This window comes from Flammeovirgaceae bacterium (genome assembly GCA_015180985.1).
In the GTDB taxonomy this organism is placed as follows: domain Bacteria; phylum Bacteroidota; class Bacteroidia; order Cytophagales; family Cyclobacteriaceae; genus UBA2336.
On the sequence record CP054185.1, the window covers coordinates 2,447,352 to 2,562,694 of the forward strand.

91 protein-coding genes and 3 tRNA genes (2 of these 94 cut by a window edge) are annotated in these 115,343 nt (G+C 45.4%); 70 read left to right on the top strand and 24 right to left on the bottom strand.

The window, feature by feature from the left end:
- From HRU69_11395 to HRU69_11485, 19 genes are all read left to right on the top strand, one after another.
- A protein-coding gene (locus tag HRU69_11395; protein ID QOI98051.1) for an alpha-amylase crosses the window boundary here: on the top strand, window positions 1–101 show its 3' end. It extends 2,758 nt beyond the left edge of the window; the window shows 101 of its 2,859 coding nt (coding positions 2,759–2,859); its start codon lies off the left edge, out of view; its stop codon occupies window positions 99–101.
- Between the two features lie 7 nt (window positions 102–108).
- Window positions 109–762, top strand: a complete 654-nt coding sequence (pgmB, locus tag HRU69_11400) for a beta-phosphoglucomutase (GenBank protein ID QOI98052.1) — start codon at window positions 109–111, stop codon at window positions 760–762.
- Between the two features lie 7 nt (window positions 763–769).
- The gene (locus tag HRU69_11405) at window positions 770–3,061 is read left to right on the top strand and encodes a glycoside hydrolase family 65 protein (GenBank protein ID QOI98053.1); all 2,292 of its coding nucleotides are present in this window, start codon (window positions 770–772) and stop codon (window positions 3,059–3,061) included.
- Window positions 3,062–3,182: 121 nt separating this feature from the next.
- A complete protein-coding gene (locus tag HRU69_11410) occupies window positions 3,183–3,902 on the top strand; it encodes a hypothetical protein (GenBank protein QOI98054.1) in 720 nt (239 codons plus the stop codon).
- A gap of 22 nt (window positions 3,903–3,924) precedes the next feature.
- A complete protein-coding gene (locus HRU69_11415) occupies window positions 3,925–6,906 on the top strand; it encodes a SusC/RagA family TonB-linked outer membrane protein (protein QOI98055.1) in 2,982 nt (993 codons plus the stop codon).
- 7 nt (window positions 6,907–6,913) lie between these two features.
- Complete coding sequence (locus HRU69_11420; GenBank protein QOI98056.1) at window positions 6,914–8,407, top strand: RagB/SusD family nutrient uptake outer membrane protein; 1,494 nt, start codon at window positions 6,914–6,916, stop codon at window positions 8,405–8,407.
- Between the two features lie 170 nt (window positions 8,408–8,577).
- A complete protein-coding gene (locus HRU69_11425; GenBank protein ID QOI98057.1) occupies window positions 8,578–11,823 on the top strand; it encodes a VCBS repeat-containing protein in 3,246 nt (1,081 codons plus the stop codon).
- Window positions 11,820–12,383, top strand: coding sequence for a hypothetical protein (locus tag HRU69_11430; GenBank protein ID QOI98058.1), 564 nt, complete (start codon window positions 11,820–11,822; stop codon window positions 12,381–12,383). The genes HRU69_11425 and HRU69_11430 overlap by 4 nt, the downstream gene beginning before the upstream one ends.
- Window positions 12,380–15,700, top strand: coding sequence for a VCBS repeat-containing protein (locus tag HRU69_11435; GenBank protein ID QOI98059.1), 3,321 nt, complete (start codon window positions 12,380–12,382; stop codon window positions 15,698–15,700). Before HRU69_11430 ends, HRU69_11435 begins: the two co-directional genes overlap by 4 nt.
- On the top strand, window positions 15,697–19,020 hold the full coding sequence (locus HRU69_11440) for a VCBS repeat-containing protein (GenBank protein QOI98060.1): 3,324 nt from the start codon (window positions 15,697–15,699) through the stop codon (window positions 19,018–19,020). Before HRU69_11435 ends, HRU69_11440 begins: the two co-directional genes overlap by 4 nt.
- Window positions 19,020–21,038: a glycoside hydrolase family 65 protein gene (locus HRU69_11445; protein QOI98061.1), complete on the top strand. Its 2,019-nt coding sequence runs from the start codon at window positions 19,020–19,022 to the stop codon at window positions 21,036–21,038. The genes HRU69_11440 and HRU69_11445 overlap by 1 nt, the downstream gene beginning before the upstream one ends.
- A 12-nt stretch (window positions 21,039–21,050) precedes the next feature.
- Entirely contained in the window at window positions 21,051–22,397 is a 1,347-nt protein-coding gene (locus HRU69_11450) for a vanadium-dependent haloperoxidase (GenBank protein QOI98062.1), read from the top strand.
- A gap of 2 nt (window positions 22,398–22,399) precedes the next feature.
- Entirely contained in the window at window positions 22,400–23,578 is a 1,179-nt protein-coding gene (locus HRU69_11455) for a DUF3179 domain-containing protein (GenBank protein QOI98063.1), read from the top strand.
- Between the two features lie 9 nt (window positions 23,579–23,587).
- Window positions 23,588–24,919, top strand: coding sequence for an MFS transporter (locus tag HRU69_11460; GenBank protein QOI98064.1), 1,332 nt, complete (start codon window positions 23,588–23,590; stop codon window positions 24,917–24,919).
- Window positions 24,920–24,922: 3 nt separating this feature from the next.
- Entirely contained in the window at window positions 24,923–26,557 is a 1,635-nt protein-coding gene (locus HRU69_11465) for an alpha-glucosidase (GenBank protein QOI98065.1), read from the top strand.
- Between the two features lie 2 nt (window positions 26,558–26,559).
- Window positions 26,560–27,474 (top strand): ROK family protein, encoded by a 915-nt coding sequence (locus HRU69_11470; GenBank protein QOI98066.1) that lies wholly within the window; start codon window positions 26,560–26,562, stop codon window positions 27,472–27,474.
- A 37-nt stretch (window positions 27,475–27,511) separates the two neighbouring features.
- Entirely contained in the window at window positions 27,512–28,495 is a 984-nt protein-coding gene (locus HRU69_11475) for a carbohydrate kinase family protein (protein ID QOI98067.1), read from the top strand.
- 77 nt (window positions 28,496–28,572) lie between these two features.
- Window positions 28,573–30,273 carry a GMC family oxidoreductase gene (locus HRU69_11480; GenBank protein QOI98068.1) on the top strand — a complete coding sequence of 567 codons (1,701 nt, stop codon included), beginning with the start codon at window positions 28,573–28,575 and terminating at the stop codon, window positions 30,271–30,273.
- Between the two features lie 18 nt (window positions 30,274–30,291).
- A complete protein-coding gene (locus HRU69_11485) occupies window positions 30,292–30,930 on the top strand; it encodes a gluconate 2-dehydrogenase subunit 3 family protein (GenBank protein QOI98069.1) in 639 nt (212 codons plus the stop codon).
- A 25-nt stretch (window positions 30,931–30,955) separates the two neighbouring features.
- Here HRU69_11485 and HRU69_11490 read toward each other — a convergent pair whose 3' ends face one another.
- Window positions 30,956–32,194, bottom strand: coding sequence for a nucleoside permease (locus tag HRU69_11490; GenBank protein QOI98070.1), 1,239 nt, complete (start codon window positions 32,192–32,194; stop codon window positions 30,956–30,958).
- Between the two features lie 135 nt (window positions 32,195–32,329).
- Here HRU69_11490 and HRU69_11495 point away from each other — a divergent pair, with 135 nt between their 5' ends.
- From HRU69_11495 to HRU69_11550, 12 genes are all read left to right on the top strand, one after another.
- Window positions 32,330–33,487, top strand: coding sequence for a Gfo/Idh/MocA family oxidoreductase (locus tag HRU69_11495; GenBank protein ID QOI98071.1), 1,158 nt, complete (start codon window positions 32,330–32,332; stop codon window positions 33,485–33,487).
- Window positions 33,484–34,536: a sugar phosphate isomerase/epimerase gene (locus HRU69_11500; protein ID QOI98072.1), complete on the top strand. Its 1,053-nt coding sequence runs from the start codon at window positions 33,484–33,486 to the stop codon at window positions 34,534–34,536. The genes HRU69_11495 and HRU69_11500 overlap by 4 nt, the downstream gene beginning before the upstream one ends.
- Before the next feature lie 20 nt (window positions 34,537–34,556).
- A complete protein-coding gene (locus HRU69_11505) occupies window positions 34,557–34,919 on the top strand; it encodes a cytochrome C552 (GenBank protein QOI98073.1) in 363 nt (120 codons plus the stop codon).
- An 8-nt stretch (window positions 34,920–34,927) separates the two neighbouring features.
- Window positions 34,928–35,353 (top strand): hypothetical protein, encoded by a 426-nt coding sequence (locus tag HRU69_11510; GenBank protein ID QOI98074.1) that lies wholly within the window; start codon window positions 34,928–34,930, stop codon window positions 35,351–35,353.
- A gap of 11 nt (window positions 35,354–35,364) precedes the next feature.
- Window positions 35,365–36,246, top strand: coding sequence for a sugar phosphate isomerase/epimerase (locus HRU69_11515; GenBank protein ID QOI98075.1), 882 nt, complete (start codon window positions 35,365–35,367; stop codon window positions 36,244–36,246).
- Between the two features lie 9 nt (window positions 36,247–36,255).
- Entirely contained in the window at window positions 36,256–36,564 is a 309-nt protein-coding gene (locus HRU69_11520; GenBank protein ID QOI98076.1) for a hypothetical protein, read from the top strand.
- 93 nt (window positions 36,565–36,657) lie between these two features.
- Window positions 36,658–38,463: an alpha-amylase gene (locus HRU69_11525; protein ID QOI98077.1), complete on the top strand. Its 1,806-nt coding sequence runs from the start codon at window positions 36,658–36,660 to the stop codon at window positions 38,461–38,463.
- A 6-nt stretch (window positions 38,464–38,469) separates the two neighbouring features.
- Window positions 38,470–40,425 (top strand): alpha-1,4-glucan--maltose-1-phosphate maltosyltransferase, encoded by a 1,956-nt coding sequence (locus HRU69_11530; GenBank protein ID QOI98078.1) that lies wholly within the window; start codon window positions 38,470–38,472, stop codon window positions 40,423–40,425.
- Window positions 40,422–43,757 (top strand): maltose alpha-D-glucosyltransferase, encoded by a 3,336-nt coding sequence (treS, locus tag HRU69_11535; protein QOI98079.1) that lies wholly within the window; start codon window positions 40,422–40,424, stop codon window positions 43,755–43,757. The genes HRU69_11530 and treS overlap by 4 nt, the downstream gene beginning before the upstream one ends.
- 11 nt (window positions 43,758–43,768) lie before the next feature.
- Window positions 43,769–45,736, top strand: a complete 1,968-nt coding sequence (gene glgB / locus HRU69_11540) for a 1,4-alpha-glucan branching protein GlgB (protein ID QOI98080.1) — start codon at window positions 43,769–43,771, stop codon at window positions 45,734–45,736.
- A 35-nt stretch (window positions 45,737–45,771) separates the two neighbouring features.
- Entirely contained in the window at window positions 45,772–48,165 is a 2,394-nt protein-coding gene (locus HRU69_11545; GenBank protein ID QOI98081.1) for a DUF3536 domain-containing protein, read from the top strand.
- Between the two features lie 46 nt (window positions 48,166–48,211).
- The gene (locus tag HRU69_11550) at window positions 48,212–49,429 is read left to right on the top strand and encodes a hypothetical protein (protein QOI98082.1); all 1,218 of its coding nucleotides are present in this window, start codon (window positions 48,212–48,214) and stop codon (window positions 49,427–49,429) included.
- On the opposite strand, the gene HRU69_11555 is transcribed toward HRU69_11550, so the two are convergent.
- The 4 genes from HRU69_11555 to HRU69_11570 all read right to left on the bottom strand — a co-directional run bounded on the left by HRU69_11555 (window position 49,389) and on the right by HRU69_11570 (window position 53,178).
- Complete coding sequence (locus HRU69_11555) at window positions 49,389–50,378, bottom strand: ROK family protein (GenBank protein ID QOI98083.1); 990 nt, start codon at window positions 50,376–50,378, stop codon at window positions 49,389–49,391. The genes HRU69_11550 and HRU69_11555 overlap by 41 nt on opposite strands.
- Window positions 50,378–51,364 carry a 6-phosphofructokinase gene (gene pfkA / locus HRU69_11560; protein QOI98084.1) on the bottom strand — a complete coding sequence of 329 codons (987 nt, stop codon included), beginning with the start codon at window positions 51,362–51,364 and terminating at the stop codon, window positions 50,378–50,380. Before pfkA ends, HRU69_11555 begins: the two co-directional genes overlap by 1 nt.
- 53 nt (window positions 51,365–51,417) lie before the next feature.
- Window positions 51,418–53,064, bottom strand: a complete 1,647-nt coding sequence (gene pgi, locus HRU69_11565; GenBank protein ID QOI98085.1) for a glucose-6-phosphate isomerase — start codon at window positions 53,062–53,064, stop codon at window positions 51,418–51,420.
- 40 nt (window positions 53,065–53,104) lie between these two features.
- Window positions 53,105–53,178 (bottom strand) — tRNA-Met (locus HRU69_11570).
- A gap of 114 nt (window positions 53,179–53,292) precedes the next feature.
- Between HRU69_11570 and HRU69_11575 the strand changes: the two genes are divergently transcribed.
- From HRU69_11575 to bshB1, 7 genes are all read left to right on the top strand, one after another.
- Window positions 53,293–53,694, top strand: a complete 402-nt coding sequence (locus HRU69_11575) for an ATPase (protein ID QOI98086.1) — start codon at window positions 53,293–53,295, stop codon at window positions 53,692–53,694.
- A gap of 78 nt (window positions 53,695–53,772) precedes the next feature.
- Window positions 53,773–55,488, top strand: a complete 1,716-nt coding sequence (locus HRU69_11580; GenBank protein QOI98087.1) for a YjgP/YjgQ family permease — start codon at window positions 53,773–53,775, stop codon at window positions 55,486–55,488.
- An 89-nt stretch (window positions 55,489–55,577) separates the two neighbouring features.
- Window positions 55,578–55,853, top strand: coding sequence for a 30S ribosomal protein S15 (gene rpsO, locus HRU69_11585; protein ID QOI98088.1), 276 nt, complete (start codon window positions 55,578–55,580; stop codon window positions 55,851–55,853).
- 105 nt (window positions 55,854–55,958) lie between these two features.
- On the top strand, window positions 55,959–58,106 hold the full coding sequence (pnp, locus tag HRU69_11590; protein ID QOI98913.1) for a polyribonucleotide nucleotidyltransferase: 2,148 nt from the start codon (window positions 55,959–55,961) through the stop codon (window positions 58,104–58,106).
- Between the two features lie 70 nt (window positions 58,107–58,176).
- Window positions 58,177–59,040, top strand: a complete 864-nt coding sequence (locus tag HRU69_11595) for an RNA polymerase sigma factor RpoD/SigA (GenBank protein QOI98089.1) — start codon at window positions 58,177–58,179, stop codon at window positions 59,038–59,040.
- 72 nt (window positions 59,041–59,112) lie between these two features.
- The gene (gene trxB / locus HRU69_11600; protein ID QOI98090.1) at window positions 59,113–60,063 is read left to right on the top strand and encodes a thioredoxin-disulfide reductase; all 951 of its coding nucleotides are present in this window, start codon (window positions 59,113–59,115) and stop codon (window positions 60,061–60,063) included.
- The gene (bshB1, locus tag HRU69_11605) at window positions 60,060–60,776 is read left to right on the top strand and encodes a bacillithiol biosynthesis deacetylase BshB1 (GenBank protein ID QOI98091.1); all 717 of its coding nucleotides are present in this window, start codon (window positions 60,060–60,062) and stop codon (window positions 60,774–60,776) included. The genes trxB and bshB1 overlap by 4 nt, the downstream gene beginning before the upstream one ends.
- 1 nt (window position 60,777) lies before the next feature.
- On the opposite strand, the gene pdxH is transcribed toward bshB1, so the two are convergent.
- Window positions 60,778–61,419 carry a pyridoxamine 5'-phosphate oxidase gene (gene pdxH, locus HRU69_11610; GenBank protein QOI98092.1) on the bottom strand — a complete coding sequence of 214 codons (642 nt, stop codon included), beginning with the start codon at window positions 61,417–61,419 and terminating at the stop codon, window positions 60,778–60,780.
- Window positions 61,420–61,502: 83 nt separating this feature from the next.
- Between pdxH and HRU69_11615 the strand changes: the two genes are divergently transcribed.
- The 3 genes from HRU69_11615 to HRU69_11625 all read left to right on the top strand — a co-directional run bounded on the left by HRU69_11615 (window position 61,503) and on the right by HRU69_11625 (window position 64,179).
- Window positions 61,503–62,078 carry a YqgE/AlgH family protein gene (locus HRU69_11615; protein QOI98093.1) on the top strand — a complete coding sequence of 192 codons (576 nt, stop codon included), beginning with the start codon at window positions 61,503–61,505 and terminating at the stop codon, window positions 62,076–62,078.
- A 57-nt stretch (window positions 62,079–62,135) separates the two neighbouring features.
- Complete coding sequence (locus tag HRU69_11620; GenBank protein ID QOI98094.1) at window positions 62,136–63,986, top strand: DUF349 domain-containing protein; 1,851 nt, start codon at window positions 62,136–62,138, stop codon at window positions 63,984–63,986.
- A gap of 120 nt (window positions 63,987–64,106) precedes the next feature.
- A tRNA-Thr gene (locus HRU69_11625) sits at window positions 64,107–64,179 on the top strand.
- A gap of 142 nt (window positions 64,180–64,321) precedes the next feature.
- Here HRU69_11625 and HRU69_11630 read toward each other — a convergent pair.
- The 3 genes from HRU69_11630 to HRU69_11640 all read right to left on the bottom strand — a co-directional run bounded on the left by HRU69_11630 (window position 64,322) and on the right by HRU69_11640 (window position 67,170).
- Window positions 64,322–64,666, bottom strand: a complete 345-nt coding sequence (locus HRU69_11630) for a hypothetical protein (protein ID QOI98095.1) — start codon at window positions 64,664–64,666, stop codon at window positions 64,322–64,324.
- Between the two features lie 88 nt (window positions 64,667–64,754).
- Window positions 64,755–65,174, bottom strand: a complete 420-nt coding sequence (locus tag HRU69_11635; protein ID QOI98096.1) for a hypothetical protein — start codon at window positions 65,172–65,174, stop codon at window positions 64,755–64,757.
- Between the two features lie 82 nt (window positions 65,175–65,256).
- Window positions 65,257–67,170 carry a tetratricopeptide repeat protein gene (locus HRU69_11640; protein QOI98097.1) on the bottom strand — a complete coding sequence of 638 codons (1,914 nt, stop codon included), beginning with the start codon at window positions 67,168–67,170 and terminating at the stop codon, window positions 65,257–65,259.
- A gap of 94 nt (window positions 67,171–67,264) precedes the next feature.
- On the opposite strand from HRU69_11640, the gene HRU69_11645 reads away from it, so the two are divergent.
- A complete protein-coding gene (locus HRU69_11645; GenBank protein ID QOI98098.1) occupies window positions 67,265–67,621 on the top strand; it encodes a hypothetical protein in 357 nt (118 codons plus the stop codon).
- Between the two features lies 1 nt (window position 67,622).
- Here the strand turns inward: HRU69_11645 and HRU69_11650 are convergent, their stop codons facing one another.
- Complete coding sequence (locus tag HRU69_11650; GenBank protein QOI98914.1) at window positions 67,623–68,354, bottom strand: DNA/RNA non-specific endonuclease; 732 nt, start codon at window positions 68,352–68,354, stop codon at window positions 67,623–67,625.
- 81 nt (window positions 68,355–68,435) lie between these two features.
- Between HRU69_11650 and HRU69_11655 the strand changes: the two genes are divergently transcribed.
- The 3 genes from HRU69_11655 to HRU69_11665 all read left to right on the top strand — a co-directional run bounded on the left by HRU69_11655 (window position 68,436) and on the right by HRU69_11665 (window position 73,449).
- Window positions 68,436–68,918, top strand: coding sequence for a hypothetical protein (locus tag HRU69_11655; protein ID QOI98099.1), 483 nt, complete (start codon window positions 68,436–68,438; stop codon window positions 68,916–68,918).
- Between the two features lie 106 nt (window positions 68,919–69,024).
- Window positions 69,025–71,550, top strand: a complete 2,526-nt coding sequence (locus HRU69_11660) for a PIG-L family deacetylase (GenBank protein ID QOI98100.1) — start codon at window positions 69,025–69,027, stop codon at window positions 71,548–71,550.
- Window positions 71,551–71,679: 129 nt separating this feature from the next.
- Window positions 71,680–73,449 carry a sodium:solute symporter gene (locus HRU69_11665; GenBank protein QOI98101.1) on the top strand — a complete coding sequence of 590 codons (1,770 nt, stop codon included), beginning with the start codon at window positions 71,680–71,682 and terminating at the stop codon, window positions 73,447–73,449.
- A 134-nt stretch (window positions 73,450–73,583) separates the two neighbouring features.
- Here HRU69_11665 and HRU69_11670 read toward each other — a convergent pair whose 3' ends face one another.
- The 3 genes from HRU69_11670 to HRU69_11680 all read right to left on the bottom strand — a co-directional run bounded on the left by HRU69_11670 (window position 73,584) and on the right by HRU69_11680 (window position 76,795).
- On the bottom strand, window positions 73,584–74,048 hold the full coding sequence (locus HRU69_11670) for a hypothetical protein (GenBank protein ID QOI98102.1): 465 nt from the start codon (window positions 74,046–74,048) through the stop codon (window positions 73,584–73,586).
- 119 nt (window positions 74,049–74,167) lie between these two features.
- Window positions 74,168–75,814 (bottom strand): GMC family oxidoreductase, encoded by a 1,647-nt coding sequence (locus tag HRU69_11675; protein ID QOI98915.1) that lies wholly within the window; start codon window positions 75,812–75,814, stop codon window positions 74,168–74,170.
- Between the two features lie 93 nt (window positions 75,815–75,907).
- Window positions 75,908–76,795, bottom strand: a complete 888-nt coding sequence (locus tag HRU69_11680) for a DUF2911 domain-containing protein (protein QOI98103.1) — start codon at window positions 76,793–76,795, stop codon at window positions 75,908–75,910.
- 79 nt (window positions 76,796–76,874) lie between these two features.
- Between HRU69_11680 and HRU69_11685 the strand changes: the two genes are divergently transcribed.
- Window positions 76,875–77,462 (top strand): DNA-3-methyladenine glycosylase, encoded by a 588-nt coding sequence (locus HRU69_11685; GenBank protein ID QOI98104.1) that lies wholly within the window; start codon window positions 76,875–76,877, stop codon window positions 77,460–77,462.
- 8 nt (window positions 77,463–77,470) lie between these two features.
- Window positions 77,471–79,051 (top strand): OmpA family protein, encoded by a 1,581-nt coding sequence (locus tag HRU69_11690; GenBank protein ID QOI98105.1) that lies wholly within the window; start codon window positions 77,471–77,473, stop codon window positions 79,049–79,051.
- Window positions 79,052–79,062: 11 nt separating this feature from the next.
- Here HRU69_11690 and HRU69_11695 read toward each other — a convergent pair whose 3' ends face one another.
- A complete protein-coding gene (locus HRU69_11695) occupies window positions 79,063–79,818 on the bottom strand; it encodes a hypothetical protein (protein ID QOI98106.1) in 756 nt (251 codons plus the stop codon).
- A 230-nt stretch (window positions 79,819–80,048) separates the two neighbouring features.
- A complete protein-coding gene (gene ggt / locus HRU69_11700; GenBank protein ID QOI98107.1) occupies window positions 80,049–81,734 on the bottom strand; it encodes a gamma-glutamyltransferase in 1,686 nt (561 codons plus the stop codon).
- Window positions 81,735–81,796: 62 nt separating this feature from the next.
- On the opposite strand from ggt, the gene HRU69_11705 reads away from it, so the two are divergent.
- On the top strand, window positions 81,797–82,426 hold the full coding sequence (locus HRU69_11705) for a TetR/AcrR family transcriptional regulator (protein QOI98108.1): 630 nt from the start codon (window positions 81,797–81,799) through the stop codon (window positions 82,424–82,426).
- 1 nt (window position 82,427) lies between these two features.
- Here the strand turns inward: HRU69_11705 and HRU69_11710 are convergent, their stop codons facing one another.
- Window positions 82,428–82,685 (bottom strand): hypothetical protein, encoded by a 258-nt coding sequence (locus HRU69_11710; protein ID QOI98109.1) that lies wholly within the window; start codon window positions 82,683–82,685, stop codon window positions 82,428–82,430.
- Between the two features lie 237 nt (window positions 82,686–82,922).
- On the opposite strand from HRU69_11710, the gene HRU69_11715 reads away from it, so the two are divergent.
- The 14 genes from HRU69_11715 (at window position 82,923) to HRU69_11780 (ending at window position 94,443) form a co-directional block, all read left to right on the top strand.
- Complete coding sequence (locus HRU69_11715) at window positions 82,923–83,567, top strand: hypothetical protein (protein QOI98110.1); 645 nt, start codon at window positions 82,923–82,925, stop codon at window positions 83,565–83,567.
- A gap of 57 nt (window positions 83,568–83,624) precedes the next feature.
- Window positions 83,625–85,043, top strand: a complete 1,419-nt coding sequence (locus HRU69_11720) for a caspase family protein (protein QOI98111.1) — start codon at window positions 83,625–83,627, stop codon at window positions 85,041–85,043.
- A 221-nt stretch (window positions 85,044–85,264) separates the two neighbouring features.
- Window positions 85,265–85,338: transfer RNA gene (locus HRU69_11725), tRNA-Asp, on the top strand.
- A gap of 54 nt (window positions 85,339–85,392) precedes the next feature.
- Window positions 85,393–85,734, top strand: coding sequence for a hypothetical protein (locus tag HRU69_11730; protein ID QOI98112.1), 342 nt, complete (start codon window positions 85,393–85,395; stop codon window positions 85,732–85,734).
- Between the two features lie 315 nt (window positions 85,735–86,049).
- A complete protein-coding gene (locus HRU69_11735; protein QOI98113.1) occupies window positions 86,050–86,376 on the top strand; it encodes a hypothetical protein in 327 nt (108 codons plus the stop codon).
- A gap of 124 nt (window positions 86,377–86,500) precedes the next feature.
- Window positions 86,501–87,448, top strand: a complete 948-nt coding sequence (locus HRU69_11740) for an acetyl-CoA carboxylase carboxyltransferase subunit alpha (protein ID QOI98114.1) — start codon at window positions 86,501–86,503, stop codon at window positions 87,446–87,448.
- A gap of 78 nt (window positions 87,449–87,526) precedes the next feature.
- Entirely contained in the window at window positions 87,527–88,198 is a 672-nt protein-coding gene (locus HRU69_11745) for a hypothetical protein (GenBank protein ID QOI98115.1), read from the top strand.
- Window positions 88,195–89,031 carry an MBL fold metallo-hydrolase gene (locus HRU69_11750; GenBank protein QOI98116.1) on the top strand — a complete coding sequence of 279 codons (837 nt, stop codon included), beginning with the start codon at window positions 88,195–88,197 and terminating at the stop codon, window positions 89,029–89,031. Before HRU69_11745 ends, HRU69_11750 begins: the two co-directional genes overlap by 4 nt.
- Window positions 89,028–89,810, top strand: coding sequence for a patatin-like phospholipase family protein (locus HRU69_11755; protein QOI98117.1), 783 nt, complete (start codon window positions 89,028–89,030; stop codon window positions 89,808–89,810). Before HRU69_11750 ends, HRU69_11755 begins: the two co-directional genes overlap by 4 nt.
- Entirely contained in the window at window positions 89,788–91,794 is a 2,007-nt protein-coding gene (locus HRU69_11760; GenBank protein QOI98118.1) for a urocanate hydratase, read from the top strand. The genes HRU69_11755 and HRU69_11760 overlap by 23 nt, the downstream gene beginning before the upstream one ends.
- A gap of 55 nt (window positions 91,795–91,849) precedes the next feature.
- Window positions 91,850–92,425 (top strand): PorT family protein, encoded by a 576-nt coding sequence (locus HRU69_11765; protein ID QOI98119.1) that lies wholly within the window; start codon window positions 91,850–91,852, stop codon window positions 92,423–92,425.
- 67 nt (window positions 92,426–92,492) lie between these two features.
- Window positions 92,493–93,041 carry a PorT family protein gene (locus HRU69_11770; GenBank protein ID QOI98120.1) on the top strand — a complete coding sequence of 183 codons (549 nt, stop codon included), beginning with the start codon at window positions 92,493–92,495 and terminating at the stop codon, window positions 93,039–93,041.
- A 60-nt stretch (window positions 93,042–93,101) separates the two neighbouring features.
- Window positions 93,102–93,809: a PorT family protein gene (locus HRU69_11775; protein ID QOI98121.1), complete on the top strand. Its 708-nt coding sequence runs from the start codon at window positions 93,102–93,104 to the stop codon at window positions 93,807–93,809.
- A gap of 31 nt (window positions 93,810–93,840) precedes the next feature.
- A complete protein-coding gene (locus HRU69_11780) occupies window positions 93,841–94,443 on the top strand; it encodes a PorT family protein (GenBank protein QOI98122.1) in 603 nt (200 codons plus the stop codon).
- 51 nt (window positions 94,444–94,494) lie between these two features.
- Here HRU69_11780 and HRU69_11785 read toward each other — a convergent pair whose 3' ends face one another.
- Window positions 94,495–95,781: a tyrosine--tRNA ligase gene (locus HRU69_11785; GenBank protein ID QOI98123.1), complete on the bottom strand. Its 1,287-nt coding sequence runs from the start codon at window positions 95,779–95,781 to the stop codon at window positions 94,495–94,497.
- A 64-nt stretch (window positions 95,782–95,845) separates the two neighbouring features.
- A complete protein-coding gene (can, locus tag HRU69_11790) occupies window positions 95,846–96,490 on the bottom strand; it encodes a carbonate dehydratase (protein QOI98124.1) in 645 nt (214 codons plus the stop codon).
- 528 nt (window positions 96,491–97,018) lie between these two features.
- Here can and HRU69_11795 point away from each other — a divergent pair.
- Complete coding sequence (locus HRU69_11795) at window positions 97,019–97,486, top strand: nucleoside triphosphate pyrophosphohydrolase family protein (GenBank protein QOI98125.1); 468 nt, start codon at window positions 97,019–97,021, stop codon at window positions 97,484–97,486.
- On the opposite strand, the gene HRU69_11800 is transcribed toward HRU69_11795, so the two are convergent.
- Together HRU69_11800 and HRU69_11805 are read right to left on the bottom strand one after the other, a co-directional pair.
- Window positions 97,483–97,635 carry a hypothetical protein gene (locus HRU69_11800; GenBank protein QOI98126.1) on the bottom strand — a complete coding sequence of 51 codons (153 nt, stop codon included), beginning with the start codon at window positions 97,633–97,635 and terminating at the stop codon, window positions 97,483–97,485. The genes HRU69_11795 and HRU69_11800 overlap by 4 nt on opposite strands.
- Window positions 97,636–97,709: 74 nt before the next feature.
- On the bottom strand, window positions 97,710–97,958 hold the full coding sequence (locus HRU69_11805; GenBank protein ID QOI98127.1) for a hypothetical protein: 249 nt from the start codon (window positions 97,956–97,958) through the stop codon (window positions 97,710–97,712).
- Between the two features lie 421 nt (window positions 97,959–98,379).
- Here HRU69_11805 and HRU69_11810 point away from each other — a divergent pair, with 421 nt between their 5' ends.
- Both HRU69_11810 and HRU69_11815 read left to right on the top strand, forming a co-directional pair.
- Window positions 98,380–99,225 (top strand): hypothetical protein, encoded by an 846-nt coding sequence (locus HRU69_11810; GenBank protein ID QOI98916.1) that lies wholly within the window; start codon window positions 98,380–98,382, stop codon window positions 99,223–99,225.
- 38 nt (window positions 99,226–99,263) lie between these two features.
- Window positions 99,264–101,306, top strand: a complete 2,043-nt coding sequence (locus HRU69_11815) for a carboxy terminal-processing peptidase (protein QOI98128.1) — start codon at window positions 99,264–99,266, stop codon at window positions 101,304–101,306.
- 48 nt (window positions 101,307–101,354) lie between these two features.
- On the opposite strand, the gene HRU69_11820 is transcribed toward HRU69_11815, so the two are convergent.
- Entirely contained in the window at window positions 101,355–104,432 is a 3,078-nt protein-coding gene (locus tag HRU69_11820; protein QOI98129.1) for a hypothetical protein, read from the bottom strand.
- Window positions 104,433–104,537: 105 nt separating this feature from the next.
- Window positions 104,538–105,287, bottom strand: coding sequence for an outer membrane lipoprotein-sorting protein (locus HRU69_11825; GenBank protein ID QOI98130.1), 750 nt, complete (start codon window positions 105,285–105,287; stop codon window positions 104,538–104,540).
- 172 nt (window positions 105,288–105,459) lie between these two features.
- Between HRU69_11825 and HRU69_11830 the strand changes: the two genes are divergently transcribed.
- The 5 genes from HRU69_11830 to HRU69_11850 all read left to right on the top strand — a co-directional run bounded on the left by HRU69_11830 (window position 105,460) and on the right by HRU69_11850 (window position 113,917).
- Window positions 105,460–108,549 carry an ATP-binding cassette domain-containing protein gene (locus HRU69_11830; GenBank protein ID QOI98131.1) on the top strand — a complete coding sequence of 1,030 codons (3,090 nt, stop codon included), beginning with the start codon at window positions 105,460–105,462 and terminating at the stop codon, window positions 108,547–108,549.
- Between the two features lie 45 nt (window positions 108,550–108,594).
- Window positions 108,595–109,023 (top strand): hypothetical protein, encoded by a 429-nt coding sequence (locus tag HRU69_11835; protein QOI98132.1) that lies wholly within the window; start codon window positions 108,595–108,597, stop codon window positions 109,021–109,023.
- 62 nt (window positions 109,024–109,085) lie between these two features.
- Complete coding sequence (locus HRU69_11840; GenBank protein ID QOI98917.1) at window positions 109,086–109,988, top strand: histone deacetylase; 903 nt, start codon at window positions 109,086–109,088, stop codon at window positions 109,986–109,988.
- Window positions 109,989–110,116: 128 nt separating this feature from the next.
- Entirely contained in the window at window positions 110,117–111,592 is a 1,476-nt protein-coding gene (locus HRU69_11845; protein QOI98133.1) for an MHS family MFS transporter, read from the top strand.
- 3 nt (window positions 111,593–111,595) lie between these two features.
- Entirely contained in the window at window positions 111,596–113,917 is a 2,322-nt protein-coding gene (locus tag HRU69_11850; GenBank protein ID QOI98134.1) for a hypothetical protein, read from the top strand.
- A gap of 3 nt (window positions 113,918–113,920) precedes the next feature.
- On the opposite strand, the gene HRU69_11855 is transcribed toward HRU69_11850, so the two are convergent.
- Entirely contained in the window at window positions 113,921–115,138 is a 1,218-nt protein-coding gene (locus tag HRU69_11855) for a tetratricopeptide repeat protein (protein ID QOI98135.1), read from the bottom strand.
- Window positions 115,139–115,155: 17 nt separating this feature from the next.
- Window positions 115,156–115,343, bottom strand: partial view of a transporter gene (locus HRU69_11860; GenBank protein ID QOI98136.1) — the 3' end only. The gene runs 634 nt beyond the window's last position; 188 of the gene's 822 nt are visible here — the last part of the coding sequence; the start codon falls outside the window, past its right edge — the gene reads right to left on this strand; its stop codon occupies window positions 115,156–115,158.

Genomic DNA, 115,343 nt, shown 5'->3' on the forward strand with positions numbered 1-115,343 from the left:
CCGATACAGAGTGGCTTGTACCCGCCCTGGCTGGTGGTGTGTATATTCTGGAACTTGGCCTGCGCAACCGGATTGTTCATGTAAAAGTTGTTAAAGAGTAACACCTGCATGGAGGCTTGTATTTTTGATTTAGATGGGGTTATTGTTGATACCGCCCGTTTTCATTTTTTAGCATGGAAACGCCTCGCTTCAAAGTTGGGAATTGAGCTTACCGAGCAGTACAACGAAAAGTTAAAGGGGGTAAGCAGGCTTGATTCCTTGAATTTTATACTTGAGTTAAAAAAAATTAAACTGACCGAGGATGAGAAAATGCAACTGGCCGAAAAAAAGAATGCCAGGTTTGTTGAATATATTCATGCGATGAATCCCCGCGATATTTACCCCGGTGTTCCCGAGTTGCTTTCCGAATTAAAATCCGTAAAAATAAAAGTCGGGCTTGCCAGCAGTAGCAAAAATGCTCATTTGGTTTTGGCTCAACTCGGAATTTCCGATCAGTTTGAGGTAATCGTTGACGGAACAATGATTACCCACACAAAACCTCACCCCGAGATTTTTTTAAAGACAGCCGCCCTGCTTACTACGCCACCGGCAAAGTGCCTGGTTATTGAAGATGCTGCAGCCGGGGTTGCCGCTGCCAAAGCAGCCGGTATGAGCTGTATAGGAATTGGCGAGAAGTCGGTTTTAAATCAAGCCGATCTCGTGGTTAATAATATTGCTGAACTATCATTAACGGTGCTTAACCAACTTATGCAACATAGATAATGTAGCAATGAAACAGTATTTAAAGCATGATCCGTGGCAAATTATTGAAGAGGGGTTTAATCCGCATGTCAATAAGGTTTCTGAAAGTATCTTCAGCATTGGTAACGGGCACATGGGCCAGCGGGGTAATTTTGAAGAAGCCTATTCAGGCGAAAGCCTGCAAGGCACCTATGTGGCTGGTGTATATTATCCTGATAAAACACGGGTAGGCTGGTGGAAGAACGGGTATCCTGAGTACTTCGCCAAAGTGTTAAATGCACCGAGATGGATTGGCATTGGGGTAAACATCGAAAAACACGAGTTGGATTTGGCAACAGCCCGCGTTGAATCATTTTATCGCATACTTGATATGCGAACAGGCTTGTTAACCCGGCAGTTTGTTGTGATGCTGCCTGACGGTAAGAAGTTGGAAGTTGAAAGCAAGCGGTTTTGCAGCATGGCCCAGGGCGAAGTGGGCGCAATTTCGTACACACTCCGGGCAGTAAACTTTTCGGGCGTGGCCCAACTTACCCTGGATGTTGATGCCGATGTAATTAATCAGGATTCAAACTACCAGGAGAAATTCTGGGATGAAGTCTCTAAAGATTCATATCACCAACGCGTTATAGTAACCGCCCAAACAAAGAAAACACAATTTCAGGTTGCTACCGGAATGAGTTACCGGGTTCAGTCGGGCGGTAAACCTATTGAGCCACGGAACATGCAGGTTATCCAGCGCGAGAAATACGCAGCTCATGTTTTTGAGGTTGAGCTTCAGCAGGATAAGGCCGTTACTATTTACAAATATGCGGCAGTACTATCTTCCCTTAATCATCCGCAGGAAAAGTTAACGGAGCGGTGCCAGGCCATATTGGATGGTGCCTTGCAAGCCGGTTTTGATGACCTTTTTCAGGCCCATGCGCACACCTGGCAGCGTAAATGGGAGGAGTGTGATATTACCATTGAAGGAGACGTAGCTGCACAGCAGGGAATACGGTTTAACATTTTTCAACTAACCCAAACCTATACGGGCAACGATGAACGCCTGAATATTGGGCCTAAAGGATTTACGGGCGAGAAGTACGGAGGCAGCACATATTGGGATACCGAAGCGTATTGCATCCCCTTTTTTTTAGGAACTGCCCCGCCACGGGTTGCCCGGAATCTGTTGATATACCGGTACAAACACCTTGCCAGGGCTATTGAAAATGCGGGCAAACTGGGGTTCACAGGGGGTGCGGCACTTTATCCAATGGTAACCATGAATGGTGAGGAATGTCATAATGAATGGGAGATAACCTTTGAAGAGATTCATCGAAACGGAGCGATTGCCTATGCCATTTACGATTACGTTCGCTATACCGGTGATGAAGGCTACCTGGCCGACTATGGCCTCGAAGTTTTGATCGGGATTGCACGGTTCTGGTCGCAACGGATTAACTGGTCGGAGGATAAAAAGAAATACGTGATGTTGGGCGTTACCGGTCCTAACGAGTATGAAAACAATGTAAACAACAACTGGTATACGAATTATATTGCTGTTTGGACCTTGCGGTACACCATAGAGGTACTCAATCACGTTAAAGTCACGGCAGCCGACAAATGGAAGGCTCTGCAAAATAAAGTAGCATTTTCTGAAACCGCTGAACCGGCCCGATGGAATGACATTGTGGCCAATATGTATTTTCCTTACGACAAAACCAGAGAAATATTTCTTCAGCAGGATGGGTTTCTGGATAAAGAATTGATTCCGGTAAGTGCCCTTGCCGAGCAGGATCGGCCGCTTAATCAAAAATGGTCGTGGGATCGTATCCTTCGCTCGTGCTTTATTAAACAGGCCGATGTGTTGCAAGGACTGTATTTTTTTGAAGAGCAGTTTACTTTGGAAGAAATAAAACGCAATTTTGATTTCTATGAGCCGATGACTGTTCACGAGTCTTCGCTTTCGCCATGCGTACATTCAATATTGGCTTCCCGTTTAGGTTATTATGATAAAGCGTATGAAATGTACCTCCGCACCAGCCGGCTTGACCTTGACGATTACAACAACGACACCGAGGATGGCTGCCACATTACCAGCATGGCAGGTACATGGATGAGCATTGTAAAAGGTTTTGGCGGAATGCGGGTGCAGGATGGAAACCTTCACTTAAAACCGTTTCTCCCACAGCAGTGGAAGTCGTATTCCTTCCGGTTGGAGTTCCAAAACCGGATAATTAAAGTAACAATTACAAAGGCAGGAACAGATGTTAAACTTATTGCGGGTAACGATTTAAGCATAATTGTTAATGGCATTGAGCGAAAACTCATGCTAAACTGATTTGTGTTTAAGCCGGGCAATTTTGCAAACGTTTGCGGGTACGTTTCCGAAAAAAATCGGTGTGAAATCTGTATTAATAGCCGATTAACTTTTTTATTTTTATTCAATTAAACCTCAACCTATGATAAAGTTTCTACCAAAGATTACTGCATTCTTTGTTTCTGTTGGACTCATCGTCAGCGGGTGCGACAACGGTAATGCGGATGTCACAATTTTTGACTCACCACCGGAAGTAACCGTTAGTAAACCCAACTCGGTTACCTCTAACGTTAACTTTACAATGAAATTGCGGTTTCGTGACGGAGCCGATCCCAGCATTTCAAGTTCTCCGTTAAGTTCTGCAACGTGGGAAATTACCCTGGGTCCTACAGTTATTCAAAGCGGCTCACTTGATCTGTCAGGTGTTTTACAGGATGTGGATGTTCCGGTTACAGCCTTAGCTATTGGTACACCCTCTGATGATATCAACACCTACAACCTTTACAACTTGCGGGTAATTGCCGAGGACCAGAATGCCAACAAGGATACCGTAGATGTTCCATTCCGCGTGGTTGGAACCGTTGGTATTATTGGTGATGCTACCCCCGGTGGTTGGGGAGCAAGCACCGCAATGACGCGCGATGCATCAGACCCTGATTTGTACAAAATTACCAACGTTGTTCTCACCTCCGGTGAGGCAAAGTTTCGCGCAGATAACTTCTGGGGAATTAACTGGGGTGCGGCTGCCTTTCCAAGCGGCACCGGTACATTTAATGGTGCAAATATTTCGGGTATTACACCGGGCACCTACGATGTTACCCTTAATGTCTCTACAGGTGCTTACAATTTTGTGAAAAAGTAATTAGCCTAACCAAACCCTACTTATGATAAAGTTTTACCAGTCCATACGCTGTTGCCTGGTTGTTATGATGGCAGCGGCATCAGTCAGTGCATTTGCACAACGAATAAACGTAACGGGACGTGTCACCTCATCCGATGATGGCTCCGCGCTACCGGGAGTTAATATTTTAGAAAAAGGAACCAACAACGGAACAATAACCAATGCCAATGGTGACTTCTCCATATCAGTTGCCGAGAACGCCACCCTTGTTGTTTCTTTTGTTGGTTATGCCACTCAGGAAGTAGCAGTAGGTGCTCAAAGTGTAATTAATATCTCATTGAATGCTGATATTACAGCGCTGGAGGAGGTAGTAGTAATAGGTTATGGTTCGCAGGAACGCAAAGAGATTAATAGTGCAGTTGCCAGCGTTTCTGCCAAAGATTTTAACCGCGGTAACGTTACAAGCCCCACGCAATTGTTAACCGGAAAAGTGGCCGGCTTGTCCGTTTCGAGGGCCGGTGGCGATCCGAACCAGGCACAAACCCTTCGGTTACGGGGTATTACCACGTTTGGTGCGAACTCCGAACCACTTATTGTTATTGACGGTATAGTCGGTGCGAGCCTGGATAACGTTGATCCTAATGACATTGCTTCAATTGATGTTTTGAAGGATGGTTCAGCGGCCGCCATCTACGGTACACGAGGTTCCAGCGGTGTAATCATGATTACAACCAAATCGGGTAAAGCAGGCCGGGGTAACTATACCAATGTAGAATACAATGGATTTGTTTCCGTTGATAACGTAGCCAACAAAATAACGGTTTTAGGCCCATCCGAATTTGTTGCCCGGGGCGGCCAGGATTTCGGTTCACAAACCAATTGGTTTAATGAATTAACCCAAACCGGGTATTCCTATACCAACAACTTAACGGTTTCGGGTGGTACCAATGCCGGTACAACCTATTCGGCTTCCGTAAATTATCGGAATAACGATGGCATTGTAAAGGGGGTTAACTTTCAGCGGTGGAATACCCGATTGGCACTTGGGCAGGAAGCTATGAATGGCAAATTGCGATTTAATTTTGCAGTTGCCTATAACGACAGAAAGCAAGAAAGTATTAACATGGCCGCTTTCCGGTATGCCGTTATTTATAACCCGACAGCACCTATTTTTGATAATGATGAAACGGATGTTGATGGGGGCTATTTTCAGCGCGACCTGTTTGATTTCTTTAACCCAATTGCATTAAGCAGGCAGCAGCAGTTTGTTGGTGAGCGAAAAAATACGCTGCTAAATTATAGCGCAGAATATGACATAATTCAGGATCTTACCGCTAAAATCAATTTTGCCCAGACTCGCGAAACTGGTTTAGATGGTGCCTTCTGGAGTATCTATGACAAGGCCGAAGGTGCAGGAACCCATGGTTCGGCAAGGCGCAGTACCTACGATAATACGAATGACCTGTTGGAGTTTACCCTCAAGTACAACCGCAAATTCGGCACCGATTTGAATAGTGAATTCTTGTTGGGTACGGCCTCGCAGAAGAGAACCTTCGAAGGGTATGCTGTTCGCGTAAAACAGTTTTTGTATGACTACACCTCGTTCTACAACCTCTCATTCGCTTCCAATCGCGAAGGGGTTAACACAGAAGCTTCAGGCTACCGTTCGGAGGACGTACTTTTATCAACTTTCGGTAGAGCAAACTTTAATTATAAAAATACCTACTTCTTCTCAGCAACGGTTCGGGCCGAATCGTTTAGTGGATTTGGTGAGAATGAAAAGACCGGTATTTTTCCGGCAGCCAGTGCCGGTGTTCAACTCAGCGAGTTATTTGATTTAGGCCCTGTAAGTAACCTGAAGTTCCGGCTATCGTACGGTGTTACAGGTGCCTTGCCTCCCTTCTCCGATTTAGCGCTCCCTGTACTTGTTCCTGGAGGTACGGTTGATTTTGACGGAGACCCCTCTACTGATGATGACCAGTTTGTTATCGCCAACCAGGCCCGCGATCCCAACCCGACTTTAAAATGGGAGGAAAAGACAGAAATTAACGTGGGTGTTGATTTTGGTTTCTTCGGCAACCGCCTTACCGGTGCTATTGAGTACTACACCAGAAACATCGATGATCTGCTGTTTTCTGTTTCCATCCCAACCGGGGCGCCCAATCCGTTTGACCCAAGTCAACCGGCTAACGTAGCAGGTAATGCCTGGGCTAATATCGGGCAGATTAAATCAGCGGGTTTTGAGTTCACAGCATCGTATAACGACATACCCATTGGTCCGGTAAAATGGACGCCCAGCCTGAACTTTACTATTTATGACAAACCGGTTATCGAATCGTTTAGCGTAGGCGACTTGGGTTTTGGTGAGATTCGCCTTGCAACTCCAGGTTCGCCCGGACAGAACAACAACGAAATTATACGAAACATTGCCGGCCGGCCACTGGGCGATATGTACGGACCGGTATTCCGTGGGATTGATGAAAATGGCAACTATGTGTTAAGCACCACCGACCCTGATGAGTTTGTAGTGGTAGGTAATGGTTTGCCCGATGGTGAATTTGGGTTTACCAACACGTTTACGTATAAAAACTGGGATTTAAACTTCCTGCTGCGGGGTGTATTTGGTCACGATTTGTATAACTCGTACAGAGGATTCTATGAAAACCGCGATGCGGCCTCCAATACATGGAACAGCGTTGTAACCGATAAAACCCCGTTTGTTACCCAATCACCTACCTTCAGTTCGCTGTTTGTTGAGGATGCTACTTACCTGCGGCTGGATAACGCAACTATCGGGTACAACTTGTCAGCTAAAAACCCTGTCTTTTCAAGAGCCAGAATCTACCTGAGCGGGCAGAATTTGTTTACCATTACTGACTACACCGGAATTGACCCTGAGGTACGTTATTTTGACACAGAAAACGGTAACACGTTCACCACTAACCTTGCCCCAGGGTTAGAACGCAGGAATACCTACTTTACCACCCGAACCTTTACATTTGGAGTTACATTGACCTTAAAATAATACACCGATGAACAGCAGAATAATTAAAATACTGACAACGGCCATTGTGCTGGTAGCATTAGGTGCCTGCGAGGCCCCCGATCAGGAGTTGTTTAGTGTTATACCAAAGGAAATTCAGGATAATACTACTGATCCTACTGCTTTGAAGGCGATTGCTCAAAGCGCTTACGTTCCGCTGATCGGAACCTGGGGTGGTCACAATTCACTGTGGTCAATGCACGAGGTTTCTTCCGATGAGATGGTTATCGCCCAAAAGGGTGCTGACTGGGAAGATGGCGGGCAATGGATCCGTATGCACCGCCACCAGTTTAATCCAAGTGAACAATCCATTGGTAACGGCTGGAATTATTGTTATTCCGCAATTGGCCAACTCAATAACCTGTTGAAAACGTATGGAAGCAACCCGTTGTTGCGTTCTGAACTGGAGTGCGTTCGGGCCTTGGTTTATTTGTGGCTAATTGATGCTTATGGTAATGTGCCCATTGTTACTGAAACTTCAACCGATCCAACTCCGCCAACCAATACAAGGCAAGAAGTTTTTAATTTCATTGAAACGAGTATTCTTGATAATATCGATAACCTCCGTCAGGAGAAGACTTACGCATCAATGAACTACTATGTTGCCCAAACGATACTGGCCAAGTTATACCTGAATGCGCAGGTTTATACCGGCACCGCTAAGTTTACAGAAGCCGCAGCAGCCGCAAATGAAGTCATCACCAGCGGGTTGTACTCATTAGAAGCGAATTATCTCGATAATTTTAAAACGAATAACTCGGGTTCTAATGAGAACATATTTGTTATCAACTATGATGAAAATAACGGAGGTGGATTTAACCTTGGTCAAATGACAGGGCATTACCTTACCCAGCAGACATTTAACTTACAGCAGCAACCCTGGAATGGGTACGCCACCCTTGAAGATTTTTATAATTCTTATGCATCAAATGATACGCGCAGAGGCAGTTTTCTGGTAGGACCTCAGTTTTCGTCCACCGGTGTTCGTTTGAAGGATTTAAGCGCTGAACCAGGTGATCCGGATGGCCAGGATCTGACCTTTACTCCTGAAATCAATGAGTTGGCGCCCAACAGTTTTCGGCAGGCGGGTGCACGGGTTGGCAAGTGGGAGTTCCGCCTGGGTGCTGGCCCCAACTTAAGCAATGATTTTCCGATTTTCCGTTATTCTGATGTATTGCTGATGCGTGCAGAAGCCCTGTGGAGGTTGAATCCTGCCAGTACAGAAGCGCTTAATCTGGTAAACCAGGTACGGGCCCGTGCGCAAATTAACCCACTGGGTGCTTTAACGGCTGATGACCTGCTTGCTGAACGTGGCCGGGAAATGTTTGCTGAAGGCTACAGACGCTCCGACCTTATTCGCTTCGGGAAGTTTAATGATGCATGGTGGGAGAAACCCGCTTCAGCGGCATTCAGGAATTTATTCCCGATACCACAAGGACAACTCCTGGTTAACCCTGACCTTGTACAAAATCCCGGGTATTGATTTCATAGGTTATAACTATTTGTTTCGAAGAAAGCGTCAAATTCTGACGCTTTCTTGTTTTATTGTACATTAGTTAGCTAATTGGTGAAACTGTGTGGAGGTATTCTTTTGTTCTTCTTTCTCTTCTTTTAAGCTGCAATCGTGATAAGCACCAAGCAGGTTTTGTATTGATGCTGCCTGCTGATACCGGGGTAGATTTTGAAAACAGGCTTACATTCACCGAAGCGTTCAATTGTTATACCTATCGAAATTTTTACAACGGTGCAGGGGTTGCTATAGGTGATATTAATAATGACGGCCTGGCTGATATCTACTTTAGTGGTAACCAGGTTAACAACAAGTTGTATTTAAATAAAGGCAATTTTCAGTTTGAAGATATAACCGTAAAAGCAGGCGTGGCCTGTGAAAATGTCTGGTCAACCGGAGTAAGTATGGCTGACGTAAATGCAGATGGCTGGCTTGATATTTTTGTATGTAAGTCGGGCCCGCCATTGGGGGGTGTCCGCCATAATGAGTTGTTCATTAATAATGGCGATTTAACTTTTACAGAGCGTTCTGCCGAATGGGGTGTGGCCGATGAAGGCCTTTCAATTCACGCTGTTTTTTTTGATTATGATAAAGATGGTGATCTGGATTTTTATCTATTGAATAATTCCAATCGCGCTGTGGGTATTTTCGATCTGAACATCGGGCAACGCAGCATTCGCGATCCCTTCGGGGGAAATAAACTTTACCGAAATGAAGGCAGTAAATTTACCGATGTAAGCGAACAGGCGGGTATTTATGGCAGCGCCATCGGCTTTGGTTTAGGGGTTACCGTTGCAGATGTTAATCGGGATGATTGGCAGGACATATTCGTAAGCAATGATTTTTTTGAGCGCGACTATCTGTACATCAATAACCGCGATGGCACTTTTAGTGAAATGCTTGAGGAATGTATTAACGAAATAAGCCTGGGCTCAATGGGGGCTGATATTGCCGACCTGAATAATGACGGGTATCCTGAAATTTATGTTACCGAAATGCTGCCCGAAAAAATGGAGCGTAGAAAATCAACGGCTTTATTTGAAGATTGGAATAAATACGAAGCTAATCTTAACAATGGGTATTACAGGCAATTTAGCCGTAATGTGCTTCAGCTAAATAACGGACCCTTGCCCGAACAGCCCAATAGGGTGGTATTTAGTGAAATTGGCCGCTTTGCCGGTGTGGCTGCAACCGACTGGAGTTGGGGTGCGCTTATTTTTGATTACAACAATGATGGCCTTAAAGACATCTTTGTTGCTAATGGTATTCCTCGCGACTTGACCGACCAGGATTACATCGCTTTTGATGCCGCTGCTATGCTTCAACAGTTCCATCCTGACAAGGATAGCCTGTTGCTTACTAAACTAATCAACCTGATTCCCTCCACACCGGTATCAAACTATTTGTTTAAGAATAACGGAGAACTCCGGTTTGTTAATACTGCTCGTGCATCTGATGTCGGCAAGCCTGGATTTTCTAATGGCGCTGCATATGGCGACCTGGATAATGATGGCGACCTGGACTTGGTTGTAAACAACATTAATGAGGCAGCCGGTGTTTACAGGAATATGTCAAGAGAGTCGGACTTAAAAAGTTCAAACTTTATAATCCTGAACTTTTCAGGTTCGGCCGGCAACACAAAATCCTTTGGTGCCAGGGCCGCTGTTTATTGTGCTGATTTAACCTTGCATGCCGAACATTCTCCTGTTAAAGGTTACATGTCATCCGTAGACCAACGCCTTCACTTTGGTTTGGGTGAGCGTACCCGGGTGGATTCAATAGTTATTTCCTGGCCTAATGGTGGTAAATCAACTCTACGGAATGTGCCCGCTAACCAGTTTTTAAATTTAAACGAGCCGGGTCCATCACCAACTGAATTTCAAAGGATAAACGAAAATGTGAAACCAATTTTCAGGGAAGTAATTTTTTCTTCAATTAATTTTAAACATGTTGGCAATTCGTTTAATGATTTTAACAGGCATCCGATGCTGTTTGAAATGATGAGCAACGAAGGTCAACAGTTGGTTGTGTTCGATTTCAACGATGATGGACTGGATGATATTTTGATTGGCGGTTCGGCCGGCTTCGTTACTCACCTGTGGCTTCAGCAACCCAATGGTAATTTCAAAGAGTTGCGTCCTTTCGGAAAGGAATCACTTTTAGAATGCAAGGATATTGTTATTGACGATTTTAATTCCGATGGGTTACCCGATGTGTACCTTGCTGCAGGTGGTAGTCAGTTTTCAAATCAGGCGCCACAGTATCGTGATAAGCTCTATATTAATCAGGGTGATGTGAGGTTTGTGGAGGCACCACGAATACTGTCCAGCGGTGATAAACCTGAAAGCACTTCGTTTACTTTTGCCATTGATTATGATAGAGATGGGATTGCTGATCTGGTTACCGGTGAGCGCCTTAAGCCCTTTCAATACGGTTTGCCTGCAGACGCCAGGTTATTAAAAGGTAATGGCGATGGTACCTTTAATGATGTTACAGACCGGATTGCTCCGGATTTAAAAAGTTGCGGCTTGCTCCGAAGCGGTGCATCGTTCGATTTTGATAAGGATGGTGATGAGGACATAGCCATAACAGGGGAATGGATGGGATTAACTGTTTTACGAAATGACAAGGATGTATTTACTGATGTTTCTGTTCAACTTGGTCTGAAAGCCTCAACTGGTTTGTGGAATACCCTAACGGTTACGGATGTAAACAATGACGGATTTCCGGATCTCATTGCTGGTAATCAGGGTCTGAACTCAGCTTTTTCCGCTTCCCCTGAAAAGCCCCTTACCATGTATGTGCACGATTTTGATGGAAATGGCAGCCTTGAGCAGATTATTTGTGTGCACGTTAATGGTAAGGACTATCCGCTAGCCATGTGGTCAACTTTGGTCAAACAGATTCCATCAGTTAAAAAAATCATACAACGGCACCATGAGTATAAGGATAAATCGATTCAGGAAATTTTTGAACGCAATGTGTTGAATGCGGCTACAAAGCTGGAAGTCACCGAACTAAGCAGCATGGTTTACCTGAATGATAATGGCAAACGTTTTTTGCCAATACCTCTTCCGTGGCAGGCCCAGTTAACAAAAGTTTATGCCATCCATTGTATGGATGTTAATGCTGACGGATTTATTGATTTGCTGCTTGCCGGCAACCAGTATAAAGCCAAACCTGAAGTAGGTATTTCGGCTGCCGGTTATGGTACACTTTTGCTTGGCAGAGGAGACGGAAGTTTTATGTACGTTAACCCTGCCCGGTCGGGTATATATGTAAATGGTGAAGTGCGCGATATTGAACAAATTAAAGTTAACCAGGATATATTTGTTATTTTTTTAATCAACAATGAGCCGTTGAAGTTTTTCAAACTAAACATACCATGAAAAAGTACCCCGCTTTATATTTTACCGCATTTATCTTAGCAATAACCATTACTGCCTGCCGCCAATCGGAGTATGAGCGCCTGGTGAAAAACGAATTGGCGCGAAACGTTCGGTATGATTCGCTGTTTCTTGGGCTTCGTTTTAATATGAGCAGCAAAGAATTCTATACTGCTTGCTGGGAAATGAACAAGCAAGGCTTAATCATGCAAGGCCCCGGTAATCTGAGTGTCCAGTATCAACTGGACTCTTCTCAGATGCGGTCGCTAACCTACATGTGGTTTTATCCTGATTTTAAAAATGACTCTATTTATAAAATGCCGGTTGAGTTTCAATATGTCTATTGGTCGCCTGTATTTCAGCCTTTGTCAGCCGACTCACTGCTTGTGGATGTAAAGAATTTATTTGAAAAGTGGTATGGTGGTTCATTTCTATATCAGGAAAGTAAAGACGGTTTACAGAAAGTTTGGGTAAAAGTTGACGGGAACAGACGCATCCGGCTGTATAAAAAGAATATTTCAACTGTTAGCGCTGAATTTCTTGATCTGATTAATTCTAAATGAAAGTGAGTAAGCTTGGCTTTATACCTTTTATAGTAGCGTTGGCACTTACCGCATGCAACGTGCAGGACGACAATAATGCCCCACTCTTTAAATTAATGCCTGATTCCGATACCGGAATATCGTTTCGGAATGACCTTCCCTTCAACAGTGAGTTTAACATATTTACTTACCGGAATTTTTATAATGGCGGTGGCGTAGCTATTGGCGATGTTAACAATGACGGTTTAGCTGATATTTACTTAACAAGTAACCTCGGCTCGAACGCACTCTATTTGAATAAAGGAAATTTTAGATTTGAAGATATTACTGAAAAAGCCGGTGTAGCCGGTAAACAAGCGTGGAGTACCGGAGTGGCTATGGCTGATGTGAATGGCGATGGGTGGCTGGATATTTATGTGTGCAATTCTGGCGACATTAAAAACGATAACCGCGAAAACGAATTATTTATAAACAATGGCGATTTAACATTTACAGAAAGTGCAGCTTCATGGGGCTTGAACGACAGGGGCTTTTCAACTCATGCTGCTTTTTTTGATTATGATAACGATGGCGATCTGGATGTTTACCTGCTCAACAACTCGTTTAAAGCCATCGGCAGTTTTAACCTAATGCAGAATATACGCCATGAACGCGACTCAGTGGGAGGTGATAAATTATACCGGAATGACGGCAACCGGTTTACCGATGTGAGCATGGCAGCCGGCATTTATGGCAGTGTAATTGGTTTTGGTTTAGGTGTAACTGTAGGTGATGTGAACAATGATGGCTGGATGGATATTTTTATTTCCAATGATTTTTTTGAGCGCGATTACTTATACCTCAATAACCGCAACGGCACCTTTCATGAAATTTTAGAACAGGCTATGCCCGGCATAAGTGCTGCTTCAATGGGCGCTGATATTGCCGATATAAATAACGATGGATGGCTTGACATTTTTGTAACCGATATGCTTCCCGAGCAATATGAACGATTAAAGCAGGTAACCATCTTTGAAAACTGGGATAAACTAACTTATAATGTACGCAACGGATACTACTACCAGTTTACCCGCAACATGCTTCATCTGAACAACGGCAACAATACGTTTAGTGACATAAGTCGTTTGGGTGGAGTTGAAGCAACAGACTGGAGCTGGGGGGCATTGATTTTTGACATGGACAATGATGGCTTGAAGGACATTTTTGTTGCAAACGGAATTTATAAAGACATTACCGATTTGGATTATCTGAACTTTATCGATAAGCCTGAAACCAAACAGAAAATAATTAACCGGCAACGTGTTGATTACCAGGCGCTCATTGATCCGATACCGGTTAATCCGGTACCCAACTATGCCTTTAAAAATATGGGTGGGTACCGCTTCGCTAATCACGCCTTGCCGTGGGGTCTTGGCGCCCCATCACATTCCAATGGTGCTGCTTACGGAGATCTGGATAACGATGGCGACCTGGATCTGGTTGTAAACAACGTAAACAATCAGGCCTCGGTTTTCCGTAATACAGTCAATGATACTCCCGGTTCAGCAAACTCTATACGCATTATTCTAAAAGGTAAATCGCCCAATACTTGGGCAATTGGCAGTCGTATCCAAATTTATGCGGGTGGTAACCGGTATACGTTTGAGCAAATGCCAAACCGGGGCTTTGAGTCATCAGTCGATCCGGTAATCGTTGCCGGATTAGGGTCTGCTGAATTCATTGATACTCTTCGCGTAGAATGGCCAGGAGCAACTGAAACCGTTTTAACCAAAATTAGTACAAACCAAACCCTGACCCTTTTACAAGAAGAAGCCAAAGAAAAATCAGCGAAGAAGCCGATTCAGAATTTAACCTGGTTTACCGAAGCAACGAAAACCGGCATTATTACAGCTGTACATCAGGAAAATGAGTTTATCGACTTTAACCGGGACCGACTTCTCTATCAAATGTATTCAACACTTGGCCCACGCATAGCCGTGGGCGATGTTAATAATGACGGACTTGATGACTTTTATCTGGGTGGTGCCAAAGGGTATGCCGGTCAATTGCTGGTGCAGAAACCGGATGGAAGCTTTAAACGCCAGCCGGTGCCTGTTTTTGAAATGGATAAGGATTACGAAGACGTTGATGCGGTATTCTTTGACTTTGATAACGATGAGGCCCTCGATTTATTCGTTGTTAGCGGTGGTAATGAATTTTCTTTTGGCGCCCCTGAATTGGTAAGCCGCTTATATCTGAATAATGGTCAGGGCCAATTCAGCCGATCTTCTCAGCCCGCACTTAACAATACCACAGGGGTGTCATCCACCGCATGTGCCGGTGATTTTAACCGCGATGGCTTTACTGATTTATTTATTGGCACCCGCTTTAAGGCCTTTCAATATGGAATACCTGCGGGCGGTTTTATTTATCAAAACGATAAGACGGGCAGGCTGGTGGATGTTACCCGCCAGGTAGCACCCGAATTAGCCGATGTTGGCATGATAACCGATTCAAAGTGGGTAGACTATGATTCTGATGGCGACCTTGATCTGATACTGGTTGGTGAGTGGATGGCTGTTGAGGTTTTCGAGAATCAGCAGGGTATGCTTAAAAGAGAAACAACTGACCTTGATATAACTAACTTATCCGGCTGGTGGAACGTGGTAGAAGCGGCTGACCTTGATCAGGATGGTGATATTGACTTTGTGTTAGGCAATCATGGTTACAATTCACGGTTCAGGGCCGGTGCAAAAGAGCCCGTTTTATTGTATGTAAATGATTTTGATTTCAACGGAAGCCTTGAGCATATCTATGCAAAGAAAACAGCCGGCAGAATTCTGCCTTATGCTTTAAAGCACGACTTGGTGGCTCAATTACCCGGGTTAAAAAAGAATTACCTGGAATACAAAAAATTTAACAGTCAAACCGTTGACGAAATTTTTAATAAGGAGCAGCTTCAATCTGCTTTGGTACATCAGGCGGTTCAATTTGCTTCCGGTATTTTAGAAAACGTCAACGGCCGATTTGTATTCCATGAGTTGCCCATTGAAGCACAATTTTCACCGGTTTATGCCATTTTGATTACAGATGTTAATGAAGATGGCATAAGTGACCTCGTTTTGGGTGGCAATTTGTATGAGGTTAAGCCCGAAGCCGGGCAATACGATGCCAGTTATGGTTTGGTGCTGCTTGGAAAAGGTAATTTGGAGTTTACCTCAATTGTAACTACGGTCTCGGGCTTTCAGGTAAGGGGCGCTGTACGCGATATCAGTCTGGTAAAGACACCGGCTGCCGTGCTTACCGTGGTGGCCCTGAATAACGATAGCCTTAGGGTGTTTGTAAGAAATCGTAAATGAATAAGCGCACCCTGATACCAATAGCAGCATGCATATTCCTGTCAATGTGCCGTGAGCAGGAAAATAACTGGTCGTTTATACCCCCATCACAAAGCGGAGTATCGTTTGCCAATACCCTTGTTGAAGATGAGAGCAATAACATTATAGAGTACCTCTATTTTTATAACGGTGCAGGTGTAGCCGCAGGCGATATCAACAATGATGGCCTTACCGATCTCTTCTTTGTTTCTAACCAGGGTTCCAATGTACTGTATTTGAACAAAGGAAATCTTAAGTTCAAGGACATTACTCAATCATCCGGAATCAAATCCAAAAGAAAATGGGAAACGGGTGTAACCATGGCCGACATTAATGGGGACGGTTTTCTTGACATTTATGTATGTGGTGTTGGCGGATACCGGCATTTCAACGGCCGTAACCAATTGTACCTGAACAATGGCGATTTAACATTTACCGAACAGGCGGCCGAATTCGGTATTGATTTTACCGGTTTTTCAACACATGCCAGTTTTTTTGATTATGATAATGATGGTGATTTGGATATGTATCTGCTTAATCACAGCGTGCATACCCCGCGTTCCTATGCGCCCGGTGATGTGCGCTTGCTTAGCGATTCCCTTTCGGGAGACAAACTTTATAAGAATCAATTAGTGGAGTCGGGGAAGGTTCTTTTTGAAGATGTAACAAAACAGGCTGGCATTCTTAACAGCCATATCGGATATGGATTGGGTGTAGCTGTGGCTGATGTAAACTGGGATGGCTTTGCTGATCTGTACATCGGCAACGATTTCCATGAGAATGACTACCTGTACATCAATAACGGTGACGGCACCTTTAAGGAAATTATCCGCAACGCTACAACTCACACAAGCCGGTTTTCAATGGGAAATGATATTGCCGATTTTAATAATGACCTATGGCCTGATATTGTTGCGGTTGATATGCAGCCGAGAAATGAACAGGTTCGCAAGCGTTCGGCCGGTGAAGATGCTTATGATATTTTCAATTTTAAACTTAAATATGGGTATCATGCTCAGGTTGCACGGAATACCCTTCAGTTAAATGCCGGAATGCATCAGGGAACACCGTTGTTTAGCGAGATGGCCTACCTGGCCGGCATCGCCTCTACCGATTGGAGTTGGGCGCCCTTGTTTGCAGATTTTAATAATGATGGTTTTAAGGACTTGTACATTACCAACGGCATTGTACGAAGGCCAAATGATATGGACTATATCAGTTACATTGCTCATGACTCCGTTCAGCTTTCACTTCAGGTTTTTGATAAGAACGATTTGGAAATACTAAAAAAAATGCCCGAAGGAAAAGAATCTAATTTTCTGTTCCTTAATCGTTCAAACTATACATTTCAGGATATAACCCATACTGCCGGGCTCTTTCGCCCTTCCTTCTCCAATGGCGCCACGTATGCCGATCTGGACAATGATGGCGATTTGGATTTGGTTGTAAATAATATTAACGAGCCGGCACACATTATTCGGAACAATACAGGCAGGCAACAGGGAAACTACCTGGCTGTTTCGCTTCACGGCCCCGCAGGGAATACTTTTGGCGTGGGGGCCAAAGTAATACTGTTTACCGGTGGTGCCCGGCAACTGCAACACCTTATGCCTGCCCGGGGTTGGTGTTCATCAGTTGATGGCCGCCTTCATTTTGGCGTAGGCAGTCACGCTTTGATTGATTCGGTAATGGTTATTTGGCCGGGTAATCGTATGCAGATTCTTAAATCGGTAACTGCCAACCAACAGGTCACTATTGATTATAGTAATAATAATCGGGCTTTTACTAATAATGTTTTATTCGGTAACCAGCAATTTCTACTTACGGCTGTAACCCCGGTGCCTGATTACCGGCATGTTGAAAACGAATACAACGCCTTTGCTTCTGAAACACTTATTCCGCACATGTTGTCAGAACAGGGCCCACCCAGTGCAGTTGGTGACGTTAACGGTGATGGCCTGGATGACTTTTTTATTGGTGGCGGCAGGGGGCAAAGCGGTGCATTATATATTCAAAAAACTAACGCAAGTTTTACACATTCTGATCAACCCGCATTCCTTGCGGATGTTTCTGATGAAGATACAGCCGCTGCTTTTGCTGATGTTGATGGGGATGGCGATCCCGACCTGATAGTGGCAGCGGGCGGTCAGGAAACTAATCAGCAATTAATTCCACGGCTTTATATTAACGAAAAGGGCCGATTTGCTAGGCATACGTTTCCACCAGTATCAATTAACGCATCCTGCATTAAGCCGGCTGATTTTGACAACGATGGTGATGTGGATTTGTTTATTGGCTCTAATGTAATTCCGGGCTTGTACGGAATGAGCCCGCTGAGCTTTCTATTCAATAATGATGGCAGTGGAAATTTTTCTGTTAATCAAACTTGGTTAGCCCATGCTAATTTTGATAATGTTACCCGCGTGCGGCCGGGCATGGTAAAAGATGCTGACTGGACCGACATTAATGGCGATGGCTTGCCTGACCTGATGTTGCTGGGTGAATGGATGCCGGTAACTTTATTAATACAACAGCCCAATCACACATTTGTAAATAAAACCGAAGCCTACGGCCTGGCAGGAACTTCCGGGTTGTGGAATGCCATGCTAGCCACCGATTTGGATAATGATGGTGACGTAGACTTTGTATGTGGTAACCTGGGATTAAATTCACGGCTTACAGCTTCAACCAGCAAACCCCTGCAGATGCTACTGGGCGATTTTGATGCAAATCAAAGTTCCGATCACATTCTAATCTATTATAATGGCGATTCGGCCTATGTATTTCCTACCCGCGACCAACTGATAAAACAGTTGCCATTTTTAAAGAAACGACTGCTAAAGTATAAGGATTTTTCAACAATACAGGTGGAGAATCTATTGTCTGCTGAACAATTGGCAAATGGCAGCAAACTGCAGGTTACTGAATTATCTTCGGTAGTGCTTGAGAATACCGGAGGAAAATTTATTGTTAGACCCCTGCCGATTGAAGCCCAAATGTTTCCGGTGTGTGCAATTGAAGCGGATGACCTGGATGACGATGGCATTTTGGATATTCTGCTTGCCGGTAATCAATCTGCGGTGCAGCCTGAAATCGGGCCGCATGATGCGGGCTTGGGCTTAGTACTCAAAGGAATCGGTGGTTGCCAATTTCAATCGATTGCACCTCACACCTCTGGCTTTTTTGTTACAGGTGAAGTTCGTAGTTCAGGAATTTTACGATCAAATGAAAACCAGTACCTGTATCTTTTTGGCAGAAATGGCAACTCTTTAGTTATCTTTAAAAGAAAACCAGCAGATTGATGATTCGCCTTGTTGCAATACTCTGCATTTTTTATTCACACCTGTGTGCGCAGTCTGATTGGAACATTACGGCAACCACTATTAACCCAGCCAACTATTACGGAGTTACCGTAGCCAATGGCATGATTGGCCTGGTATCCTCGCCTGAACCAATGAAGGTAAAAGATGTAGTGCTCAATGGTGTTTATGATTATTACCAGCGCGGCCGCGTATCTAACATCCTCAAATCCTTCAATCATGTAAATATGAACCTCGATGTGGATGGGGTTCGCATTTCCCGTAAGGATGTTTCAGATTACCGCCAGGAACTGGATATGAAAAGGGCAGTGCTAACCACCCGATTTGAAGTGAGTGACAAAGTAAATGTAACCCACTCTCTGATGGCGCTTAGACACTTGCCATACACCGCTTTGAGCACAGTTACCATTTCGGCAAAGAAAAATGTGCGTATAAGCCCGATGAGTGTAATTGAGGCACCCGACCACCTTACCGATGTTAGAAACTATTACAGCGAAATTGACAGGCCGCATGTTAAAATACCGTTGCTCACTTCGGTAGCCAGAAGTCCTTCTGGTAAGCATGTTGTTGCGGCCAGTACTAGTTTTATATTTAATGAGCCCCACGGCAAGGAACCGGATGTTATTCACGAAGATTGGGACTACAACATGCATCTTGCTAAGTTTACGAAGGAACTTAATGCGGGTGAGTCATATAGTTTTAGTGTAGTTTCTTCGGTAACTTCTACTGCTCACTATGGCGATCCGCACAACGAAGCTGAACGCCTTACTATTTTTGCAGTGCTTGAACGCACCGAGCGACTGATGAACCTTCATAAAGAAGCCTGGAATAAACTCTGGCAAAGCGATATTGTAGTTGCCGGTGATCCGCAGGCTCAGAAAGACATCCGGTTTGCATTGTATCATTTGTTTTCCTTTGCCCGCGAGGGTACAGCGTACAGCCTTTCGCCTATGGGCCTCAGTGGTTTGGGGTATAACGGTCATGTTTTCTGGGATACTGAGTTGTGGATGTATCCGCCATTGCTCGTGCTTCAGCCTGAAATAGCGAAGTCCTTATTAGAATACAGGTACCAGCGGTTAAGTGCTGCAAAGCAAAATGCCTTTTCGCATGGCTATAACGGAGCCATGTTCCCGTGGGAGTCATCAGCAGAAGGATCGGAAGATACACCCGTGTGGGCCCTGACCGGGCCTTTTCAACACCATATTACGGGTTGCGTTGGCTGGGCTTTTTGGAAATACTATCAGGTGACCAAAGATAAGGCGTGGCTTCGCGAGCGGGGGTATCCAGTTTTAAAAGAGGTGGCTGATTTCTGGGCAAGCCGGGTTGAACGAAAAGGCCCCGGCCGCTTTGAAATCAACAATGTTATCGGTGCCAACGAATGGCAGGAGAATATTAACAATAACGCCTTTACTAATGGAATGGCCCGAACTGTTTTGCGTTATGCTACCCAGGCTGCAAAGGAGTTAGGCGTTGTTCCCGACCCGGATTGGGAGCATGTTGCCCAAAATATTCCTATTCTCAAGTTTCCGGATGGTACCACCCGCGAGAACGAGACTTACAACGGTGAAATGATAAAACAGGCTGATGTAAACCTGTTGGCATTTCCACTGGAAGTCATTTCCGATCGGACGCAAATTGAAAAGGACTTATCCTACTACGAGACAAGAATGTCGCCTGAAGGCCCCGCTATGGGATTTGCTGTTTTAGCAACGCTGTATGCCCGCCTTGGCAAGCCTGATAAAGCGTATAATATCTTCTTAAAAAGTTATAAACCCAACGAAGTACCGCCTTTTGGTGTGCTGGCCGAGACAGCCGGTGGATCCAATCCATACTTTGCTACGGGTGCCGGGGGTATGCTGCAAACGGTATTGTTCGGTTTTGCCGGACTTCAGATTTCGGACACCGGTATCAGCCAGCGGAAGATACCATTACCTTCTGGCTGGCGATCGGTAGAGGTAAGAGGAGTAGGTATTAATAAAATTGCAATTGTTCAAAAGTAGATTTAAGTAGGTATGAGGGTGTTTAGGTGTTTTTTTTTATGTGTTATTTTTTTAACAGGCTGTACAACAAGCAACAAAAATTATCAACCCGCAGCCAGCAATGCTGAATTTTTGCATCGATCGATAAAGGCAATTACTGATCGTATTGTTCATGATATTTTCTCGCCACCGGTAGCCAGCCGCATTTATGCCTATACATGTGTGGCAGCCTATGAGGCAGTAGTTCCGTTTCATGCTGATTTAATTTCACTGGCTGGCCAGGTAAACGGTCTGAACGAAGTTCCTCAGCCCGAGGCCGGGCTTGAATATGCCCCCACACTGGCAAGCGTTCAGGCGGCACTGCAGGTTGGTAGGGCGCTGATCTTTTCCGAATCGGATCTGGATGAATTTTATAATCAGGTAATGAGCGAGTTTAAACAAACAGGTATGCCTGATGCTGTTTTTGATCGTTCGGTTGCTTATGGTAAGGCGGTAGCCAAGCACATACTGGCATGGGCCGATAAGGACAATTACAAGCAGTCAAGGTCATTTCCTAAATTCACCATTACCCAGGATCCGGCCCGCTGGCGGCCAACGCCTCCGGCTTATATGGATGCCGTTGAACCCCATTGGATGACCATCCGGCCTTTTGTGTTAGACTCATCCACCCAGTTTATTCCAGCTCCGCCAATCCCGTTCTCCACAAAAAAAGATAGTCCGTTCTACAAAGCTGCCTATGCGGTTTATGAAACAGGTAAAAATTTAACGGAAGAACAACGCCAGATTGCCTCCTTCTGGGACTGCAACCCCTTTGTAATGAATGTTCATGGACATGTAATGTTTGCTTCTAAGAAAATTTCTCCCGGTGGTCATTGGATAAACATCGTACGGGTTGCCTGTACCAAAAAGCAGGCTGATGTGGCAACCACTGCCGAAGTCTATGCCCGTGTTGCCCTGGCTCTTGCCGATGGGTTTATCAGTTGTTGGGATGAAAAATACCGAAGCAATCTGGTTCGACCGGAAACCTATATCAACCAGTTTATCGACCAGAACTGGGTACCCTTGCTTCAAACCCCGCCATTTCCTGAGCACACCAGCGGGCATAGTGTTATTTCAACTGCTGCAGCCGTAACGTTAACTGATCTTTTTGGCGATAATTTTGAATTTACCGATGATACCGAGCTTGAATTTGGTTTAGGCCAACGAAGTTTCAAATCCTTTGTTGAGGCCAGCCAGGAAGCGGCCATAAGCCGGTTTTACGGAGGAATACATTATAGGGCAGCTATTGATGAAGGTGCTAAACAGGGCCGTAAAGTTGGCGAATGGGTAGTTGCCAATATCACCACAAGAAAGAAGGCAACAGCACCAGTAAACCCTTAAGAATGAAAAAACTTTTTTTCGCCATAACGCTTGCCATGTTAATGGCTGTGGAAATAGCCCGTGTTTATTATATCATGCCCTTTCCCGGAAGCCAGCAGCAAAACTCTATTAACCTGGCGTATTTTCTCCATAATTACATTAATCTGTTCCGGCTTATTGGCATTGCTGCAATAATTTATCCCGCATATTCGCTCATAAACACCGGCAACCGATTAGGAAGATGGTTGATAATGCTGGCCATTGGTTTATGGCTTGTAGTGGTTTATATGTTCAACTTCAGGATGCAGGCCGATAAGATGTTTTACGAACCCAGAACAAAAAAGCTTGCCCCGGTTTCCGAGAATAAGGTATTACCACAGCAATTGATAATTGGGGTTACCATCAACAACGAATCAAAAGCTTATCCGATTGAAATCATCGGGTATCACCACCAGGTGCGCGACTCTGTTGGTGGTGTTCCGGTAATGGTAACCTATTGCACCGTTTGCCGTACAGGCCGTGTATTTAGTCCGCTCGTTAACGGTGTACCGGAAATATTCAGGCTGGCAGGCATGGATCATTTCAATGCCCTGTTTGAAGACAGCCGCACCAGGTCCTGGTGGCGACAGGCAAATGGCGAGGCGATTGCGGGCCCGCTGAAGGGAAGCCAACTCAGTGAAATTCCCTCCGAGCAAATGACACTTGCTGCCTGGGTAGCGCGGCATCCCAATACAACCATCCTTCAGCCCGATAAGGAATTCACTGATTCGTATGAAAAGCTTGCCAATTACGATGAAGGAAAGTCAAAGAGCAAGCTTACCGGTACCGATTCCGTTTCGTGGCGGGAAAAATCGTGGGTAGTTGGTATAAAACTTAACAACTCCGCCAGAGCATACGATTGGATTGAATTGAGCAAGGCGCGGCTAATTAATGATGCATTCGATGGTGTATTTACTTTACTGGCGCTTGAACCCGACTCCGCTTCTTTTCATGTTTGGCTGCGGCCTGATTCACTCAACTTTATACTTAAGGATGGTGTGATGACAGATAAACAGACCTCATCCAGGTGGGACTGGGATGGATCATGTACAGAAGGAGCATTGAAAGGCAACAGGCTCACACCGGTGCAGTCGTACCAGGAGTTCTGGCATTCGTGGCGAACGTTTAACCCCTCTACAACCCGGTATATGGTTCCAAACTGATTGACTTATATGATTAAACCCCGCCTTTCCTTCTGGCAAATCATCAACATGAATGTTGGTTTCTTCGGTATCCAATACTCCTTTGGTTTGCAGCAAAGTGCGGTTAATCCCATTTACGATTTTCTGGGCGCTACCCCTGATCAGATTCCGATACTGAACCTGGCGGGTCCGGTAACCGGTTTGGTGGTGCAGCCGATTATCGGTGCCCTCAGCGATAAAACCTGGAGCCCACGGTGGGGCAGAAGACACCCGTATTTTCTGGTGGGTGCCATTATTTGCAGCATAGCACTGTTTATTTACCCGTTCAGCAGTTCACTTTGGATGGCGGCCGGGTTACTATGGATTTTGGATGTTGGAAACAATACGGCTATGGAACCGTACCGCGCTTTTATTGCCGATCGGCTGCCGGCTGATCAGCAGCGATTGGGGTTCCAGGCACAGAGTTTTTTTACCGGGTTTGGTCAGACCCTCGCCAATCTTTCACTGTTTGCGTTCCCTATTATTATTATTGGTAAAACCGGAGCCATTCCCAATTGGGTTTTCGCTTCTTTCTTTTTTGGCTCTTTTTGCTCGGTAGCTTCCGTTATATGGAGCATCCGAACCACCCCGGAACTGCCTCCCGATGAGACCGACCTTGCTCAAATACGTTCGCAGAAATTAAACCTGCTCAGCCCGTTCAAAGATATTTTTTCAGCCATCCGCCACATGCCCGCCATCATGTGGCAGCTTGCCTTAGTTTACTTGTTTCAATGGTATGCTTTGTTTTGTTACTGGCAAAATGCATCCAAGAGTGTGGCCCTTTCTGTTTTTGGAATAACGCCTTCATCCGACCCGGCTATGTACGAGCAGGCTGTCAGCCTTACGGGATTGGTAAACGGGTGGTATAATATTGTAACCTTTGCAACTGCGTTTGGTTTGGCCTGGCTGGCCAGGAAGTACAGCCCCAAATACATCCACCTGGGGTGCCTGGTACTTGCAGGCACAGGCTTTATCTTCTTTCCGTTTATAGAATCAAAAGAACTTTTGTTTGTGGCGATTACCGGTTTCGGAATCGGCTGGGCAAGCATGATGGGTATTCCGTACCTGTTGGTGGTGGGTTCTATTCCTAAAGAGCGTTACGGAGTTTATATGGGCATTATCAATACTATGATTGTTGTGCCCATGATTTTGCAAAATCTTACGTTTGGTTTTTTTCTTAAAAATTACCTTAATAACGATCCGCGAAACGCGGTACTGACGGCCGGCATCCTGCTGTTAATGGCAGCCGTTGCATTGCTTCGCATTAAGCCGGTTGCTTCTTCACGTCAGCAAACTCAGGTTATAGGCGCGGGAGGACATTAAGTTATGGCCACACCGTGGTGGACACAAGCTGTAATTTATCAGATCTATCCGCGAAGTTTCAAAGATGGAAATGGCGATGGAGTGGGCGACCTTCGGGGTATAATTGAGAAGCTGGATTATATAAAGAGCCTTGGTGTTGATGCGGTATGGCTTAATCCCATTTACCGCTCTCCAGGAGTTGATGGTGGCTACGATATCAGTGATTACCGCGCTATCGATCCGCAGTTCGGTACCATGGATGATTTTGATGAGCTGCTTCGAGGCATGCATAAGCGAGGGATTCGTTTGATTATGGATATTGTAGTTAATCACACATCCGATCAACATCCCTGGTTTAAAGAATCACGGAAATCGGTTGATAACCCGTACAGGAGCTACTACTTCTGGAGGAAAGGTAAAGACGATGGTCCACCCAACAACTGGCTTTCTTTTTTTGGAGGCAGCGCCTGGCAGTTTGATGAGCCTACCGGTGAGTACTACCTTCATTTGTTTTCGAAAGAACAACCCGATATAAACTGGGAAAACCCTGCGGTTCGAAATGAATTTAAAGAACTGATGATGTTCTGGCTCAACAAGGGTGTGGATGGCCTGCGGCTTGACGTGATCACCGCCATCAGTAAACGAACGGATTTTCCTGATTCCGATACCACCGATTTTAATAAGACCATCGAACGCTATTATGCCAATGGGCCCCGTTTGAAAGAATTTATCCTGGAGATGCGGGAGCAAGTTTGGAATAAATTCGGCTGTTTAACCATAGGCGAGGGACCTGGAATAACACCCGCTAATGCAATGGATTATATTAGGCCAGGCTACGGTTTGGATATGATCTTTCACTTTGGCCACATGTTTCTCGATCAAGGCCCCGGAGGACGATTTGACCCGGTTCCATGGACGTTGCCGGAGTTTAAGAAACTATTTGCCACCTGGGACGAGGCACTGGCTAATGGCTGGGGAAGTATTTTTCTGGGCAATCACGATTTTGCCCGGATGGTTTCCAGGTGGGGAAATGACGGTACTTACCATCGGCAATCAGCAAAGCTGTTATTAACCTTATTGCTTACCATGCGGGGTACACCGTTTATTTATCAAGGCGATGAAATCGGTATGACTAACCTGGTACTCAATTCAATAGAAGAAGCCGTTGATGTTGAATCGCGTAACAGTTATGAAGTAGCCAGACTGGCCGGAAAAAGCGAACCAGAGTTTTTGCAAAGCATAAACTATTCTGGTCGGGATAATGCGCGTACACCGGTGCAATGGGATGGTTCAACGTATGCAGGATTTTCTGAATATAAACCATGGATGAGGATAAATCCGAATAGCGTACACATTAACGTTGATACAGAAGAAGCTGATCCTGATTCAATCTTAAATTACTTCCGAGCGTTGTTGCACTTGCGTAAATCAACCCCTGCATTAATAGGGGGTAAGTTTGACCTGGTCTATCCGGATGATCCGTTATTGTTTGCGTACTACCGTACCCTTCAAAAACAGAAATTTTTTATAGCGCTTAATTTTTCAGATAATGAAATTGCTGTGCCTCCTTCAAAAGGGAATGTGTTGATTGGAAATTACCCTCCGAAACATGAACTTTCTACACTCAGGCCATGGGAGGCCCTTGTTATACAGTTATGAGCATGAACCGGCAGCTTTGGGGCATTGACCTTGGAGGAACAAAAATTGAAGGTGTAATTCTGGAATCGGCTGACAATCCGGTAGTCGTTTATCGAAATCGTTTACCTACCGAAGCGGAAAAAGGATATGATCATGTAATTAATCAAATCGATGCCCTTGTAAATGACATGAAACGCCATGCCGGATTTGCTCCCGCACGGATTGGCATCGGCACACCGGGCACCATCGACCCGGCCACACGGTTGCTTAAAAACAGTAACTCGGTGAAACTGAATGACAAACCGCTTAAAGATGATTTGGAAAACCGGTTGCAACTTTCGGTATTGATGGCCAACGATGCCAATTGTTTTGCCCTGGCTGAAACAAAAATGGGAGTAGTACACGAGGTTCTTCCACAGGCTGAGGTAGTATTTGGGGTAATAATCGGTACCGGAGTGGGGGGAGGCATTGTTGTGAATGGCAAAGTGCTAAACGGCCTCCACGGCATTGCAGGCGAATGGGGCCATAATTTTTTAGATGAATCAGGCGGGCCTTGTTATTGCGGTAAATCGGGTTGTGTTGAAAAGATTTTGGCCGGGCCTTCCTTGGAAAGTTTTTATCAAAACCTTACCGGCTTAAAAAAGACCTTAAAAGAGATTTACATTCTTTCGCAAACCGGCACAGACGAGGCTGCGGTTCAAACCATGCAGCGATTAACTCATTTTTTTGGCCTGGGCCTTAGTGTTGTATTGAATATCCTTGACCCCGATGTTGTGGTAATCGGAGGTGGTGTTGGTAATATCGATGCAATTTATACGGCAGGTGTTGACTCCTTGCGCAGGCACCTGTTTAATAACCGCCTGGAAACTCCCGTGTTGAAGCCGAAACTTGGCGACAGCGCTGGAGTTTTTGGGGCCGCATTTTTAGGTCAGTTTTAGATTAATGTATATTTAAAAGTCCATATGGATTGATGACATGAAACGCATAGCCGTAGTTGGACCCATCCCCCGTGACCATATTGTTACCCATACCGGTGACCTGATACAAAAGTGGGGGTGTGTCGCCCATCCGGTCATCGCCTTGTCGGTGCTGGCTGGTGGAAAAATTGAAATTATTCCGGTCAGTCATGTTCGCCAAGTTGATGTTGACAATGTAAAAGAAGTATTTAAGGGCTACCTCGGAATAAACCTTAATCACATTACCGCCAGAAACGATCAGGGCGACATTATAAGCCTGAAGTTTATAGACATAAATAACCGGCTTGAGCGCCAAACCGGGTTCATGGATCCGATCGTGCCGGCTGACATGAAAAAATTATTGAATTGTCAGGTTTTTGTTTTTGTGCCTATTAGCGATTACGAAGTATCCCTTGAAACACTCAGGTATCTTAAAGCGAAAAGCAAAGGCCTGATTATATTTGATGCTCACGGCCCAACCACCGCCTGTTTATTCAATGGCGAACGTCAGCGAAAATTCTGGATAGATCGGGACCAGTGGCTACCCTACATCGATGTACTGAAAATGAACCTTGAAGAAGCGCAGGCTTCCTGGTTTAAAAAGGAGTATGAATCGACTGATCTGGCTGGCCGGCAGCCTGACAGGGATGAACTTCGGGCGTTTGCTGTACATTGCCTGGACAAAGGAGTTAAGTGTGTTTACATCACCCTGGATTCCAGAGGATGCCTTGTCTATTTTATTGAGCGCAAACGTTTGCGCGAAGAATTGGTACCTGCCATAACGGTTAATCATGTTATTGATACAACGGGTTGTGGCGATTCCTTTGCCGGGGGCCTTGGCTTTGGCTTGCTGCAAAAGCGGAAGGATTACCTGGGTGCGGCCCGCTTTGCGAATGCTTTAGGCGCCTTGCGTACACAAGGAAAAACATTCGGAGTTTTTAAGCCGCTTGCCGAAACTATGCAAATCATCCGGCAAGGATATGTGCAGGTGCCGGTTAAATAAATTCAGCTATTCAATTACGCCACAATACCCTAAAAGCATTACTTTTATCAGAGCACACTACCGTCAATTTGCCACTTATGAATTTGAACATTAATGCCGAAAATCAAAATACCTACGATGCCATCGTAATTGGGTCGGGTATTAGCGGAGGTTGGGCCGCCAAAGAACTCACCGAAAAGGGACTTAAAACCATCATGCTTGAGCGCGGCAGAAACATTGAGCACATTAAAGATTATGTAAACGCCAATAAAGAACTCTGGGAGTTTCCTCACCGCGGCCGTAGGACCCAGCAAATGATAAAGGATTATCCCGTGCTTAAGCGCGATTACCCATTAAATGAAACCGTGCTCGATATGTGGGTAAAAGATAAGGAGTGCCCGTATACTGAGATTAAGCGATTTGACTGGTATCGCGGATATCATGTCGGAGGCCGTTCTCTAATGTGGGGTCGCCAGAGTTATCGGCTAAACAAGTGGGACTTCGAAGCCAATGCCAGGGAAGGTATTGCGGTTGATTGGCCTATCCGTTATGAAGATATTGCTCCATGGTACAGTTATGCCGAAAAGTTTGCAGGCATCCAGGGTAATAAAGATGGTTTAGACGTATTGCCCGATGGGGATTTTATGCCTCCGATGGAGCTTAACTGTGTGGAGAAGGAGGTAAAGAAGCGCCTGGCAGAATACTATAAAGGCAAACGCCACCTGATTATCGGACGCAGTGCAAACTTAACGCAACCACACTACGACAGGATAAATTGTCAGTACCGTAACCGCTGCTGGCGTGGTTGCCCGTTTGGTGGTTACTTTAGTACTCAATCGGCTACGTTACCTGCTGCGATGAAAACGGGGAACCTTACTCTCCGGCCATTTTCAATCGTAACAAAAATTCTTTACGATAAAGACAAGAAACGGGCCACCGGGGTTGAAGTGCTTGATGCTGAAACCAATCAAACCTATGAGTTCTATGCTAAAATCGTTTTTGTTTGCGCTTCCGCGTTAAACTCTACATGGGTGCTCATGAACTCAGCCACGGAGGTGTGGCCTGATGGTTTAGGCAGCAGCAGTGGTGAACTCGGTCATAACGTAATGGACCATCATTTCAGAGCCGGTGCCAAAGGCCGGGTTGAAGGGTTTAGCGATAAGTACGAGTACGGAAGAAGGCCTACAGGAATTTATATACCACGATTCAGGAATATTTTTGGCGATAAACGCGATTACCTGCGCGGATTTGGTTACCAGGGCGGAGCCGGAAGAGGCCGTGGTGTTGAGGTGGCTGAATTTACTATAGGTGCCGACTTAAAAGATGCGTTAAGTGTACCAACTGATGACTGGCAAATAGGCATTACCGCCTTTGGTGAAATGCTGCCGTACCACGAAAACAAAGTAACGCTTGATAAAAATACGAAAGACAAATGGGGATTACCGGTATTGGCCTTCGATGTGGAAATAAAGGAAAACGAAAAGAAGATGCGCATCGATATGATGAACGATGCCAAAGAGATGCTTGAAGTAAGCGGTGTAAAGGATGTGGAGACCTATGATCACGGCTATGCCGTGGGTATGGGCATCCACGAAATGGGAACTGCACGCATGGGTCGCGATCCGAAAACCTCGGTGCTTAACAAGTACAATCAGGTGTGGGATGCACCGAATGTGTTTGTTACAGACGGAGCCTGCATGACCAGTGCCTCGTGTGTTAACCCATCATTAACCTATATGGCGTTGACCGCCCGGGCAGCCGACTACGCGGTTGCTGAACTTAAAAAACGTAATCTTTAATTTTAACCTGCTTAGTGTATGGATAGAAGAGATCTTTTAAAGCGAATTGCACTGGTTACCGGTGCGGCTGTGGTAGGCGGAGACTTTTTCCTGATGGGTTGTAAACAATCCGGTAAGCCAGAGGCGGGATTCAGTCCGGACAATATTGCGTTGCTGAATGAAGTAGGCGAAACCATTATTCCGGCTACGCAAACACCGGGTGCCAAAGCCGCCCAGGTGGGCGAATTTATGCAGGTTTATGTAACCGACTGTTACACCGAGCGCCAACAGGCCGCTTTTATGGAAGGGCTGGTTTCCTTACAGGAAGCCTGCAATAAAATGCACGGCAAAAGCTTTATGGATTGCGATGAAGCCCAACGGAAGGAGTTTTTAATTACTCTGGAAAAAGAAGCAAAGGTATACAACCAGAAGCGTGACGAAGAAGATAAACCAAAACGCGAAGCTCATAATCAGCAAAACAGTACACTCGCCTGGAAAGATCAAACCGAATTTGAAGGATCCCCCAGTCATTACTATACCATGATTAAGCAACTTACCCTGCTTGGTTTCTTTACTTCCGAAACCGGCATGACAGAAACACTCCGGCATATACCTGTACCCGGCCGTTACGATGGCGAGTTTCCGTATGCCAAAGGCGATAAAGCCTGGGCTGAATAAGAGGTAGCGGTTTTTAAAAAAGCATTCAGTGCGCTTTTGCTTCTTTATCAACTTTATCCTGGAATAAAAGAGCAAAGATTACGATAACAAAGGCAGCAAATCCTGCCGGTATCCACCAGAATTGTTTCCACTGCTCAGGGCTTAGTGCGGTAGCGGTTCCCAGGAAACTGTTATACAGGGCACCGGCAATCTGCGCCCCAATCAGCATGCCCACTCCGTATGTTACAAGTACCAGGAAACCCTGTGCCTGCCCTCGAATTTTTTCAGTTGACTTTTTATCAACATAAATCTGGCCGGTTACAAAGAAAAAATCATAACAAATACCATGAAGCGCTATGCCCACTATAATCATCCAGTGGATACTTTCAGGTGCACCCAGTGCAAACAAACTGTAACGCAGCACCCAAGCGAACATACCCACCAGCAACATCCATTTTACTCCCAGCCTGGCGAAAAAAAGAGGCATTAGCAGCATGAATATAACTTCACTCATTTGCCCCAGCGTTTGCGTACCGGCAATGTTGGTGAATCCGCTCGCACCAAGATAAATCTGGGTATAATTATAGTATGCGGCCAGGGGGATGCATATCAGAAACGAGCAAAGCAGGAAAATATAAAATGGTTTACTGCCCAGGGCTTTAAATGCATCAATACCCGCGATGCTGCGAAGGGATACTTTTTCTCCGGCTCCTTTTGGAGGTGTATGTGGAAGCGAAAAACTATAGAAGCCAAGAAGTATGGAGGCAGCGGCCGTAGTATAAAGCGGAAGCGCTGTTTTTTCAGCAACGCCATTAATTAATTTACCCAGAACAAAACTGATGAATAACCCGGCTACAATCCACCCGATGGTTCCAAACACTCGGATTACCGGAAACTGGTTTTCCTGATCGGTAATGTTATGAAAGGCAAGCGAGTTGGCCAACCCCAGGGTGGGCATATAACATAAGTTGTAAGCGAGTAACAAAATGATAAACAAGGTGGGCGACTGACTGGCTTGCGGCACAATAAACATGATGATTCCGCCCAGGATGTGAAGTACACCTAAAACCTTTTCGGTTGCAAAGTAACGGTCGGCTATCAGGCCAAGGAAAAACGGTGCTACAATAGCGGCAATCGGGTTAACCGTGTAGGGCCAGTGGGTAAGGTTGGTCATGCCCAACTCAGTCATGTAAACAGCTACGGTAGTGTACCATGCGCCCCAGATGAAGAACTGAAAAAACATCATGGCGCTAAGGCGCGGAACAAGTAAGGATGGTGCAGACATACAGGTTTAAGTTTTCCTTAATATCTGCTGAATTTTATCGTATTGCAAGTGTCTTATTGCAATCGTTTGCACAAAAAATCCGATGTCATATTCTATTCTTTTAAATATATTGTCATCATTAAAATCTGATTGTGCATGAACCGAAAAATCCGCATGGGTATGATAGGAGGGGGTCATGGTGCATTTATTGGTGCCGTACACCGTAAGGCTGCCGCGTTGGATGGGACCCTTGAATTGGTTTGTGGATCTTTTAGCAGCAATCCCAAGACATCCCTGGAAACGGGTAAAGCACTTTTTCTTAGTGAGAACAGGGTTTATCCAACTTATGCTGAAATGATTCATGCTGAAAAGAAACTTCCGGCCGAAAAACGGATGGAGGCTGTTTCTATCGTAACACCTAACCACCTGCATTTCGATCCGGCCAGGATGGCGCTTGAAAATGGTTTCCATGTTATCGTAGATAAACCGTTGTGCCTTTCTACATCAGAAGCAAGGCAATTGGTAAAGGTGGTCAAGAAAACAGGGCTGATCCTGGCCCTTACCCATACCTACACGGGTTACCCGATGATAAAGGAAGCCAGGCGATTGGTAAATAGCGGTGTGTTCGGTAAAATCCGGAAAGTGTATGTAGAATATACACAGGGATGGCTTGCCCAACCTGTTGAAAAGACCGGTCAAAAACAGGCTTCGTGGCGGTCGGATCCAAAGTTTTCAGGATTGGGTGGTGCCATTGGCGATATCGGCACCCATGCGGCAAATCTGGCTGAGTATATTACCGGATCATTTATTACCGGGTTGTGTGCCGATCTACGGGCTATCGTAAAGGGCCGTGTACTTGATGATGATGCCTCCATGCTCATCAACTTCGATAATGGCGCTTCGGGTGTTTTAATTGCCACCCAGGTTGCTGCAGGTGAAGAGAATAATTTAGTTATCCGTGTTTACGGTGAGAAAGGTGGTTTGGAGTGGCGGCAGGAAGAGCCCAACACGCTTGTTTTAAAGTGGCCCGACAAACCACGGGAAATTTATCGTACCGGAATGGGATATGTTTCAGAGGCTGCAAAACTCAATACGCGCACTCCATCAGGTCATCCCGAAGGTTACCTCGAAGCATTTGCCAACCTGTACCAATCATTTGCCAGAGCCGTAAACGATTTTAAGCCGGGAAAGAAAATCGATCCTGCGAAATACGATTTTCCTGATGTGGAAGACGGCCTGCGCGGAATGGCCTTTATCGAAGCCTGTGTTAAGTCATCAAAGCAAAAGCAAAAATGGGTACCCATAAAACTATGACGACCATTAAAGGTCCTGCTTTGTTTCTTGCCCAATTTATGGGCGCTAAACCTCCCTTTAATAAAATGGAGAGCATTTGCCGGTGGGCCGCTTCGTTGGGATTTATCGGAGTACAGATTCCGACAGTTGATGCGCGTTGCATTAATCTGAAAAAGGTTGCCGAAAGTAAAGACTTTGCCGATGAGTATAAAGAAACCGTTCGAAGCTATGGTGTTGAAATTACAGAGCTTTCAACTCATCTGCAGGGGCAGTTGGTAGCGGTTCACCCTGCGTATGATCAATTATTTGATGGATTCGCGCCCACATCGGTGCGCAATAACCCCAAAGCCCGCCAGGCTTGGGCGGTGGATCAATTAAAACTTGCCGCTAAGGCCAGCCGCAATCTCGGCATTAATGTCTGCGTAACATTTTCCGGTTCATTGTTGTGGCATACGGTGTACCCCTGGCCGCAGCGTTCAATGGGGTTAGTTGAAGATGGCTTTAAGGAATTAGCAAAACGGTGGCTTCCGATTTTGAATCACTTCGATAAATACGGAGTTGATTTGTGCTTTGAAGTGCATGCGGGCGAAGATCTGCACGATGGCATTACCTTTGAGCGCTTTTGGGAAGCAACCGGAAAACACAACCGTGTTAATTTGCTTTACGATCCCAGCCACTTTATCCTGCAACAACTCGACTACATTCAGTACATTGATCATTACCACAGTTTTATTAAAATGTTTCACGTTAAAGATGCCGAGTATAATCCTACAGGCAAATGTGGAGTATATGGCGGCTACCTCGACTGGCGTGAGCGCCCGGGGCGATTCCGGTCGCTGGGCGATGGGCAAGTGAATTTTAAAAAAATCTTTTCAAAGCTGGCCCAGTATGGTTATCCCGGATGGGCCGTGCTTGAATGGGAATGTTGCATAAAACATCCGGAACAGGGAGCGACCGAAGGAGCCCGGTTTATTAAAGACCACATCATCCGCGTTACCGATAAAGCTTTTGATGATTTTGCCGCTACACAAAAAAACAGCAAATTGAACAAGAAAATACTAGGATTATGAATAAGCTTAAAATTCTTTTGATGTCCGTCCTTCTTTTATCCTGTGGCGGAGGCGGAAAAGAAACCGGAAATGCAACTGAAACTGAAACCATAACTTCATCAGCCGAGTTAATTAAAAAGGGCGAGCAATTGGTTAATGCAAGCGACTGTAAAACCTGCCACCACCAGGTAAATAAAATCATCGGGCCATCACATCTGGATGTGGCAAAAAAATATGAGTTTACACAGGAAAATGTAAAGCTGATGGCTGAGCGCATCATCAAAGGAGGTAGTGGGGTTTGGGGCGATGTGCCAATGACTCCTCATCCGGATCTTTCAGTTACCGATGCCGAGAATATGGCACGTTATGTATTATCACTTGATGGCGAAGCCGAAAAGAAATGAGTTGAAGGATGATCCTTCAGATTTTCGATAATGAGTATGTAGCCTGCGAACTCGATGACTCTCTGCCTGTACTGAAGCATCGTTGGAAAAAGCCATTGCCGGGCACTATCTTCCGTGAAACATTGGTGGCCATACAGCAACGGTATGTTGAACTGAGTAAGTCATACGCTAATTTGGCCTGGCTGGCCGATACCCAACTCCTTGGTGAGGTGGATGAAGAAACCGAAAAATGGTTTTCGGAGGTTTGGGAAGATTTACTCTTTAATAAAGCCGGTGTAAAAATTCATGCCGTTATTCTTGGCGAGGACATCTTTGCCGATTACCCCATGGAAAAATTTAAACTGCAGGCTGCCGAAAAGTATAAAACGCACCAGGTGCAACTTGAAGTTTTTTCTGACGAACAGGAAGCATACGACTGGATACGAACACGATAATTACTTACCTTATGAAACGCAGGAAATTTATCCAACACTCGGCAGTTGCAGCCACCGGAAGTTTACTGATGCCCTCTTTACTGGGTTGCAAACCGGCAAAGCAAGAAAACAAAAAAACTTTAGGGTTACAGTTGTACACCTTGCGCGATGTTATTTTGAAAGACCTCCAGGGAACGCTTAAAGCGGTGGCTGATATTGGTTATACCGAAATGGAGACCTTTTCGTATGGTGACGGTAAAATATTTGGCCAGCCTTTTAACGAGTATGTTAAAATAACGAATGACCTCGGCTTGAAAACGGTAAGCGGCCATTACATGTCTGGCTTTAATTTGCAGTCATCCGGTAACTTGCGCTCAGGCTGGGAACAGGCCGTGGCCGATGCCAAATCGGCCGGGCAGGAGTACATGATTATTGCCTACCTCTTTAAAGAGGAGCGTGAGACCATCGACCAATACAAGGAACTTTGTGAATTGATAAATAAGGGAGCCGAAGTTTGTAAAAGCTATGGTATTAAGATGGGGTATCATAATCATGATTTTGAGTTTGTGGCTATCAACAACGAAGTACCGTATGATGTAATGCTTGCCGAACTTGATCCGACATTGGTGAGCATGGAACTTGATCTTTACTGGATTGTGCGTGCAGGTTTTTCACCGGCCGATTATTTTGCCAGGCACCCGGGCCGCTTTGAACTTTGGCATGTTAAGGATATGCACAAGGATGATCCAACCAAAAATGCCGACTTGGGCACCGGCTCCATAAATTTTGCTGAAATTTTTAAACTAAGGCAGCAATCAGGTCTAAAACATTTTTTTGTAGAACAGGAAACTTACGATGTCTCTTCGCTGGAAAGTGTTAAAAATAACTACAACTATCTGAAAGAAATCGTGTAATATGTGCACATGCGCCTTCTCAATTTTCTGCTGGCTGTAGCTTTTTTGGTTATTGCCTCGCTGCAGGTAAATGCCCCGGAACCCGTTGCGTGGATACTCATTTTCGGAAGCATGGCAGTTGTTTGCATTTTAGCCCTTTTCAATTATTTCCCACGTGTTATACTCTTTACGTTACTGGGTGTTTTTGGTAGTTATAGTTTATACCTGGGGTGGCGATACGGAGTCAGCACTGGTTTGCGCATAAATGGTTTTGCGGGTATTGTGGTATGTGTTATCATACTGGTGTTTTATCTTGTCCGATCTTATCGGATACGATAATTTTCAATCGTTTGCGCAACCTGTTTCTTTTTCCGCTGTGACTCCTGCTAAAATACGTTTTTGCGATGGGCACGGATTCTCATATCTTTAACCATGTTCCGCAATTACCTGTTGATACTGATAATTTTAACTTTTGCGTGTTCCCGTACAACCGAAAAGATTCCTGACGTGCTACCTGTTGCCGAATCCAAAAAAAAAATAGTCATCTACCAGATGATGACCCGGCTTTTTGGTAACAAAGTAACTGCCAACAAAAAATACGGAACGATTGAAGAGAATGGTGTGGGTAGGTTTAACGATATTAATGCTAACGCACTGAAGGGATTGAAAGAATTAGGTGTTACCCACATCTGGTACACCGGTATTATCGAGCATGCGTTGCTTACTGATTACACTGCTTACGGCATTACGCTTGACGATGCCGATGTGGTAAAGGGCCGGGCCGGTTCACCTTATTCCATTAAAGATTACTACGATGTAAATCCCGATCTGGCGGTTCAGGTGCCAAACCGAATGAAGGAATTTGAAGCGCTTGTTGAGCGCACCCATGCACATGGCTTAAAAGTGCTTATTGATTTTGTACCCAACCACGTGGCTCGCGGGTATAAATCCGATGCAAAACCACGGGGTGTTCGCGATTTTGGCGAGGATGACGATAAAACCGTTGCTTTTAAGCCTTCTAATAACTTTTACTACTTACCTGGCCAAACCTTTAAAGTACCTCAAGGATATGATCCGCTGGGCCCGGAAAATGAATTTCCAACCAAAGACGGAATGTTTGAAGAAAATCCGGCAAAAGCCACCGGCAATGATAAGTTTGTGGCCCAGCCTTCAATAACCGACTGGTTTGAAGCAGCCAAGTTGAATTATGGTGTGGATATTCAGGGAGGTGGTCAAAACTATTTTGACCCCTTACCCGACACCTGGCTTAAAATGCGCGACATCTTGCTTTTTTGGGCAAATAAAAAGGTTGACGGCTTCCGTTGCGACATTGCCGAAATGGTACCCGTTGAGTTTTGGAGTTGGGTAATCCCGCAGGTAAAAGCTGTTAATAACAATTTGATTTTTATTGCGGAAATCTATAACCCATCGTTGTACCGAAGTTTCATCCATACGGGCCGGTTTGATTTTCTTTATGATAAGGTGCAGTTGTATGATACACTCCGAAGGCTTATCCGTGGCGATGGTTCTACTTCCGAAATTCACCCGATTCAGGAATCTCTTTCTGGTATCAATAAGCACATGCTTCACTTCCTGGAAAATCATGATGAGCAACGGATAGCGTCAAAATATTTTGCCGGTGATCCGTGGAAAGCCGTGCCGGCCATGGTTATCAGTGCCCTTATCGACAGCGGCCCGGTAATGATCTACTTTGGCCAGGAAGTAGGCGAACCTGCCGATGGCGACCCGGGGCACCAAACCCTGGAGCAGCCCGGTACAACATCTAAAATGGACTATTGGGGTGTGCCGGAGCATCAAAAGTGGATGAACAACGGCCTGTTCGATGGTGGGTTGCTTTCCGAAGAGCAAAAACAGTTGCGTCAGTTTTATATGAATTTGCTCAATCTCGCAGGGCAATCGGAGGCTATTGCTATGGGCAACTATGCCGATTTAACCCGCCATAATCTTGAACGAAAACAAATTAGCGATGACATCCATGCGTTTGTTCGTTGGCATGGTGATGAGCGATTGCTCATACTGTCCAGCTTCCGGTCAAAACCGGCCGATGTAACTATTACTATTCCTGAAACGGTGGCTGAGCAAATGGGATTGCAAAAAGGAAATACCTATGTGGCCCGCGATATACTTTGGCGCGAAGTTGAAACAGGCATTGATGAAAATCTGTCTGTACGTGTTCGTTTAAATCCTTACGGAGCTTTAATTCTCAAAATAAAATAGTTATTAATGATTGCCTCACTACCGGGCCAATCCCGTGTTATTATTGAAAATGTACAACCGCAGGTTGATAGGGGCCTTTATCCCGTTAAGCGTACTGTGGGCGAAGCTGTACAGGTAACAGCCGATATATTTTCTGATGGCCATGACCATGTGCGTGCCGAAGTATTATTCAGAAAGAAAACTGAAAAAAACTGGAACCTGGCCGAAATGCATCACCAGGGAAATGATTCATGGTCGGGTACCTTTACGGTTACGGATAAAGTTCCATACGTGTTTACCGTTCGGGCCTGGGTTGACCATTTTGAAACCTGGTATGATGGCATCTTAAAAAAGATTGCGGCCCAGCTTCAGGTTCAGGTAGAACTTGCCGAAGGAAGCGTGTTGCTCCTTCAGTTACCTGAAGGCAAAAAGAAGGATGTTCTTAAACTAGCCGCTCAACTGAAGGATGAGACGCGTTATGCCGAAAACATTGAACTGGTTTCGGACAACATGTTTGCCGAACTGGTAAAACGTAATCCGCTTCGAAAGCATGAAACGGTTTATCCGGCTGAATTGCTGGTGGTAGTTGAGCATGCTAAAGCCCGTTTCAGTACCTGGTATGAACTGTTTCCGCGGTCGGCCTCGCTGGCCGGCAAGCACGGCACCTTTGCCGATGTTGTCAAACTGTTGCCACGCATTGAGGCCATGGGTTTTGATGTGCTGTATCTTCCGCCCATTCACCCCATTGGAAAAGTAAACCGGAAAGGCAAGAACAACAACGTGCGTGCTGTAGCCGGTGAGCCCGGCTCTCCGTGGGCTATCGGCAGCGATGAAGGGGGGCACAAAGCTATTCATCCTCAGTTGGGCACCCTCGAACAGTACAAAGAATTAATTGTGAAAGCCCGCAAGCGGGGTATTGATGTGGCCATGGATTTGGCTTTTCAGTGCGCTCCGGATCATCCCTATGTAAAGGAACACCCGCATTGGTTTAAAGTCCGGCCGGATGGCTCCATTCAGTATGCCGAGAACCCACCGAAAAAATACCAGGATATTTACCCGTTTAATTTTGAGTGCGATGACTGGCAGAATTTGTGGAATGAATTACTTAGTGTTGTACTGTATTGGATTGATCAGGGAGTTAAAATCTTTCGGGTTGATAACCCGCATACCAAACCCTTTAGGTTTTGGCAATGGCTGATTGCCGAAGTGAATAAACAGCACGAAGATGTTATTTTCTTATCGGAGGCCTTCACCCGCCCGAAGGTTATGGCTACACTGGCCAAGCTGGGGTTTACCCAATCGTACACGTATTTTACCTGGCGCGTTACCCGAAACGAGATCGTTGAGTACATGAACGAGTTGGTTCACGGCCCCTCGCGCAATTATTTCAGGCCGAACTTCTGGCCGAATACGCCTGATATCCTTCCGTACCACCTGCAACATCAGGGCGATACAATTTTTATTATCCGGTTTGTGCTGGCTGCCACGCTTTCGTCCAACTACGGCATTTACGGCCCGCCCTTCGAGTTTTGTGAAAACATTCCGATTCCCGGAAAAGAAGAATATCTCGATTCTGAAAAATTTGAAATCAAACAATACGATTGGAAGAAAACCACCCGTATGACAGACCTTATCTCCATCGTAAATAAAGCCCGCAAGGAACACCCGGCCCTGCAGTCAACCTGGAACATTCATTTTTGTACCTGCAATAATGACAACCTGCTGGCTTACCTGAAAACTACCGATAACCTTGCTGATTGTGTTCTGGTGGTTGTTAATTTCGATCAGCATGGCCGGCAATCCGGCTATGTGCAACTGCCGAAGGAAATGCTGCGGCTGAGTGACCTGATTAACGTGAAATTGCACGATATGGTAACGAATGAGCATTACACCTGGACGCAGGAGTGGAATTATGTTGAGCTCGATCCGCACAAACTGCCATTTCATTTGTTTCACCTCACAGTTCATGAATCGTTTGCATGAGCAGCCAGCAAAAGCATAAGGACTCGCTGTGGTTTAAAGATGTGGTCATCTATGAGTTGTCCGTTCGCGCGTTTTTTGATAGTAACCAGAACGGCTTTGGCGATTTTCCGGGGTTGCTTCAGAAATTGGATTACCTGGAAGATCTGGGTGTTAACACCATCTGGCTGCTGCCCTTTTACCCTTCGCCCTTAAAAGATGACGGATATGACATTACCGACCATTGTGAAGTTCATCCTCAATTAGGTACGTTGTCGGATTTCCGGGCTTTTCTTAAAGAGGCTCATAACCGGGGCATCCGGGTTATTATTGAGTTGATTCTTAATCACACGTCCGATCAGCATCCGTGGTTCAGGCGTGCCCGAAAAGCCAAAGCCGGATCGCGCTACCGTAATTTCTATGTATGGAGCGATACACCAGAAAAGTATAAAGAGGCACGGGTCATCATTCAGGAAGAAGAATCTTCTAACTGGTCGTGGGATACGGAAGCAAAAGCCTATTACTGGCATCGGTTTTACAGCCATCAGCCCGAATTGAACTACGACAATCCCGAAGTCCAACTTGAAATCATCAAGATTGTTGATTTCTGGCTGAAACTGGGTGTTGACGGGTTCCGGATGGCCTCCATACCGTACCTGTTTGAAGAAGAAGGTACCAGTTGCGAGAACCTGCCGCAAACGCACGCCTTTATACGAAAGGTGCGTAACCACATTGATAAGCATTATAAAAACCGGGTGCTTATTGCCGAAGCCAACCTGTGGCCCGAAGATGCCGCTTCTTACTTTGGCAACGGTGATGAATGCCACATGGCCTTTAATTATCCGCTGATGCCCCGCTTGTTCCTGGGGCTCCGTACGGAAGACAGTTACCCGATAGTGGATATAATGGAACAAACACCCCGTACCCCTGAAAACTGTCAGTGGGCCTTGTTCCTTCGTAACCACGATGAGTTGGGACTTGAGATGGTTACCGAAGAAGAAAAGGATTACCTGTTTAAAGCGTATGCCAGCGATTCGCAAACCAAGTTTAATACCGGTATTCGCAGGCGCCTGGCGCCTTTGTTAAACAACGACCGCAGAAAAATTGAACTGCTGTATGCCATCTTGTTTTCGCTTCCCGGCACACCGGTTATTTATTATGGCGATGAAATCGGGATGGGCGATAACATCTACCTCGGAGGCCGGCAAGGTGTTCGAACCCCTATGCAGTGGAACATGAACCTCAACGCAGGTTTTTCCAATGCCAATCCGCAAAAGCTGTACTTGCCTGTTATTTCCGATCCGGTTTACCGCTATGAATCGGTTAATGTGGCCACTCAACTTGAAAATCCATCATCGCTTATCTGGTGGATGCGCAACATCATCGCCATGCGCAAACGGCTTAACCTCTTTGGCAGGGGAGAAACAAAGTTTATCGAAACCAATAACAGCAAAGTACTTTGCTATTCACGCACCCTGGAGAAACAACGCATTGTGGTAGTGGCCAACATGTCGCAATTTTCACAGGCCGCCATTTTAAATTTGGCCGACCATAAAGAATGCGATGTAACCGAAGTGTTCAGTCAAAACCGGTTTCAGAATGTAGGAAACGGAGATTATCCTATAACATTGGGACCTTATGGTTACTATTGGCTTCAGATTGATGTAGTTGATAAAAAGGAGAATGCGAAAACCGGTGGTGAATTGCCGGTACTTGAAACCGAGGCAATGTGGGAGAAGATGTTTGCCTCCTACCAGGACAGGCGGTTTATTGAGCGCAAGGTGCTGCCGGTATTTATGAAAAAGTGCAGGTGGTTCGGAGGCAAAGCCCGTGTAATCAGTAAAATAGCTATTGACAGCGTATATCCGCTTAAAGTGGAGGGAACAACGCATTACCTTACATTAATAGAAGTACATTATGTGCAACGCCTGCCCGAATTGTATTTTTTACCGATGGTGTTTGTTCCGTCTGACAGGATACTGGACCAGGTAGAGTATACTGCACAGAGTGTGATTTGCCGGGCCGAAATTCGTAACGAGGCAGGATTCATCATGGATAGCAGTTACGACCGCGTTTTTCGCGATTATCTGCTTGCCGGCATGGAACGTAAATCCCGGATTAAATACCCGGGTAGTGTTCTTGAGTTTAATACCAGTGTGTTTAATAAGATTGATGTTGCAGGCGGCATCGAATCTAAAATATTAAAAGCCGATCAAAGCAATACGGCCATCGTTTATAACGATCGCTACTTTTTCAAATTCTACCGCAAGTTGGAACGGGAGATGAATCCTGATCTTGAAATCGTACGGTTTTTAAGTGAGCATGCCAGTTTTGCAAACAGCCCGCGGTATATGGGCAGCATTGAACTGCATGATGAACGCGGAGTTGTGGTGTTTGGATTGCTGCAGGAAAAAGTGGATAACCAGGGCGAGGCCTGGAGCATGTCGATTGATTCGGTTGGGCGCTTTTATGAACGTGTTATGGCCGGTGCGAAGCAGGAGAAACTTCCTAAACTGGTTAATAAACCGCTTATGCGCTTTGAAGAAGCCCCGGAGCTGATCCAGGAGTTTATCGGCCGGGGTTTTTATGAACGGGTAGTAAGGCTGGGGCAGCGCACAGCCGAAATGCACCTGGCCTTAGCATCCGATCAATCCAATCCGGCTTTTGTACCGGAATATTTTACACCTAATTACCAACGTTCATTGTATTCTTCTCTTCGTAAATTGGTGCGCGACCGGTTTAACCTGCTGGAGAGTTCATTGAATAAGCTTGCACCCGATGTTCGTGACCTTGCCAAAAAAGTGCTTGAACTGGAACCCGATGTACTGGCCTGCTTTCGCGAAATATACGAAACCCGAATTACCGCCATTAAAACACGCATCCATGGCGATTTCCACCTCGGCCAGGTACTGTTTACCGGAAAGGATTTTGTTATCATCGACTTTGAAGGAGAACCCGGCTTTACCTTTAGCGAGCGCAGGCTGAAGAAAAATCCGTTGAAAGATGTGGCCGGTATGATGCGTTCTTTTCACTACGCAGCATTTGGAAAAATGCTACTCAATGAAAATTACCGTGCCCGCGATCTGCAGTTTCTTGAAGCGTGGGCCGAACAATGGCAGCATTACGTAAGCCGCTTTTACCTTGGTGCGTATATGGAGAGGATGGGGAAAGACCAGGAGTGGTCGGACGAGAATGATCTCCTGATACGTACCTTTTTGATAGAGAAAGCTATATACGAACTTGGCTACGAGTTAAACGGCCGGCCCGATTGGGTAATTATTCCGCTCAGGGGTATTTATTACCATATGAACCGGTATTTTCAGGAGCGCGATGTTCGAAAAAAAGTTTCCGGATAAACCTGTAACTCATGGGAAAAAAGAAAGCAGCCAGATCCGCATCCAGTATGCCGGAGAGCCATTCTCGGTTTACCGACTTCGATATTCATTTGTTTAAAACCGGTAAACATTTCAAACTCTATGAAAAGCTTGGTGCGCACCCGGCTCAATTCGAAGGGAATAATGGTACTTACTTTGCCGTGTGGGCCCCTAACGCAAAATCCGTTTCGGTAATCGGCAACTTTAATTTTTGGGATAAATCGGCCAACAAGTTATATCCGCGCTGGGATGAATCAGGAATTTGGGAAGGGTTTATAGCCGGTGTTCAACAAGGCGAAGCATACAAATACGCCATTCAATCGGGCCACGGAGCCTGGCTCGAAAAAGCTGATCCCTTTGCTGTTTATGCCGAAACACCTCCGCGCACAGCATCCATTACCTGGCACCCCGATTTTAAATGGACGGATAAAAAATGGATGCAATCACGAAAGAAACTGGCGCAAAGCCCCAAACCTTATTCGGTTTACGAAGTGCATTTGGGTTCATGGAGGCGGGTACCCGATGAGGGTAATCGCTCACTCACGTATCGTGAACTGGCCACACAATTAGTGGAATATGTTAAAGAAATGGGATTTACCCACGTTGAGTTGCTGCCCGTTATGGAGCATCCGTTTTTCGGCTCATGGGGCTACCAGGTTACCGGGTACTTTGCCCCCTCAGGCCGCTATGGCAGTCCCGAAGATTTTATGTTTCTGGTCGATTCGCTTCACCAGGCAGGCATAGGCGTTATCCTCGACTGGGTGCCCTCTCACTTTCCGGGCGATGAGCATGGATTGTTTTTGTTCGATGGTACCCACCTGTACGAACATGCCGATCCGCGCAAAGGATTTCATCCCGACTGGAAGAGTTACATTTTTAATTATGGCCGCAACGAAGTGCGGTCATTCCTCATCAGCAATGCCATGTACTGGCTCGACCGGTTTCATGTTGACGGCCTTCGTGTGGATGCCGTGGCCAGCATGTTGTACCTGGATTATTCCCGCAAGGAAGGCGAATGGGTTCCCAATCAATACGGAGGGCGCGAAAACATCGAGGCGATTAATTTTCTGAAAGAGTTTAATGAAGCCGTGTATGCCGGATTTCCGGACATCGTAACGATAGCGGAAGAGTCAACTGCCTGGCCAGGCGTATCGAGGCCAACCTACCTTGGCGGACTGGGCTTTGGCCAGAAGTGGATGATGGGTTGGATGCACGATACGCTTAAATACTTTAAGGAAGATCCTATACACCGGTCCTGGCATCATAATGAGATTACGTTCAGCATAATGTATGCCTTTACCGAAAATTTTATGCTTCCGCTTTCGCATGATGAAGTGGTACACGGCAAAGGATCGTTAATCGGGCGCATGCCCGGAGATGAATGGCGAAAGTTTGCCAACCTGCGCCTGTTGTTTTCGTACATGTTTACGCATCCGGGGTCGAAGTTGATTTTTATGGGTGGTGAGTTCGGCCAATTTGCCGAATGGAATCACGACCAGAGCCTGCATTGGCACTTGCTGGAGTATCCGCTGCACAGCGGAGTGCAACTACTGCTGAAAGATTTAAATAAACTGTATAAGCAGGAACCTGCATTGTATAAATACGCCTTTGATGCCCGCGGATTTGAGTGGGTTGACTTTGCCGACAGACAAAATTCGGTAATTGTTTATTTGAGAAAAGCCGATGAAAAAAAGGAGACCCTTTTGGTTGCATGCAACTTTACACCGGAAGTCCGGCACGATTACCGCATGGGTGTACCGTACCGGGGTAAATGGATGGAAATTTTTAATTCAGATGATAAAAAGTACGGAGGTAGTGGCGTGCTCAATACCGGATTAATGGCAACCACTCCCGTAAAGTGCCATGGTCGGGATTACTCTGTTTCGATTACGTTACCTCCGCTGGGCATAACTCTGCTTAAGCTTGAGAAGGAAGAACTTGAATTTGATATTGAGAGTTGAATGGCAGTTTCATCTCAACGCACTGCGCCCAGCCCATGAAACGATACATTTGCATACACGGACACTTCTATCAGCCGCCCCGCGAAAATGCCTGGCTTGAGGTTATCGAAGTACAGGACTCGGCCCATCCGTACCACGACTGGAATGAGCGGATAACTGCTGAATGTTATGCGCCCAATGCAGCATCGCGAATTCTGGATGATCGAAAAGTTATCCGCGACATTGTAAACAACTACGCTAAAATCAGTTTCAATTTCGGCCCCACACTGCTCTCGTGGATGGAAGAGAACGACCCGGAAACCTATCGGGCTATCCTCGAAGCCGATAAAGAGAGTATAAAAAACTTTGGCGGGCATGGTTCTGCCATCGCTCAGGTTTACAATCACATGATTCTGCCCCTGGCCACACGGGCTGATAAGGAAACCCAGGTTATTTGGGGTATTCGCGATTTCGAATATCGGTTTGGCAGAAAGCCCGAAGGCATGTGGCTTTCGGAAACTGCTGTTGATACAGAAACACTGGAAGTGCTGGCACAGGCCGGTATCCGCTTTACCATTCTTGCGCCTCGGCAGGCAAAGGCCTATCGTAAAATGGGCGAGGAACATTGGTATGAAGTTGGCGCTTCCGGCATCGACACCCGCAGGCCGTACCGGTGTCTGCTGCCGTCAGGCAATTCAATCATCTTATTCTTTTACGATGGCGAACGTTCGCAAGGCGTGGCCTTTAACGGGTTGCTGAATAACGGACAGCAGTTTGCAGAAGAATTGTTGGGTGCTTTCAGTGATCATAACGAAACACCTCAACTGGTGCACATTGCTACCGATGGCGAAACCTACGGCCATCACCATAAACATGGCGACATGGCGCTGGCCTATTGCTTGGATTATATTGAGAAAAAGGAAGGCGTTAGGCTTACAAACTATGCTGAGTTCCTCTCGATGCAGCCTCCTGTTTATGATGTGCTGATACACGAGAATAGTTCATGGAGTTGCGTACATGGTGTTGAGCGGTGGCGTGCCGACTGCGGCTGTAACTCCGGAAAGCCCGGTTGGCACCAGCGCTGGCGTAAGCCCCTGCGGGAAGCGCTTGACTGGCTTCGCAACCGGTTAAATGAATTGTTTCAGCAGGAAGCCGCCCGGTACCTTAAAGATCCGGGGGAAGCGCGTAACGACTACATCAGCGTAATCCTTAACCGAAACGATGATACGATTCGTAAATTTCTAAAGGATCATGCTTTAAAAACAGCCGAGCCGGGCAATGTGCTTCGCCTGATGGAAATGCAGCGTCACGCCATGTTAATGTACACCAGTTGTGGTTGGTTTTTCGATGAAATCAGTGGTATTGAAACCACCCAGATTATGCAATATGCCTGCCGGGCCATGCAGCTGATGACTCAACTTGGAGGTAATGAGCTCGAATCCGAATTTTTAAAGCGGCTTGAAGCTGCCCCCAGCAATGATCCTTTGCTACACCATGGTGCAGCTGCCTACCTGCGGTTTGTAGTGCCTGCTAAAACAAATTTGCAGCGTGTGGGTATGCATTATGCCGTGGCTTCACTATTTGAAGAAGATCCGGAGAACTTTCCGATATTTAACTACACCACGTCCAATGAATTTTTTATCCGTAAAGAAGCAGGTGAGCAACGGCTGGTGGTGGGAATAACACGGGTACGATCGAACGTAACCCGTTCAGAAAAGCGCTTTGCTTTTGCGGCTGTTTATTTAGGTAAGCATAACATTCTGGGAAATATTTCACTTGAAATGGATGAAGTAACATTTGCATCAATGCAAACCCGGATTGTGGTGGCATTTGATGAGGGCCGGCTTGGCGATGTTATCGGGTTGATGCAAACCTATTTCGGCCCGGATAAATACACGTTATGGCACCTGTTTAAGGATGAGAAACGCAAAGTGCTTGACATGATTATGCAACAAAGCATGGAAGAATTGGAAGAAACCTTGCGCAGGGTGTATAATCGTGACTATCCGCTGGTTAACGCGCTGGCTCACAACAATATACCCATACCTAAAGCCTATACTACCACGTTTGAGTACATTTTAAATGCCGATTTGATCAACAGTTTCCAGACTGAAAAAATTAATATTAAAAAGATTGAACACGTGATGGGTGAACTTGCTTCCTGGGAACTGGCCATTACCGATCCGGATAACGTTGCGCGCCTGGCAGGCGATAGTATATTTAAGGAACTCAGGCGGATTAGTGCCGAGCGCAGTAACCTCAAACGCATTGAGCGGCTTAACCGGTTGTTCCCGTTGTTGCGAAAGTTTGATCTGGAGCCCAACCTGCATAAAAGCCAAAACCTTTATTTTGAGATATCGAGGGGCGAGGGTATTGAAACCTTGAGTTCCAAACCAGAGTGGGTAAATCAGTTTAAATTATTAGGCGAAAATTTAGGAGTGAAGGTATAACTGATATATTTAATGGTAATTATTTTAACAGATAGTTTGCTTGCCTATGCGATTAGCCTTTACATCTATTGTTTTGTTGATCAACACATTTGTCTTTGCCCAATATAGTTGGGATAAAGGATACTTCATTAATAATGAGGGTATCCGGGTTGAATGCCTAATTAAGCGCCTGGATGGTGCCTACAATCCTAAAAAGATTGACTATAAGTTATCGGATAATGATACTCCTTCTGAATTAAAGCCACAGGATATCCGTGAATTTGGAATTGCCGATGTCGGTGTTTTTATAAGCGCAACTGTTAATATTGATCGCTCCAGCGCCAATCTGAATCAGGCCGATAACAACCGAAATCCGGAATGGAGCCGTGAGACTTTGTTTCTGAAAATTATTGCTGGTGGCCAGGCTACTTTGTACGTTTATCGTACGGATGGTTTTACACGTTTTTTTTACCGGATGGGTGAGGGGGCAATTGAGCAGCTTGTTTATAAAGTGTACTATGCTTACTCCAATCAGGTGGCTTACAATAAAACCTACCTAATGCAGTTACAGGAAGCCTTGAAGTGTAAGGATATTCCGGAAAAAATTACCGTTTCTTATATGGCCAAGCCTTTAGAGAACTTATTTAAAAAATACAACGAATGTACAGGCGTAGTTTCTGCTCCGCAAGTAGTAGAAAAACAGGCGCCTGTAATTGTAAATCTGAATTTTCGACCGGGTATTAATTTCTCCACCTATACAGCCACGGCTGCGGTAGGGGCCGGTCAGGTATTTGCCGCTAACTTTGACTCAAAGTTAACGCCAAGAATAGGACTTGAATTGGAGATATATCCTGCTTTTAATAACCGAAATAAGAAATGGTCATTACTGTTTGAGCCTAACTACCGGACGTATAGTGATGAATACACTGGTGCTGACGGGGTATATAAAGTGGATTACTCATCAATTGAAATACCGATTGGGCTTAGAAGATATTTTTATCTGCCTAAAGAGAAATCAATCTTTATTAACCTTCATATCGTTTATGATAATCCAAGCAGCAAAGCCGGAGGTCAGATACCAACCAATTTTTTTACAGGATATATTGTTGAATTTGACATCGTGAAAAGTGGTTCGAGGTATTCAGCGGGAATTGGCTTTGCCACGAAACGTTTGTTTGGAGAAGTTCGGTATTATTTAAACCGTTCAAATGCTGAGTCGTCTGCACAGATAGCCAGCGAATTCTCTAACACGGCAATAGTTCTGGGTTACCGCCTTTTGAAGTAACACGTTCCAGGTAATTCCACACCAAACTGCTGGCACCCAAAATGGGTGCGGCCTGATTTTGTAATCCGGAAGGAAGCACCTTTACCTTGCCACGGAATATCGGCATCAGGTTTATTTCCATGTGTTTAATGGTGGGCGTAAAAATTAAATCACCGGCCAACGATAATCCGCCAAACAGAAAAATGGCTTCGGGGTCGGTATGTACCACGGTTTCTGCCAGTTTGGTGCCCAATATCCGGCCGGTGTAATCAAACGCTTCCTTAGCCACCACATCACCCCGCAGCGCAGCTTCGGTAATCATTTTGGTATTCAGTTTGTCGAAACTGATACCCCTGAGTTCGCTGGGTTCCAGGTGGTCGGCCAGCAGTTTGTAAACCGTGCGCTTAATGCCTGTGGCCGAAACATAAGTCTCTAAGCAACCGCGCTTACCACAGTTGCAATAACGGCCGGCATAATTTACAGTAGTATGCCCCAATTCACCGGCAATGCCGTGCTTGCCATTTACCAGTTCGCCATTACATACAAGCCCGCTGCCCAGCCCGGTACCCAGAGTTATTACTACAAAGTCGCGCATGCCCTTGGCTGCACCATATATCATTTCGCCAACGGCAGCTGCATTGGCATCGTTGGTTACAATTACCGGAACATTGAATTCCTTTTTTAACAGGTCGGCCAGTGGTATAATTCCTTTCCATTTCAGGTTTGTGGCATGCTCAATAGTACCCTTGTAATAATTTCCGTTGGCTGCCCCAACGCCAATGCCCAGCAACGTATGCCCGGCAGGAAGTGCGGTCTTTATTTTAGCTGATAAATCATGAATATAATCAGTAAAATCATTGTACGACTGCGTAGAAATTTTATCCTGGAAGAGTACATTTCCCTGCCGGTCGGCAATACCAAACTTGGTATTTGTTCCGCCAATATCAATGCCTATGGTAATATCGCTCATCAGATTGATAAGATTTTTGCAATGCGTAAATCCTCTTCATTTATTGCATGAATACCCGATCGCACTGTTTCGAAGGATGTAAAACTGATTTTATTATCCAGTATTCCAACCATAACATCTTGTTTGCCGTTCAGTATTCCTTCAACGGCAGCCACACCCAGTTTACTGGCAAGCACCCTGTCGAAATAAGTGGGCGAGCCGCCTCGCTGCAGGTGGCCCAGGATGGTAACTTTTATATCAAAGTAGGAGGAACGCTCAGCTACTTTACGTGCCAACTCAAGGGCTCCGCCAATTTTTGATCCCTCTGCAACCACTACCACGTTTGATTTTTTAGCTGTTTCTTCACCGGGTTTCAGAATGGCATACAGTTCTTCGAATGTCATGTGGTCTTCCGGAATGATAATGGCGCCTGCACCCCCGGCAATGCCGCTGTTAATGGCAATGTAGCCGGAATTCCTGCCCATTACTTCAACAAAAAATAAGCGGTTATGCGAAAGCGCTGTGTCGCGTATCTTATCAATGGCCTCTACGGCAGTATTGGTGGCTGTATCGTATCCGATGGTATAATCCGTTCCGGGTATGTCGTTATCAATCGTTCCCGGAATACACACCGATGGAAGACCGTACTCGTTATAAAAATGGTGTAACCCGGTAAAGCTGCCATCGCCACCAATGGCAATCAGCGCATTGATGCTGTGCTTTTTTAATTGTTCGAACGCTTTTTTTCTACCCTCGGGTGTGCGGAATTCCTGGCTTCGGGCCGATTTCAGAATGGTGCCGCCTCGTTGAAGAATGTTACCCACCGAACGGGCTCCCAGCTTAACAATGTCACCCTCAATCATGCCTTCATAACCGCGCATAATGCCAAATACTTCCTTTTTGTAGTAAATAGAAGCGCGCACAACTGCACGAATAGCTGCATTCATACCGGGGGCATCACCACCGGATGTAAAAACTCCGATTTTCGATATTGTGGTATCCATCAAAATCCGCCAAAAATAGGGCTTTAAACCGATTTTTTTGTTGCTTCTCTGTGGGGTTATTTCAATCGTTTGAAATAGTTAATCAGCCCGTTGGTGGATGAATCGTGACTCGATACGGCTTCGGGGCTGCTTAGCTCTGGAAGTATTTTCTTGGCCAACACTTTTCCGAGTTCAACACCCCACTGATCGAAACTAAAGATATTCCAGATAACACCCTGCACAAAAATTTTATGTTCATACATGGCAATCAGGCTGCCCAACGTTCGGGGCGTAAGTTTCTTGAACAATATACTGTTACTGGGGCGGTTTCCTTCGAACACCCGGTAAGGAGCATGAAAAGCAATTTGTTCTTCGGTCATGCCACTTGCTTTTAATTCGTTACGCACCTCATCCAAACTTTTGCCTTTCATGAGTGCTTCGGTTTGGGCAAAGAAATTTGAAAGTAATTTATTGTGATGGTCACTTACCGGATTGTGACTTTGAGCCGGTGCGAGAAAATCGCACAGAATAAGTTTTGTTCCCTGATGAATAAGTTGATAAAAGGCGTGTTGCCCGTTGGTGCCCGGTTCGCCCCAGATGATGGGGCCGGTTTGATAGTGAACCGGCTGGCCGTTGCGATCAACGGATTTGCCGTTGCTCTCCATATTGCCTTGCTGAAAATAAGCGGCAAACCGATGCAGGTATTGATCGTAGGGTAAAATCGCTTCCGAAGCGGCTCCATAAAAATTATTATACCAAATGCCCAGCAGGGCCAGAATTACAGGTATGTTTCTTTCAAAGGGTTCGCTTTTAAAGTGCATATCCATTGCGTGGGCCCCATCCAGCAGTTCTTCGAAATTTTCAAAACCGATGGTGCAGGCAATTGACAAGCCAATGGATGACCATAATGAATACCGGCCGCCAACCCAATCCCAGAACACAAACATGTTTTCCGGTGCAATGCCGAAATCCGTTACAGCTTTACTGTTTGTTGAAACGGCTACAAAATGCTTGGCTATATCTTGTTGTTTGGCACCTTTTGACAAGAACCATTGCCTTGCTGTTTCGGCATTGGTCATAGTCTCCTGCGTAGTAAATGTTTTGGATGCCACAATAAATAACGTGGTTTCAGGATTTACCCTTTTCAGTGTTTCAACTATGTGTGTGCCATCAACATTTGAAACGAAATGAGGCGTAAGGGTTGTCCAATAAGGCTTAAGTGCCTCCGTTACCATCAATGGGCCCAAATCCGATCCCCCAATACCAATGTTCACAATGTCAGTGATTTGTTTTCCGGTATAACCCTTCCACTGGCCATTGCGCACCTGGTTGGCAAAGTTTCGCATCTGTTCCAGCACAGCATTAACCTTCGGCATTACGTTTTGTCCGTCAACCTCAATGGGTGCGTTGCTTCGGTTTCGCAAGGCTACATGCAGCACCGGCCGGTTTTCTGTTTGGTTAATTTTCTCACCTGAAAACATGGCGTTAATGGCTTCAGGCAACCGACATTCGTGGGCCAGCTTAACAAGTTCAGCCAACGTCTCTGTCGTTATCAGGTTCTTTGAGTAATCAACCAGGATGTCCTCAAAAAGCAGTGAGAACCGTTTAAAGCGGGCGGGATCCTCCTCAAAGAACTCATTTAAATGGACAGCCTGCAGGGTAAGAAAATTTACTTCCAGATTTCGCCAGGCAGTTGTTTCTGTCGGGTTTACAGATGGTAGCATTGTTTTATAAAGGAAAAGGCTCCAACCGGTTGGAGCCTCGTAGCGCGGGGGGGAGTTGAACCCCCGACCTTTGGGTTATGAATCCAACGCTCTAACCACCTGAGCTACCGCGCCATTCATATCAAAACAGGCCGCAAACTTAACAAGTTTAGGCGTATTCACCCAAAACTGATTTTCATTTTGCCTTACCAGAAAATTACTCTAATTTAAAAACCGGATATGCAAACCATGGCCAAAAAAAGACTACTCGCCAGGGACTATGAAATTCATGCATCGATCAAGATGCTATACCCCTATATTCAGACCGCCAGCGGATTGGCCGAATGGTTTGCTGATGATGTTAAGGTAAACAACCAGGATAAGACCTATACATTTTACTGGGACAACGAAGAGCACAAAGCCAGGCTGGTTGCGCACCGAACCAACCATTATGCCCGGTTTGAATTTTTACCTGAAAGTACTGAAGACGAAAAAGACCCTGCTTACTTTGAACTTCGTCTTGAGTTTAACGAGTTAACCCAATCGGTATTCCTTAAGGTTACGGATTACTCAGATTTTGATGATCTGAAAGAGCTTGAAGACCTGTGGGACAGTCTGGTTGAAACACTTCGTAAGATTGTAGGCGGTTAACATCGGGTAAGAACAAACCGAAACCCACCCATCCCTGTTTATATTTGGCTTGCGATTTGCCTTTGCAGACCTTGCAGTATGAAAAAACTCGATAAGCTTATTTATACCTCTTTTATCGGGCCGTTTACACTAACCTTTCTGGTGGTGGTCTTTATTCTGCTCACCCAGCATATGCTCAAGTATTTTGATGACATCATTGGTAAAGGGCTGGGCTGGGATGTTATCGGGCAACTACTGTTTTACTTTGGCGTTTTTATGACCCCCGTGGCCTTGCCGTTGGCAGTACTACTTTCATCATTAATAACATTCGGAAACCTGGGTGAACACTTTGAACTGACGGCTGTTAAAAGTGCAGGTATATCGCTGCTGCGCGCCATCCGGCCGATTTTCTTTTTCGTCCTTATCCTTACGGTGGTTGCTTTTTACGTCAACAACAACCTGGTGCCAAAAGCCGCGCTTGAGGCATACAGTTTATTGTATGATATTAAGCAGAAAAAGCCAGCACTTGATTTACGCGAGGGCGCATTTTATAATGGCATACCCGATATCAGCATTAAGGTAGATAAACGATATCCGGATGGAATTACTATTAAAAATGTGCTGATTTATGATCACCGCAAGCGCGATGGTAACAAAGATGTTACACTTGCCGATTCGGGCCGCATGTACACTATACTCAACGAGCGATACCTGAAACTTGAGTTATTCAATGGCTACAATTACTCCGAAGGCTCAAATACCGGGCAGGAAGTGGCCGGCCAGAAACGTAAGCATAATAATGAAACGTTTAGCCGAAGCCGGTTTTCAAAAACACAGGTAGTTTTCGATTTATCATCATTCGATTTGAACCGCACGGATAAAAAGTGGTTTCAGGGCAACCGCATTATGCGCAACCTCAGCGAACTGAATGGTGATATTGATTCGGTGAATAACGAAATACGTACCCAACGCCTGCAGTATTACAACAACCGGGCAAACTATTTTGCCCATATTGAGCGGGGCGAGGAGATTACCATGCCGGTTGAGTTACAGCAAGTTAATACAGTTAACCAATCGCAATGGGAACCGGCTAAAAAACAGGTGCCCGATCAGCACGCAGTCAACAAACCAGATTCTGTCAGTGAGCAATTCACCATTCAGCAAATCACCAAATCAGATAAGGTTAGGCCCACCCGCAGAGGATTTTTGAAAGGACTTCGCGATTCTGTAAAAATCGGTCAAGCAACACAGCAGTTTCAGCAGCGACTTGCCCGTACCTACACCGCTTCAGACTCTGTTTCGTTAGTGATTTCAAAACTGGATAGTCTGCTGGATACACCAGCGGATGCCATCTTATATAGCCAGGCAGCAGCCCGTGCACGCACAACCCGCAGTGAGATTTCAAATGCCATCAACACGTTGGATGTATATGTTACCGAGCGAAAGGTATTCGAAATCCAATGGCACAAAATCCTGGCTAATTCATTGGCCTGTATTGCCATGTTTTTAATTGGTGCCCCTTTGGGTGCCATTATTAAAAAGGGTGGATTAGGTGTTCCGTTTCTTGTCTCCATCCTTTTTTTCATCATCTACTACCTGTTAACCATGGCCGGTGAAAAATGGGCGAAACAAGGCATTGTTCCGGTACCCATGGGTGTTTGGGCTGCCGACTTCATTTTATTGATAACTGGCCTGCTATTTCTACGCCAGGCCCGGTTGGATGCCCGGTTGTTTGATGCCGATGCTTATTTAATTGCATTCGACAAAGCCAAACTGTGGCTGATTAACAAAAGAATCCTGCCAAAGCCAGTCTAAACGGCTTATTCTCAGGTATTTTTGGAGTTTTAAGGCCGTTTGGTGTATCTTTGCCGCCTGAAATAAAAGAAATAAAACCATTTTTTAAGATGCCATTAACTGCGGAATTGAAAAAGGAGTTGTTTAAGAAACACAGTCCCTCGAAAACTGAAAAAGACAGCGGATCGCCCGAATCGCAGATCGCCATGTTTACCAGGCGGATTAACGAGTTAACTGAACACCTGAAAGAGCACAAAAAAGATCATGCTACCCAACAGGGCCTGATGAAACTGGTAGGTAAGCGTAAAAAGTTGCTCAATTACCTGCAGCGCAACAACATTGAGCGGTATCGGTCAATTATAGCCGAGCTTGACTTAAGAAAGTAAGGGAAATTTTAAGAAAATACAGGGAACCGGTTTGCTGAGTTCCCTTTTACATTTTTAACCGAAGGCTAAGTCCGGAGTGTGGGACAAGGCCTGCTAACAAGACTTATCATGTTTAACGTAGTTACAAAAAGCTGTAAACTCCCGGACGGCCGCGAGATTACAATAGAGACAGGAAAACTGGCGCGCCAGGCCGATGGCTCGGTAGTACTGCGCATGGGCAATACCATGCTGTTGGCAACCGTAGTTGCCAGGGAAGAAGCGGTTGAAGGAGCCGATTTTATGCCCTTATCCGTAGACTATCAGGAAAAATTTGCTTCCACCGGTAAAGTGCCCGGTGGCTTTCTGAAACGCGAAAGTAAACTGTCTGATTATGAAGTCCTGATCAGCCGGTTGGTTGATCGGGCCATCCGGCCCTTGTTTCCTGATGACTTTCATGCGGAAACACAGGTGATGATTTACCTGATTTCGGGTGATTCTAATGCTTTGCCAGATGCGCTGGCGGCATTTGCTGCTTCGGCCGCTCTGTCAATTTCTGATATCCCCTGGGGCGGACCGATATCCGAAGTTCGGGTTGCCCGGGTTGACGGCCAGTTTGTTATTAACCCCACGCTCGAGCAAAAAGAACGTGCCGATATTGACCTGATGGTGGGTGCCTCCATCGACAATATTCTGATGGTTGAAGGAGAGATGAAAGAGGTAAGTGAGTCAGAAATGCTCGAAGCCCTAAAAGCAGCCCACGAAGCAATTAAGGTACAGTGCCAACTGCAGTTGGATATGGCCAAAGCACTGGGCAAAGAAACCAAACGAGTCTACAATCACGAGGTAAAAGACGAAGCCCTTAAACAACAACTGGTTGATCTGCTGTACCCCAAAGTGTACGAAGTGGCTAAAAAGCAGATTAAAAATAAAAAAGAGCGCAGCGCAGCATTTCAGCAGATTCTTGACGATTACCTGGCCACATTGCCCGAAGACACTACCATTAATAAGGATCTGGTAAAGAAGTACTACCACGATATTCATAAAAAAGCTGCCCGCGATTTAGTATTGAACGAAGGAATACGCCTTGATGGTCGTAATACCCGGCAAATCAGGCCGATATACACCGAAGTTGATTTACTTCCTTCAACCCATGGCTCTGCTTTATTCACTCGTGGCGAAACCCAATCGCTTACCACAGTAACCCTGGGTACGAAACTGGACGAACAACTTATTGATGGTGCCATGTTTAGCGGCTCCAGCAAGTTTATACTTCATTATAATTTCCCCGGTTTTTCAACGGGCGAGGTAAAGCCCAATCGGGGTCCTGGCCGCAGGGAGGTGGGACACGGAAACCTTGCATTACGAGGTTTAAAGCAGGTTTTACCTCCCGACACCGAAAACCCCTATACCATACGGGTGGTTTCGGATATTCTGGAATCCAATGGCTCTTCCTCCATGGCTACTGTATGTGCCGGTTCGCTGGCTCTTATGGATGCTGGTGTGCCTGTTAAAGCGCCTGTTTCGGGTATTGCCATGGGAATGATTTCTGATTCCCAATCAGGTAAATACGCAATTCTATCAGATATTCTTGGTGATGAAGACCACCTCGGTGACATGGACTTTAAGACCACCGGCACTGAAAAAGGCCTTACGGCTTGCCAAATGGACCTGAAAGTTGATGGACTTACCTACGAGGTACTGAAAGAAGCCCTTGAGCAGGCCAAAGAGGGCCGTTTGCACATCCTCACTGAAATGAAGAAAACCCTGGCTCAGGCCCGCCCTGACCTCAAACCGCATACTCCGCGTGCCGAAACGGTAATCATTGAAAAGGAGATGATTGGCGCAGTTATAGGCCCTGGCGGAAAGGTAGTACAGGACATTCAAAATACCACGGGTGCAACTGTAGTTATTGAAGAAGTAAACAATAAAGGAATTGTTAACGTATTTGCTGCCAGCAAAGATGTAATGGATGCCGCGTTAAGGCGCATCCGCGCCATTGTGGCCGTACCTGAGATAGGCCAGGTTTACGATGGCAAGGTTAAATCGATTATGCCGTTTGGTGCATTTGTTGAATTTATGCCCGGAAAAGACGGTTTATTGCATATCTCTGAAATAAAGTGGGAAAGACTTGAAACCATGGACGGAGTGCTGGAAGTAGGTGAGGAAATCAAGGTAAAACTGGTTGATGTGGATAAAAAAACCGGCAAATTCAGGTTATCCAGAAAGGTTTTACTGCCAAAACCACCTAAAAAGGAGGCCGCTGCCAGCGAATAAACTATTCAGCTAATTTGACAGGAACTAACCTGAGAAACTATATTGTTACCACACTGATTTAAACACAGGCATGAGACAGTTAAAAATCAGTAAGCAGATTACTAACCGCGAAAGCCAGTCGCTTGATAAATACCTTCAGGAGATTGGCAAGGTGGACCTGCTTACTCCTGACGAAGAAGTGGAACTGGCCAAGCGCATCAAAGAAGGCGACCAGATTGCACTTGAAAAACTAACCAAGGCAAACCTCCGCTTTGTGGTATCGGTTGCCAAGCAGTACCAGAACCAGGGCTTGTCGTTGGGCGATCTGATTAACGAAGGGAATCTTGGCCTCATTAAAGCCGCCCAGCGTTTTGACGAGACCCGTGGTTTTAAATTTATTTCTTACGCAGTATGGTGGATCCGTCAATCCATCCTTCAGGCTTTGGCCGAACAATCACGTATCGTACGCCTCCCGCTGAACCGGGTTGGCTCCTTGAACAAAATTTCAAAAACATTTTCTGAACTTGAGCAGAAGTACGAACGCGAACCCTCGCCTGAAGAACTTGCCGAAGTGCTTGATGTGACTACCGCAGAGGTCGTTGACACGATGAAAATTTCAGGTCGCCATGTTTCCATGGACGCACCGTTTGTACAAGGAGAAGAAAACAGTTTGCTCGATGTACTTGAAAACGACAGCGAGGAAACACCCGATTCGGGTCTGATGAACGATTCGCTTCGCAAGGAGGTCCAGCGTGCACTCTCAACCCTTACCCAACGCGAGGCTGATGTGATAACCTTATACTTCGGGCTTAATGGTGAACATGCCATGACCCTGGAGGAAATAGGAGAGAAGTTTAACCTCACACGCGAACGTGTGCGCCAGATAAAGGAAAAGGCCATCCGCAGGCTCAGACATACCAGCCGGAGCAAGGCTTTAAAACCTTACCTGGGTTAATTTTATCTGTTTTGAAACATTTTGGGGGTCTCGGCTTGTTACAAGTGAGACCCTTTAATTTTGATACCGATTATGGCTACGAAAGAAAAAGTTGTAATTATTGGCTCCGGCCCTGCCGGTTATACAGCCGCCATCTATGCAGCCCGGGCTGGGCTTAAGCCCATGCTCTATGCCGGGGGCCAGCCTGGCGGGCAACTTACCACAACTAACGATGTGGAGAATTTTCCGGGTTACCCGGATGGCATCAACGGTCCGCAGATGATGGTAGACTTACAAAAGCAGGCCGAGCGGTTTGGTACGCGCATTCACTATGGCCTGGTAACCTCTGTTGACTTTTCGGTGTATCCGCTTAAGCTTATCATTGATGAGAAAGACGAAGTGTTGGCGGATGCCGTGATCATTGCTACCGGTGCCAGTGCCAAATACCTTGGCATTCCATCGGAAGAGAAGTTTGCAAACAAAGGTGTTTCGGCCTGTGCGATATGCGATGGATATTTTTATCGCGGCAAGGAAGTAGCAGTTGTTGGTGCGGGTGATTCAGCTGCAGAAGAGTCAACCTATCTGTCGAAACTTTGCACCAAAGTACATCTGATTGTAAGACGCGATGAGATGCGCGCATCAAAGATTATGCAGGCCCGCGTTAAAAATACTCCGAACATCGAGATACACTGGAATACAGAAACAGATGAAATATTGGGTGACGATTCAGGGGTTACCGGTGTGCGTGTAGTGAATAACAAAACAGGCGATAAGAAGGTAATACCTGTGCAGGGATTTTTCCTGGCTATCGGGCATAAGCCTAATACCGATATTTTCAAGGGCTACCTCGACATGGATGAGACTGGTTATATTAAAGTACTACCGGGCTCCACCCGTACCAATGTAGAAGGGGTATTTGCCGTTGGTGATGCGGCCGACAAAGTGTACCGGCAGGCAGTTACTGCAGCCGGAACAGGTTGTATGGGTGCCCTTGATGCTGAAAAATTTCTGGCCGCAAAAGAAATGGAGTTTGCCCACCCATGAAACTCGATATTCTGGTATTTTCTGCGCACCCCGATGATGCCGAACTGGGCTGCGGGGGCACCTTGGCAAGGCATGCAGCAATGGGGCACAAGGTGGGTGTTGTTGATTTAACCCGTGGCGAACTGGGTACCCGTGGAACACCGGAAATCAGAGCATGGGAGGCTGAAAATGCTTCTAAAATCCTTGGTTTAACCGTGCGGGATAACCTGGGGCTACCCGATGGCTTTTTCAAAAACGAGGAGTCAGCCCAGCGCCAAGTAATTGCAGCTATCCGGAGGTATAAGCCGGAAATCGTTATTACCAACGCCATTTACGACAGGCATTCGGACCATGGGAGGGCAGCCCAACTGGTGGCCGATTCCTGTTTTCTGGCGGGCTTAGCAAAAATTATCACAACCGACAGGGGAGAAAATCAATTTGCCTGGCGCCCCAAAGCAGTTTACCACTTTATACAGGCCCAACTGATTAAACCCGATATCGTGGTCGATATCAGCGATTACTGGGATAAAAAGGTGGCATCATACATGGCCTTTGAAAGCCAGATGTTCAACCCGGCCAGCAAGGAACCAAGTACGTATATCTCGTCACCCGAATTTCTGCGTTTGGTTGAGGCACGTGCAGTTGAATTTGGAAGTGCAATTGGAGCAAAATATGGGGAGGGCTTTACGGTTAGAAGGATACCGGGTGTTAAATTGCTTACCGACCTGCTTTAACTTAAGGTGCTAACCGCCTGATATTCCATTTATTGTCTGTTTTTACAAAAAGTATTCTGTCATGAAGCCGGTTTGGTCTTCCTTGCCAGAATTCAATTAAAAACGGTTCAACCTCATAGCCACCCCATTGTTTGGGCTTTGGTATTTCGCCCTCTTTGTAGCGGGCTTCCATTTCAAGGTAACGCGATTCCAGCAATTCACGGCTTGAAATCGCTGCGCTCTGCGGGGAGGCCCATGCACCCACCTGTGCTCCCCGCGGACGGCTTCGGAAGTATTCAGTTGAGCGGGCCTCACTTATCCTGGCCACGGTGCCTTCAATACGCACCTGGCGTTCCAGTTCGGCCCAAAAGAAATTAAGTGCGCAATAGGGATTCGCATCCAGTTCCCGGCCTTTATTGCTCTGGTAATTGGTAAAGAAAACAAACTTATCGTTTTCAATGCCTTTCAGCAGCACTACCCGCGAGGTGGGCCTTCCGTTCTCCGTTAGGGTTGAAAGCGTCATGGCGTTCGCTTCCAGCACATTAGCCGACAAGGCCTCCATAAACCACGCTTCAAAGTGGGCTATGGGGTCATTTCCGACTGTCTCAATATCCAGTTTTTCCTTTGCGTATTCCCTGCGCAGCGAAGCGATATCGGGTTTCATGACAACTTATTGACTTCAAGTTTAGTCTAATTATTAAAATTTGCTTCGTAGTGGTACAAGTATTTTATTTCGGCCTTCAAATAATGGATTTCTTCAGGTACAAAAACAAATTGACTCCGGAACGGGGAAGGTTACTCATTTCGGAACCCTTTCTGCCCGATCCGAATTTTGAACGCACGGTGGTGTTGTTGTGCGAACATAACGAGGAGGGTTCATTCGGGTTTGTGCTGAATAAACCGGCCATGTTAAAGGCCGGTGAGGTGATGGATGAACTTCAAAACTTTAACCACGAAGTGTATGTTGGCGGGCCGGTACAGCAAGATACACTGCATTTTATTCATCGATCAGCTAAGATAGAAAACGGTGAGCCGATTTTAGAAAACATCTATTGGGGAGGAACGTTTGACCAGGTATTGTTACTGGCTGATACCAACCAACTCCGGCCGGATGAAATTAAGTTCTTTTTGGGTTACAGTGGTTGGGGGCCGGGCCAATTGAATGAAGAATTAGAGCAGGATTCATGGATTGTTTGTGACTTCGTAACCGAAGAGTTGTTATTCGAAACGAAACCGGCTTTGATGTGGAGGAAAGCACTGGAGAATATGGGCGGGCGCTATTCGGTTTATGCCAATTATCCGGTTGACCCAAACCTGAATTAACCAATTTTAGTAAATTTACCCATATTTGCCCTTTAACAGTGGACAATAACCATGGAAATGGAAGACGAAAAGATAGAAGCGGAGGGGATGGATCACCAGGCCGGGTTGATTGACCATGATGAATCTGCCGTTTTAAAATCGGAGGCAGATCTTGTTGATCACAGTGAGGATGTGTTCGGGGCTGGTACCGATGCGCCCGATTATCAGCAGTACTCTAAAGAACAACTTATTGCCTCGTTAAAAGAATTGGCTGTTCAGTCGGGTCAGCACAATATTGAGCCGGTATTGCGGGAGATTCGGATTGCTTACGAAGCATTACGCCAAAAAGAAAAAGACACAGCGTTCAACCGGTACCTGCTTGATGGCGGTTCGCCTGATGGCTTTGCATACAAAGGCGATGCCCTGGATGCATCATTCGATCAGGTAGTAAAGGTAATCCGCGAAAAACGTCAGCACTACATCAAACAACAGGAAGATCAGAAAAACGAAAACTACAAACGAAAACTGGATTTACTGGAGCAATTGCGCCAACTGGCTGACACGGATGACGTGCAGGCCAACCAGTTCGACAAGTTCAAGCAACTTCAAACGGAATGGAAAAACGTAGGTGCCGTGCCCGGCATCCATGCCAAAACCTTATGGGCAAACTACCATGCGTTGGTTGATCGGTTCTATGATAACCAAAGCATCTATTTTGAGCTAAAAGAACTTGACCGTAAGAAAAACCTGGAGGCTAAACTTGACTTATGCGCACGGGCCGAAAAACTGGCCGAAGTTGACAAAATCAGAGATGCCATACGCGAACTGAACGAATTGCACCACGAGTTCAAACACATCGGCCCGGTGCCGCGTGAAGAAAAAGAATCAGTGTGGACACGTTTTAAAGCCGCTTCAGATGCAGTTTACGCCCGCAGAGACGAATACCTGAAACAACTGCAACAGGACCTCCACTCTAATCTGGAAAAGAAAACGAAACTTTGTGACGAGGTGCAGGCATTTGCTTCCTTTCAATCTGAACGTATTAAGGAATGGAATCAGAAAACAAAAGAGATTCTTGAACTTCAGAAAAAGTGGGAAGCAGCAGGCAGTGTGCCGCGAAGCAAAACAAAGGAAATCAACAAACGATTTTGGACGGCCTTTAAAACCTTCTTTCATACGAAGAGTGTGTTTTTTAAAGAGTTAGACGCACAACGTACCGACAACTTGAAAAAGAAACAGGAGTTGGTGCAACGTGCCCTTGCCTTGCGTGACAGTACCGATTGGGAGAAGACTTCGGCTGAGTTGAAAAAGTTACAGCAGGCGTGGAAAGACATTGGCCCGGTGCCAGACAAGCATCGCGATAAGGTGTTTAAAGAATTTAAAGAGGCCTGCGATTACTTTTTTGAGCAACGAAGAGGCCAACGCTCAAAACAAGAGCAGGAGCAACTGGATAATCTGAAGGCAAAGGAAGTACTATGTGAGCAGATCGAACAAACAGCAGCACAGGGAACGGCTACTGTGGAACAGTTACATGAATTTGAAAGACAGTTCAGTGCCATTGGCTTTGTGCCACGTAACCGGATAGCCGCCATACGCAGCCGCTATCAGGCCGCAGTTGAAAAAATGGTTAATTCCATAACTGTATTAACCGATGAGGAACGCAGCCGACTGCTTTTACAAAACCAGTTATTGGATTTAAAGGATGATCCGATGGGCGAAAAGAAACTTTTTGCAAAAGAGCAGTCCATCCGGAAGAAGATTGTTAAGGTGGAGAACGACATAGCCCTGTGGCGTAATAACCTGGAGTTCTTTGCTCGCTCAAAAAATGCCGATGGGCTGCGCGAAGAGTTTAACTCTAAAATAAAAGTGGCAAGTAATCAATTGGATAGCCTGAAGCAGCAGTTAAAATTATTACGTTCAGCAGTTTAACGCTGGTTTGCAAAGACCAAACCAAGGCTTATTTTTGCACCTCCAAATACGTTCTTCGTTAGCCGTTGATGGGTTGCGTTATGTACGAAAACAGGTAGCGAAAACGGTTACTATAAAATTGCCTCCTTAGCTCAGCTGGTAGAGCAACTGACTTGTAATCAGTAGGTCGTTGGTTCGATTCCGACAGGGGGCTCTTGATAATCACGTAGTTAGCAGAATTGCTCTGCGCAATTTCTTTGAACCTGGAAATTATAATCCGATAGTGGTAGGGCGCTGGATGTGACCAGATTCTTTTAAAAGTGTTACTGGAACCGTAAAAATTTACCGTCACAAACTTATTTAAGGTGCTGCTTCAATAACGATTCAATTTCCGCAATTGTATTGCTGCCCCTGCGTACTATGCAATGCTGTTGTTTATTGCCTGTTATTATGGTTATTAAGCCAGTTCCTTTTTCACGGTTTTCAATGTGGTCAGACGTTTTCTTTGTAGCTTCTTCAAGAACCCGGATAATTAATTTTACCTGTTGTGCTGTAAGGGTAACAGATTTTGGTTCCCCTCCACTGTAGGTTCCGGTTGAACTTTCGGTTGGGGTAACGGGGTCATACGTTAAGGTATTTCCCCGCAGGGTGTAGCGGTTTCCGCTTCCATCAGCGTATTGGTAAATCGTATCGGCAGTCATGCAGGCTAAATGAAAAAGTGCCACCAAAAATAGCATTCGTGTATGCATAAGCGGAATGCAGCATTGTGGGTTAAAGTTAGTGATTTCGTTAAGGTTTTTTAGACCGGAAGGCAAACACTACACCGGCTACTGTGGCCTGTGCAAATCCGTACAAAATCCAGGTAATAACCATCAGCAATGAAATTTCAATGGCGCTGAAGGTAAGAATCATTACCGGAACCAGGGCAATGAGGGTGTAGGTTATACCTAGTGTCAGGGCCTGTACAAGTACTGACCCTTTGAACAAATTGCGGTTTCGGTTCCAAACCCACTTTAAAGCAATGGTCAGTACAAAAGGATGAGCATAAAACAGCCAGTCGGTTTTCCATGATGAAGAACGGAATACTTCATTATAGTACGCTTCCAGCATTCCGGGTATGAGGAATACGGTGGCATACAGCATTCCTACGCTGAAAACGAGTACCGTTAGACCGGAAATAAAAGTGGTGGTGTATTCTTCCTTTTTCATTGCGCTTTCTATTGCGAATAGGTAACGTAAAACGCAAATATGGAAAAATGATTATAGTCAGTAGAACAGGTGAGGTGTATCATCAGGTTACCGGCCCGGGTCGCTCTGCCATTTGCACTTTAAATACCGAGCCTTTTCCGGGTGTACTTTCAATTAGTAGTTTACCGCCCTGCAACGACACCATTTCACGGCACAGCATTAAACCCAGGCCGGTACCACGCTCGCCACCGGTACCGCGTTGAGTTTTTAGCTCCGCTACGTTAAATAACTGTGCCACTTGTTCACTTGTCATCCCGATGCCGGTATCGGTTACGCAAAGCTCATTAATTCCGTCTTTATTGCCAGCCGAAACGGTTACTGTGCCTCCGTTATGGGTGTATTTAATGGCATTATGAACCAGGTTACGCAATAACAGGTCAATGTGGTTCCGGTCGGCTTTCCAAATGGTTTCGGCCGGTACATCATTTACCAGGCTGATGGATTTTGCCCGTGCCGCATCAGCAAAAAGAGCAAAGCACTTTACTGTTAGTTCATTTAACGACAGACTAACCGGATTATAGGTATAACCATTGAGTTGCGAATGAGCCCATTGCAGCAGGTTTTCGAGGGTTTCGTTGGTGCCGATAACCAGTTGGTTTAGTTTGGGTGCGAATAGTTTAAACTCCTCTTCGGTTATTTCATTGCGCAGCAGCATACCTAATAAACCTTTCAGACTTACCAGCGGGCTTCGTAAATCATGGCCGATAATGGAGAAGAATTTGTCCTTAATATCGTTGGCCTGTTTCAGCTTTTCGTTTTGCGTTTCAATCTCTTCATTTTTTTCTTTCAATACCTGGTTCGCTTGCTGCCGAAGCCAGTTGTTTCGCACCACCAGGCCGATAACGGCTGCCATCAGAATAAAGGTCATGGCAAAGCCGATACTGAAAATAAGTTGTTCCCTGCGCGCCTGCTCATTGGCCTGTTCCAATTCAACAATGCGGGCTTCCCTTTTTTCTTCCTCAAACGCCAGTTTGGCCATCAGGGCTTTTTGAGAAGTTTCCCAATTTATAAGTGAGTCTTTTAGCTGTGTATAACCGATGTGGTTTTGCAAGGCCTGCTGAAAATTTCCAAGGTTGGCATACGCTTTCGAAAGCCCGAGGTACGATTCTTTAAGTACTTCGCGAAGATTAAGTTGCCTGCTTTCGTTGGCAGCTTCTGTAAAATAGTTTAATGCCTTTTTATACTGACCCTGCTGCAGGTAAACATTTCCGATAAGCGATTTATTATAAGAGATAACGGCAAAATCTTTTACCTTTTCTGCTTCCCTGGTGGACAGGTTAAGGAATTTGAGTGCTGAATCAGGTTTATTTTGCTGGGTGTAGATGAGGCCCTTGCTGTTGTAGTTAAAACTCAGCAATTGCTTGTCGTTAAGCGAATCGGACAAGTGAATTCCCAGGTCGGCTAAACGATGCGCTTCCTCCAGGTTTTGGTTAGTGCTGGCATAAATCCAGGTAATGTTTCCGCAAAAGCCTGCTATGTTTCGCTTGTCCTTTAACAGTTGATACAATTCCATGGCCTTTAACTGGTATTGCAACGCCTGATCATATTGTTTTAATCCGAACGTGTGCGTATTGCCTAAGACCCGGTAGGCCAGTGCCATGCCCAGTGAATCCCGGTGCCTTACAGCCAACTTAAGCGATTCGGTGGTGAGTTCAACGGCTTGTGCATAGTTGCTTTGTCTGAATTCATATTCGCCCAGGCGATTCAGGGCAAGTATTTCGCCATGAGGGTAATTAGTTTTGCGCGCCAGTTGAAGGGCTTCGTTGGCGTAATGGCTTGCCTGCTCAGGCTGATAGGCAAGGTAGCGGTTGCTGAGGCTGTTAAGTATATCAATACGGGCTTGAGGAGTAGCAGCCCTTTTAAGTTCGTGTTTAAGGCTGTCAATTTCAGACAGCTGAGCCAGACTTTGCCCAACGCCAAGCAAATACACTAAAACAATAAGCCTGCTATTATCCACGCTGAAAATTACTTAAACAATCGTAAAATGAAGAATTGCGCTTTAAATCCTGAATATTTCTGTACATTTAATTAACCGTTATGATTCATTTACGATGACAGCCGCCTCAAAATCAGTGCAATATTTTGCCATTTACCTGCTGTTGCTGGGTTTGGCGTTGATCATTTTCCCGAATAGCATGTTAAGCGTGTTAATGATGCCCGAAACAAACGAACCGTGGATAAGGGTGGTTGGTGTATTGGTATTTAACCTCGGAATTTTTTATTTCTACATGGCTTCAACGAACAACCCCTTATTCCTTACGCTATCGGTATACCTCCGTTCTTCAGTAATCGTTTGGTTCGCGGTGTTCAGTTTGCTGGAGTGGGTAAGCCCGATGATTATTTTGTTTGGTGTTGTTGACTTATTGGCTGCCGGCTGGACATATTATTTACTCAAAGCCGGCAAATAGATTATTCTTCTTTTATTCTCCAGCAAGGCAGGCACAGTTCGCTTTCAAGTTTGCTTTCAATTACATCAGGCAGGGCCGGAAAAAAGTCAATACCTGTAATGTGTTCCAGGCTGTCAACGGTAACGGCAAAGTGTTTAAGCGGCAGTCCCGATTTTTTATTAGGCACAATAAATGCGATCGCTTTTTGATTTTGATAACGGTACACCAGCAGTGCCTTGTAAAAATAGGCCGGCACACTTACCTGGTTTGGACCGATAACCGGAAGACTATCGGATAATACCGGGCCTGTAACAATAAAAGCTGCCGTGTCCTGTTGCGCCCAGGTACGCACCTGTTCTTCCAGCCGTTTCCAGATGCCGCGGTTAAATGCAGGTACCTGCGGACTAATATTGCTGAAGTAAAATGATTCTTTCATGGCCTGGGCTGACCAACTCATATCGGCAGCGGGAGCAAGGTGTCCGCGATCGTAACCGCTGCCTTTGTAATCCTCCGGTGTGGCTGTACCTGTGCTAACTTTTTGGTCAGGTAAAAATTTGTCGGATCGCTCAACCCCTCTTCGTGTTTCTTCCAAAGTTAACTCATAAGCAACCCAGTTGGCCTGTTCATGATTTTCGTTGTACACCAGTTTAAAACCTGTGTGTTCAATCAACTGTTCATCAGGCTGCAGCAGGGGGATTTCAAGCCCCAGGTGGTTGTCCACATCCATTCTTTTAACTGATGAACACATACTCATCAGCACAATAACCACAACGCAAACAACTTTCTTATCCATGGTATTTTGTACCTTTATCAGCAGGCAAAGATAGGATTGTGTATGAGCAGACTTCTGATTTTACTGGCAATAATTCTTCGTGCTGTTGCGCTGATGGCACAGGAGGTTCCGTTTAAACCCGATTCGGAATTTGAACTACGCATCAACATGAACTTTAAAGTTCGCCCACCGGCTGATGTAACTAAAATTAAGGTTGAAGAAACGTTTGGCGAATACGAAAAACGAACCAGCAACACCCCGCTGCCCTACGTTATACTATTGCTTAATGTTGTTAAGGCTGGAGAAGAGGAAGTTCGCCTGTCGGTATCCAAAAACGGCAAAGCGTATTATTCGCGAAAAGTTGAAACCGGAAAGGATGTGAAGCTGGACATTGGCTTTTCGGATGATATTAAAGATCGAACCATTGAACACGAATATGAAATTACCTTCCTTACAGACCGAAAGAAACCGGTTAGCCGCATTGTAATCTTCTTTAGCGAAGAAGGTGATTACCTTGTAAACGGGGTTAAGCGCGGACGAATATAAATAACCTATCGGCCTCTTGTCAGGCTTCCCGGCAAATCATATAACAAGTAATCGCCACAGTATCCCGGTTGACTTTTTATCTGTTAATTCGCAAAAAAAACGTTGCATGAGATTTCTTCGGATTATTGTATTGGCTATACTACCGGTACTTGTTTATTCACAATCGCGCCAGCCCGATGCCAGCCAGATAAAACTAAAGCTTAAAAAACTCAACTTTCTGGGGTCGGTGTTGTATGTGGCAGCCCATCCTGATGATGAGAATACCCGGGTAATTGCGTACCTGGCTAACGAGCGCCTGGCCACAACGGCTTATCTTTCTATGACCCGCGGTGATGGTGGTCAAAACCTCATCGGTCCGGAGATTCGCGATGAACTGGGTGTTATTCGCACCCAGGAACTGCTCGCAGCAAGACGAATTGACGGTGGGCAGCAATTTTTTACCCGGGCCAATGATTTCGGATTTTCAAAAAACGTTAACGAAACCCTGGCCATCTGGGGTAAGGAAGAAATACTCTCCGATGTGGTGCGTGTATTCAGGCAATTTCAGCCTGATGTAGTGCTTAATCGCTTCCCGCCAAACGAACGTGCCGGCCATGGTCATCATACTGCTTCGGCCGTGCTTTCGCTTGAAGCATTTGATTTAGCAGGCTCATCCGCAGCTTTTCCTGATCAATTAAAAAGCTTACCGGTGTGGCAACCCAAACGGATTTACATGAACACCGGCCGTTTTTTTAATAACACCATAAATGAAAACACTCCGGGTGTAACGGTATTGAATGTTGGCGGTTACAATGCACTGTTGGGCCAATCGTATGCTGAAATGGCCGCTACCAGCCGCAGCCAGCATAAGAGCCAGGGCTTTGGCTCGCCCGGCCGCAGGGGCGATGCCAACGAATTTTTTGAACTGGCTAAAGGCGAGCCCGCCACGAAGGACATCTTTGAAGGGATCAATACAACCTGGACACGGGTAAAAGGCGGAGAGAAAATTATTCCGCTTATTGATAAGGCTGTTAAGGACTTTAACCCTGAACAGCCTTATCTTATCGTTAACCAGTTGCTTCAAATCCGCAAAGCCATCGGGAACCTGGAGCACGGCATCTGGAAGACCCGAAAACTTGACGAAGTGAATCAGCTGATTCAGGATTGTCTCGGCCTGTTTGCCGAAGTTACGACCAACCAGTACTGGATTGCCCCCGGTGAATCGCTGGTTGCTTCATTCGAGATAATCAACCGGTCAGCGGCCGAGGTGAAACTGGCTACGGCCCGCGGTAACGGACTGACATACGATACGCTGGTTAATACCGTGTTAAAAAACAACTCACCCTTATTATTCAAAACCAGGCGAAGTATTACAACGGCCGAATACTCTGATCCATATTGGCTTCGTGAGCCTCATTCACAGGGGCTGTTCACAGTTCCCGATCCGAATATGATAGGCAAACCGGAAAATGACCGACCTCTTTTTGTTACCCTCGACTTTACCGTAAACGGTGAGCCGCTTACCATCCGGGCTCCGCTGGTGTACAAATGGACAGACCCGGTTAAAGGGGAGTTGTACAGACCGGTTGAGGTGGTGCCTCCGGTGTTTGTAACCGTTCAGAATGGGGCCTGGATCTTTAGCACACCGGCACCGTTGGAAATAGGCGTAGGTATAAAATCAGCACGTGACGGTACTCAAACCGGCCTGTTAAAAATTAAACTACCCGATGGGTGGCGGGCTGAACCACAGTCGGTACCCTTTCAATTAACCAAGAGAAATGAAGAGCAAACCAAATCGTTTAAAGTGTATCCTCCGGAGAGCGAATCAAAAGGTAAACTGAATGCGGTGGCCGAAATTAACGGCAAGGAATACAATCTTTTTGTTCGAACGATAAATTATGATCACATACCCATTCAAACCCTTTTGCCGAAAGCCGAAGTGCCGGTGGTGCGGATTGATTTAAAGAAAGAGGGCCGCGTTATCGGGTACATCCGCGGAGCCGGTGATGATGTTCCTTCCGCTTTGCGAAACATGGGTTACGAAGTGTGGGAAATGAAAAATGAAGAAGTGACAGCCGAAAACCTGAAGCGTGTAGATGCGGTTGTTCTTGGTGTACGGGCTATCAACACAAACGAACGAATCCGGTTTATGATGGAAACGCTGCTTAAGTACGTAGAGCAAGGTGGCACAATGGTGGTTCAATATAATACCAGTACCGATTTGGAAACGGATAAGTATTCTCCGTACCCGCTTACCATTTCGCGCGATCGGGTAACCGAAGAAGATGCAGTAGTACGCATCCTGAAGCCTGACCATCCGGTGCTCAATTACCCGAATAAGATTACACAACGTGATTTTGACGGCTGGGTGCAGGAACGGGGATTATATTTTCCCAACAAATGGGATGAACGTTATGAGGCTGTGCTCTCCATGAACGATAAAGGCGAAGAACCTAAGAACGGTAGCCTACTGGTAGCAAAGTTTGGAAATGGGTATTATGTGTACACCGGTCTTTCCTTCTTCAGGGAATTGCCTGAAGGTGTACCGGGAGCCTATAAATTTTTCGCCAACCTTGTTTCGCTCGGTAAAAAAACCGAGGTTACTTCACCAACACCTCCGGTAAAGCCGAAGGGAAAATCCAGGTCAAAGTAAATTGATAAAACACCTGCACGTGGACGATACACCACCGGTATTTAAAAAGTGGAGCCATTGGTACTGGTTGCTGATGGCCGCCCTGGTTATACAGATTGGCTTATTTTACTGGCTAACCATTTCATTTTCATGAATTTCATTGACTGGCTCGTGCTCTTCGGTACCATTGGGTTAATTGTTGCCTACGGTTCATGGAAAACACGCGGTAGTAAGTCCATGGAAACGTACCTGCGTGGTGACGGAAAACTTAAATGGTGGATGATTGGAATCTCCATTATGGCCACACAAGCCAGTGCCATAACTTTTCTTTCAACACCGGGACAAGCCATTGAAGACGGCATGCGCTTTCTGCAGTTTTACCTGGGTTTGCCAATCGCCATGATAATTATTTCGGTAACGTTTGTCCCCATCTATTACAAACTTAACGTACTCACTGCCTACGAATACCTTGAATCGCGCTTCGATTTAAAAACACGGTGGCTAACGGCATTGCTGTTCCTTATCCTTCGTGGCCTTTCGGCAGGCATTACCATTTTTGCGCCTTCGCTGGTGCTGTCAACGGTATTGAACTGGCGTATTGAATATGCAACGTTGCTGATTGGCATCATGGTAATTATTTACAGTGTAACCGGTGGTTCAAAAGCGGTGAGCCTTACCCAGCGCATGCAATTATCGGTAGTGATGGGTGGTATGCTGTTAGCCGGAATCATTGCCTACTCCTTGTTGCCTGATACGATCAGTTTTGCCGACAGCATGGCTGTTGCCGGAGAGCTTGGAAAGTTTAACATGATAAATGTACTGCCAGCTGATGTGGATAAGATACTTCCGGAAGGTGTGGCCTCAGTTAGTGAATTAACGTTTTTTCAAAAGGTTGATTTGGTACTGAAAGATCGCTTTAACATCTGGTCGGGCTTGCTGGCAAGCGTGTTTTTGTTTCTATCATATTTCGGAACGGATCAATCGCAGGTGGGCCGTTACCTTGGCGGGAGAAATTTAGCCGAGAGCCGGTTAGGATTACTGTTTAACGGGCTGCTCAAAATACCCATGCAGTTTGTTATCCTTTTTATTGGCGTATTGGTGTTTGTTTTTTACCTGTTTAACCAGCCCCCCGTATTTCATAACCAGGTATTGATGAACCGCGCCCTTGAAACCAGTGGTCGGGAGGAGTTGCTTAGTCTGGAATCTGAATACAACAGGGTTTACCGGCAAAAGCAAGGGGCCGTAAATTCACTGGTCCACTTCATTCAAACAGGAAACGAAGACTCCATCAAAATTTATAAACAGAACGTATTGCTGCTGCAGGAAAAGGAGAAGGCCGTTCGTGAAGCAGTAAAGACCACCATAAAGCAGGTCATTCCTTCTGCAAAAACCCAGGATCGGGACTACATTTTTTTGAATTTTGTGCTGAATAATCTGCCGCATGGCATAGTGGGCCTGTTGCTTGCCGTAATGTTTCTGGCGGCCATGTCATCCATGGCGGGTGAACTCAGCGCATTGTCATCTACCACCTCGGTTGATATTTACAGGCGGCTGCTGGTAAAAAATGCTTCACCTCAACATTACCTTAATGCTTCACGTGGTTTTACATTACTGTGGGCGGTATTAGCGATGGTATTTGCCATGCTGGCCGGTTTTTCCGAAAACCTCATTCAGTTCGTTAACATTATTGGTTCGTTGTTTTACGGTACCATCCTTGGCGTTTTCATTACAGCATTTTACCTGAAGCGGGTGCAGGGTACGGCTGTATTCTGGGCTGCTGTTATTGCCGAGTTGGTGGTGCTCTACTGTTACTTTTTTACCGATTTGGCTTTTTTACTTTACAACATTATCGGCTGCGTTGCAGTGCTTTTTGTTGCTGTGTTATTACAATTCCTTGTGGGTAAACCTGCTAGAGGGTAGCCAGTTCCAGTCACGGAAAAGCTGGTGGTAATTGGGTACGTGTTCGGAGTACACGTAGGGTTCGTACGGGTTGTCTTTGTCAACACGCAAGCGGATGAATTTGCCCGGAAGCTTCCACACCAGTTCATAGCGGGTTAGGACCGGTTTAGCATTCTCTGGCCGTTGTCATCAATCATAATCGGCTGGTTTTCCAGTGCGGTTTTGTTATTGCCGTCAAGCGGAGTAATACTGAACGTTCCGTACTGTGCAATAATCTTATTAGCAACATTTTCAGTAAGAATAAACCGTGATTGGCAGTGCTCTCCATCAAGATAGTACAAGATTATTCTCGAAACCGGTGAATCAAAAATTTTTGATTTCGGACTTTGAATAACAAAAAATTCGGCCCGTTCCTGGAAGAATTTTCCAAACCGGTAATCTTCCAGCCACTGGCGCGGCTCTGAATTGCTTAACTGGTATGCCGTGGCTTCATCGGGTGGGGGTATGATTTTCTTTACTTCCGCTTTCTGTTCAATCGTTTCAACCTCCTTTTTTCGGGGTTGGTGTGTGCATGCAGAGACAGCCAGTATTACGGATAATAGTGCGGCAGGAATTCTCATCAGGTTTAAAGTTACTATACCCATCTCAAAAATAAACATAACCACGAAGGCCACTGAGAAATACAGTATACTGACCTCTTTCTTTGTGACCTTTGTGCTCTCTTTGTGTTGCTTTGTGGTTACCCTGATTTTTGAGATAACCTATACTTACCACCGGCTTCTGCCAGTTGCGCATCGAGGGTTTTAACCTCAGTTCCGGCCTTTACAGGCACCAGGCTCATGGCGTATTCACTTAGTGCAGTGATTGTAAGCGATGGGTTAACACCCAGGTTGCAGGGAATGATGGAGCCGTCAAGAATGTAAAAGTTTTTGTAGCCGAAAACTTCAAAACGTTCATTTACTACACCGTCCTCTATGGTTTTTCCTGGCGGACATCCACCCAGAATATGTGCTGTACTTGCCAGTCCGAACAGTACTTCACTGAAAGCATTTTGAGGCACACCTTTTACTTTGGCCGCATAGCGGTACAATACTTCCTGACCAATGGGAATGTAGCTTGGCACTTTTTGCCGTTTGTCATTACGAAATGTAAGCCGGTATCCGAACAGACCCTTTCGCAATTGCATGCGCATGGCGTTGGGCAGCGATTGCATAGTGAGAAAAATAACCGAATGGCGGGCACTATTTTTTTGAAACACCGAGCGTATGAAATCAATCGGGTGAATAATACAATTGCCAATCATCTTGAGCGTGCGCACAACAGGAGTGCCGCTGCCTGCCGCCATAATGGCCAGCCGGGTCATGGCCCCGGACTTATCCGGAAATTTTACCAGTTCAACATGCGTGTGGTCATCAGGATTAAACACAGTGCTGATGGCCAATCCGTGATTAAGCTTCCGATCAGCCGCCACCACACCCGAAAGCATTTCGGAATTGGTTAGCACATTTTCTCCTAATCTCTCTGAAAGTTTTGGAAGTGTTTTGTGTACATATTTCTGTTTTAATAACAATGAGAGTGTACCCAGTACCCCGCCACTTACTACCAGACCGTTACAGGTAAAAGTCAGTTCACTGACTTTATTTTTTCGCGTGCCGGATTTTGTAATAATGGAATAGGATGAATCGGGTAAAACCGAAATTTTCACAACCTCGGTTTCTGCCACAATTCTGGCCCCGAAAAGTTTCTCGGCAAACCACAGGTAATTTTTTACAAGCGTATTCTTGGCATTATACCGGCAACCTACCATGCAACCGGCACATTCTATGCAGCCCTTTCGCAACGGGCCGAGCCCCTTGAAGTACGGATCTCTTTCTTTTGATGGATCACCCAGATAAACCCCAACCGAATCAACCCGATTGTAGGTGTGCGCCCGGTTCATATCGTGTGCAACTTCTTTTAGTACCTCGTCTTCTGCATTTTCTTTTTCGTACCGTTCGCTGCCCAGCATGAACCTGGCTTTTTGGTAAAACGGAGCCAACACAGTTTTCCAGTCTTTAAATGCCGACCAAACCGGGTTGTTAAAGAAAGCATCGGGAGGCATCATGTGCGTGTTGGCATATACCAGCGAACCTCCGCCAACGCCCACACCGCTTAGTACAAATACTTCTTTAAAGAAATCAAGTTTAAGAAAGCCAAACCACCGCAGGAAGGGAACCCAAAGGTATTTTTTCAGATTCCAGTTTGATTTTGGAAAATCCTGGTCACTCCAGCGTTTGCCTTTTTCGATAACCAGTACGCGATACCCCTTTTCGGCCAGTCGCATGGCCGATACCGAACCGCCAAACCCGGAACCGATAACGATATAATCGTAGTGATTATCTTTCATAGATTAAGTGGCCCCGCTATCAGGTGGCAATACGATTTTAAGGTAACAAAAAAGGCAGCCTCCTCAGACTGCCTTTTTCGAAAGGGTTATTTGTTATTTCTTTTTAGCCGGAGTTTTTGGCATCTCGGCATTCAGCTTGGCAATCAACTCCTCATTCAACTTAATATAGCCGAAATCACTGGCCGCTTTTTTCGCCAGGTCAAGCGATTGCTGAGCAGTAGCCAACGCACCTTTATAATCACCTAATGCGTGCTGGATCTTTGCTTTGGTGTGGATATTCCAGAAGGCCTCTTTGTTGCCGGTTTCAATGCCCAGGGTAATCCACTCAAGGGCTTTGTTTAAATCTTTTTTGTTTTCAAAATAATAGTTAGCGGCAGCGATGTAGTTACCCGGACTTACCCGTGTACCCGCCTCAATAGCCTTCATCACTTTGCTGTCGTAATCAACCGCCACATTAAATTTCACTGAAGTATTTTCCCATGCCAGTTGTACGTTGGCATTGGTATTATCATCGGCAATGTCGGTAATGGCAATAGTGAATGTAGAAACAGGTTCTGCAAGCCGTGAAGGTTTAACTGTAAAGCGGGCCGCATCCTTTTCCTGTTTGTAGTTGGCCATGTTCCCGCCAATAGAAGGGTCGCTATACAGGATCACCGTCCAGGAATCAGCCCCCGGTATGGTGAGCAACAGGTATTCGCCTTTTTTAACATCCTTTCCTTCAACTTTTACATCATCCGAAAAATTGATAAGGGTACCCTGATTCGCACCGGTCCTCCACAGTTCGCCAAAGGGCACAAGGAAATCAGCACCGCTTCCGAAAATTTTCCGGCCCTTCATTTTAGGGCGTGAATATTTTATGTTGATGTCGGTAAGACCAACCACCGAGCTTACCGTTCCGGCCGGACTGGCCGCGGGTGTCTGAATTTGTGCGTGTACAGCAAAAGCCGTAATCAGCAAGAAAGCAACTAGAAGTTTTTTCATGGTATAGTTAATTTTGGGTTTATAAACATTTCAGAGCCGCCAAAATTAAGGATTCTTTTTGTTCCTGAAACCATACCATGTGAAGTTGCCCGAGTCTTTTTACCAACGGAATAATGTTGTTGCCATTGCCCGCGAATTGCTTGGTAAACACCTTGTTACACGCATAGGAAACCAGGTAACTTCGGGTTTAATAGTTGAAACAGAGGCCTATTCATGGAAGGAGCGGGGATGCCATGCTTTTAACGGAAGGAAGACCAGGCGGAATGAAGTTATGTTCTACGCAGGAGGGCATGCGTATGTTTACCTTTGCTATGGCGTGCACAACCTCTTTAATGTTGTAACCAATCAGGCCGGTGTGGCCGATGCTGTATTGATACGGGCCATTGAACCGGTTGGCGGGATATCGATTATGCAACAACGCAGAGGGCCTGTTGCCAATCCGTTCCACTTAACCTCCGGGCCCGGTAAACTGACTGTTTCACTTGGCATTGATCGTACTTTTAATGGAAAATTCCTTACCGGAACCGAAGTTTGGATTGAACCGGGTGAAAACCTATCCGCAAAACGAATTGAAGCAAGTAAACGGATTGGCGTGGATTATGCAGGAAAAGATGCTAAACTGCCATGGCGTTTTACCATAAAGGGTAACGCGTGGGTAAGTAAATAAGTGATTTGATGATGCGGCACACATTTTTTTTATTTCTGACAGCCCTGGCTGAAGCTATTGCACAACCGGTTGTTACTCCCGAATTATTCAAACGGGTAAACTCACCCTTCGATGAGCAGGCCCCGGTTATCAGCCCGGATGGGGGTACACTTTTTTTTACACGCAGCAATCATCCGGAAAATGTAGGTGGTAAAGCTGATCCGGGCGACATCTGGATTTCATTTCTTATCGAAGGGGTCTGGTCGGCACCGGTTCATGCCGGCCCGTTGTTGAATGATCGTGCCTATAATGCGGTGATTGGATTCTCACCGGATGGATTGCAACTGTTTCTAATCGGTCATTACTCGGGCTCGCCAACTTCAGCAAAAACCCAGGGTATTTCGGTTTCAAGAAAAACAAACAACGGCTGGTCAAAACCGGAAAACATTTTTATCCCTTACTTCCTTAACAAGTCGGATTTCAGCAGCGGATTTATTTCATCGGATGGTAACGTGTTTGTTTTTAGTGCAGAAACATACGGTACACTTGGCGTAGAAGATATTTTTGTTTCAGTAAAAGATGGCGTGGGCAAATGGAGTGAGCCGCGAAATGCCGGCCGATCGGTAAACACGCAGTTTCAGGAGTTATGCCCGTCATTGAGTGAAGATGGCAGCAGGTTATATTTTTCGAGCAACGGGCGAAAGGGGTTTGGAAGTTTTGATATTTACTACTGTACCCGGTTGGATGATACGTATCTGAACTGGTCGGAGCCTGTAAACCTGGGCAGCGCTATTAACTCTGAAGGTCGGGAACTCTTCTTCAGAAACTATGCCTCAGGCGGATTTTCAATTTTTACCAGCACCAAAAACAGCGATGGCTATGGCGATATTAAATTGTACAAACCTGAGACTTCGCAACCGGATACTTTGCTGGTTATTTCAAACCGTGTTAAACCTGATACCGTGCTTGCTTTTAAAGAAAAAACATATTCACTAACGGATTCGGAACTTCGGATATTTGGCAAAGTAAGTGATGCCAAGACCGGAAAATTTATCACCGCACGACTAAGTTTTACCAGCCGCGATAAAAAACTAGACGCAGATGCGCCTGCCGACAAGGGGTATGGCGTTACGGTTCCTTCAACAACCGAGTACACCGTTGAAGTTGTTGCGCCTAACTATGTAAGTGTATTCGAAAAACTGGATCTAAACACCGTTGAACTGAAGGAACTTGAAATGAATTTCCGGTTGCAACCGGTTGAGGTAGGAACTATGGTAACGCTTAAGAATATCCTGTTCATTCAAAGCACACCTGAACTTTTGCCGGAATCTTACCCGGAGTTAAACCTGGTAGTTGAATTTTTAAAGGCCAATCCGCAAGTCGAGATTGAATTATCCGGTCATACCGATAACCGGGGTTCGTACCGTGCGCTTATGGAGTTGTCGCAAAAACGGGTTAACCGGGTAAAAAGCTACCTGGTGTCAAAAGGTATTGACCCCAAACGGATTAGCGGTAAAGGATACGGAGGCACCAAACCTGTTGCCAGCAACGATAATGAGGAAAGCCGGCAGTTAAACAGAAGGGTGGAGTTTACGATTAAGAAGTTATGACTCAAGATGCCTTAGGATGGGTCAGGACTGCCAGGATCGACATATATAAGAGCACAAACTCCACCAAAGATAATCAGGTAAAATATCCCAAAGAAAAGAACTCCATACCAGGCGCCTTCTGTCAATGAACCGCTTTCGGGCTTTACTACAATGGGTTGATTTTGCATCTTGTTATTGCTGGTCAATAACCTCCAGGCATAATCAAACTGCCGGTCCTGATCGTTCCTAAAGTATTCAATTGCGCGGTAGTTGAAAGTTGCTATTATATGATAATTTTTGTTTCGGAACTGTTCCTTTGCATTATCAATTGCTATTTCCGTGGTTAATTCAGGCGCCACTTCAGCTTCTGTAAAGTAAATCCAGGCCCTGTAAATGGAATCATCCCTGTTTTGACCAGTAATCGGGATAACTGAAACATAATGTAGCTCATACTTTCCTTTATTTCTATGCCGATAATAAACGTATTCAAGCCTGCCCTCAGTATTCACTTGAAATTCGTTCAGCTTAAAAAAAATGGGTGCAATAGCGGGCACCTCATCAATAGAATGAAATGTATGTATCGTTTCTGTGAAGTCCCGATAGACATTAAGTGCACAGGCAAACGGCCAAAGTAAACCAAGAAGAGTGACAATCGGATAATAAAATCTACTATTACCAGTCAGTCTTGCTGAAGCTGATATTGGGTGAAACACAAACAGAAAAACTATCGCTGTAAATGCCAGGTAATAGGGAACATAGGTCAGCAAGGAAGTCGGAGCTTTGTCCACGTACACCAGATACTGGTGAATCCAATGAACAATGAACGGGGGTACAATGGAAAAAATGAGGAACTTCCAAAAAAAGAACTTCCGATCAGGCTTGTTTTGATTTGTTGATCGTTTCTTATCAGTGGATTTTATGTACCAGGCAGCCAGGAACCCAATTACTAACCCTACTATCAGCCAAATCGGGAGGTATTTGACCAGAATAGATTCTGATTCCATTGCACAAACTGTTTTTAGAACCCTGCTGCTGCATCATCGCCTCTTGGATCGGCCCCGCCTTCAAGCCGGCCATCGGGCAAAACCAATATGGCATCCACCCGGCCGATGCCGCGCCTGAAACGGAACGTGTGCCCCATGCTTACCAGTTCAAGACTGTCTTTTTCGGTAAAAGCACCTTTCTCGTTAAACACAAAATCCGGCATCCACTGGCTGTGAAAGCGTTTGGCTGAAACGGCTTCCTGCATGGTCATACCGTGCTCAACCACGTTCAGAATGGTTTGAAATACGGAGGTGATTATAGTTGTACCACCCGGTGTGCCCACTACCATAAAAAGTTTACCATCCTTTTCTACAATGGTAGGCGTCATGGAACTGAGCATGCGTTTGTTGGGCAGGATTTTATTTGCTTCACCGCCAATGGCTCCGTACATATTTGGTACGCCCGGCTTTACGCTGAAGTCGTCCATCTCATCATTTAAAATAAAACCGGAACCGGCCACCACCACATGCGAACCGTAACCATCGTTTAATGTTGTGGTTACCGATACCGCGTTTCCTGCTGCATCTACTACCGACAGGTGAGTAGTTTGTTCCGATTCGTAGCCTGCAAGCCGGCCGTGATCTACTTCTGTGCTTGGGGTTGCCCTATTCGGATCGAAGTTCTCCATCCGCTCGTCAAGGTATTGATTGGCTACCAGTTTGGTTACCGGTACATTAACAAAATCCGGATCGCCCAAATAAAAAGCCCTGTCGGCATACGCTCTGCGTTCGGCTTCAATCATCAGATGAACGGTTTTTGTTTTGTTATGCCCCCAGTTATTTAACGGATAATCGCCAACCGTTTTTAACAATTGTATGAGGGCCACACCGCCACTGGATGGGGGAGGCATCGAAATGATTTTATAATTTTTGTAATAGTCAACCAGTGGCTTTCTCCACACGGCCGTATAGCTTTTCAGATCTTCTTTGGTTATGATGCCCTTTCCGCGTTGCATTTCGGCTATAATGTGGTCGGCTGTGATTCCTTCATAAAATCCGGCACGACCCTGATCGCGGATACGTTCAAGCGCACGGCCAAGATCAATGTGCTTTATAGAATCACCTTCTTTCCATTCATCACGGAGAAGATGATCCGGTAACACCGTATTGTATTTTCTAAAGTCTTCCGCTGCACTGTTCAGCCCGCGGGCTTCTTTTTCAGTGAGGGTAAAGCCGTTTGATGCCAGGTCAATAGCAGGCTGCACTAAATCCTTCCAGGGTAGTTTACCGTACTTCTGATGAGCATCTACAAGACCGGCTACCGTTCCGGGCACACCGGCTGACAGGTGACCCCGAGCACTTAACTCAGGAATAGCGGCTCCGGTTTCGGCAAGATACATATCCGGGTGGGCGGCTGCAGGGGCTTTTTCGCGGTAGTCTAATGCATCAACGGTGCCGTCCTTAAATCGTGCAACCATAAATCCGCCTCCGCCTATGTTACCGGCAACGGGGTACACCACAGCAAGCGCAAACTGCGTGGCAATGGCTGCATCAACAGCATTGCCGCCCCGCCTCATAATATCAGCGCCAACTTTACTGGCCAGCGGGTGAGCGGATACAACCATGGCCGAATCGGTTATCAGGCCGGTTACTTGTTCCTTCTTTTTCGGGCCGCAGGCAACGGCTATTAGAACGGGCAAAAGCAGGTAAATGCGTTTCATCAGGTAACTGTTTGCTATGAACCAATAAAAGTATTAATTAATCACAAACTTGTGTACTACCGGTGGGGCTTAGAAAAGAAAAAGCAGCACGACTTAAAGTGCAGATACTGGATCATACCCTGAAACTGATTGGCAAAAAACCTTTTGAGGATTTGTTTGTTGACGAGATTTGTGCAAAGGTTAAGATTAGCAAGGTAACGTTCTTCAAATACTTTCCGCAGAAGGAAGATATTCTGCTTTACTATTTCAGAATATGGTGCTTCGACCGCTCGGTTGAACTTCAGAGTAAACCCAAAGAGGGGTTACAGGGTGTATACTACATGGCTGATAAACTCAGTGAAGAATGCGAGAACCATCCCGGGCTGATGCTCAGCCTGATTGGGTACCTGGCCGATCTGAAGCGACCGCCAAAACCGTTTCCGGTGAAGGCCGAAGAAAAGCAATTGCTGTATCCCGATAGACCGGATGCCCACAGCCTTGAAATCCTTTCACTTGAACAAATGCTGGAAAAGTTTTCGCTGGAGGCAGTCTTTAAGAAAGAGATCACCAAAACCAGTTCAACCCGCGATGTAACCTATTTGTTTATGACCTGCCTGTTGGGATCGGTAGTTACCGCCCACATTAACCAGATAAGTCCGCTGCGCTATTTTTTTAAGAAGAACCTGGAGTTGGTAGTGAAGGGGTTGCAGTAAATCATCCTTTCATTTTAACCCGCTTAACCCCCTGTTTTTCAGGCTGTATGCGCAGCCGGCCGATGTGCCACTTCTTTTTATAAATATGGTTTTTATACCAGGTGTGGTGGTAGCGTGGCTTAACTACGGTTGAGCCACCGGGCTCGGCACCTTTGCAGGCAACTAAGCACAATACAACCATAAGTGCCCATAGGCGGTGAAACATACCTTTTGGAATATCGTAATTATTGCAAAGTGCAGCATATTTTCTTAATTTCACAAAACTAACCAACCCATTAACCCTTAAACTTTACTTTATGAGAAATCTATTGTTGACTTTAATATTGTTTTTTTCTTCCTGCCAGCCTTTGCTCAGGATGAGGGAGAAGCCATTGCCAAAGCCAGGTTTGAGCGGGATAAATCATTTTATATTGGGGGTGGTCTTGCACTGCCCTTTGGAGGAAAGCTTGAAGATTATGCTAACGGAGTAAGTTTTGAAGGCGGATTTCTCAAGCGCATGAATAAGGTACTTTCAATCGGTGGCAATATTTCCTACCTGAGCATGAAATATGATCAGGATAAAACGTATCCTTATTATTATAATGTTGATGATAATTATGCTATTGAGTTAGAACTTGAAGGTGGTGACGTGTCCATGCTTACCACTGGGTTTGTTCTTAAGTTAAATTTCATCCCTGTAAGTGATAACTCGACTATTTCAATCTATGGCATTGCCAATCCATTTGTAGCCCAATCAAAGCGTTCTGAAATGAAGGGTAGGGGTTATTTTTACGAAAATCTTGATGCTGACGGCCAATGGGACGATCCGGTTTCTGGACTATTCCCGGATGAGTGGGATGCTTCTGGTTTTCCTGCCCTCAAAGGGGAAGAAAAAATAACTGGCGGTATTCATGTAGGATTTGGAGTAGAGTTCATGCCGGTTAAAGCGGTATCATTCTTTGCACAGGCAACAATTAGTTATACGGGTGCAATTACGTATGTAAGTACGAATGATTACCTAAGTGGAGCTACAAAATACGTGGATGGTAACGATACTGTTTACTATGATGCGGATCCAACCTACTATGACCCTGAATTTCCTATTGTAAAAAGTGGATTTCCTGCATTAAGCGTTAGGGCTGGTTTATCATTTAACTTCTAACATTCTAACAAAAAGATTGTCGATATGACTCTTCGACTTTGTATCGCTCTTTGTTTTGTGTGGACTAATTCTTTAGCACAATATAAGCTTTACGAAGAGGGCCTGAAAAAGTACAACAACAAAGACTTCTATGGCGCCATAGAAACACTCTCCGATTTTTTAACCCGCCCTGTTCGCGATAAAAAGTTTGATGTAGATGCCTACTACTGGCGGGGTATGGCTGCTTTTAAACTGGGTGACTATAATGTCGCTGCTGAAGACCTGAAACAAAGCCTTGCACTCAAACACGGCAATGTGGGCAATATTCACTGGTTTATTGCTAAATGCTACGAAAATGAAAAACTCTACAACGATGCCATTGTTGAATACTCTGAAGCGCTAAAAATTCTTCGTGCCGATAAGCAGAAGGAGTTTCAGATACTGACTGAGCGCTCCGGTGTGTATGCAAAAATGGGTAACACACCTTCTGCCATTGCCGACCTGCAGGCTGCGCAAGCCATTCAGCCAAACAACGAAACGGTTAAAAACAGTATCGCCATGCTGTCCGATCCCAAATCGCGAAATGCTGATGTAAAAACCGACTCAAATATTCCTGTTGTAGTTAAAAATGAACCTCAACAGAGGAAAGATGAACCGGTAAAGACTGAACCAAAAGTTGAAGTTAAACAGGAGCCTGTTAAAACTGAAGAAAAGGTTGTGACCAACCCCCAACCGGTTGTTCAATCCGTGGTAACAACACCTAAAGAACCCACCCTTGAAGAACTGTATGGTGATGAAAAACGCTATGCGCTGATTATCGGCAACTCGGCTTATTCAAAACAAATCGGGGTGCTTAAAAACCCGGTGAACGATGCCACTGATTTTGCCGAAGTTCTCAAAACCATGAATTTTGACGTTACCCTGATCACCGATGCGAGTTACGGTAAAATCCGGGCCGAAATGATGAAGTTCAGGGATAAACTCAACCAGGGCGAACGCGATAAAACCGTAGGCCTCTTTTTTTATGCCGGGCACGGTTTGCAGCATGATAATGAAAACTATATCGTTCCGGTTGATGCCGAGATTATGTACGAAGATGATATTGCGCGATTCTGTTTCCCCATCCAGAAAATGGTGCTTGCCCAGATGGAAATGTCAAACAGCCGCATGAACATTGTTATTCTGGATGCCTGCCGGAATAATCCCTTTCCGGCCCTGCATCGAAGCATTGGTGAATCCACCGGATTGGGAGAGATGAAAAAGGCCCGTGGCGCATTTATCGCCTATGCAACCTCACCGGGATCGGTAGCATCTGACGGTACCGGACGTAACGGCCTTTACACGCAGGAGTTAATTAAAGCTATGAGTAAACCGGGCCGTACCATTGAGCAGGTTTTTAAAGAAGTGCGGGCCAATGTGTTAAGGCAATCCGGTGACCGCCAAAACCCCTGGGAGAATTCAAATATTATTGGCGACTTCTATTTTAAGCTGAAATAATCCTGCGCGAACTGCAAAATAGTGGCAGTTTTTGGAGATCAGACACGGAAAGTTATCTTTGCACGCTGTTTATTGGTCCGGTAGTTCAGCTGGCCCTGATGGCGCAAAAGTGCATCAGGGTGCTGACCGAAGCGTCAGCATTAGAATGCCTGTCCCGCCAAGGCGGGAAGGTCGCGGGTAAACCGCAGAGTTCTAAAAACATGAACAGAAGTTATTTAATTGGTCCGGTAGTTCAGCTGGTTAGAATGCCTGCCTGTCACGCAGGAGGTCGCGGGTTCGAGTCCCGTCCGGACCGCATTAACAAGTAAGCCCTTCAAGGGCTTTTTTGTTAATTTTGAAGGAAGAACTTATGTCAAAACCATTGAATAAGGTTACCAGCAGTTTTATCTTTTCCCTTATTGCTGCATCATTGATTTTTTCTCTTGACTCCTGTAAGGAAGAGGAAGTTAGTTGCAGTTCAATTGAATTTCAACTGCAAAATACCAACCGCGACCTGCTGCAAGCGGCATTTGATGAAGATTGCGAAGAGGTCAGCCGGTTGTTCTCCAAAATGTTCTCCCTGCTAAGGCAGGGAAAAAATTGCGAGTACGTTACTAATCTGGTAGCGGATGAAGGTTATTCTGATGTGGAGAGTTACATCGACTACCTGGAAGACGAACGGGATAGAATCCTGGATGCCTTATCGTGTTAATTCGCGCATCTTAATCGCAACCGGTTCATTTACAATACCTAGTAGCGCCAGATTCGTAATTTCGGTATCGCAAGCCTTAAGGCTTTCGTAAGGCGCTTCGTCTGATGTGGATGGCTGAAAATTTAACAAACTAATTGTGACTTAAATAATACAATTCATGCATTTCTAGGGCTGGAAGCCAAGGAGATTGACAGGGTGCTGGGCGCTATTGGTTGTTGATATTTGGCATAGATTTCAATTTCAAACTTTTTTTATCAAGAATCTTCAACTATCTTTATAAACTAAGCCCCAACTTATAACCTAAACCCACAACTCATGAAAAGGATTAATTGGTTTGTTTACTTACTGGTAGCAGGATTGGCCCTCACTACAATATCGTGTAATGACGATGATAAAGTGAACTGTGATTCCATTGAGGATCAATTGGATGTTCTGGAGGGTGATCTGGAGAATGCAATAGATGATGAGGATTGTGATGAGATCGAATCTACTTTTACGAAAGCAATTTCCTTGTTCAGGAAGGGCAAGAATTGTGATTATGTGAAAGAAATTGTTGATGATGGCGGATTTGATGACGTTGAAGATTTTATTGATGCACTTGAGGACTTTCGCGATGATATATTGCTTGACCTCGGTTGTTGACAGCTAAGAATTGATTTAAAGGCCTTGTAACCCTCTTGTTTACAGGGCCTTTATTTTTTATGGTTATCGGGTATTACTCAATATTGCTTAAACCTGCTAACTTTACCGGTTCATTTACAATGCTATGCTGCTTGACTTTGAAAAGCCAATTGCCGAACTGGAAGCCAAACTGGAAGACATGAAGCACCTGGCTGGCGATAACGATAAAGAGGTTAATGACGCGATCAAGGCCCTGGAAAAGAAAATCATTGACCTCAAGAAGGAAACCTTCGAAAACCTTACCGGCTGGCAACGGGTGCAATTATCCCGGCATCCGGACAGGCCTTACACGCTTGATTACATTTACGAAATTACGTCTGAGTTCATTGAGTTGTTTGGCGACCGAAACGTTGCGGATGACAAAGCCATGGTGGGAGGTTTCGGTACAATTGAAGGGCAAACATTCATGCTTATCGGCCAGCAGAAGGGTCGCACCACCAAACAGCGCCAGATACGCAATTTCGGCATGGCCAATCCCGAAGGATATCGCAAGGCTTTGCGACTGATGCACATGGCCGAAAAATTCAACAAGCCTGTTGTAACCTTTATTGATACACCGGGTGCCTTTCCCGGCCTTGAGGCGGAAGAGCGCGGCCAGGGCGAAGCCATTGCCCGCAACCTGAAGGAGATGTTTACCCTGAAGGTACCGGTGATTTGTATTATTATCGGTGAGGGTGCATCTGGCGGTGCGTTGGGAATTGGTATTGGTGACAGGGTATATATGTTAGAGAATACCTGGTACTCCGTTATATCTCCGGAGTCTTGTTCCTCTATATTGTGGCGAAGTTGGGATTACAAAGAACAAGCTGCTGAAGTATTAAAACTTACAGCCAAAGACATGCTTCAGTTAAAAATGATTGATGGCATTATTAAAGAACCTCTTGGAGGCGCACATACCGATGTAAAGTGGATGGCCAATGAAGTAAAACGCGTTATTCTTGAAAGCACAAAAGAACTTTTAGCAATTTCACCGGTAAACCGGATCCAGCAACGCATGGATAAATTCTGTGCGATGGGTGTTGTTAAAGAATAATGTTTCGCCCGGCACACAATCGATTTAAAACCGCCAGGAAGAGCGTTTTTTTTTATTTTTACCCTAACATATTTAGCGATGGGTAAAGGCAAAGAGAAAATCCAGTGGAAGAATCAGCTGGTGAACCTGGTGGCCATCATTATTGGCGTCTACATTGCTTTCTATCTTACGGAGCGGGCTTCCGCAGCGAAAGACCGCGATCAGGCGAAAGCTTTTTTGGTAGCGATGGCAGAAGACCTGCAGGATGATATCGTCAGCCTCACCGAGTCGACCGACACATTAAAGTACTATGCGAAGGTATCGCGGGCGTTAACGCAGAGTGTCATTGCAAGGCGCATTCCGAAAGATTCGCTCAATGCCATGATCAATAGCTTGTACCTCATCGTTCCATTCAATCCAAAGGACAATGCATACCAATCTCTTCTGGCTTCGGGTAAGTTGGAATTGGTTGGTGATTTTGATTTAAGGCGCAAGATTACGGCTCTATATCATCAGCACTATGGAACGATTCGTATCACAGACGACATATCAAATCAGATGCGCATCCAGTTAATTACACCCTACTTAATGGAACGCTTGCGCTTTACCTCGCAGGGTTTACTCAACGCTGAGGAGTTATGGCGCGATAACATGTTTGTGAATATGGCCTTTTCTATGCAGTATAGCATGCAGATGAAGTACCAGGTTGACTCTGTTGCGCTGGTGCATGCCAAAGAACTGAAACAATTGATTGAAGCGGAATTAGAATGAAGTTACATGTAATAGATACCGGTTTTTTTAAGCTAGATGGCGGTGCCATGTTTGGTGTGGTACCCAAAACCATCTGGCAAAAAACCAACCCGGCCGATGCCAATAACCTTTGCACCTGGGCCATGCGGTGCCTGCTGATTGAAGACGGCAACCGACTGATTTTGATCGATTGCGGCATTGGCGATAAGCAAGATGAGAAGTTCCTAAGCCATTACTACCTGCATGGCGATGCCACGTTGTCCTCATCGCTGCGCAAAGCCGGCTTTCATGAAAATGACGTAACAGATGTTTTCCTTACCCACTTGCATTTCGACCATTGCGGAGGTGCATTGAAGTTTGATACAACGGGGAAGATTGTAACGACATTTCCCCAAGCGCACTATTGGAGCAACGAAGCGCATTGGCGTTGGGCCACCGTGCCCAATGCCCGCGAAAAGGCAAGTTTCCTAAAGGAAAACATTTTGCCTTTACAGGAAAGCGGCCAGTTGAAAATGATCGACCCGCAATCGGTTCCCTTTTCGCAGTTCGGTATTTTCTATGCGGCCGGTCATACCGACCAGATGATGATACCCATGATTCGCTACAAGGGCCGCACCATCTGCTACATGGCCGATTTGCTGCCCTCGGTGGGCCACATACCGTTGCCTTATGTAATGGGTTACGACACGCGGCCCCTTCTTACCCTGGAAGAAAAGGCTCGCTTTTTAAATGAAGCGGCAGCCAATAATTATATTCTTTATTTCGAGCACGACCCGATTATTGAATGTTGCACAGTGAAGCACACAGACAAGGGGGTGAGGCTTGATCAGGTTTTACGGTTAACTGACCTATGAAGATCGGATTGGCATTATCAGGCGGTGGAGCCCGGGGCATTGCCCACCTGGGCGTTATTAAGGCACTTGAAGAACTGGGCCTTACGTTTTCGGCTATTTCAGGCACCAGTGCGGGCGCGATAGCAGGTGCTTTTTATTGTGCAGGCTATAAACCCGATGAGATCCTGCACATCATTACGTCCATGGGTTTTCTTAATTCCGTGCGTCCGGCCTGGTCGTGGACGGGCCTGTTAAGCATGGAAGGCTTTAAAGAAGTTATGCATAAGCACATTCCGCATAACAGTTTTGAGAAATTAAACCCCTCGCTCACTGTAGCCGCTACTGAAATCCGGTTGGGTAAAGTGGTTTATTTTACGGAAGGCGAGTTGATACCGGCCGTTATTGCATCTTCCAGCATACCAGCCATCTTTAATCCGGTATCGCTTAACGGCAATGTATATGTTGATGGCGGATTAATGGATAACTTGCCGGCCCGGCCGTTGGTAGGTAAGTGCGATTTCATCATCGGGAGCCATTGCAACCCGGTTGACCAGCGGTTTGATATTAAAAATGTAAAGGAAGTTACCGAACGCAGCCTGCTGATTGCCATTAATGTAAGTACAGCGCACAGCAAAATTCACTGTAATTTTGTTTTTGAGTCGCCCGAGCTTGGTAAGTTCAGTACATTTGATCTGGCAAAAGGAAAGGAAATTTTCCAGATCGGCTATCGAAATGCAAAAAGCCGGTTGCCGGAGTTGGAACAACAACTAAAACAACATGCCGGTAAGTACAGCACTTGATTTCAAACAACTAATCCTTCAGGGGATCCCTGAAGAGCTGCCAGTTCAAAAGGAGTATGATACGTCAGTTAATCACGCGCCTAAACGCAAAGACATATTGACAACAGCGGAGAAAAAATTGGCTGTAAAAAATGCCCTTCGCTACTTCCATCCTAAACACCACGAAATCCTTGCCCACGAATTTTATAAGGAACTCATAGACTTCGGCCGGATTTATATGTATCGGTTCCGGCCCGAGTACGCAATGCATGCCCGTCCAATTTCTGAATACCCGCACAACTCACTGCAGGCAGCCAGCATTATGCTAATGATTCAGAATAACCTGGACCCTGCTGTTGCCCAACATCCGCATGAACTGATTACCTATGGTGGCAATGGTGCCGTGTTTCAAAACTGGGCACAATACCTGCTTACCATGAAGTACCTGGCCACCATGACTGATGAACAGACTCTGCATATGTACTCTGGTCATCCGATGGGTTTATTCCCTTCATCAAAAGAAGCACCACGCGTAGTGGTTACGAACGGGATGATGATCCCCAATTACTCAAGGCAGGACGACTGGGAACGATACAATGCACTGGGCGTAACCCAATACGGACAAATGACAGCCGGATCGTATATGTACATTGGTCCGCAAGGCATTGTACATGGCACAACCATAACGGTATTGAATGCCGGCAGAAGAATAGCAAAACAAGGGGAGGGCCTTGCAGGAAAACTGTTTGTTACCTCAGGTCTTGGCGGTATGAGTGGAGCTCAACCCAAGGCGGGCAACATTGCCGGTTGTATTACAGTTGTAGCCGAAGTAAACGACAAAGCAACATTTAAGCGCCAGCAACAGGGTTGGGTTGACGAGGTGATAGGCGATTTAGATGAACTTGTTGAACGTGTAAAAAGTGCGAAGAGCGGAAAAGAAATCGTTTCCATTGCTTACCGGGGCAATATTGTTGATGTGTGGGAAAAGTTCGATGCCGAAAATGTTTTCATAGACCTGGGTTCGGACCAGACCTCACTACACAATCCGTGGGCTGGCGGCTATTATCCTGCCGGATTATCCTTTGAAGAATCCAACCAGTTAATGGCCATAGAGCCGGAAAAATTTAAACAGCATGTGCAGGAATCGCTTCGCAGGCAGGCAGCTGCTATTAACCGGCATACTGCAAAGGGCACTTATTTTTTTGACTATGGCAACGCCTTTTTGCTGGAGGCTTCCCGTGCCGGTGCTGATGTGATGGCGCCCAATGGAATTGATTTCAGGTATCCATCGTATGTTCAGGATATTATGGGGCCTATGTGTTTTGACTACGGGTTTGGGCCCTTCAGGTGGGTGTGTACTTCCGGCAAAGAGAGCGATCTTGAATTTACGGATAAACTTGCCGGGCAAGTACTTGAGCAAATCCGGATGACGGCCCCTGAAGAAATTCATCCTCAGCTTAATGACAACATCAGGTGGATTAAGCAGGCGCAGCAGAACAAGTTGGTTGTAGGTTCACAGGCCCGCATTCTGTATGCCGATGCCGAAGGACGGATAAAGATTGCGGCTGCCTTTAATAAGGCCATCCGCGAAGGTAAAATCGGGCCTGTTGTACTTGGCCGCGATCACCACGATGTTTCCGGAACGGACAGCCCCTATCGCGAAACATCAAATATTTACGATGGCTCGAAGTTCACAGCCGATATGGCTATTCACAATGTAATTGGTGATTCATTTCGTGGTGCTACCTGGGTATCCATTCACAATGGGGGAGGTGTTGGCTGGGGCGAAGTAATAAACGGGGGTTTCGGCCTGTTATTGGACGGCACAGCGGAAGCAGACAGAAGGCTGGAAAACATGTTGTACTTTGATGTGAATAACGGCATAGCCCGGAGGGCGTGGGCAGGTAACGAACCAGCAATTTCTACCATCAACCGAGAGCTTCAAATTAACCTGAATTTTCAACCGACCATTCCATACCCGGTGGATGAAAGCATTTTGCTTTGAACCTGTTTTCTTAATTATATTTCATCCGTTAATTAAACTTTAATCACTTTCAATTATGAGAAAATGTAGCTTTATTGTTCTATTTGTTTTACCTGCTCTCTGGAGTTTTGGCCAGGCCGAATTTTCACTTGGCGTAAAAGGCGGACTAAACTTCGCCAAGTTTGATGTTGAAGATATTGGTGGTTCAGTAAAGGGCAAGACCGGGTTTCATGGCGGTGCTTTTGCCTTAATTAAGTTAACAAAAATCGGTATTCAGCCCGAACTGGTTTTTTCGCAACAAGGATCAAAATTTACGTTTGATGGTAATGATGTGGAAAGCAATTTTGATTACATCAATATTCCAGTAATTCTGAAGATTTACTTGCTGGCTGGTTTAAATCTGCAAGTAGGTCCACAGTTTGGATTTTTGAGCAAGGCTGAGATTGACGGCCAGGATGTTAAAAGCAGTTTTAAGGGCGCTGATACAAGTTTAGGTATTGGCGTAGGTTGGGATTTGCCCCTGCGCTTTACTATTGATGCTCGTTATAACCTGGGGCTCTCCAAAATCGAGGACGACCCGTCCTTTGATACCATAAAAAACCAGGTTATTCAGGTATCGTTGGGCTATAAGCTATTTAAGTTTGGTAATTAACCTACCGCTTGTTAGGTAAGTTTAATTTTTAGTATTTTCAAGCATTATTAACAAAACCCTAATTAACATGAAAAAGCAATTAATTCTGTTCATGCTCCTTGCCCTCAGCGCTGCTACATTCGCCCAAATGAAGGGTGGGATAAAAGCCGGGTTGAACATGGCAACACTAAAAGTGGATGTGGAAGGTTTGGGCTCAGATTCTGAAAACGGCACCAGTTTTCATTTTGGTGCTTATGCAAATTTTGGGCTGAGCGATGCCGTTTCAGTTCAACCGGAATTACTCTATAACTCTCTAAAGGCAAGTGATGGCGGTGATGACGTAACATTTAATTACCTGAGTATCCCGGTGATGTTTCAATACTCCATTGCTGAGAAGTTTAACCTTCAGGCTGGTCCTCAAATCGGACTATTAATGGGTACAGATCCGAGTGAGTTAAAGGATGGAATGAAAGGTACTGATTTGTCACTAAATGTAGGTGCCGGTGCAAGTTTTGGAAAGTTAAATGCAACTTTGCGTTATTGCCTTGGGCTGGCGAATACCTCAGATGTGGATGGTATTGAATTTAAAAACAATGTCTTCCAGATTTCAATAGGATATCAGTTATTTGGTGATTAATATCTGAAATTATTGCAATCGAAAGCCGGGAAATCAGCCCGGCTTTTTTTATTTTTATACATGCCAATACGCTTGCTGTTATCGCTAATTACACTAATTACAATCAGCACCGAATTGTATTCTCAATCGGTAATAATCCCCCGGTTCGGTGTAACCGTATCACGTACAAATGCATCCAATCTTGAAGGCATAGAGCAGGTTTCTAAAGCTGGTATTTCGTTAGGTGCTGCTGTTGAATTTAAGCTCACTACCACCGTAGCCATACAACCTGAACTTAACTATACCCAAAAGGGATTTGGCTTTAATGCCCAGGAGACGGACCAAGGCTTCTTTATTAATGTTGAAAATAAAACCAGGGTAGATTATCTGGAGGTTCCGCTGTTTGCTAAAATTTACCTTGGGGCTGGCTCCAAAGTTTACTTTTTGGCAGGTCCATCAATAGCTGTAGGAATAGGGGGGCAATCAAAATCCAAGGTAGAAACCGATTTATTTGGAACGCCATTGAGTATTACAGTTAAAGGCAAAGTGAAATTTGGTGATCCCCCTGCAACATATAACCCCGAAGAAGATACCGAAGTTTACTTTGATAACCGATTGGATTTTGGCATACAGGGCGGATTAGGTATTTCACTCTATCGGCAGGCGGCCGTTGAATTTCGGTATAATTATGGGTTATCCGGCTTGCAGGATGAGGAGGATTCGCAAAATCGAGTATTACATATCAATATCGCGGTGCCCTTAAATACCTTTGTCAAAAGCAAAGAATAGTTGTTAATTTTCACCCTTAACCAAAATAAACATGAAAAAGTTACTTACATCATTTCTCTTTATGAGCGTGTGTGCAACCTCATTATTCGCTCAAGGATTTGGCTTCGGCATTAAAGGCGGGGTTAACATAGCCAACACCGACATTTCATCCGACCAGTTTACTTTGGATACAAAATCCAAAATGGGTTTCCATGGAGGAGTATTTGTAAACCTGATGTTTACTGATAAGCTGGGGGTACAGCCGGAACTATTGTACTCCCTGCAGGGCAGTGAATACGACATACCGAGTGTAGAAGGTAAGCTGTCACTTTCATACGTTAATATTCCTCTTTTGTTGCGCTATAATATCAATGATTTAATAAGCCTGCACGTTGGCCCCCAGTTTGGTTTTTTGATGAATGCCGAAGAGGAATTTGATGGCGATACTTCAGATGTAAAAGATGATTTTAAAAGCAGTGACATTTCGGGAGCTTTTGGTGTTGAAGTTGATTTACCAATGAAAATTGGATTTGGGGCGCGGTACGTACTCGGCCTTTCAAACGCCCTTACGGATGATGGCAGTTTTGGTGATGCTGAATTAAAGAACAGCACCATACAGGTATACGTTAAATTTCGCTTAAAGAGTGCGAACTGACTAAGTTCTTCACGTAAGCTTACAAAAAAGCCGGAGACTGTCTCCGGCTTTTTAGTTTATAACAATCAGGAAATAATTCTTCTTCCCTTTTTGAGCCAGCAGGTACCGGTTGTGCAATAACCGAAAATCGCTTTTCTGGTTAGGGTCACTGATCTTCGCTTTATTCATACTCACCCCGCCTCCCTGGATCATTTTGCGGGCTTCGCCTTTTGATGGAAAAATAACCCCCAGTGTAATTTCGCTAAGCAGATCAGTTACTGTGGGCTGCCGTTCAAATTCACTCCGGGCAATGGTTACCTGCGGAATACCTTCAAGTACATTTAACAATGTATCCTCATCCAACTCTTCCAAATCGCTGGTTGTGGATTGCCCGAACAGGATGGAAGAAGCCTTGATTGCCCGGTTTAAATCATTTTTCGAATGAACGCGTATGGTAATATCTTCTGCCAGGGCTTGCTGCAGTTTGCGTAAATGCGGGGCAGCCGCATGTTCACTGGTTAAGGCCTCAATTTCATCTTTGCCCTTCAGTGTAAATACTTTAATCATGCCGGCAGCATCATCATCTGAAAGATTTAACCAATACTGGTAAAATTTGTAGGGCGAAGTTCGTTGGGCGTCCAGCCATACATTTCCGGATTCTGTTTTGCCAAATTTGGTGCCATCGGATTTCTTAATGAGGGATGTTGTAAGCGCAAAGGCTTCGCCATTAGTTTTCCTGCGGATTAATTCGGTACCGGTAACGATGTTACCCCATTGGTCCGAACCGCCCATTTGTAGTTTGCAGTTTTTGTGGGTGTACAGGTAGTAAAAGTCGTAGCCCTGCACCAACTGATAGCTGAATTCAGTGAACGATAAGCCTGTTTCAAGCCGGTTCTTAACAGAATCCTTGGCCATCATGTAGTTAATGGTTATGTGCTTACCAACATCTCGTATAAAATCAAGAAACAGGAAATTTTTGAACCAATCATAATTATTAACCATCTCGGCTCCGTGCTCCCCTGCTCCAAAATCAAGAAATTTCTCAAGCTGTTTTTTCACACAGGATTCGTTATGCCGTAAAACCTCTTCTGTTAAAAGGTTGCGCTCGGCTGATTTACCTGACGGATCACCAACCATGCCCGTAGCACCACCCACCAGTGCGATGGGCTTATGGCCGCATTGCTGGAAGTGAACAAGTGTTAAAATCTGGGCAAGGTGGCCAATGTGAAGCGAATCGGCTGTTGGATCAAATCCAATATATCCTGTTGTTGGTTCCTTTGCTAACTGTTCTTCGGTACCGGGCATGATGTCATGCAGTATGCCCCGCCATTTCAGCTCTTCAACAAAATTTACTTTCATTTTGCGGTAATAATCCGCAAAGATATAAATGGATTGTTCAGTTTATACCCTGTTTCCGTTTCGGTTATACAGCTACCGGGCTGTCGATTCGGTAAATGGGCGGTATTTTACTGGTGCTATCAAAGCTAGCCTGAAGATCTTTTATTATGCCAGTTTCGATACTGTACACCCATCCGTGAACTATAGGTTGATTTCGGGTTTTCCATGCATTTTGGATAATTGATGTTTTACTAAGGTCCAATACCTGCTCAATCACATTTAATTCCACCAGGCGATCAAACTTCACATTTTCGTCCTTTATGGCATCGAGTTCATCCTTATGGAGCCTGTAAACATCTTTGATGTTTCGGAGCCAGTTGTCAATGAGACCGAATTGCTGGCTACCCATGGCAGCTTTTACACCTCCACAACCATAATGACCGCACACGATAACATGCCTTACCTTCAGCACGTTTACTGCATAGTCAAGAACACTAAGCATATTCATATCGGTATGAACGACCATGTTGGCGATATTACGGTGGACAAAAATTTCACCGGGTTTTGTATTGGTAATCTGGTTGGCAGGCACCCGGCTGTCGGAGCAGCCAATCCACAGTACCTGAGGACTCTGGCCCTTGGCCAGATCCTTGAAGTAGTTGGGATCTTCTTTAAGTTGATTTGCAACCCAAATTCGGTTGCCTTCAAGTAAGGCTTTATAAATTTCCATAGTTTACTATAATTGAGATAAGATTAATTCGATGGACAGTATCATTACATATAAAATTTCGGTTGAGGCTTTAAATTTCCAATCAGGCCTGAGATGTATAGCCTGGTTCAGGAGGCGGCAGGACAATGGAGACTGTCCGATCTAATAATTTTAAAGTTGATATAAACTGAGATAACTGTCTGGAAATCAATAAAGAATATGTATTAACATGAAATGAAATTGGGTTTATAATCTTGACCTCGTCCTGGTTTTCAGGTGTACTCTCCTGTGAAGAGTCGTTCTCTTCTTCCATTCCTGAATTAGTGAGCAGGTTTAGAATGTTTTGGTATAGAGCCGGATTGTTCTGCTTTAGCGTAACGGCATGCATTTCGGTAAAGAGAAGGCTCAGGTTAAAAAAAGCCAGCCCAGTTAAGCAGCTTACCAAAAACCTGATTTGAGAATTTCGTAGGAAACGCATACACTCAAAAGTACCACAATTTCAACAAAATTGGTCAGAAATTACTTTATTGAGGACAAACCCGATTACCAATGGAACAGCCCGATGCCCTTAAGCTTGTAGCCGAATTTCACCGCACTTTTAAACATCCAATCCTGCCAGGCCCGGCCATACCCGCTGAAGACCGGTGCAGGTTGCGTGTTGCGTTGTTAGCTGAAGAAGTTAAGGAACTTGAGGTGGCGGTTTTGGATAAAGATATTGTAGGTGTAGCAGATGCCCTTTGCGACATCCAATACGTACTATCAGGGGCAATCCTTGAGTTTGGCCTGGCCGATAAGTTCAAGGCATTATTCGAAGAAGTGCAGCGATCCAATATGAGTAAAGCCTGCAACAGCGAGGAAGAGGCTAAGGCTACCGTAGCGCATTACAAGGATAAAGATGGCACAGCCTGCTATTACCGCCAGGAGGGTGATAAGTGGCTGGTGTATCGGCAATCGGATAATAAAACCATAAAATCAATCAATTACAGCCCGGCCAACCTGGATCGGATTTTACGTTAGACGTAAAACTCGATTTGAAAATCGGTTTCGGAGTTTGCAACCGGCAAGGGCTTTATACCCAAAATCCGCAGGGAGTTATAGGCTTTAATAAACTCCGATCGGCTGATTCGGACTTTACTCACGCCTGGTTTGATACGGTGGTATTGCATTCGCCCCGATTTATTGGCTGTGGCGCTGTACATGAACTCAAATTGAGGCGTAATAGGGGAGGGGATATACCGCATTACCGATATATATTCCTGAACTCGGTGTGAATCATGAAGTTCTGCTTGGCATTATACTGCGCCAGCAGCGAGTAAGCCCAATTCGGCACATAATTAAAGCGATCCCGGTATTCTTCAATTTTAGAACATAATTCCTGCACATAATAGCGTATCTGGTCAAGGTTACGGCAATCAGCAGGCCGCTCAAAATTTCTGGATGTAAAGCTCCTTAGCTCTAATTCCAGTCTGCGTTTTTCCAGTTCAGTCATAACTTTTGTGTATTATTACACAATAATAAAAGCATTAATATTTAAAATCAAGTTTTATTGTGTAAAAATGCACATTAATTTTTTAAAGAAAAACCTAACTTAAGGCTGAAATCAGCCTGATTTGAGCTAATTTTCTTTAAATCAGTGTACTATGCCGGTTAATCGAGAGCGTTGGTTGTAACCCAATACCGGAATGCGACAATCGCTTTATCTAATTTACTTAGATGGGTTAAGTCTTTCTGGCTGATACGTGGAAGTATCAGTTTGTTAAGGCGAGCCAAAGCCCGGAAGGCCATTTTTCGCATAGGGCATTAATTAAGATGTCACGGCCGTATTCCTTATCTTTCCGTGAAAATAAAGATAACATTTAGTTATGGATTATATCGAGATGAGCCCCTTTTTGGTAGCATGGAATAATGCCATGATTCTGGGTTCCATTATAATGGTTGCAGCCGGCATCGTTATTTACCTGCTGCACAATATTAAGGTTTCCAGTATTGCCGAATACCACCTTAAGTATGATTATATCAACGCCAACGAGATAAAGACCTATAAACTTGTTTTTTACTGCTTTGGTGTGGCTGTAGCGCTGGCCATTAACCTGTATGGTATGCATGATATGAAGCAGGTGGAAGTATGGTTTTTTACGCGCCTGTTTATGTCTATAGCCGGAGGTACGCTTGTGGCCTATGTGTCGTACTTGGTGCTTGAGTATTACTACCCGACAAAACTTGATAAGAAGCTAAAACGGTACCGCCTTGCACCCCGGATAAATCCGAAAACGGGTAATAAAATGCGCCTGTTAAGCGAAGAAGAGGAGGATGTACACCTGGATGAAGGCATGATTGCCGAAGAGAATGTTTTTTCAATTGATTATGATGTTTGGATTGATGAAAAAACCGGTGATGTAAAAATTGAAAAATACCAGGGCCGGCTACAAGCCCTAAAGTGTAATACCTGCGGATTTTATACGATGCGGGTTACCAAAGAAGAGGTTGTTAAAATGCCTTCAGGTACTGAACCAGGTGAACTTATTAAACACTACCAATGTAGTTATTGCAAATCGGTTCGGGCAACCGCTTTCAATATCTCAACAAAAGAGGCAGAGGATTACAAAAAGGAGAAATTTAAGTTTCGGCAGAATAAAGATGTTGACCTAATTAAAGTTGAAATCCACACCATTTCGGGCAGTAAAAAGCACTATGAATTTCAAAACCTGGAGGAGGCCCAGAAATTCCTAAACGAATTTGATTCAGGTAAATCATAATCAGGCATACCATTTGCCAAAATTTCGTTAAAGCTTTTATGCGTATGAGAAACTTTGTGAAGTTGTTTTGCTCATTAATTTTATTACCCCACCTGCTATGGGCTAGTCTTGCCCCGGCTGATACGGCACTTACTTCCAAACCTGTTTATGGCAGGCAGGCCCGGGTTATTGTTCAAATTCTTGAAAGCAGTCATTACCGAAAACTGAGGTTCAATGATTCGCTGTCATCTGCCATTCTGGATTCCTACATCGCAACCCTCGATAATCAACGAAGTTATTTTTTAAAGTCGGACATTGATGCATTTAATAAGTACCGGTTTCAACTCGATGATCTGACCCGGGTTGAAAATGTAAACCCCGCCTTTGAAATCTACGAAGTATTTAAAAAGCGTTTTGCTGAACGGATGGATTACGTGCTTAAACACCTTATCAACCAGGAATTCGATTTCTCAAAAGACGAATATTATGAGGTTGATCGGGAGTATGCACCATGGGCTGTAACGGAAAAAGAGTTAAACCATATCTGGACACTCGCCATAAAAAACCAGGCCTTGAGTTTAAAAATTGCCGGCAAAAGCACGGCCGAGATTCAGGAAACCCTCCGTTCACGGTATGAGCGTTTTGTAAAATCTATAAAGCAAACCAACAGCGAAGATGTGTTTGGTTTTTACATGAATGCCGTTACCGAGGCGTATGATCCGCACACTAATTATTTTTCGCCCAGGCGGGCCGATTTATTCAAACAAAGTATGTCGCAATCGCTTGAAGGCATTGGAGCCAGGCTGCAAACCGAAAACGACTATACCAAAGTTGTTGAAATTCTGCCGGGAGGCCCCGCAGAAAAAACTAAACTGGTTAATGTAAACGACAGGATTATAGGTGTTGCACAGGGGGATGAAGGCGAAATGGTTGATGTTATCGGATGGCGGATTGATGATGTGGTAAAACTGATTAAAGGGCCAAAAGGAACCAAGGTTCGGCTCACTATCCTTCCTGCCGAGACAGGAGTAACGGGTCCGCCTGTAGTAATAACGCTTATACGCGATAAAATAAAGCTGGAAGATCTGACCGCCAAAAAGCAAGTAATAGACTATATACAAGATGGCAGAAAACTTAAACTAGGCGTGATTACGCTGCCCAGTTTTTACTTCGATTGGGAGGCTTACCAAAAAGGCGATCCAAATTATAACAGCACCACCAAAGACATTAAACGCCTTATAGCCGAGTTGCAAAAGGAAGGAATTGACGGGCTGGCCATTGATTTGCGTAATAATGGCGGAGGTTCGCTGGAAGAAGCCATAAACCTTACCGGATTGTTTATAAAGACCGGGCCGGTGGTGCAGGTTAGAGATTTTAATAAGCGCACTGAGATTAAAAATGATGAAGACCCCGCCATTGTCTATGCCGGACCGTTGATTGTGTTGATTAATCGGTTCAGTGCATCAGCCTCCGAAATCTTTGCCGGAGCCATCCAGGATTATCACCGCGGTGTGGTAGTTGGTGAGTCGTCTTTCGGTAAAGGCACTGTTCAATCCATTATTGAACTTGACAGGTATGTCAACTTTCCAAGAGAAGAGGTTGGTTCGCTGAAGCTAACCTTTCAAAAATTTTATCGGGTAACCGGGCACAGTACTCAATTTAAGGGGGTTACACCCGACATTAAGTTCCCCTCGGCCCTTAGCGCTGAACAATTCGGTGAGCGTTCAAGTAAAAGTGCGTTGCCGTGGGATGAGATACGAAGTGTGATGTATCAAAGAACCCCGTTTATCAATGATGTGGTTTTAAAAAATCTTACAAGGGCGCATCAGGAACGACTGAAAACGGATCCCTCGTTAATAGACCTGGTTGCTCAAACCGAAGAGACCCGCAAAAGCCTGGCTCAGAACCGCATTTCTCTAAACGAAGAGGTTAGGCGCAAAGAAGTTGAAGAATCGGAGAAACGCAGAAATGCCCGCAAACCGGGTGATGTTAAAATTGACCGCGAAGGACAAAACGATAATTCATTACTTAAACTGGAAGATGAATACCTTCGCGAAGGCTTGCTTGTGCTTACCGACCTGATTATTTCAAAAATCGGATAAAAAAAGGCGGGTATTTTTTCCCGCCTTTTTTTAATGCTTGCCCCTTGCTCAGGGTTCCTTTACAAATTCCTCAAACGGTTTTAATACAACCGGTTCAAGGCCGTTCTTTTTCAGCAATTCATTTACTTTGCCCTGGTGTTTATCCTTTATCTTTTTGAAATCGGTCTTTGCTGCATTAAAACGGTTTTCCAAGGCTTCCAGGTTATCCAACTCGGCTGTATTGGGCTTGTAAAAGCTTTGGGCAACTTTGCTATAGAGCTCGGCAAGCCGTTCGCGCAACTGAGGCTCTGCAGCGCCAACATAATTATCGCCTTTGGTTACTACTAAAGTTTCTTTCAGCCGGGTTAGTTCAGTAACAAACGGGTTAACTGATTTTGCTACCGAAGGGGCCTTGGCCTTCAGGCTCTCTGTTGCTTTCAGGTTCTCATCCAGTTCGTAAACCAGATAGGCAAGATCTTCTGCCATCCGGTATAGTTTACGGGTTGTTTCCTCCTGCAGTTTACGGTCGGCAAGGGGTATGCCCGATCGCTTATCATACTCAATAACCAGGTCGTTGGTGTAGGTTTCCTTTCCTTTTTGAATAACCACCTTGTAGGTACCTGCAGGTACCCGCATCGGGGTAAACCCGCCAAAAGCAAATGTTTTGGCTGCAGCCATTTTAGGTGGCTTAACCGAGTAGTTCCATTCAACAATGTTAATGCCTTTTGCTTTGCCGGGTGTTAATTCGGTAATCTTAGTACCGCTGGCATCTTGTATCTCGAGTGTCATTTTGCCAAGCGTATGCCGCCTTTTCTGATAGTAAACAATTCGCGCGGCCGTACTGGCGTTAGCCCCTACAAACTGAGTCTCGGTACTTGCACCGCCAAAACCGTTCGACTCATTAATTACCGTAGGCCGGGTTTTAAAGAAGTGCAGGTCTTTATTCAAGGCCTCTTCGTTTAGTTGGCGAAGCGGACTTATATCGTCAATGATAATAACGCCTCTTCCATGGGTAGCGATGACCAGGTCGTTGGTACGTTTGTGTAATTCAATGTAATGCACGTTTGCGGCCGGCATGTTGTTGGTAAACTTCAGCCAGCTTTTGCCACCATCAATGGTAATGTACAGTCCGAATTCGGTGCCAAGGAAGAGCAGGTTTTCGTTTTCATAATCTTCCTGAATATTCCGGGCAAACCCATGAATGTCGGGGGTAACGATTGACTTCCAGGTGGCTCCAAAGTCGGTTGTTTTATACACATAGGTATTCATATCACCGGTTTGATATCCGGTAAACACGGCATAGGCGATGCCTTTTCCAAATACGCTGGCCTCAACGTGGTAAACCATTGTGTTCTTTGGCAATCCGGGAACGTTACCTACAACGTTCGTCCAGGTTTTACCGCCATCTCGGGTAAGCTGCAGGTTGCCGTCATCGGTACCAGCCCAAACAATGTTTTCATCCAACGGTGACTCGGCTATTGTAAAAATGGTGCAATGGTTTTCAGCGCCAGAGTTATCGCGCGAAAGGCCACCTGAGTTTTCCTGGTTTTGCTTGGCCGGATTGTTTGTGGTCAGATCAGGCGAGATCTTTACCCAGGTTTCACCCATATCATCCGATCGGTGTACAAACTGACTGCCTATGTAAACGCGGTCGGGCTTATTGGGGCTGATGGTCAGCGAGGCGTTCCAGTTAAAACGCAGTTTCGGGTCACCTTTGGCCGGCAGGGGCTGAATGGTTTTAGCCTGGTCTTTGGCCGGGTCGAACCGCCAAACGTTTTCCGCGCCCTGCATTTCAGAATAAATAAGTTTTTTGGTAGGGTGGCGGTACACACGGTAACCATCACCAACGCCAACGCGAACCCAGTCTTTGGCTTCAACGCCTCCGGGAGAACTTGATGGCCCAAACCAACAGCCGTTGTCCTGTAACCCGCCATAAACATAATAGGGATCTTCATCATCAACGCTTACATGGTAAAACTGCGATACCGGAATATTCTCAACTATTTCCAGTGTAGTGCCGCCATCCCATGAGCGGTAGATGCCGCCATCGGTGGCTACATACATCCGGTCAGAATCGTTGATATCAAAAACAATATCGTGTACATCGGAGTGGTTGGGACCGAGGTTCTTAAATGTTTTGCCGCCATCGCGGGATATAGAGCCCAGCAGGCCGGCCTTTACCACCACATCCGGATTTCTGGGGTCCACTTCAATGCGTGAAAAATAGAACGGCCGTACCAGCAGTTCAAAATCATTATTGAGCTGCTTCCAGTTGGCACCGGCATCATCGCTACGGTATAAACCCTTGTCTTTATCCTGTTCGGATTCGATTACTGTATATAAAATTTTGGGGTTGGAAGGAGCTACAGCTATGGCCAGGCGGCCCAGTTTTCCTTTAGGGAAGCCGTTATGAATTTTGGCAAAGGTTTTTCCGCCATCAGTTGATTTATAAAGGGCGCTGTTTTCTCCGCCCGAGCTGAACGACCAGGGCGTTCTGCGCACTTCCCAGAAGGCAGCATATACAATATTCGGATCTTTCGGGTCGAGGGTCAGGTCGCTGCACCCCGTGGTTTTGTTAACAAACAGGATTTTGTTCCAGGTTTTACCGCCATCGGTGGTTTTATAGAGCCCCCGTTCATCGCTGTCGCTCCACAGAGGCCCCAGTACGGCCACATAAATTTCGTTGGGGTTTTTTGGGTTTACCTGGATACCGGCAATGCGTTCAGACTTTTCAAAGCCGATCTTTTGCCAGGTGGCCCCGCCATCGTTTGTCTTATACAAACCATCACCAACAGATACACTGTTCCGGGTCCAAACTTCACCGGTTCCAACCCAAACAACATTATCCGGATTGGAGGGGTCAACTTCCACAGCGCCAATGCTTTGGCAGTAATCATCGAAAATGGGGTTGAAGGTGGCCCCGCCATTGCTGCTTTTCCAAACACCACCCCCGGCAGTACCGGCATAAATAATTCGGGCGTTGGCAGGGTGAAGTTCAAGGTCGGTGATACGGCCACTCATAATAGCCGGACCGATGTGGCGGGCCTTCATGTCGCCAAATAATTCCTTACCACGGGTAATGGCATCCTGAGCCGTTGCCGGCTGCAGTAATAAAAGTAATCCTAAAAAGAGCATTGTTTTTTTCATGCATTGATGGGTAATAGGTTAGACAATAAACGAAACAAAAAGGCCTGACCGGATACGGTCAAGCCTTTGAAATAGTTATGTTATGTTGTGATCAAATTCAGCGTATTATTTGCCTTCAGGGAATTTAAAAACGGCATCATCCACTTTTGGGTTTAGTTGATATGCAGTAATTTTCAACGGACTGCTACCCGCTCCTTTCACACCTTGTGACATGGAGAAGGGCATCATTAAGCCATCAACCTCCTGATAATCACTCCAGGTTATTTGTTGAGTCATGCCCTTGCCTTGCCCTGTTTTTATTTCACTTTCCATTAGTAAGGGAACATAATTTTCAGCATCAAAATAATAGAACAGGATGTTTTCGGTTGGTACACCGTCAACCTTGATAGGTTTTTTGGTAAGCTTTATCTTGTAGCACTCTGTTCCTTCAATAGTTTCTTTTCCTACAAGTTCAACTTTCAGTCCACGCTCTTTGTAGTTCAAGAAGGGATCAGGAAAATCGCCAATTTCCTGTTTAAAATTTTCGGTGGCCTCGGCATCGCTCCGTTCGGCTTTCATATTCATAAAGTTGGTGGACCAGAGGGTTGTGCCATCGTAAACACCTTGCTTAATTTCCATACCCTGAAAGGAGATTGAGGTACATTGGCGTCCATCTTTTAATTGGATTATCTCCAACGGTATTTCCATTCCTTGCTGATTGACTTTGGCGCTGATTTTAATCCCATTAAGCGCTTTCCACTTGGCAATACCTCCGGTATTTTCAAAGTACTTGTTAATAATCTCGTCAACCGTTTGGCTGTACGCTGCGAAACCGATTGCCAGCAGGGCAATTACTGTTAAAAACCTGATTTTCATAGTTTGATTTAGTTTGGTGGTTGGTCGATTAAAGGTTCATTTTGTTACAATGATCAGGTCAAATTAACGCATTTTTTTATTCTTTAACCTTCCGTCCTAAATCTGCAGCCAGCAGGCAACTTCCTTCGTTTAATTGATATTTTAAGGCTATTTTAGGCGGTTATTCCTGCGCATGAGTGAAGAATTACTGAAGGCCATCATCCAGCTTTTCGCCATCGTGGCGCGCGAGCGCATTACCGAGGATGAGCGCAATAACATTAAGGAGTTTTTGAGCCTTCATCTCAACCGCGATCTGACCAAATACTACCTTAACCTTTTCGATGATTTCTGCAAAAATCACAAAATAGAATCGGCCCAGGACCTGAGCACCCTCGACCCGGAAACTATCCAGTTTGTTGACGACTGGTCGCGCATCATGCAAATCAGCAAGCAGGTAAACCAGGCCCTTACCATGCAGCAGAAGCTGGTGTTGATTGTGAAGATTATCGAGTTGGTATTTGCCGATTGGGAAATTTCCGAGCGCCAGGAGAACCTGATATTTTATATCGGTCAGGCCTTAAAAATCCCGCGAAAGGAAATTGATGCATTGCGGAATTTTGTTGTTGGCCAGGATATTGATGAACTCAGCGCCCCGAATGTATTGGTTATCGATGAAGGGTATGATGATAAACCTTACCCCGGGCCCCGGATTATTGAGAAAAATATTAACGGCCTGGTAGCCATACTGAAACTGGAGGAGACGTATTTTATAAAATACCTGGGTATTTCCGTTTTATACCTTAACAGCATTCCGCTCAAAAGCCGAAAGGTGGATATTTTCCCCACCGGCAGTACCATCCGGGGCGATAAAATTGAGCCGATTTACTACAGCGACATTGTAGGGCGTTTTCTGGTGGGCGGCCAGCAACAAAAAATTACCTTCACGGCCGACCATATTTTTTACCACTTTAAATCGGGCCGTGCCGGCTTGCAGAACATTAACATAGCCGAACAAGGTGGTAAGCTTATCGGCATTATGGGTGCCAGCGGTTCGGGTAAATCAACATTGCTCAATGTACTTAACGGGTCTGAGCCTCCTTCCAGCGGTCGGGTAGCCATTAACGGCATTGATATTCATGAACATCCCGATAAGGTTCAGGGCATTATTGGTTACATACCACAGGATGACCTGTTGATTGAAGACCTTACTGTTTTTGAGAATCTTTACTATGCTGCGCGGTTGTGTTTCGGGCAATACACAAAGCAGCAGGTTGCTGAACTGGTTGAGAGAGTACTTAATCAACTTGGCTTAAGCGAAACGCGCAATCTGAAAGTAGGTTCACCCATGCAGAAAACCATCAGCGGGGGGCAGCGTAAGAGGCTTAATATCGGGTTGGAGCTATTGCGCGAGCCCACTATTCTGTTTGTTGATGAGCCCACCTCCGGGCTTTCATCGCGCGATTCGGAAAACATCATGGACCTGCTTAAAGAGCTGTCGCTGCGCGGCAAAATGATCTTTGTGGTTATTCACCAGCCATCCTCCGACATTTTCAAAATGTTTGACACGCTGATCATCTTGGATGTTGGCGGTTTTCAGATCTACTATGGCAACCCGGTTGAGTCGGTAATTTACTTCAGGGATATTATTAATGCAGCCAACAAAACACAGGGAGCCTGCCCGGAATGCGGTAATATTAATCCTGAACAGGTTTTCAATATCATCGAAACAAAAGTTGTTAACGAATACGGCCGGCTAACCAACACCCGGAAAATTTCGCCCGGGCAGTGGTATCAGTACTTTAAACAGAAACTAAAAATTCCCCGGGTAGAGCATAGTCGTGAAGCTTTGCCTGTTACCCAGGCGATAGCCGGTAAGTTTAGCCAACTGAAAGTTTTTATGATTCGCGATGTGCTGGCTAAACTTTCGAACAAACAGTACCTGTACATTAATTTATTAGAAGCTCCGGTGCTGGCTTTCTTTATCAGTTTCATGGTAAAGTATTACAATGTGCTTTCGGGCAGCGATGCACGTTACTCGTTTTATGATAATACCAATATTCCGGTTTATTTTTTCATGAGTGTAGTGGTGGCGCTGTTTTTTGGTTTAACGGTAAGTGCTGAAGAGATCTTCCGTGACCGTAAGATTTTAAAGCGCGAAAAATTTCTGCATTTAAGCCGGGCCAGTTACCTGTACTCAAAAGTTGCTGTGCTGTTCGGCATTTCGGCTATACAAACTTTTACATTTATGTTGGTGGGTAACACGGTGCTTGAAATTCCGTTAACTGAAATGCGTTACTGGTTTATCCTGTTCAGCACCGCGTGCTTTGCCAATATCCTGGGGCTCAATATCAGCGCGGCTTTTAATTCGGCCGTTACCATTTATATACTCATTCCGTTGTTAATAATCCCTCAGCTCTTGTTAAGCGGAGTGGTAATTCAGTTTGATCGCTTTAACCCTCAGGTTGGCGAGCCGGTAGGCGTACCGCTGATGGGCGATATGATGGCTTCGCGGTGGGCTTTTGAAGCCTACATGGTTACCCAATTCCGTGATAATCCGTATGAAAAGGAATTGTATGAATGGGATAAAACGATCGCCATTGCTGATTTTAAACGAATGTACCTGATACCCGAACTTGAATCGAAGCTCTCCTATTGTCTGAATAACCGCCAGCACTGGCGTAATCAGAATCACCGGGAACTTGGTTATACCTTAGCATTATTACGTAACGAAATAACCAATGAGCTCCGGCTGGTAGGAGAGGATAAACTGCCTGAGGTGGTCAGGCTGGAAATCGGCAGGTTTGATTCAATCACCTACGACTCAACACAACAGTTTTTAACCAGGTTGAGAAACTACTACACGGCCAAACTAAATCAGGCCACAGCCAGGCGAGATGCTTATATTGGAGAACAAACCAATACGCCTGAAAGGGAATTGGCTTATGAGGCCTTCCGAAAGCGCTACGCCAACAAAGAAGTGGGCGATTGGGTGAAGAACGTTACAGCCCAGCAACGGATAATTGAGTATAAGGGCAGGTTTATTCAGAAATACTTCCCAATCTACATGGAAGAGCACCGGCCAAAGCACTTTTTAGATTATACGGCTAATTTTTATCAGCCCACCAAACACGTTGCCGGTCGGGTATATAACACCTTTTACTTTAACCTGACCATTATTTGGCTGATGACAATGTTCTTGTTCATTGCGCTTTATTTCGATTGGTTACGCAAACTGATTGTACTCATTGAAAGCAGAAAATACAAAAGGCGCGACCGGAATTAATAATTATTATATTTTTGCGCCACACTAAAACCAAAATATTTTACGATGAATAAACTATTTGTAAACTCATTTGTAGCACTGGCTGTTGTTTTTGCAGCCTGTTCGGGTAAGAAGGAGGAAGCCGCTGAGCAAACCGATTGGCCGGAGATGGATGCCTTCCACATGATTATGGCTGAAAGTTTTCATCCGTTTAAGGATTCGGCCAACCTTGCGCCCGCAAAAGCACAGGCTGCCGAGATGGCTGCCAATGCCGCAACATGGGCCGGCAAACCGCTTCCTAAAAAAGTGGATAACGACCAGGTAAAAGAATACATCGCTAACCTGAAGACCGAAACCGCTGCATTTGCCCAACTGGTACAAACCGGTACCGATGAGGAGATTGGAAAGGCACTTACTGACCTTCACGATCTATTCCATGCCATACAGGAAGCCTGGTATGGAAAAGGCGAGGGGCAACACGAGCACAAGCATTGATCTGCTTTATAAATTGTAACTCCTGAACAGTTGGTTAGCGCCAACTGTTTTTGTTTATGCCGATGCTAAAAATTGCCTGGTCACCAACGTATGTACTAAAACTTCCGCCCAATCATCGCTTCCCGATGAGCAAGTACGAGGTGCTTCCACAGCAACTTTTATATGAAGGAACCATTAAGCAAGAGAATCTTTTCGCACCGACACCGCTGGAGGAGGATACAATCCTTCAAACTCATGAAAAGGAGTATTGGTTTAAACTGAAAACATTAACCTTAGCGCCACCGGAAATCAGACGAACGGGCTTTCCGCTTAGTGCTGAGTTGGTGAACCGCGAAATAACCATTATGAACGGCACGGTTCGGTGCACTGAATTTGCTTTGACTTACGGTGTTGCCATGAACATTGCCGGTGGCACACATCATGCGTTTACTTATAAAGGCGAAGGCTTTTGCCTGCTTAACGATATTGCCATAGCCGCAAACTACCTGTTGGCCAATAAACAGGCTAAGCAAATTCTTGTTGTTGACCTGGATGTCCATCAGGGAAACGGAACTGCGCAGATTTTTAAGAATGAACCCCGGGTGTTTACTTTTTCCATGCATGGAGCAAATAATTATCCGCTTATCAAAGAATCATCCGATTTGGATATTGGCCTGCCGGATGGTACCGATGATGCATTCTATTTGAAGACACTGGATACTAACCTTAAGAACCTGCTTGATAAAGTTCAACCTGACTTCATCTTTTTCCAATCCGGTGTTGATATTCTGGAAACCGACAAACTTGGTAAACTCTCGGTCACCCGCGAGGGATGCAAACAGCGTGACCGGATTGTACTGGAGGCAGCCAAAAAAAATAAAATACCGTTGGTAGCCAGTATGGGTGGCGGCTATTCTGAAAACTTCCGCGATATTATAGAAGCCCATGCCAATACGTTTAGATTGGCTCAGGAAATTTTCTTTTAATCACATTGCTACAGGCTTATCTTGCACTTTGGCTATAAGTGCATGCCATCTTGGAGAAAGGTTGCTACGCCTTTTAGCTCCTTTTTTTCCATGACTGTGGTAAGGATTTATTTAAAGCACCTTCGCTCATGATGCAACAACGTAAAACTTCGCTGTGGCCGGTTATAACGGCCTCCTCGGTCGGTACCTTAATCGAGTGGTACGATTTTTACATCTTTGGCAGCCTGGCTACCATTCTTTCCGAGCAGTTTTTTCCAAAAACAAATCCAACCGCGGCCTTCCTCTCTACACTGGCTACGTTTGCAGCCGGTTTTATTGTGAGGCCCTTTGGCGCACTGGTATTCGGCAGGCTGGGCGATAAAGTGGGACGGAAATACACCTTTCTGATCACACTTGTGCTGATGGGAACATCCACTTTCCTTATCGGACTTGTACCGGGCTACGAGACCATCGGATTGTTTGCTCCGCTTATCGTGTTACTTCTGCGTTTGGTGCAAGGGCTTGCGCTGGGAGGTGAGTATGGAGGTGCCGCAACCTACGTGGCCGAGCATTCGCCACCGGGCAAGCGCGGATTCTACACAAGTTTTATTCAGACTACTGCCACGTTGGGATTATTTGTATCGCTGGGTGTAATTGTTTTTATCCGGCAAACGATGGGAATTGAAGAGTTTACCGCCTGGGGCTGGCGCATTCCGTTTTTGCTTTCAGCCATACTGGTGGGTATATCTATTTATATCCGCCTGCGGATGGAAGAATCTCCGCTATTCACCGAAATCAAATCGAAAGGAAAGTTATCAGTTAACCCAATCAAGGAAAGTTTTGGTAAAAAAGAAAACCTGAAGTGGGTGTTGCTTGCGCTTTTTGGCGCAACAGCAGGGCAGGGGGTGGTGTGGTACACGGGTCAGTTTTATGCGCTTTCATTTATTCAAAAAACCTGCAACATCGAGTTTGTCCAATCGAACTACATTGTTGCAACGGCTTTGGTAATCGGAACGCCTTTGTTCATATTTTTTGGATGGTGGTCAGATAAAATCGGAAGGAAGTACATTATGATGGCCGGAATGGTTCTGGCGGTTTTTCTCTATCGGCCGGTATACAAATCCATGGTAAGGATTAGCGATCCAACAATAAAAGCTGAGCAATCGGCCGGTGAGCCGTTTGAATCGGTAACGGTCACCTCGTCAGGCGATACTACTCGAGTTTATAAAATTGAACGTCAGTTTACAGATGGCACAACGGTTTTGGAAACAATTACGAAAAAGGGTAGTTCAAAGGAAGCAAAGAAGGAGGTTCGTCTTGCCGGTACGAATTACCGGCTTATGATTGCCCTTATTGCCTTACAGGTGCTGTTTGTAACCATGGTGTACGGCCCGATAGCGGCTTTCCTGGTTGAATTGTTCCCAACCCGTATCCGTTATACTTCGATGTCGCTCCCGTATCACATTGGTAATGGGATATTTGGAGGCTTAACACCATTCATTGCAACGGCATTGGCTACAACCGGTGGCCCGTTTGCCGGGCTTTGGTATCCGGTAACGGTTGCCGCATTGTCTGCCATCGTGGGCCTTATCTTTTTGCCGAACCGTTCAAATACCGAACTTTAGGTAATGGCGAAAAAATCACAATGGACGCAAATCGGAAAACGGAAGCTGGAGCTCTCCAATCTTGATAAAGTACTTTTTCCGGAAGACGGGATCGTGAAAGCCCAGGTTATTGAATACTATCTGAAAATTGCACCAACTATTTTAACCCACATCAAGGGCAGGGCGCTCACGTTGATTCGGTATCCCGATGGCATCCATGGTGAGATGTTCTACCAGAAAAACAGGCCGGAGTGGGCGCCTCCCTGGGTAGAGTTCGAAAAACTGGGTAAGGAAGAAACGAAAGATTACATCATTGCTACGGAACCGGCAACCCTGGTTTGGCTTGCTAACCTGGCCGCGCTTGAACTTCACCAGCTTCACAGCCGCAGACCGGGATTCGATTTTCCTGATTACATCGTGTTTGATCTTGATCCGCCTGAGGGATATGATTTTAAAAAGGTTGTTCCGATTGCTTTCGATTTAAAGGAATACATTGAATCGTTTGGCTATACCGCTTTTGCAAAAACCACGGGGGGGAAGGGCATCCATATCTGCTGCCCGATTGAGCCCAAGTTTGATTTTCATACCGTATTCGAAAGTGCCCAGTTCATAGCACAACCTTTTGTTGAGCGCCATGCGTCAACAACAACACTGAATATAAAAAAGGAAGCCCGCAAAGGGCGCGTGCTGATTGATATTTACAGGATTCGCTCAGGCCAGAGTATCGTATCGCCCTACAGCTTACGCGGGCGGGTGGGCGCACCGGTATCGATGCCCCTGAAGTGGGAGGAACTGGCAGTTCTCAATAAACCTGTTGAGTACAACATTCATACAGTGCTCGATAAAGTGTTAACTGATGGAGATGCCTGGGAAGGCATTGATGCCTTTGCCGTAGAGTTGCACAACCATCGGACTACAAAGCATGTTAAAGAGCTTCCGGTTTCAAAGAAACGAAAGACTCCGGCCCAACTGGAATCCTACGAAAAAAAACGCGACTTTAAAAAAACGGCTGAACCCGAGGCACGTTTGGCCGAAGGCTCAGGAAACAACTTTGTGGTTCACCGCCATCACGCTTCGCATCTTCATTATGATTTACGGTTAGAACAAGATGGCGTACTGAAATCGTGGGCTGTACCACGGGGTTTGCCCCCGCATCCGGGTGTAAAGCGACTGGCCGTTCAGACGGAAGACCACCCGATGAAGTACCTGACTTTTGATGGTAAGATACCGAAGGGGCAATATGGCGGTGGCGAAATGTGGATTTATGCCTTGGGCAAATATACGATCACTAAAGAGAAGAAAGACGGATTCTATTTCAGGTTGAGCAGTAAAGAAGTTACCGGTGAGTATCGACTCTATCGGATTAAGGATAAAGAGTTTTTACTGGAACGTGTTGATACACCTCAGATCAATTACCTGCACGATGCCATCGAGCCCATGCTTTCAGGAAGTTCAGAAAAACTGCCCCCGGGTAATGACTACCTGTTTGAAGTGAAATGGGACGGCATCCGTGCTTTAATTGCATTGGAGGATGGCCAGGTGCGCATACGCAGCCGCAACCAGAATGACATTACCAGTCAGTTTCCGGAGTTGCTGTCAGCAGACAAGGCATTTCGCGCTACATGTGGCCTGTTTGATGCGGAGATTGTTTGCCTGAACAGGCAGGGTAAACCTGAATTTAAAAAAGTAATTAACCGGCTGATGGCCTCAGGTGAAACAACAATTCAAAAGCTAGCCAGGTCCTCACCGGTATATTGTTACCTGTTCGACTGCCTGTATCTGGACGGCAGGAGTTTGATCAATGAGCCGTTAATCAAACGAAAAGAGTGGCTTAAGGATGCCATTAGAAAGGATACGCCATACCGTGTAAGCGAGTGGGTAGATGATGGTACGTCATTATTGGAGGCGGCCAAAGAGCATGAATTGGAAGGCATCATGGCCAAACAAAAATCGGGTAAATATTATCCGGGTAAACGCAGCGATGTATGGCTTAAGATAAAGATTAGAAAAACAAGCGAGTGTGTAATAATCGGGTATAATAAGGGCAAGGGTAATCGAAGTTCAACATTTGGCGGATTGCACATAGCCGAGAAAGAGGGGAGTAAACTGATTTACCGGGGCAAGGTGGGCACAGGGTTCGATGATAGTACAGCGAAGGAGATATTTAATCAAATTAGAAAACTAAAACCGGTTAAAAAGCCGGTAGAAGATCCAGTGCCTGACGAGAAGGTGTCTTTCTGGGTTGATCCGAAGATTATGATTGAAGTGAGTTATGCATCGCTAACCCCGGATAAGAATTTCAGGGAGCCGGTGTTTGTACGATTGCGACCGGATTTGGTTGTATAGTCCTCAATCGGGTGGGCATAGTTTCCGTTTCATTTCATCAGTAACGCTGAACCCAAACCGCTGAGCCTGCTGGAGGTCAGCGCAGGCCTTTTGGAGATTCTTTAACGTGTGATACACCAGCGCGCGATTATAATAGGCGGCCGCATAATCAGGTTTGTAAAGTAAAGCCACCGAGTAATCTTCGACAGCTTCTGAATATTTCTTCTGTTGGGCCAGCAAATTGCCCCGGTTAAGCCAGGCCTGTACATAATCTTCCTGCAATTCAATAGCACGCGAATAATCAGAATACGCACCCTGCATGTCGCTAAGCTTTTCTTTAAGAAGGCCGTGGTTTAACCAAATTTCCGGATCATCCTCTTTTATTTTAAGGGCTCGTTCGTAATCAGCCAAGGCTCCTTTGTAATCTTTATTTTTCATTCGATGGAGACCACGCTGCAGGTAAGGATAAAGAAGCAACGAGTCGGCAGCAATTGCATCAGTAAATAACTTTTCTCGGGTAACGTCATCCGCATTTATTTCCAGCAGGGCCCAGTGGTGTTTAGCAAGCGCATGGTCAGGATTAAAGCGGAGCGCTGTTTGTAAGTCATCCACAAAGTTCTCTTCACCGCATTGTTTCTTTGCCAAAAAACGATTAAGGTAAAAATCGGCATCCTCCGAAGTGATGGCAATTGCTGAATCAAGCCAGGCAATTGCCGCTTTGCAATTATTTAATTGCAGATCGATCAACCCAAGGTAACTGAATAATTGCGACCGCAACCGGCTTTGTGCAGTTACAATCTGGTCGGTACCCGGTCGGTGTGCCGACTGCCGGTAAAAAACAGTATTTGTTTCGGAGGTGGGTAGTGTCAGAAGCCGGATAAAATCTTGCCTGGCAAACTCTGGTTGATTTACCTGATACCGGATGGTGGCCCGCTTAAACAGCACTTCGTAATTATCGGGATCAATTTCCAAGACTGTATTTAAATCAGTCAATGCGCCTTTATAATCCTTTAACTGTTCTTTACAAGCTGCACGCAGCGTATAGGCTTCGGTATTAACGGCATTTAAAAAAATCGAACGGGTTACTTGCGAAATAGCTTTTTCGTACATACCCTGCCGATAATCGGCTAATGCCAGTTCATATAGATTTTCCGAAGTCTCACGGCCACGTTGGCAAAAAGATTCCAGTGGAAGGATCAGGAGTAACCACGCACCGACTACTGCATATGATACCTTATCCACAAGCATATCGATTTACGTTAGTGTCTGATAAAAAAATTAAACCTCACCCGAACCAAAGTTTCCAACCGCGGCTGGCCGGCAATAAATTTAGTAATCTGCAATCCGGCAGCCGAGTGTTTGCCCATCATTCTGCCGAAATCAAACCGCAAAAATAAAAAGTAGGTTTCTTCAACAAAGGTATAGGCGTATTCCGTATGCATGCTTA

Bases quoted from the DNA above. Each gene is read 5' to 3' on its own strand.
- HRU69_11815 (QOI98128.1), top strand. From the start codon at position 99,264: ATGCGTATGAGAAACTTTGTGAAGTTGTTTTGCTCATTAATTTTATTA.
- HRU69_11780 (QOI98122.1), top strand. From the start codon at position 93,841: ATGAAAAAGTTACTTACATCATTTCTCTTTATGAGCGTGTGTGCAACC.
- HRU69_11440 (QOI98060.1), top strand. From the start codon at position 15,697: ATGAATAAGCGCACCCTGATACCAATAGCAGCATGCATATTCCTGTCA.
- HRU69_11735 (QOI98113.1), top strand. From the start codon at position 86,050: ATGAAAAGGATTAATTGGTTTGTTTACTTACTGGTAGCAGGATTGGCC.
- HRU69_11555 (QOI98083.1), bottom strand. From the start codon at position 50,378: ATGAGCGATATTACCATAGGCATTGATATTGGCGGAACAAATACCAAG.
- HRU69_11665 (QOI98101.1), top strand. From the start codon at position 71,680: ATGAATTTCATTGACTGGCTCGTGCTCTTCGGTACCATTGGGTTAATT.
- HRU69_11545 (QOI98081.1), top strand. From the start codon at position 45,772: ATGAAACGATACATTTGCATACACGGACACTTCTATCAGCCGCCCCGC.
- HRU69_11750 (QOI98116.1), top strand. From the start codon at position 88,195: ATGAAGTTACATGTAATAGATACCGGTTTTTTTAAGCTAGATGGCGGT.
- HRU69_11445 (QOI98061.1), top strand. From the start codon at position 19,020: ATGATTCGCCTTGTTGCAATACTCTGCATTTTTTATTCACACCTGTGT.
- HRU69_11645 (QOI98098.1), top strand. From the start codon at position 67,265: ATGACAGCCGCCTCAAAATCAGTGCAATATTTTGCCATTTACCTGCTG.
- pdxH (QOI98092.1), bottom strand. From the start codon at position 61,419: ATGAAACCCGATATCGCTTCGCTGCGCAGGGAATACGCAAAGGAAAAA.
- HRU69_11775 (QOI98121.1), top strand. From the start codon at position 93,102: ATGCCAATACGCTTGCTGTTATCGCTAATTACACTAATTACAATCAGC.
- HRU69_11660 (QOI98100.1), top strand. From the start codon at position 69,025: ATGAGATTTCTTCGGATTATTGTATTGGCTATACTACCGGTACTTGTT.
- HRU69_11525 (QOI98077.1), top strand. From the start codon at position 36,658: ATGTTCCGCAATTACCTGTTGATACTGATAATTTTAACTTTTGCGTGT.
- HRU69_11520 (QOI98076.1), top strand. From the start codon at position 36,256: ATGCGCCTTCTCAATTTTCTGCTGGCTGTAGCTTTTTTGGTTATTGCC.
- HRU69_11770 (QOI98120.1), top strand. From the start codon at position 92,493: ATGAAAAAGCAATTAATTCTGTTCATGCTCCTTGCCCTCAGCGCTGCT.
- HRU69_11450 (QOI98062.1), top strand. From the start codon at position 21,051: ATGAGGGTGTTTAGGTGTTTTTTTTTATGTGTTATTTTTTTAACAGGC.
- HRU69_11415 (QOI98055.1), top strand. From the start codon at position 3,925: ATGATAAAGTTTTACCAGTCCATACGCTGTTGCCTGGTTGTTATGATG.
- HRU69_11755 (QOI98117.1), top strand. From the start codon at position 89,028: ATGAAGATCGGATTGGCATTATCAGGCGGTGGAGCCCGGGGCATTGCC.
- HRU69_11575 (QOI98086.1), top strand. From the start codon at position 53,293: ATGGCCAAAAAAAGACTACTCGCCAGGGACTATGAAATTCATGCATCG.
- bshB1 (QOI98091.1), top strand. From the start codon at position 60,060: ATGAAACTCGATATTCTGGTATTTTCTGCGCACCCCGATGATGCCGAA.
- HRU69_11500 (QOI98072.1), top strand. From the start codon at position 33,484: ATGACGACCATTAAAGGTCCTGCTTTGTTTCTTGCCCAATTTATGGGC.
- HRU69_11825 (QOI98130.1), bottom strand. From the start codon at position 105,287: ATGAAAATCAGGTTTTTAACAGTAATTGCCCTGCTGGCAATCGGTTTC.
- HRU69_11785 (QOI98123.1), bottom strand. From the start codon at position 95,781: ATGAAAGTAAATTTTGTTGAAGAGCTGAAATGGCGGGGCATACTGCAT.
- HRU69_11745 (QOI98115.1), top strand. From the start codon at position 87,527: ATGGGTAAAGGCAAAGAGAAAATCCAGTGGAAGAATCAGCTGGTGAAC.
- HRU69_11465 (QOI98065.1), top strand. From the start codon at position 24,923: ATGGCCACACCGTGGTGGACACAAGCTGTAATTTATCAGATCTATCCG.
- rpsO (QOI98088.1), top strand. From the start codon at position 55,578: ATGCCATTAACTGCGGAATTGAAAAAGGAGTTGTTTAAGAAACACAGT.
- HRU69_11805 (QOI98127.1), bottom strand. From the start codon at position 97,958: ATGACTGAACTGGAAAAACGCAGACTGGAATTAGAGCTAAGGAGCTTT.
- HRU69_11495 (QOI98071.1), top strand. From the start codon at position 32,330: ATGAACCGAAAAATCCGCATGGGTATGATAGGAGGGGGTCATGGTGCA.
- HRU69_11635 (QOI98096.1), bottom strand. From the start codon at position 65,174: ATGAAAAAGGAAGAATACACCACCACTTTTATTTCCGGTCTAACGGTA.
- HRU69_11455 (QOI98063.1), top strand. From the start codon at position 22,400: ATGAAAAAACTTTTTTTCGCCATAACGCTTGCCATGTTAATGGCTGTG.
- HRU69_11485 (QOI98069.1), top strand. From the start codon at position 30,292: ATGGATAGAAGAGATCTTTTAAAGCGAATTGCACTGGTTACCGGTGCG.
- HRU69_11410 (QOI98054.1), top strand. From the start codon at position 3,183: ATGATAAAGTTTCTACCAAAGATTACTGCATTCTTTGTTTCTGTTGGA.
- HRU69_11810 (QOI98916.1), top strand. From the start codon at position 98,380: ATGATTCTGGGTTCCATTATAATGGTTGCAGCCGGCATCGTTATTTAC.
- HRU69_11765 (QOI98119.1), top strand. From the start codon at position 91,850: ATGAGAAAATGTAGCTTTATTGTTCTATTTGTTTTACCTGCTCTCTGG.
- HRU69_11845 (QOI98133.1), top strand. From the start codon at position 110,117: ATGATGCAACAACGTAAAACTTCGCTGTGGCCGGTTATAACGGCCTCC.
- HRU69_11595 (QOI98089.1), top strand. From the start codon at position 58,177: ATGAGACAGTTAAAAATCAGTAAGCAGATTACTAACCGCGAAAGCCAG.
- HRU69_11505 (QOI98073.1), top strand. From the start codon at position 34,557: ATGTCCGTCCTTCTTTTATCCTGTGGCGGAGGCGGAAAAGAAACCGGA.
- glgB (QOI98080.1), top strand. From the start codon at position 43,769: ATGGGAAAAAAGAAAGCAGCCAGATCCGCATCCAGTATGCCGGAGAGC.
- HRU69_11615 (QOI98093.1), top strand. From the start codon at position 61,503: ATGGATTTCTTCAGGTACAAAAACAAATTGACTCCGGAACGGGGAAGG.
- trxB (QOI98090.1), top strand. From the start codon at position 59,113: ATGGCTACGAAAGAAAAAGTTGTAATTATTGGCTCCGGCCCTGCCGGT.
- HRU69_11740 (QOI98114.1), top strand. From the start codon at position 86,501: ATGCTGCTTGACTTTGAAAAGCCAATTGCCGAACTGGAAGCCAAACTG.
- can (QOI98124.1), bottom strand. From the start codon at position 96,490: ATGGAAATTTATAAAGCCTTACTTGAAGGCAACCGAATTTGGGTTGCA.
- HRU69_11470 (QOI98066.1), top strand. From the start codon at position 26,560: ATGAACCGGCAGCTTTGGGGCATTGACCTTGGAGGAACAAAAATTGAA.
- ggt (QOI98107.1), bottom strand. From the start codon at position 81,734: ATGAAACGCATTTACCTGCTTTTGCCCGTTCTAATAGCCGTTGCCTGC.
- HRU69_11435 (QOI98059.1), top strand. From the start codon at position 12,380: ATGAAAGTGAGTAAGCTTGGCTTTATACCTTTTATAGTAGCGTTGGCA.
- HRU69_11650 (QOI98914.1), bottom strand. From the start codon at position 68,354: ATGAGTATGTGTTCATCAGTTAAAAGAATGGATGTGGACAACCACCTG.
- HRU69_11425 (QOI98057.1), top strand. From the start codon at position 8,578: ATGCTGCCTGCTGATACCGGGGTAGATTTTGAAAACAGGCTTACATTC.
- HRU69_11620 (QOI98094.1), top strand. From the start codon at position 62,136: ATGGAAGACGAAAAGATAGAAGCGGAGGGGATGGATCACCAGGCCGGG.
- HRU69_11675 (QOI98915.1), bottom strand. From the start codon at position 75,814: ATGAAAGATAATCACTACGATTATATCGTTATCGGTTCCGGGTTTGGC.
- HRU69_11550 (QOI98082.1), top strand. From the start codon at position 48,212: ATGCGATTAGCCTTTACATCTATTGTTTTGTTGATCAACACATTTGTC.
- HRU69_11475 (QOI98067.1), top strand. From the start codon at position 27,512: ATGAAACGCATAGCCGTAGTTGGACCCATCCCCCGTGACCATATTGTT.
- HRU69_11420 (QOI98056.1), top strand. From the start codon at position 6,914: ATGAACAGCAGAATAATTAAAATACTGACAACGGCCATTGTGCTGGTA.
- pgi (QOI98085.1), bottom strand. From the start codon at position 53,064: ATGCTACCATCTGTAAACCCGACAGAAACAACTGCCTGGCGAAATCTG.
- HRU69_11515 (QOI98075.1), top strand. From the start codon at position 35,365: ATGAAACGCAGGAAATTTATCCAACACTCGGCAGTTGCAGCCACCGGA.
- HRU69_11850 (QOI98134.1), top strand. From the start codon at position 111,596: ATGGCGAAAAAATCACAATGGACGCAAATCGGAAAACGGAAGCTGGAG.
- HRU69_11530 (QOI98078.1), top strand. From the start codon at position 38,470: ATGATTGCCTCACTACCGGGCCAATCCCGTGTTATTATTGAAAATGTA.
- HRU69_11820 (QOI98129.1), bottom strand. From the start codon at position 104,432: ATGAAAAAAACAATGCTCTTTTTAGGATTACTTTTATTACTGCAGCCG.
- HRU69_11655 (QOI98099.1), top strand. From the start codon at position 68,436: ATGAGCAGACTTCTGATTTTACTGGCAATAATTCTTCGTGCTGTTGCG.
- HRU69_11490 (QOI98070.1), bottom strand. From the start codon at position 32,194: ATGTCTGCACCATCCTTACTTGTTCCGCGCCTTAGCGCCATGATGTTT.
- HRU69_11460 (QOI98064.1), top strand. From the start codon at position 23,588: ATGATTAAACCCCGCCTTTCCTTCTGGCAAATCATCAACATGAATGTT.
- HRU69_11840 (QOI98917.1), top strand. From the start codon at position 109,086: ATGCTAAAAATTGCCTGGTCACCAACGTATGTACTAAAACTTCCGCCC.
- treS (QOI98079.1), top strand. From the start codon at position 40,422: ATGAGCAGCCAGCAAAAGCATAAGGACTCGCTGTGGTTTAAAGATGTG.
- HRU69_11760 (QOI98118.1), top strand. From the start codon at position 89,788: ATGCCGGTAAGTACAGCACTTGATTTCAAACAACTAATCCTTCAGGGG.
- HRU69_11670 (QOI98102.1), bottom strand. From the start codon at position 74,048: ATGAGAATTCCTGCCGCACTATTATCCGTAATACTGGCTGTCTCTGCA.
- HRU69_11715 (QOI98110.1), top strand. From the start codon at position 82,923: ATGAATAAGGTACTTTCAATCGGTGGCAATATTTCCTACCTGAGCATG.
- HRU69_11630 (QOI98095.1), bottom strand. From the start codon at position 64,666: ATGACTGCCGATACGATTTACCAATACGCTGATGGAAGCGGAAACCGC.
- HRU69_11690 (QOI98105.1), top strand. From the start codon at position 77,471: ATGATGCGGCACACATTTTTTTTATTTCTGACAGCCCTGGCTGAAGCT.
- HRU69_11580 (QOI98087.1), top strand. From the start codon at position 53,773: ATGAAAAAACTCGATAAGCTTATTTATACCTCTTTTATCGGGCCGTTT.
- HRU69_11405 (QOI98053.1), top strand. From the start codon at position 770: ATGAAACAGTATTTAAAGCATGATCCGTGGCAAATTATTGAAGAGGGG.
- HRU69_11830 (QOI98131.1), top strand. From the start codon at position 105,460: ATGAGTGAAGAATTACTGAAGGCCATCATCCAGCTTTTCGCCATCGTG.
- HRU69_11510 (QOI98074.1), top strand. From the start codon at position 34,928: ATGATCCTTCAGATTTTCGATAATGAGTATGTAGCCTGCGAACTCGAT.
- HRU69_11680 (QOI98103.1), bottom strand. From the start codon at position 76,795: ATGAAAAAACTTCTAGTTGCTTTCTTGCTGATTACGGCTTTTGCTGTA.
- pgmB (QOI98052.1), top strand. From the start codon at position 109: ATGGAGGCTTGTATTTTTGATTTAGATGGGGTTATTGTTGATACCGCC.
- HRU69_11430 (QOI98058.1), top strand. From the start codon at position 11,820: ATGAAAAAGTACCCCGCTTTATATTTTACCGCATTTATCTTAGCAATA.
- HRU69_11480 (QOI98068.1), top strand. From the start codon at position 28,573: ATGAATTTGAACATTAATGCCGAAAATCAAAATACCTACGATGCCATC.
- HRU69_11800 (QOI98126.1), bottom strand. From the start codon at position 97,635: ATGCAATACCACCGTATCAAACCAGGCGTGAGTAAAGTCCGAATCAGC.
- HRU69_11835 (QOI98132.1), top strand. From the start codon at position 108,595: ATGAATAAACTATTTGTAAACTCATTTGTAGCACTGGCTGTTGTTTTT.
- HRU69_11730 (QOI98112.1), top strand. From the start codon at position 85,393: ATGTCAAAACCATTGAATAAGGTTACCAGCAGTTTTATCTTTTCCCTT.
- HRU69_11795 (QOI98125.1), top strand. From the start codon at position 97,019: ATGGAACAGCCCGATGCCCTTAAGCTTGTAGCCGAATTTCACCGCACT.